Below are 115,343 nucleotides of genomic sequence, written 5' to 3'. Positions count from 1 at the left end.
GACAATTCCTTTACCTTCAACATAAACTAGAGTATTAGCAGTACCTAAATCGATACCTATTTTTTTTGAACTAATTCCAAACAATATTATATCTCCTTTAATAACGACTGAAAATCGGACATTTTAAGCTAAAGAAAATTATATCATATATAAATGTATTTTTTATACAATGAAAAAACTTAACTTAATTGAAACATTATAAATTTACTTTTATAAAATCATTCTTTGAAAAAATTAGATGATCAATAAATTTAATACCCATTATTGTACAGCATTCTTCAATTCTTTGCGTAAGTTTTTTATCATTTTCTGAAGGAATTAATCTTCCAGAATAATGATTATGAGCTATAAGAATTTGAGTTGCTGAAAGTGACAGAGCTTCTCGGATAATATCACGCGGGTGAACTGTGGCTGAATCCATAGTTCCAATAAACATTATCTTTTCAAAAATTATATTATTATCACTATCTAGAAACAACGCCAGTAGCTTTTCTTGTTTAGAAAAACCTATCTTATTGCTAGCGTGTTTTGCAATCTCAGATAATGAATTAAATTTTTGAGGCATTACGTCACTTTCAAGTTTTCTGGAACCCAGTTCAGTAGCTGCCATTATTTTACATCCCTGCGCTAAGCCGATACCCTGTTGATCCAATAAATTTTGTAATGAAAAATCTAAATTTGGATACTTAGTAACTATCGAATGAGCTATCTCTGCAACATTAATATGTTTATTGCCATTGCCCAATAAAACTACCAATAATTCTAAGTTGGACAACGATGTTACACCATTTGTCTGAATTTTCTCTCTTAATTTTATCATTCTTTAAATTACGAAAGTATTCAATAAATCCGACACCAAGTAAAAAGATCCTGTAACTAAAAATATTTGATCACTTGTTTGTTCATCAATAAAACTTGAATAAAAGTCCCTATAATCATCCACAAATTCAACGTTCGAATAAATGGATAAATCGTAATCTTCTTTTCCAGCAGATCGTAAATTTTTTAACTGAGTTACATATACTTTTTTACTATGTTTAGACAAATTTGATAGAATAACATCTCTCTTTTTATCTTTCATGCCAGAATACAATACTATTATATCTTTATTGGGCCATGTTTTTGTTAAAGAATTTGTTAAATTATCAATTGCCGCAAAATTATGTGCCCCATCAAAAATAACTAGTGGATCTCTCCTCACTACTTGCATTCTCCCAGGTATCGGATGACTTTCAATTTCAGGTATCTCATCAGTTAAGTCATGATCCTTGTTAAGAAGATAGAATGCTTCAATTGCTATTGCTGCATTGATCGCAGTAGTTTTTTCAATTCCTAAGATACTAACAGGATAGGTTTCTCCATTTTTAAAATCAAAATTGATTTTAATATCTTTCACTCGGAAATTTTCTATATTAAATTCCCTTTCGAATTGATACACAGAACTATCTTTTTGATCCGCTACTTTTTCAATAAGATGACTGACATCATCATCTAATAATCCCAATATAACAGGTGTATTCTGTTTTATTATTCCTGACTTTTCTCTTGCTATATCTAACAACGTAGGACCAATAATATTCTCATGATCCATTCCTACTGAAGTTATAATGGACAGAACTGGCTTCACAATATTTGTCTTATCTCTTTTTCCGCCGATACCTACCTCAACAACCGCAATATCTACTCTATCCTTAAAGTAAAGTAATCCCAGTGCAGTAACAAATTCAAATTCAGTTAATTCAATCCCCTTAGTTTGGACAACAATATAATTACTCAAATTGCACAAATCATCATTACTAATATATTCATGATTGATTTGAATGCGTTCATTAAATATTTTTATAAATGGAGAAATAAACATCCCTACACGTAAGTTGGATGCTTCCAATAAATTAGCCAGATAATTTGTCGTAGTGCCCTTCCCATTTGTTCCAGTGATGTGCACTATCTTATAACTATCTTGAGGATTCCCTAATTTTTGCATCGCTAGTTTAATAAAATCCAAACTATCAGATTCATGAAATTTGGGTAATGAATGAATATACTCTACTGCTTCATCTGATGTTTTAAACATATAATCTCTCCCAATAAAAAAGCCATCTATTTCATTATAGATGGCTTTTTTATTATTTACTATTTTTAAGTTGTTCGATACGTTGTTTTACTTTATCTTGCTTATCTTGATAATCTGCAAGTTTTGCTTTTTCTTCTGCAACAACACTTTCAGGAGCTTTCTTAACAAAACCTTCATTAGAAAGTTTCTTGTCAATTCTTGAAATTTCCTTGTCTAGCTTTGCAACTTCCTCTTCTTGACGAGTAATTTCTTCATCAATATTGATAAGCTCTGCTAATGGAACATAAATTTCTGTGCCACTAATAATCGCAGTCATAGCAAGATCAGGAGCTTCTAAATCAACAGAAACTTGTAAATCCTTAGGATGAACAAAACGATCTATATAATCTTTGTTGTCTAAGAAAATTTCTTTTATAGAATCATTTTCAGGTTTGATTAGAATATCAACTTCTTTTGACATTGGTGCATTTGCATCTACACGAATTTTTCTTACTGCTTTGATCAAATCAATTAGTATTTCCATTTGTTCAACTGATTCTGAATCTTCAAATTCAGCATGAGTAGTTGGATATTCTGATGTAGAGATTGATTCACCAGTATGAGGCATTGATAACCAAATTTTTTCGGTAACAAATGGCATAATTGGGTGCATTAATTTCAAAATTTGATCTAAAACATAAGTAAGTATCATGCGTTTATGGTCTTTTGAAGCACCATCTTCACCAGTAAGTGTCGCTTTACTCATTTCAATATACCAATCACAAAAGTCATTCCAGATGAAATTGTACATTGCTCGACCTGCTTCACCAAATTCAAACTTGTCAAATAGACGTGTAACATCAGAAACAGTTTGATTTAGTTTAGCAAGAATCCACTTATCAGAAAGATCAAATGAGTCATCAATTGTTATATTATCTACTGGTTGAGCAGATTCATCCAAATTCATGATAACAAAACGACTAGCATTCCAAATTTTATTTATAAAATTCCATGCTGCATCCATCTTGTCGTAACTGAATCTTGTGTCCTGACCAGGAGTAGAACCCATCATCAAGAACCATCTTAATGAATCAGCACCATACTTCTCAATAACTTCCATTGGATCAATACCATTACCCAATGATTTACTCATCTTGCGACCTTGTTCGTCACGAATTAGACCATGAATAACGACATTTTCAAATGGACGTTCTCCAGTAAATTTCAAACTTTGGAAAATCATTCTTGATACCCAGAAGAAAATAATATCGTAACCAGTTACAAGAGTATTTGTTGGAAAATACTTCTTATAATCTTCACTTTCAACATCAGGCCAACCCATAGTTGAAAATGGCCATAATGCACTAGAGAACCAAGTATCCAGAACATCTTCTTCTTGAGTCCAATTTTCAATATCTGCAGGTTCTGTTTCACCTACATAGATCTCACCTGTTTCTTTATGATACCAAGCAGGAATTTGATGTCCCCACCATAATTGTCTAGAAATAACCCAATCGTGAACATTTTCCATCCATTGAGTAAAGGTATTTTCAAAACGTTCTGGAACAAAATCTACTTTGTTATCTGTTTCTTGATTCTTCAAAGCCATTTCAGCTAATGGTTGCATTTTAACAAACCATTGTGTTGATAATCTTGGTTCAACTACTGCATCTGATCTTTCTGAATGTCCAATACTATGAGTATAATCTTCAACTCTAATCATAAATCCAGCGTCTTCAAGATCTTTTTGAATTGCCTTACGAGCATCAAAGCGATCCATGCCATTATACTTACCAGCACGTTCGTTCATTGTTCCATCAGCATTCATTGTGTTAATACGTTCAAGATTATGGCGATTACCCACTGCAAAATCGTTAGGATCGTGAGCAGGTGTTATTTTAACCATACCTGTACCAAAATCTTTATCTACATAATGATCTTCAATTATTGGAATTTTTCTATCTACTAAAGGAACAATGACTTCTTTACCAATAATATCTTTATATCTATCATCGTCTGGACTTACAGCAATAGCTACATCACCAAACATGGTTTCTGGTCTAGTTGTTGCAATTTCAATAAAGCCAGAACCATCAGCGTATGGATATTTAACATGGTAAAAAGCACCATTATCATCTTTATGAATAACTTCAATATCAGAAAGTGCTGTTTGAAGAACAGGATCCCAGTTGATTATATATTCACCACGATAAATTAACCCCTGTTTGTAAAGTTCAACAAAGACCTTACGAACAGCTTTGGATAATCCTTCATCTAGGGTAAATCTTTCTCGATCATAATCCAATGAAAGACCTAATTTGCCCCATTGAGATTTAATGATTGAACCAAATTCATCTTTCCAATTCCAAACCTCTTGAACAAATTTTTCACGGCCTAACTCATATCTAGTTACACCTTTTTCTTCTCTAAGTTTGGCTTCAACTTTAGCTTGGGTAGCTATACCCGCGTGATCCATTCCTGGAAGATACAAGGTATCATAACCTTGCATTCTCTTGAATCTAATCAATGTATCTTGAATTGTTGTATCCCAAGCATGACCTAAATGTAGTTTTCCAGTTACATTGGGAGGTGGGATTACTATTGAGTAAGGTTTTGCTTCAGCGTTTCCTGAAGGCTTAAATACCCCTTGTTCTAGCCATTTATCATAGCGACCTTCTTCTACTTCATTGGGACTATACTTAGTATCCATATCAATTTCTCTAACCATATTTTTCTCCTTAAAATAAAAAAACACCCATCCTATGGAATAGGACGAATGCTCGCGGTGCCACCTAAATTAAGAGTTTTAAAAAACTCTTCACTCTACAATTAACGGTGTCCCGATCTTTAAAAGATAGCTCATAGGTAACAATTAATATCGACATCTAGGTAATTCTCAGCTGACATACCATTCTCTTAAGATATCTAATATCAATACTCCTAATCATTGCTGATAACTTGATGATAAATTATTACATCAATATCGTCAATATATTTATTAAAGCAAACTACTAATTTCATCTTGTTTTGAATCCATAAATGTATCCCCAGGTTCAACAGTTGTTATCTTAATATTATCTAATGAACGTTGAATTAAGCCATCAATATCCAATGAACTTTCAAACTTAATAGTCTTTTCCATATTAGGTTTAGTCTTTGGACTTGGTGGAGCAAATACTGTACAGCAATCTTCAAAAGGCATAATTGATAAATTAAATGTATCAATATTTTCTGCAACTCGAATAATATCTGTTTTATCCATCGTAGCAACAGGTCTAAGTATTGGAGTTGTTGTCACTTCATTGATAGCTGCCATACTTTCAAGAGTCTGCGAGGCAACTTGTCCAACGGCCTCACCATTGAAAATCGCCAATCCTCCACGCTGTTCACGAATCATATCTGTTAATCTCAACATAAAACGACGTTGAATTGTCATCAAATATCCTTCAGGAACATTAGCTTTAATAGTTTCTTGAATCTCAGCAAATGGAACTTCGATAAATTTAATACTTCCACCAAAGGATGTTAATTTACTTGTTAATTCTTTTGCCTTATTCAATGCTTGCTCAGAAGTATATGGAGGGCTGAAGAAATGAACCATCTCTATTTCAACGCCACGTTTTAATGCAAAATATCCTGCAACAGGAGAATCAATTCCTCCTGACAACATCAACATCCCCTTACCTGCAGTACCAACAGGAAGACCACCAGCACCTTTAACAGTTAAATATGATAAATATATCCCATCGTGACGGACTTCAACGGATATCTTAATATCAGGCTTACGAAGGTCAACCTTAATTTCAGGAAATTCTACACAAATTGCATCTCCTAATTGAAGATTAATTTGATTAGTATCCAGTAGATAATCATGATCAGATCGTTTTGTACCAACTTTGAAAGTCATACCAGGTTCATATGCTTCGTGCATCATATCAATCGCTGTCTTTTTAACTTCTTCAAAATCTTTGGATACCCTGATACTCAAAGAGAATGTTTGAATACCAAAGATATTTTTTAATTTTTCCATAATGGGTTTTGCATCTAAACCATTCAATTGGATATGCAAACGGTCACGATGAGGTTGAATAGTTAATTCAGGATAATCTTTTAAAACTTTAGTGACATTACCATGTAGTCGCCCAATAAAACTATTGCGATTTTTTCCCTTTGTTGATAGTTCACCATAGCGAACCATAATTTCAGTATATTTCATTAATTTCTCCTAGTTTAGAATTTGAAAATGATTATAAATTTCGTCCAGATTTTGAATGAATTCATTCATCTCTGAAATTGTATTGTTTTCATCTAAGCTCACTCTAACTGCGCTGGTAGCAATTTTTTCAGGTACTTTCATTGCTTTAAGAGTACTTGACTCTAGACCCTTTTTAGAAGAACAAGCGCTAGTTGTTGAGACATAAATCTCTTTCTTTTCAAAAGTGTGGACAATTGTTTCTCCACGAACTCCGTCTACTGTAAAACAAATAATATGTGGTGCAAAAGTATCTTCTAATTTAGAAAAAACATGCACATTCTCAAGTGTTTCTAAGTGTTCTAGTAATTTAGTTTTCAATTCTAGAATATTATTGGTTTTCTTTTCTTCATCATCTTTTAAAAGACGAATAGCTTTGGCCATTGCAGCAATCGCAGGTGTATTTTCTGTACCACTACGGAAATTATGTTCTTGTCCACCACCAGCAAGTAATGGTTCAAGTTGCTTACCATCTTTCATATATATGAAACCAATTCCTCTAGGTGCATGAAATTTATGACCTGAGAATGTATAAAAGTCAACTCTGTCGTTCATAAACTTATCTTCAAGATTTTTCCCTATAGCCTGAACTGCATCAACGTGTAATGAAATACTTGGATAATCATTTAGCACATCTGCTATTTCATTGATAGGTTGAATAGCCCCTATTTCATTGTTTACAGCCATTATTGATACTAAGATAGTATCTTTGCGAATTGCCTTCTTTAAATCAGCTATCTTAATATGACCGGAATCGTCCACAGGTAAATAAGTAACCTCAAATCCTAATGATTCGAGCTGCTTCATAGTATTAGTAACTGAAGGATGCTCAATAGAACTAGTAATTATATGTTTACCAAATTCTCTTTTCTTGTAAGCAGTTCCCTTAATAATCCAATTATTACCTTCTGTACCCCCACTAGTGAAATAAACTTCACTAGGGTTAAAATTTAGCAGGTCAGCAATTTGTTTACGTGAACTCTCAACTAGTTCATAAGCGTTTAATCCCAGCTTATGTAAACTAGATGGATTCCCCCCAAAATTTCTTGTTGCTGTTTCATAGGTACTTAAAACTGAATCATCTATCTTTGTTGTTGCACTATTATCAAAATATATCATTATTTTCACCCAAAATAAAAAGGCCTAACGGCCAAATTTTTATTATTATAATGTACATCATTTTTTAAAATCATGCACTAATCGAATCTTTTATTCTTTCAACTGATCCTGGTTCAACATTTTCCAAGGCAGAAGAAATTACATTTACTGATTTTTCAAACTCAAACTCATTATCAAATAATTCTCTTGCAGTTGTAAGTCTCTCATTTAATGTAGCATCTTGATCAGCGTATCTTGTAGAATATTGCATCAATCTTTCTGATAACTCAATATCGAATTTTAATTTATTAGTCATTTCTACTAAATTCTCTAAATCTTCTTGAGTAACAATGGATTGTTTGCTTACATCTTCAACATTGACACGTTCTGAATTTAGCTCATCATTCATTTTTTTGATTTCATCATAAACCATATAGAAATAATCTAAATAATCGTCAGGAAGTCCATTAATTCTAAATTGTTCTAATGATCTCTTTTGTATATCTAAATTTTTTGAAAATCTTGATACACTTTGAATTGCAACTTCTTCGGTTGAAATCATCTCGTTAAGTTGATCATTTATAACTTTTTCGTCACGTTCGATTTTATCTAACTTATCAATTGTTTCTTTAAAGTTTTCAGATACTTCACTATAAACAACTTCTTTATCAGCTATCTTTTGAATATCATAGTCAAATTTTTCTCTGATACGATTTAATTCTTCATTGTGCTTCTTAACGGATAATAGGATATCTCCGTCGATAACATAGCTTTCTTTTAAATTCTGAACACGTTCTTCGAGTCTGTTATGTTGGAACTTAGCATGATTAAAGTAGTCAATGACTGGTTTTTGCTGTTTAAGAACAGTTCTCTTTGCGTCATTTTCACGTGACAATATCTCGTAAAGGTCCTCTATTTGCTGACGAATAACATCATTTTTTAATGTTGAATCATTAAATTGAAGTTCGGCTAAATCGACATTGGATTTAGCAATATTAGTTTCAACAGAATCAATTAACTGCTCAATATCCTCTTTGAATTTAAATTGTTGTTTTTCCAATTTGTCATACACAAAACGAATTTCTTCTAATTGTTCTGGAAAAACATCATCAAGTTCTTTATGTAGAGGTTCAATGATATCAAGTTGATTATTGATAAGTTTAATTTTTGTACTTGCTTCGTCAATATATTGACTTGCTTCGATATAGTCCCCTTGTCTTGTCAATTGTTCCTCAGTATCAAGAAGATTAGATATCTCTGCCAATTCTTCAGAAAGCTTATCTGATGCCGAGCCAAAGTTAAATGATTGTGTAAGAATCTCTTTACGAAGAACTTCGAATTCTTTTCTAAGAGCCTGACTCTGTGAAGCATTTGACTCATTACTCTTTGAGATATTCATCAATCTATCGTAGATTTGAGAAATTGTGATTTGAATTGAATTTAATTCTTCATTTATGTTTCTTAAACTACGATAAGTTTGAAATACTCGAAACTCCGTATTACTATTTGCAATACGATTCAATCTATTTTCTGCCTTTGGTAGTCGATCTTCTAATTGCATTTCAAAATCAGATTTTGATTGTCCAAAAATCTCCAGACTAGTACCAGTCATCTTCATTTCTTCAAGATCTTCTATTTTTTCAATCAACTTATCTTCTTTAATATTAGCGATTTTTTTTCTATATTCATCAATTGTTCTACTGTTTCTTTGTTGTAAAAACCACATATATAGAAAAACAGCGACAACTAACAAAATAATTACTATAATAGATATAAACACGTGCACACCCCTGTTATGGTCTTTATTGAATAAAAGTATATCAGACCAAAAAATGAAAATATCAATATACAAGCATTCATAATAAACTTTTAACTTTTATGATTAATAAATAACTTTGACAGAGTGCAATCAATAATGATAAACTACTCTTTATGTAAAGTATGCAGCAAAGAGCGACAAGAACGTCAACAGTCATCAACAGATAAGTAAACGAGTAACCCGGCTGCATGTGGTGAAAGTTCCAAAGATGCCTGCACGAATGTTGAACTCTTAGTTAAATATTTTACTCCAAAAAAATTATTGGAGGACAAATTAATGTCTAGATATACAGGACCTCGTTGGAAATTATCACGTCGTTTAGGTATTTCCCTATCAGGTACAGGTAAAGAAATTGCTCGTCGTAACTATGCTCCAGGTCAACATGGACCAAACAGTCGTCGTAAGATTTCTGAATATGGTACACAATTAACAGAAAAGCAAAAGCTACGTTTCATGTACGAAGTTAACGAACGTCAATTCCGTAACTTGTTTAAACGTGCCGGTAAGATGGAAGGAATTCATGGTTTCAACTTGATGCTTCTTCTTGAAACAAGACTTGACAATGTTGTTTACAGACTTGGATTAGCTAATACTCGTCCACAAGCACGTCAACTTGTAAACCACGGTCACATTCTTGTTGATGGCAAACGTGTTGATATCCCTTCTTACGAAGTTAAGATTGGACAAGAAATCACACTAAGACCAAAATCAAAAGATCTAGCAATTGTTAAAGCTAACCTTGAAAGTGTTGTTGGTCGTCCTGGTTTCGTAAACTTTGATGAAAACACACTTACTGGTTCTCTTGTAAGAATGCCAGAACGTGATGAACTAGAACCAAATGTTGATGAATCACTAGTTGTTGAATACTACAACCAAATTCTTTAATATCTACAAAAAAACATCCACTGTGTGGATGTTTTTTTTATTTATATTCTAAACTGTTATAATTAGTATTATGTCAAAATTCTAATTAGGAGGAATTATGCAGACACCACTAGCCTATCGAATGAGACCTACAAACATTGATGAAATAGTTGGTCAACAACACCTTGTGGGTGAACATAAAATCATTCGTCGTATGGTACAAGCAAAAATGCTATCATCGATGATTTTATATGGTCCTCCTGGAATTGGTAAAACCAGCATTGCAAGTGCTATTGCCGGAAGTACTAAGTACGCATTTCGTATGTTAAATGCTGCCACCGATACCAAGAAAGATTTACAAATTGTAGCAGAAGAAGCAAAAATGAGCGGCACGGTTGTTTTATTATTAGATGAAATTCATAGACTCGATAAGACCAAACAAGATTTTCTCCTACCATTATTAGAAAGCGGCTCAATTATATTAATTGGTGCTACAACTGAAAATCCATACATAAATATCAGTCCTGCTATTAGATCTCGTGTTCAAATATTCGAACTTAAACCTTTAAGCATAGATGATATGAAAATAGCTGTCCAAAGAGCATTAGATGATAAAGATAAGGGCTTAGGTAGTTATCCAGTAGACTTAGATGATAATGCTCTCAATTTACTTGTAAGCTCCACTAATGGCGATCTAAGAAGTATCCTTAATGGTTTAGAGTTATCTGTCCTTTCAACTGATGAGATCGACGGAAAGATACATATTGACCTTAAAATCATCGAAGAATCAGTTCAAAAGAAAGCTATTTCTGCTGATAAAGACGGCGACAGTCACTACGATGTCATTTCTGCATTTCAGAAATCTATACGTGGTAGTGACGTTAATGCTGCCCTACTCTATCTTGCTAGATTACTAGAGGCAGGTGAAATAACAATTGCTATAAGAAGATTGTTAATTTGTGCCTATGAAGATGTTGGCTTAGCTAATCCACAAGCTTGTTCAAGAGCTGTACAAGCTGCCCAAGTAGCTCAGATGGTAGGAATGCCGGAAGCAAGAATTCCATTAGCAAATGCAGTTATAGAATTGTGTCTATGTCCTAAATCAAATTCAGCTATGGAAGCAATTGATTCCGCACTTTCTGATGTTCGTTCTGGTAAAGCCTCATCAATTCCAGATGATTTGAAAGATGCACATTACTCAGGTGCAAAAGAGTTAGGACATGGTGTTGGTTACAAATATCCTCATAATTATCCTAATGCCTTTATAAACCAACAATATCTTCCAGATAATTTAGCAAATAAAACATATTATGAACCTAACGAAACTGGTAAATATGAACAAGCTTTAAAACTGAGAATTCAACAAATTGAACAATGGAAAAAGGAGCAAAACATTGATAGTTAATATCTTAATGATTATCTTTATAATATTTTTACTTGGTCTTTCCTATAACCTTTGGTACTACAGCGACAAAAAGTTTTTAATTTATGATCCAAAAAATATAGCATCACTGAAACCAACTATGAGAATAACTGCAGGACTCCTTTGCCTTGATTCGATTGCAGGGATTATAATATTATTTTTTGGGAATGTAAAATCTAACTTAATTATTTTAGTAGCAGGTGCTTTTATCGCAGGATTTTTCTCCATTTATCTATCGAATATACGTAGATAACTGTATTTATGTTTCCGAATACATTACAATATAATCAGATACAAAAAATTACTTGAGGTGATTATCATGCTACAACAATATAAAAACATTCTAGTACCTATCGATGGTTCATTTGAAGCTGAATTGGCTTTCAAAAAAGCTGTAGAAGTTGCTAAAAGAAACAATGCTACAGTTCATATTCTACATATCATTGATACTCGTGCTTTCCAAAACGTTTCTAGTTTCGACACTACAATGGTCGAAGAAATTACTGAAAAAGCAAAAGAAACTGTTAAGGGTTATGTAGAAACTGCCAAAAGTGCTGGTCTAGAAGACGTAGATTACAGCATTGAATATGGTGCACCTAAAACAATTATTTCCGCAGAATTTCCAGAAAAACACAATATTGATTTGATTATGATTGGTGCTACTGGATTGAATGCAATGGAAAGATTGCTTATTGGATCTGTTACAGAATACGTAACACGTACTGCTAAGTGTGATGTATTAGTTGTAAGAACAGATTTGGACAACAAAGAAATTAAAGCACCAAAATAAAAAAAGCCGACATTAAATGTCGGTTTTTTTTATTGAAATAAACTCAAATTCTTTTGCTTTAATTCTACTAATACACGCTCATGTAATTTAGGATTATCATTGATATCTGAGATAACGTAAGCTTGAACAAGAGCTTTATCTGGTGTTTCATCAACTAAGATCTTAGCTTGTGCCAAAATGTAGAACATGACATCCAACTTGAACAATGATTGTTCTTTCTTAGCAATGAAGATACCTGATTTAGCAAATTTCAATGCTTGATCATTATCACCTAGGTTAAGTGATAATTCTGACATATTAGCATATATTAAAATACTATCATGATAATTTTCATCATTTATTTTTTCAACACTGGAATTAATTAATGATTTTGTTTGATCATAGTAAACCTGAGCTTCATCATTTGATTTCTTATTAACATATGATTTTGCTGTATAGATATCAATTAGGATATCGTACATATCAATGTTAGTTAAATCAACATTCATAGCCCTATTAAAGTCAAAGATGGCTTTATCGTAATTGTGATTTACTTCATATTCAACTAAACCATTAAAGAAATGAATTAATTTAATTTCTTGCTTATTATTTACATTAACATTGCTTAATTTATTTAACTTTTCAGCAATGGCTTTATAATCAGCATGGTAAAATAATGTTTTAATTTCACTAATTATTGAGTAGATTTGACTATCATCATTGACGATTACAAGGTTCATTGTGATACCCAGTCTCTCACATAAACGAACCAATATTTCCATACTTGGAATCTTGTCTTTCTTTTCAATTAATGAAACAGTAGCTTGAGTACAAATCCCTTCGGCTAATTCAGATTGAGAAATTCCTCTTAATTTTCTGTAGTAGCGAATCTTGTCTCCTAAAATCTTCATTATGAATTATCCCCATTCATTATTAATTTCAGACTAAATTTAACCAGTTTTATGAAAAATTTGCAAGAAATATGCTAATTGAAAATAATCAATTTTTTTATATTCTTACTTCATACATCCAAGAACTGTCCTTGTTGACAACTACTTGAGGTTCATCAGCAAGTGCTTCATTTATTCTGATTACTTCTCCATCTACTGGAGATTCTAGCTCTATAACAGCTTTTTGGGCTTCAACTTCAACAGCAGTGTCACCTTTTTGAAGTTTTTGTCCAACGGAAGGTAGATCAACATATTTTACTTCACCCAGTGTATCTTGATTATCTTCTTTTAAACCTACTAAAAATCCATTGTCGGTTTTCTCAACCCACAAATCTTCATTTTCGTTCATAAAAGTCTATCATCTCCTTGTAAATGATCCATTTTCAAACATATAACTTCTATTGTGGAATCTCATGGACATTATCAAGCCGACACCAATCATATTACCCAGAAGGGCTGATCCACCTTGAGATATGAATGGTAATGGAATACCTGTCATAGGTAATAATCCAACACTCATACCAATATTTTCAAAAACGTGGAAAAGTATCATCATGATAACACCAGTAGATACATATGCGTAAAACTCATTCTTTGTATCAAATGTTACTTGTATCATTTGATAGATAAGTAAGAAGTACAAAAGAATAAGTACACATGCACCTATAAATCCAAAGTTCTCTCCGATTACTGAGAAAATCATATCTGATTCTCGTACCGGAACGTAAACATTAGAAACATTGAATCCCTTACCTAGTAGCTGTCCCGAACCGATGGCTTTCATATTTTGCCAAACTTGGTATCCGTCACCCGAAGTATCTTGAGAAGGATTCAACCAACTGTCAATACGAGAAAATTGGTATGTCTTGAAACCAAAATTAGCTAAAATACTTCGTCCCCAGTCGGTAGTAGTAAGGGCAATGCCCAAACCACCTATTACAGCAATAATAAGGACTAATGTTCCAATTATTTTCCAGTCAATACCTGAAACAAGAATACTACCACCAAGTATTGCTAAGAATACTAGAGTAGTACCTAAATCATTTTGAAGTGTCAATAATACGACAACTGGAAGTGTCCACAATAACAATTTACCTAGTAGTAATAAATCGTTACGAACATTATGATTTCTATATTCGGTATTATGCGTAGTTATAACTTTACTTATCATCAAAATATAAGCAGGTTTCATAATTTCCGACGGCTGGAAAGTGAACGATCCTACAGCAAACCAACTACGAGCACCAGTTTGAACTGCATATTCTCTACTATAGAAGATCAAAACGAGAAATAATAGCGCCAGTCCAGCGTAGTATACATAATCGGTAACCATCCATAATTGTTCTGCATCAAACTGCATTATCACTACAATAATAACAGCACCTATTACATACCACACCAGTTGAGAAACTACATTTCTCAGTGGATTAATAGAATCTTGTACAGAAGCAACATAAATTGATAGTAGACCAATTATTGCCAAGGTCATAATTGAAAATATTATTCCCCAATCAATTCTTGATTCTAAATCATTTTCTTTTTTATTACTTCTCATTTGCATTTTAACACCTATTAATGATTATGTAGATTATATTGCATTAATAATTCGTTGATAGCATCATCTAATTTAACTGTCTTAAATGGAGTATCTCCAGATTCGATAGTAGATAAATATCTATCCCCTTCTTTTACTATTGATCCAATATATTTTTTCTGATCCCAAAGTTCATATTTTTCAGGATCACTAGATATTTCTTTTAAGTCAATTTCAATTGATTTATCTTTTCTTGCCATTATTTTTCCTCATTATTTTGATTATGAAATTTATTTGCTATAATTTCGTCTTCATAGTTTTGGGGATTAGGATTTCTGAATATAGTGAAATTATCCGGAACCGGATCAACTCCACCTCGAATAAATGGATGACATCTTAAGATTCTGGCGATACCCATTATCGATCCTAATATAATACCATGTTTTTTTACTGCATCGATAAAATAGTTAGAACACGTTGGGTAATATCGACAACTTGGAGGTAAGATAGGCGATATAAATTTTTGATAAAATCTCACTGGATATAAATAAATATAGCTCAGCTTTTTCATCTTAGAAAATCAACCATATGTATCCATGTTCCTGGCCACAAAATAGCAAATGGATTAGATCCACCTAAAGCAGATCCTATCAACATTCCTAATAATAGAAATATGACCATTAACAAAATAACTCGCCATACTTTTCTAAATATCGAATTACGATATTCTTTTCCAAAGTCTCGTTTCATTTTTCACCCTTAAAATTGCTTATGTTTTCTTATATTTTCTAAAAGTATTCCTGTTCCTAGTGCCACAGAATCCAATGGATTCTCTGATCTTAACACAGGTACTCCTAATTCATCAGCAAAATATTTATCTAGATTTTTAACTAGTGAACCTCCACCAGTTAACATCACACCTTGATCGATGATATCTGCAGTAAGTTCTGCTGGTGTCTCTTCCATAACAGTTTTTGTAACTGATAAAAGTTGTTCAACAGATGGTTTCAAAGCTTCATAGATATCCACTTCTGTCAATTCTACTTCCTTAGGTAAACCGGAAGCAACATCGATACCACTTGCTGAGTACTTATTACTCTCTTGAGGATTCATTGCTGTCCCAAGACGAATTTTAATATTTTCTGAGGTCTTTTCACCTACAATTAAATCTTTTTTATTCTTGATATAATTTTGAACAGCAATACTCATCTTATATCCTGCATGACGAAGAGATCTACTTGCAACAACATCACCCATTGATAAAACAGCAACATCACTAGTTCCACCACCAATATCAATTACCATACTTCCGTGTGGTCTAAAGATATCTAACCCTGAGCCAACTGCAGCCACTTTAGGTTCGTATTGTAGATAAACTTGGCTAGCGCCAGCATTTTCTGCTGCTTCAATAATTGCCCTCTGTTCAACATTTGTCACATCTGTAGGTGTACAAATCATAATTATTGGTTTAGAAAATCTGCCTTTGGCTTTTACTTTGCCAATAAATTGTTGAAGCATTTTTTCTGTAACATCAAAATCAGCAATTACCCCATCTTTTAAGGGTCTTATTGCACGAATACTGTCTGGTGTTCTACCAGCCATTCTGTAAGCATCTTGCCCTACAGCGATTACTTCATTTGTTTTAGTATTAACCGCAACCATAGACGGTTCATTTAGAACAACTCCATCACCTAATACGTTAATTAAAACATTGGCTGTCCCTAAGTCTATACCTATTAATTTTTTCATGAAATCCTCCGTAAACCTAATAAAAATTATATCATATCTAGACATTACAAATAAAAAAAGAAGCGAATAAAATTCGCTTCTTTTAAGCTAGTAAATCTTTTTTATTTAAATCAGATGTGATAACTGTTTCAATCCCATTTTTATCAATGGATACTCGATGAATATCAGCACCTAAATTTTGAAGTTTTTCTACAAATTTATAGTAACCACGATCAAGATATTTTAGATTTGAAACTCTGGTTTCACCGTCAGCAACAATCCCAGCTAAAACAAGTGCAGCGGCAGATCTCAAATCTGTAGCTTCAACGTCTGCGCCTGAAAGTTGTGCAGGGCCAAACATAATAACAGAATTACCTTCGATACGGTAATCTCCACCCATTTTCCCGAATTCATTAAAATGCATGAATCTATTTTCAAAAACAGTTTCTTGCATAATACTTGTTCCATTACTTAGAATCTGAGCTAATGTCATTTGTGCTTGCATATCTGTTGGGAAGCCTGGATGCGGAATTGTTTTAACATCTGTAGGCTTCAAGTTGTCAGTTCCGATAACTCTTATACCTTCATCAGATTCAATAAATTCAACTCCCATTTCTTCCAACTTAGAAATCAATGGACGATTGTGATTTACAACTGCATCTTCAATCAAGATATCACCATTCGTAACGGCAGCGGCTACCATGAAAGTGCCTGCTTCAATTCTATCCTGCATAATACTGTGTTCACAGCCGTGAAGTGATTCTACACCCGTTATTTTGATAGTATTTGTTCCTGCACCAGTGACTCTAGCACCCATTTTACTTAGAACATTGGCCAAATCAACAATTTCAGGTTCACGAGCTGCATTTTCAATAATTGTTTCGCCTTCTGCTAAGGTAGCAGCCATCATGATATTTTGAGTAGCTCCAACACTAGGGAAATCTAAATAGATATTTGTGCCATGAAGACCTTCTGTCTTGGCATCAATATATCCACCATTTTGAGTAAATTCTGCTCCCATAGCTTCCAAACCCTTAAGATGCAAATCAATTGGTCTAGAACCAATAGCACAACCTCCAGGCATGGCAATATGAGCTTCTTTGTTTCTAGCAAGGAGAGCTCCCAAAACAACAATGGATGCACGCATTTTATCTACTAATTCTTCAGGTGCATCTGATAGAATCGTACCTTCTGAATTAATTTCTACTGTCTTATTTATCTGATCATAATCAACATCAGCGTCTAATCTTTTTAGCACTTCAATCATTGTTAAAACATCAGAAAGAGGAGGAACATTTGCAAGTTGTACAGTTCCTTTCTCAGCTAAAATGGTTGATGCCAAAATTGGCAATACTGCATTTTTAGCCCCTTCTATTTCAACATGCCCTGTCAAACGACTGGGACCATTAACAATAATTTTTTCCACGATAAAGCCTCCAGATATTACCTAAAGAGTAAAGAAAAACTCTGTGATAAAGTAAAAATACTTATAAAAAATGTACTTACGTTGTACCCAATTGCAATTGATAAAAATAAAACAAAAAATCTTAAAGGTCTAGGATCATTACTTGATCGGAAAATTTTATTCCAATCGATAGATTGTAATATGTTGTATGTAATAGTAATAAAGACTAAATGACTAATTAGCGTAACTAAAGATATCAAACTTAAACTCATAGTCTAACCTCACTTTCTACATAATAACATGACTTAATTTTAAATATGCAAATTAAGTAATTCTTTTACTTTTTTTAATTTAAAATAAAAAAAGCTTGGGAAATTTATTCCCAAGCTTTTTATTTATCTGAACTTACATTAATTCTATTGATAGCTTTACGTAGTGATATTTCAGCTCTTTTGGCATCTGCATCGTTCTCTGAATTATCTTTAGATTTCTGAATAATTTCTTCAGCATGTTTCTTTTGATATTCAGCACGTCTTAAATCAATGTCTCCAGCTCTTTCAGCACTATTTGCCACAATAGAAACTAGATCATTACTAAACTCCAAAAAGCCGCCATTTACAGCAATTACATCCACATGATTAGGATCGTCTAATCTCTTAACACGAACTTTATCTATTTTAAGTGGAGCAATAATTGGTTCATGATTTGCCATTATACCAATCTCACCATCAATGGAACTTGCAATAATAATTTTTCCATGATGATCGTAAACAACGCCATCAGGAGTGACAATATTGACCGTCATAACATTATCTTGATCAGCCATATTATTCCTCCTTATTTTTAGTTAGTAACAGCTTTACTTGAATCTTCTGATGCTTTCCAGCCCATACCTTCAGCTTTTTTAAGTACATCTTCAATTCCACCAACACCATTGAAGGCATCTTCTGGAACATCATCGTACTTACCATCTAGTATAGAACGGAAGTCTTTTACTGTTTGTTCGACAGGAACATATGAACCAGGCATACCAGTAAATTGTTCAGCAACACTAAAGTTTTGTGCTAAGAAGAATTGAATTCTTCTGGCACGTGCAACAACTGTCTTTTCTTCATCAGAAAGTTCATCCATACCAAGAATTGAAATAATATCTTGCAATTCACGGTATCTTTGAAGAACTTGTTGTACTTCAGTAGCTACATTATAGTGTTCTTCACCAACGATTGACGGATCAAGAGCAGATGAAGATGATGCCAATGGATCAACGGCAGGATATATACCTTGCTCTGTCAATTTACGTTCCAAGTTGGTTGTAGCGTCCAAATGGGCGAATGTTGTTGCTGGAGCTGGATCAGTATAATCATCAGCAGGAACATAAACAGCTTGAATTGAAGTGATTGAACCCTTCTTAGTTGAAGTAATTCTTTCTTGCAATTGTCCCATTTCTGTAGCCAATGTTGGTTGGTAACCAACGGCTGATGGCATACGACCTAGTAAGGCAGAAACCTCAGAACCAGCTTGAGTAAATCTAAAGATATTGTCAATGAACAATAGAACATCTTGTCCTTCAACATCACGGAAGTACTCAGCAATTGTTAACCCTGTTAGAGCAACACGCATACGAGCACCTGGTGATTCGTTCATTTGTCCATAAACCATGGCAGTCTTTTTAAGAACACCAGATTCCTTCATTTCATAATAAAGGTCATTACCTTCACGAGTTCTTTCACCAACACCAGTAAACACAGAAATTCCACCGTGTTCTTCGGCAATATTGTGAATTAACTCTTGGATTAGAACGGTTTTACCAACACCGGCACCACCGAACAATCCAACTTTTCCTCCTCGAACGTATGGTTCAAGAAGATCAATAACTTTAATTCCTGTTTCAAGAATTTCAGTTGATGTATTCAATTCATCATAAGCGGGTGCTTGACGATGAATTGGATCACGTCTAAAGTCTGCAGGAAATTCATCCCCACCATCAACTGTTTGTCCAAGAACATTGAAAACACGTCCCAATGTTTCTTTACCAACAGGGACAGTAATAGGACTACCTGTAGTTATAACTTCAGCACCTCTACGAATACCATCTGTTGAACTCATTGAAATAGTACGTAATATACCATCTCCAAGTTCTAGGGCAACTTCTAGAGTAATCTTTGATCCATCTGCTTTGTCTACAACAAGAGCATCGTTAAGTTTTGGTAAATCTCCATCTAGTGGAAATTCTACGTCAACAACTGGACCAATGACTTGATTAACAGTTCCTTTACTACTCATATTATTGGTTCCTCTCTTAACTATTCTAGTGCAGCAGCTCCACCAACAATTTCAGTGATTTCTGTTGTAATTTGAGCTTGACGAGCACGGTTGTAGTGTAATGATAAATCTGAAATTAAACTATCAGCATTATCAGTAGCACTCTTCATTGCTGTAACAGAAGCAGCATGTTCTGCAGTTTTTGCATCCATGATTGCTCCAAATATCAAACATTCAATATATTGAGGCACAATTGCTGACAAGACCACTTCAGGACTTGGTTCAGTAATATATGCACTTGCAATATTTTGTTCTTCTAAAGTTGCATCTTCGGCTTCATCTAAAGGTAACAATTTCTGTTTTGTAAATTTAGATACTAAAGAATTAACATGATGATTATGACATACATAAATCTCATCAAATTCACCCTTTTGATATAATTCCAAAACTGATTTAACAACTGGAGTAATTTCTTCAACAGTAGGAATATCAGGTAAGCCATTATATTGATAGCTCACATCAAATCCACGATTTTTAAAAAACTCAGTTCCTGTATTACCAAATGAAATAATAGTAAATTTAGATTTATCGTTATTATGATTTTGCTTAAATTGCTCCATCATTGCCTTCAAAATATTACTATTGTATCCACCAACTAATCCACGATCACTAGTGACAACAATATATGCTGTCTTCTTGATTGGACGTTTAGCCAAAAGATTTCCTAAAGCCATAGGATCACTTGATTGTGTTTCTGAAGCTTCACGAAATACATGTCCGACACTCAAGTGTCTTACAATTTCTTCAACCTTATTTGAATATAATTGATAAGCTTTTGACTTGCTTTCAATACGAGAGAGTTTGGCACCAGAAACCATTTGCATGGCTCTTGTAATTTGACCGGTCTTACGAGTAGAAGTTATTCTTCTTTTAATATCCATTAATGATTCAGCCAAAATTTAAACCTCCTGTATTTTTACTTATCATTTTGTTTTGAAGCAATGAAATTCTTAGTAAAGTCATCAATTCCAGATTTCATCTTATCTTCATCAGGAAGAACACCTTCATTTTTGATAGTGTCCAATAGATCTTGATGATTTGATTCAAAGAATTCTGATAATGAACTTTCATATTCTTGGATATCTTCAACTTCAACGTTATCTATGAATCCGCGAGTAAGAGCAAAAAGAATAAGAACTTGCTTTTCAACAGTAATTGGAGAGTGAACTGGTTGTTTTAGTACTTCAACTGTTCTACGTCCACGATCTAATTTTGATTTAGTTGCTGCATCCAAATCAGAACCAAATTGAGCAAATGATTCCAATTCACGATAAGAAGAAAGATCCAAACGAAGTGTACCAGCAACTTTCTTCATAGCTTTAATTTGAGCATCCCCACCAACACGAGAAACAGATGCACCGGCATTGATAGCTGGTCTTGTACCTGAATAGAACAAATCACTACTCAAGAAAATTTGTCCATCTGTAATGGAAATAACGTTAGTTGGAATATAAGCAGAAATGTCTCCGGCTTGAGTTTCGATAATTGGTAAAGCGGTCATTGAACCACCACCCAATTCATCACTCAATTTAGCAGCACGTTCTAGTAAACGTGAGTGCAAGTAGAAAACATCACCAGGATAAGCTTCACGACCAGGCGGTCTACGAAGAAGCAATGAGAGTTCACGATAAGAAGTAGCTTGTTTACTTAAATCATCATAAATAATCAAGACATGCTTACCGTTATACATGAAGTATTCACCCATTGCTGCACCAGTATATGGTGCAAAATAAAGCATAGGTGCTGGAGAACTTGGTCCAGCTTCAACAACGATTGTATAATCCATTGCTCCATTTTTTCTAAGGGTCTCAACTTGACTTCTAATTGTTGATTCCTTTTGACCAATAGCTACATAGATACAAATCATATCTTGATCTTTTTGATTCAAGATTGTATCAATGGCTACTGAAGTTTTACCAGTTTTTCTATCCCCAATGATCAACTCACGTTGTCCACGTCCAATAGGAACAAGGGCATCAATAGCTTTTAAACCTGTTTGAAGTGGTTCAAAAACTGATTTACGTTGCATAACACCAGGTGCTGGTGATTCCATTGGTCTAGTTTCTGTAGTTGCAATATCTCCAAGACCATCAACAGGTTGACCTAAAGTATTAACAACACGTCCAATGAGTGCTTCCCCAACAGGGACTTCCATAATTTGACCGGTTCTCTTAACAGTGTCGCCTTCACGAATATTATCGTAGTTACCTAGAATGATGATACCAACATCATCACTTTCCAGGTTTTGAGCAACACCATAAGTACCATCAGCAAATTGCAATAACTCACTGGCCATAGCATTACCCAAACCATTAGCACGGGCAATACCGTCACCGACGTAAGTAACTGTACCTACTTCGTCAACTGAAAGTTCATCTTTGTAGTTTTTCAACTGTTCTTTAATCAATGAACTAATTTCTTCAGTTTTGATGCTCATCCTTTTCACCTCAATTATTTTAATTTGAAGCAAGTAGATTTTTGATGTTATTAAATTTCTTAATTACACTACCATCAATAACGTTGTCACCTACACGTAAGATAACCCCGCCTAAGATTGATTCATCTACTACACTCTTTAGATTTACTTGTTTCACCGAAAAACGTTGCTTAACAACATTTATCAAGCTTTCTTCTTGTTCTTTTGATAAAGGCACACTTGTTGTAGCAGTTGCTTCAACAATACCATGGTCCAGATCATAACGATCAACGAATGAATCTACAATTTCTGTAATAGCATTCATCCTATCTCTATCAAGAACCATACTCAAAAAATTCTTTAGAAGATCACTATATTGTGATGATAAGGCATCTAATATGTTTTTCTTATCTTTCGTTGAAATAGAACGCGTGCTCAAGGCAACACTCAATTCTGGATTTTCATCAAAAACAGCTTTTAAACTATAAATTTCTTCAAGCGTTTCATCTAAATTCACATTATCTTGAGCAACCTCATACAATGCACGGCTATATCTTTTTCCAACTTGGAATTTACTTAGCTTCATTGTCTAAAGTCAACTCCTTAATATAAGAGTCAATTAATGCACTTTGATCATCTGCTTTAAGTTCTTTTCCGATAACTGTTGAAGCAATTTGAAGTGAAATACTTGCGATGTCATTCTGAGCATCTTTCATTGCATCTTCTTTAGCTTTTGCAGCATCTTCTTGTGCTTTTTGTCTTACCTTTTCAGCTTGATCATTGGCACTGTCAACAATACCCTTCTTCTGAGTTTCCCCATTTTCTTTAGCTTTGTTAACAATATCAACTGCTTCAGCTCTTGACTTTTGTAGAGCTTGTTCGCGTTCGTTAGCTAATTTTTCAGCTTTAGCTCTCTCTTGATCAGCGTAATCTAGGTCGCCTGTAATTTTTTTAGATCGATCGTCCATGATCTTAGTTACAGGTCCCCATGCAAATTTCTTAACCAATAAAGTTAAAATGATAAAGGAAATAAGAACAAATAACATATCACCTAAAGCTAATTTTCCGGCTCCAAGTACTAATAAGTTTGCCATTTACTATTCTCCTTCCTTTCATAAATAAAAACAGAAAAAGGCGATTATTATTTTTAATCATCGCCAGCAATTTGTTTGATATTATACGAAAAGAATAACAAATGAGATGGCAATAGCGATGATCGGAACAGCTTCGATAAGACCAACACCGACGAACATTGTTCCTCTTAAGTCACCTGATATTTCTGGTTGACGTGCCATACTTTCAATTGTTTTAGAGATAACTAGACCGTTACCAATTGATGCTCCAAAGGCTGCTAAACCTGCTGCTAATGCTGCGGCTATTTCTTTCATAGTTAAAAATCCTCCAAAAATTTGTTATTCTCGTTCTAATTTGCGTGATACATATACCATCGATAGTGTAGTGAAAACGTACGCTTGGATGGCTCCAATAAATACTGAGAAACCTTGCCAAATCATTTCTACTGGAATTGCAAAGGCAAATGATACAAGACCAAAACTTGTTGCTACCTTAGCAATCAACATCAATAAAACTTCTCCAGCAAAGATATTACCGTAAAGACGTAATGATAAAGTAAGGTAATTCGTAAATTCTTCAATCAGATTAAATGGTAATAATAGAGGCAATGGTCTCGTAAAATTACTCAAATATCCACCGAATCCAAATTTCTTAACTCCATAATAATGTGCTAATAGAATCGACATTAATGCCAATCCCATTGTCACAATTGGATTAGCCGTTGGAGATTTCAAGTATGCATATCCACCAACGTTAATTTGAAAAATTAATCCTAATTGATTTGACATAAATATAAATAGGAATAATACAAATCCATATAATCCAAAGTTATTAGAAGGTCTATCAGAGACATTAGATTTTACAATTCCATTTGTAAAATCTATCATCCATTCAAGAAGGTTCTGAGCTTTACCAGGTTTCAATTGTAGTTTTCTTGATAATGAAAATACAAGTATAAATACTAATATTGCTGCGATTATAGTTGAAAGACAATTAGCAACATTAAATCTCATACCTAAAAAATCAATAAATCTATACTTATCATCCAAGTTAGATCACCCTCCTTTCAGCGTATTATTTTGTACACGATACCACAAAATAATAACACTAAAGATAAAAAATTATAAGTTAAAAATTTAAATTTTTTCATTCAATTTGTGAAATTATTTTGTGCCGAAAAGACGATCTCCAGCATCTCCAAGACCTGGGAAAATATATCCGTCATCTGTTAGTTGATCATCCAGAGCTGCTGCATAAATATCTACGTCTGGATGAGCTTCTTGAACAGCCTTAACACCCTCTGGCGCTGCTACTAAGACTACAAGTCTCATGTTCTTAGCACCACGCTTTTTCAAGGCGTCAATCGCCATATTTGCTGAACCACCAGTAGCTAACATCGGATCAACAATGAATAGATCACGTTGATCGATATCACTTGGAAGCTTCACAAAGTACTCATGTGGTTGCAAAGTTTTTTCATCTCTATACATTCCGATGTGTCCTACTTTTGCTGCAGGGATAAGTTCAAGAACTCCGTCAACCATTCCCAAACCTGCTCTTAGAATAGGAATAACAGCTAGTTTTTTACCAGCAATAACGTTTTGCTTTGATTTACCCATAGGTGTTTCAATTTCAACTTCTTTAAGAGGAAGATCCCGAGTAATTTCATAAACCATCAATTCACCAATTTCATTGGCTACTTCTCTAAACACTTTTGTTCCAGCATGCTTACTTCTGATAAGTGTTAATTTATGTTGAATAAGTGGGTGGTTCAATACTTGAAATTTAGACATTTCAATTCTCCTTATTTTTTATAATGTTTTTGACCAGCAGATTTTTCCAATCTATTATTATATGCTTCATTTATATTATCATCTGAGAAACCCTGTGCCAAAATATATTTTACTTTTTTATTATCAAGATATCTCAAACCAGCATATAAATTTCTCGTTGCCGAATAAATATCGTTACCTAATGAAAAGGTTAGATCTGCATTCTTAATATTAGAAAGCAAATCATCAGTAGCCATTATTCCAACAGAATCATTTGAATATTCTGCCATAGCCATAGAAAAATCATCTTTATTATCTACTATAATAACTTCGGCATTGGGTGAATAGTGGGTGTACTTCATTCCTGGAGCTTTTGGTATTTCCTTCTGGCCTACTTTATGATGATCACTTGAAACGACAGGTAAATATTTACCCAAATCATCAACAGTTATCATTCCCGGTCTTAAAATAGTCGGCACATCTGTCGACATATCTAATACAGTAGACTCGACACCTATAACAGTAGGACCATCATCCAAAATTGCTGCAATCTTACCATTTAAATCATGATAAACATGCTCTGCCAGAGTAGGACTCGGTTTTCCAGAGGTATTAGCTGACGGACCAACAATTGGTCTGCCTAGTTTGTCAATCAAGCTCAATGTTAATTGATTATCAGGCATTCGAAATGCAGCTGTATCCAAACCACCAGTTACACTTGAGGATAACCTATCTCTTTTAATTGGAAATATAATTGTCAATGGACCTGGCCAAAAATTATCCATTAATTCTCTAACTTGATCAGAATAATTTTCATCTGCATACTCAAAAACCATATCTGGACTCGACACATGGACAATCAAAGGATTGTCACTAGGTCTACCCTTGGCAAGATAAACATTTTTGACAGCATCCTCATTTGTAGCATCTGCACCTAATCCATAAACAGTTTCAGTTGGAAAGGATACTAACTGACCGCTATCTAATAGTGACACTGCCTTATCAATTTCAGAACTTGTTAGTATTTCAGTCAATTTATCATCCCTTCTCTGCTCTAAGATATCTATCGTTGCCACCTATATCTTTGAAAAAAGTCACTTTCATATCAGGTTGAAATTCTTCAAAAATTTGTTTTATTGCTTCTTTCTGGTGATAACCATATTCAAGGTATAGTTTACCCTTTTCAGAAAGAAAATGATCAATTTCAGGTATTAATTTTTGATATATTTCTAATCCGTTATTTTCTCCAAATAATGCTAAATCTGGCTCGTACTTCTTAACACTTTCGTCCATTACATCCATCTCATCAGTTGAAATATATGGTGGGTTGGAAACTACAATATCAAAAGTGTTATCGATTGAAGAAAACAAATTACTTTCAACAAATTTTATATTTGGAACATTTAAGTTTTGAGCATTACATTTTGCAACTTCTAAAGCATCACTAGAAATATCACTTGCAATAATATTTGATTTTTCAAAATGTTGTGCCAGTGTAATGGCAATAACACCAGACCCGGTACCGATATCCAGTATATTTTTTGGATTAGAATTAACATTATCTTGAATTACTTGATCAACCAATTCTTCTGTTTCTTGCCTTGGTATCAGGACACTGCTGTTAACTTGAAAAACATTTCCCATAAAGTAGGCTTGTCCCAAAATATATTGAACAGGTTCGTCATTCAAGAGTCTTTGAATACCTTCATTAAATTTGCTTTGCAAATCATCTGTCATTAATTCCTGTCCATGAACTTGTAGCTGAAGTTTATTCCATCCAGTCAGCTCTTCCATCAAATATTGAGCATCATATGGAAGTTTTGAATTATTTTCTAGCATTAAAAAAGCCCTTTTCAGGGCATTAGAATAGTTTTGATTCTCCACTTTGGATTTGCTCCATCTTCTTAGTTTGGTCATCAACTATTAATGCTTCAATGACTTCATCTAATTCACCATTCATAATTCTATCTAATTTGTTAAGTGACAATCCGATACGGTGATCTGTAACACGGTTTTGAGGATAGTTATATGTTCTAATACGTTCAGAACGATCACCAGTACCAACTGCTGATTTACGTTGTTCATCGTATTCACTTTGATTTTGTGATTCATAAAAGTCATAAACACGAGATTTCAAAATTTTCATAGCTTTCTCACGATTTTGTTGTTGTGATCTTTGATCTTGCATAGCAACAACAATACCCGTAGGCAAGTGAGTCATTCTAACTGCGGATGACGTTTTATTAACATGCTGTCCACCAGCACCAGAAGCACGATAAACGTCGGTTCTAATATCTTTTGGATCTAGATCCAAATCAATTTCATCGTACTCTGGCATAATTGCAACAGTGGCTGTTGAAGTATGAACACGTCCTTGTGATTCAGTTGATGGAATACGTTGCACACGATGTGCACCATTTTCGTATTTCAACTTAGAAAATACGCTCTGACCTGTGATCATAATAGCAACATCTTTATAACCACCAACTTCAGTTGAAGTTTCATCAATAATTTCCAAATTCCAACCTTGTTTTTCCCCATACTTCGTATACATACTCAAGAGATCGGCAGCAAATAAACTGGCCTCATCTCCACCAGCAGCTCCACGAATTTCCATGATGATATTCTTATCATCATTAGGGTCTTTAGGAAGCATCAACATATTCAGATTTTGAGCAACTTCTTCTATCTCAGCTTTTGCTTCATTTAAATCTTCTTTAGCCATTGCTTCCATTTCTGGATCATTGCTTTCACGAAGAATTTCGTCACTTTCTTCAATTGTCTGCTCTAAATCTTTGTATTTCTTGTATGCAGAAACAATCTCACGCATATCTGATTCCTCTTTAGAAATCTCCATATAGCGTTTTGTATCATTTATAACATCTGGATCACTCATCAATTCTTGTAATTCACTGTATCGATCAAGAACTGTTTCTAATTGTTCAAAATTATTATCCAATTTAAAAATCCTTTCTTACTTGTTCAACATTGGAGGATGGTTATAATGATTACGACAAACTGGAACATACATCTCATTACCACCCATAACAATTTGGTCACCATCGTAAACAGGTTTACCATCATTTATACGCATATTCATAATAGCTTTTTTCTTACAGTACCAACAAATTGTTTTCATTTCTTCTAGTTTATCAGCATATAGTAGCAAATACTTGCTACCTTCGAACAATTCATTTTTGAAATCGTTCTTTAGTCCGAATGCCATCACTGGAATTCCTAACTCATCCACGACTCTAGTAGCTTGTAAAACTTGTTCTTTTGACATAAATTCACATTCATCAATCAAAACACATGAAGCATTCAAATCTGTTGATTTAACAATATCATAGACATTGGAATCATTCTTTAATGCAATAGCCTCTGACTCTAATCCAATACGACTCTGAATCTTGCCTTCACCAGATCTGGTATCTAGGATGCTTGTCATCAAAATTACTGATTTACCCTGCTCTTCATAGTTATGAGCAACTTTCAAAATTTCAATAGATTTTCCACTATTCATTGCACCATATTTAAAAAACAATTGCGCCATTATACTGCCTCCAATTTTGTGTTCGTTAAAAATTATAACTAAAAACTACTTAGATTAACACAACAAACATCATCTAAATTAATTTAATATTAGGAAAAATCTATAATATTATGTGATAATATATTTCTATTGAAAATAAATGAGGTCCCCTAATGACAATAAAATCGAGAATTGCCACAATAACTGGTAAATCTTCATACTTTATTTTAAATACATTTTTTAATGGTGGTTCTTCTTATCCGGGAAAAATCGCCTATAAAATAGACCCAAATATTCTAAGTTCAATTGGTAAAAAATACGATTTGGTTATTGTGACCGGTACTAACGGTAAAACTTTAACAACATCGCTTATTACCAAAATGCTATCTCAAAAATATGATGATATCTTAACTAACCCTACTGGTTCTAATATGATTCAAGGGGTAGTTACCAGTTTTGTGACACATCACAAAAAAAGTAAAAAACCATTAGCAATTTTGGAAGTAGACGAAGCAAATGTCGAATTAATTTGTAAACATATTAAGCCTAAATACTTTGTCCTTACAAATATATTCCGTGACCAAATGGATCGTTATGGTGAAATTTATACAACTTACCAAAAAATCCTCGATGGTATTAAGCTTGCTCCTGATGCAACAATTATTGCAAATGGTGATGCTGCAATATTCTCATCAAAAGATTTACCAAACAAAATTGTTTATTATGGATTTAGCGATCAAGGACATGAAAATGATGACTTCAAAGCCCCTACTAATACCGATGGTGTGCTTTGTCCTAAATGTAATCATATAATGCACTATCACTCAATTTCTTACGCAAATCTGGGTAGCTTCTTCTGTCCTAACTGTGGATTCAAACGTCCAGAATTAAAATATTTAGTTACAGATATACCTAAGCTTCTTCCTAATAAAACAACATTTGAAATCAATGGCAACACTTTTGAAATGAACATTGGTGGTCAATATAATGTCTACAATGCACTAGCAGCTTATGCATTAGCATCAGAAATGGGTGTTAGTGTCGAACAAATAGGCAAAGCTTTCAACTATGATGAAAAAGTTTTTGGTAGACAAGAAACAATTACTATTAAAGATAAAAGTTTGAATATTATTCTAGTTAAAAATCCTGTAGGACTTAATCAAGTTATTGAAACTATCCTCAGTGATACTTCTGAGTATTCACTAGCTTTCTTATTGAATGCTAACTACGCTGACGGAATTGATACCAGTTGGATCTGGGACGGTAACTTCGAAGAATTCGATTACGATAAAATTCCACTAGTACTAACTGGTGGAAAAAGATCCAAAGATGTTACTTACAGATTTAAAATAGCTGGCCTAGATATGGATAAGAATATTCAAACAGAGGATATTGAAGACTTTGTAGATGATATTCAAAATATTCCAACATCAAAAATATATGTTCTAGCAACATATACTGCAATGATGAACTTAAGAAAAATACTTACCGATAAAGGTCATATTAAAAAATAAGCAAATCTCATAAATGAGATTTGCTTTTTATTTTTCATTCATAAATGAATCTCTGATAATTTGTCGTCTAATTAAAAATTTTTGATTATTTTCTACAGGATGAACCCTGTTAGTCAAAACAACCATAGCTCTTTGTTTTTCATAGTTAAGTTCAATGAAATGTCCTGTATATCCAGTGTGGAACAAGATATTTCCATCTTCTGTTAAGATATTCCACCCGTAAGATCTGCCAGGATTTAATTCCGTTAAATTTTGATAATAATCTTTATTTTCAAGCATAATTTCAGCAAATTTCATAACATCATTTAATGTCGCAAACAGCCCTGCAGAGCCACAATGTACCCCCAACTGTCTAGCTTTAGGATCATTAGGTATGCCTTGCATATAGTCACCATTCAATTTGTAAGTTGGAACACATATTTGAGGATCAGGATTGAAGGTTGTTTGATATAATCCCCAATTATCTAATATTTCAGTTTGAACAATTTCTTGAAAATTACCGCCTATTATTCTTTCAATAATCAATCCTAAAAATATCATCCCTGTATCTGTATAAACTACTTTTTTATTAAAATCTGCTGTTACTGGTAGTTTTAAAAGAGCTTTAACTAACTCTTCCCCATTTAAACTATCACGATCAGTTATATAGCCCTTAATTCCTGATGTGTGCGTCAATAGATTAATCACCTGAACCCTATCGTCTTTGAATTCTGGTAGATATTTGTTAATAGGATCAGAATAAGACAGTTTACCTTCTTCAACTAGTTTTTTGATCATTGGCGCAGTTACCATGACTTTGGTCAGCGAGGCTAAATCATGAAAACTTTCCTGATCTATTGGACGATACGTTGGTAACCATGATTTGGCTCCAAGGTATTCTGTCTCCATTTTCCCATGGTCAATAAATCCCATGCTAACTCCGGGACAAACCTGCTCGTTAACTAATGATATTAATTGTGAACGTGTATTTTCAAACATTATTTTCTCCAATAAAAAAAGACATGTCTAAACATGTCTTTAATTTAACCTGAATAATCTTATAATGCAACGTTTCCAGCAAATTGTGAATTATATAAATCAGCATAGAAACCATTTTTTTCCATAAGTTCTTCATGATTACCTGTTTCAATGATAGAACCTTCATTCATAACAATAATCTTGTCAGCATCACGAATTGTAGACAATCTGTGAGCAACAACAAAACTTGTACGGTTCTTAAGTAGTCTATTCATAGCATGTTGAATATGTACTTCCGTTCTTGTATCAACAGATGATGTAGCTTCATCAAGAATCAGAATTTCAGGATTGGCAATAAATGCTCTGGCAATTGTTAATAATTGACGTTGTCCTTGAGAAATATTAGATGCTTCTTCATTCAAGACAGTATCATAACCATCTGGCAATTGGCGAACAAATCCGTCAACGTGAGCAGCTTTAGCTGCTTCGATAATTTCTTCCTTGGTAGCGTCTTCTCGACTGTACTTCAGATTATCATAAATCGAACCAGTAAATAGCCATGTATCTTGAAGAACCATAGCATAGTGAGAACGAACTTCCTCACGTGTCATATTTCTGATATCTTTACCATCAAGTTTGATTGAACCATCGCTTACATCGTAGAAGCGTTCTAGCAAGTTGATGATAGTAGTTTTACCAGCACCAGTAGGTCCAACAATGGCAATCATTTCACCAGGATTGACTTCAAGATTATAATCATCCATCAACAATGATTTACCATCATATCCAAATTGCATATGGTCAAGAATAACTTTCTTGTCAGTTTGGATGTCAGGAACATCGACTTTATCGTCGTTCATTTCTTCTTCATCCATAACTTCGAAAATTCTTTCCGCACTGGCAACCGTAGATTGAATAGTATTAGATAAGTTAGCTAGTTGTGTGATTGGTTGAGAAAATTGATTCATGTATTGCAAGAAGGCTTGAATATCACCAAGAGCCAACTTACCAGAAGCAACCTTGATACCACCATAGACAGCAACCCAAACGTAACCAAGGTTATTAATAAATGTCATAAGCGGCATAATAACACCGGATATCATTTGAGCACGCCAAGATGATTGATAAAGTTTTTCATTTTCTTCTTCGAAAACTTTGATAGATTTTTCTTCATGATTAAAACTCTTTACAACATCATGTCCAGCGTATTCTTCTTCAACTTGATCATTTAGAAGTCCAAGCGATTTTTGTTGTGCTTTGAAGTGTTTTTGAGAACGTGGAGCAATTACTCCAACAACTAGTAAACTCAATGGAATAGTTATTAACGCAATTAGGGTTAACTTCCAACTGATAGTAAGCATCATCCAGATAACACCGATAAATGTCACGGTACTAGTAACTATTTGAGTAACACTTTGTTGCAGTGTACCAGCAATATTATCCATATCATTGATAGCTCTGGACATAACATCACCATTAGTATGAGTATCATAATAATGAATTGGTAAACGTGACATTTTTTCCTTAAGATCTCTTCTCAAGTTGAAAACAGTTCTCTGAGAAATACGTGTCATTATAAATTGTTGCATGAAACTAAATAGTGCTGATAATACATAAAGTGTAAGAACAATTAAAATAATATGTCCGATTTTTTCAAAATTAATTGGATATTGCGAAATATTAATTCCTGCTTTTTGTTCGGCTACACCATTCATGTAACCTTTGTATATTTCTGTAGTTGCCTGACCAAGAACTTTAGGAGTTCTGATTTGGAATATTGCAGATGCAATGGCAAAAATAACAACTATCAAAACACCAATTGAGTATTTAGACATGTATTTAGCAAGTCTTCTGGTAGTTTTCCAGAAGTTCTTAGGTTTAACTACAACACCAGCAGTGGAACCAGGTCCATGTTGGGGATTAGGAGCTTGTTGCTTTTCTTCTTTTTCAGCCATTACTCTGCCTCCTTAATCTGAGACTCAATAATTTCTTGATAAGTCTTATTATTTTCTTTCAATTCTTGATGAGTTCCAAGACCCACCATCTTACCTTCTTCAAGAACAACAATTTGATCAGCGTCAGCGACTGTTGAAATTCTCTGACCAACAATAACAACGACACTCTTCTTAATCTTAGAATCATTCTTCAAAGCTGTACGAAGATTCAAATCTGTCTTGAAATCAAGTGCTGAAAAGGAATCATCAAACACATAGATTGAAGCATCTTTAACCAATGCTCTGGCAATCGCAAGACGTTGTCTTTGACCACCTGAGAAGTTATCACCATTTTGTTCAACTGGTGCATCGAGCTGATCATCTAGTTCTCTGACAAATTCTGCAGCTTGTGCAATCTCTAAAGCATTCCATATTTCCTCATCGGTTGCTTCAGGTTTACCATATCGCATGTTATCTCGAATATTACCCTTAAATAAAACAGCTTTTTGAGGTACCATAGAAACTTGGTTATTAACATCAACCTTATCCAATGCTTTAACATCTGTTCCGTTTACACGGACTGTTCCTGCCTCAACATCATAAAATCTTGGAATCATGTTTATCAGTGTTGTCTTACCAGATCCAGTACCACCAATAATTGCCAGAGTTTGACCTTCAGTAATTTTGAAGTTCAAATCAGTAAGTGCAAGATCTTGAGCACCTTCATAACGATAATTTACATCACTAAATTCTACTGATGGATCTGTACCCATAACTGCAGGTTTTGTAACATTATCAATATTACTTTTTGCTACAAAAATTTCATTGATACGTGCAGCCGAAGCTGAAGCTCTGGGAACAAAAACAAACACCATTGATAAAATCATGAAACTCATAAGAATTTGCATAGCATATGTCATAAAGGCAATCATATTACCAATTTCCATACTTTGACTTGCAATATAATGAGAACCCAACCAAACAATACCAATATTTGTACCACTCATTACCAATGTAACAAGAGGAAGCATCAGTGAAACAATAGTAAATACACTGATAGCATTATGTGTATAATCTTGATTAGCATCTTTAAAACGGTTTTGTTCAAATTTATCTTGTCTAAATGCACGAATAACACGTACACCTGTTAGACCTTCTCTAAAAATCATGTTCAAACGATCCGTCTTGGTTTGCATTGCCTTAAATTTAGGAACTGCAAAGAACATAATTAGTCCAACAATAATTATCATAACTGGTATTGATACCAAGAAAATCTTTGTCATTGCAGCATTTTGGCGATAAGCCATAACACTAGCACCTACTAAAAGAATAGGTGCCATGATCATCATTCTTAATACCATGATAAGAACATTTTGAATTTGATTAACATCATTAGTAGTTCTAGTTGTTAATGACGATGTATCAAAATTATCAAATTCGTCATTAGAGAAATATAGAACTTTCTTAAAAATATCTGAACGTAAATTCTTACCTAAACCTTGTGAAGATTTAGCTGCAAAATATACGTTAATAAATGATGCTATAATACTTAGAACAGAAACTAAAATCATCTTCATTCCGGCACTAATAATATAACCAGTCTGTCCTTTGGCAATACCGTTATTAACAATGTCAGAAGTAAGATTAGGAATATATAATGTAGCAATAACTTGAAAGACCATAAACAAACAAGCCATGACTACAAAAGTAATATTCAATCGACCTTTTGCAACTTTAATCATTTAAATTCTCCTTCGTAAATTAAGTATTATAATATTAATTTACTAAAATATCTAATTAATTTTAAAATCAGGATGGTGCTACATGAATAATAATACCAAATCTCAAAGTATAATGTCTGGAATACTTAAAATAATAGCCTTTATAGGCCTATTTATCATAGAACAATTGCCCATGGCTATTCTGACAATTCCACAAAAAAATCTAAAGCAAGTGAGTAATATTCTTCCTTACATAGTAATTGCACTAACTTTAGTAGCCTTTCTTATTATTTACTTTACCTATAAAAAAGCACAGAAATTTGATACTGTAGCCTTCAACAAAAGAACTTGGATTTATATATTAGGCGGAGTAGTAGCATTCTTGATTATTAATTACTTAACACTTCTTCTTGTACCTAGTACGGATAACTCTAACATAGAAGCGCTGTCTTCTATTGCTAAAAATTATTTACTATACTTCTTTATATTTGCAGTATTTCTAAGTCCTATTTTTGAAGAATTATTATTTAGAGGTATTTTCATGAATTGGTTCTTTTATCGGTATAAATATTTGAATATAATATTGAGTGGTTTAGTATTTGGTTATATCCATGCACCAGATGTATCAATCAAAACATTTGGATATTTGATATCTAAAGTTTTATTGGGCATCATCCTAGCTACAATCTATAGAAACACTAAGAATATAAAAGCTAACATAGCAGTTCATATGCTAAATAATTTATCGGCTTTCTTCATAAAAATATGAAAAATGACATATTTAAAGATCTATCCATACGAGTTATCACATTTGCTTTAATGACTATCTTACTGATTGCTACCTATCATGTTACAAACTGGATTATCTTTTGGTACCTAGGAATGGCAGGTTTGATTGGTACTTTTGGATTTTTAATTTGGTTGATTTTTTATTTATTTTTTTGGTTATTTAATAAAAACAAATAATTTAGATTGACAATACATACATATATCTTTAAAGTATATATTGTCTTTTTGCCCGTTGGTCAAATGGTTTAAGACGCTACCCTCTCAAGGTAGAGTTACGGGTTCGATTCCCGTACGGGTGATAATATTACTATTTTAAATTGCCTTAAAACGTTGATTTATCAAAGTTTCATATTTTTGATTGTTTATAGAATTTGTATAAAATTAGAATTCCACTATACAAAAAAGAGCCTCTACCAATTAAGGTAGAGGCTCTTTTTATCACTATAATGCTCTATCTCTATTTACAATTCCCGAATACATATTCAAAAATTGATTCTCAATACTTTTATCTTGGAATGGATCTAATAATGTGAAATCAGTATGATCCCATCCTTGTATAGGTTCATTGTATTGCCAGATTCCAGGTTGATCCACAGTATGACTATCTTTAACATGTGCTTGATTTAATGGATACTCACCTGAGATCACTGGAACCGCTCCATCATTAGCCCACCATTGAGAATTTCCAGCGTGACCAATATATTGTGCTGTTAATCTTAAAACAGGAGTTGTACTTAAAACTGGCGCCTGAAATCCTAGTGCATCAGCCTTAGTAGTCTGACCAGAGTATGTGTAATAATAAGTATCTGGTGATAAATCTGTTTGGCTATTTAATTCTTCTGCACCAGAAGTTGTTAAATCATACAGAGAAATATCTTTACTATTCCAAATTGAACTTTCCAATACCCTATTGTTGTAATGATTTATTGATTCATCTTCTTGCTGTTTTAATCCCCATTGATCTAACTTGAAATCATAAGTTAATTTATTAACATTTGTTCCAGCAAGACCGGCTACACCTGATAACAAGTTTCTTACAAGTTTTTTATTACCTATATCTGTAGCGATTGATGTTCCATTATGTGGAGTTGCCATAGTGGTTACAGATTTGATCCAACCACTTTTAGTACCAGTATATAAATTGCTTGGTTGTTCGCCCCTTGCCTCACTTAAAGCAACTTCATCAGCCGAACCATGTCTTAATAATGTTTCAAGTTCTCTAGCTGTTTGGCCTCCCATAGAATGTCCTACAAGATGAATAGGATGATTTTCATCCCATTCAGGATAGATACCAGGGAAAGTTCTACCATATCTTGCATGCCCAGTTTTTTCTGAATGTTCTATACCGTAATCAACGGTACCACCTTTAATATAATAATAAAGCTCTACAGATCTGTCATACACACTACCGAAGGGACTTACAACACCTTCATATGCAACAGGCTTTGTTGATTCAGGGTGTTGATCATTCAACTTTTGAATCAAATCCGTCCTACGACCACCCCAATAGTTTATAGGACCAACTTCTCCTTTTCCCCATCCTACAAGGCCATGAACAAATACTACTGGATCCTGATTATCTGCCTTGACTATGGTAGGACTAAATATTCCCATTAAAACTATACTAGATATAAATGCTATTATAATTTTTTTAAACATTTTTGAATCCCCCTTAATTTTGTTTATGTGAAAAATTTTAATACAATTTGTTTTAATTTAACTAAAAAAATATAAACGTATCGTTTTTGGATATAAACGTTACTTTTTTTAAAAAATGTCAAAATATATAATACTATTTTTAAAAATTAAAAAGCCCCTACTCGATTTGAGTAAGGGCTATTTAATATAAAAACGGAAGCGTTGTGAATTTAAAAACCTAACAGCAATTACAATTAATTCTACATTTCCGTTTTAAATTATATTTCCCAATTCATTTACTTCCGAATCCATTTGTGTAGAAACTATTGACAATTGACATAGAGAAGTAACAGAAAATATAAATTACCTTTATCATTTACAGCTTAATTACTTTAATTGAATTAATCTAGCTTGGTATGTATGTTCATTATGTTACATATATATTAGTGGATACTTGACACGTAGCACGACTGTTAGTTAACTCAATCCCTGCTGTTTTACAGTAAATATAATATTTAAATGTTAATTATTTAATTTATATTAAGCACATGATTTATTAAATATTAATACTTCATAATTAGGACATAATTAATATTTGATAACATCCTCAATTATTCACCAAAAATTAGACTTTCCCCTAAATTTACAAATTTTAACCGCATATTTAATTCTATTTTTCTATTTTTTCTTGATTAATGACGTTTGTTAAAATAATTGAAAACAAATTAAATAAAAAAAGCACTCCCTAATCAATAGGTGTGCCTTCATTTGTTTAATTCATTTGAACAATTGCTACAATACTTTTGAACAATATATTTTTCCTAATTATCAATAACTACTAACATTCGAGGAATTTTATAAGAACAATGGTTACATTTATCCATATTAGGGGCATCCTTCTAAATTAGAATTAAATCATTATTATATATTAAATTTATAAGAAGGTAAAAAAAGCAGGCACATAAGAAACCATGCTTATTGTTATATTTTATAACAAAACAAATATGTAACTTCCTGTGAATTTATTAAGAATAATGAAGTAAATTCCAAACGTATGTATATTTCTTCCTTTTTTGTTAAATGGTTTTTCTCTTTTTAAATTATTTTTATATAAGATTTTAAATTTTTATTATTTTCAAACTTTCAATTAAAAGCATTCCAAAAAAAACTAACCATTTTTCTTGTCTTGGATCAACCCTTAAATATTTATCTAAATCAGCTCTCCAAACTGATTCTTCAATGCTTAGTCCTTAATCATATAAAAAATACAGAATATCTGGATTCTAATTACTATTTACATATCCTCTTATGAAATTCCGATCATTCTACTTCTTTTTTAGTTCAAAATAATCATTTTCATTATTTTAACTCTATGATGAGATGCTTCTTATATAATCTCTCTACGATACTTGACACTTTTTATCATTTCTTGTTTTTCTTTCTGCTGTTGCATTTCTTTATAATGTATACCTTTACTATTCACTAATAATTTATCTTGCCTTTATAAAATTTTCTAAAAACTCTTAATTTCATAACTTCATTCATTATAGCCATAAAAGAAAGCGGCCATGCTAAACTCATCGCAAAAATGTCAGTTATGAATTCACCAAACATATTTGCATGAAAAATTAAATATACAATAATAAGAATAACCAAAAACAACATTGAATAAGGAATTATCAGCGTAATAATGGTTTTTCGATACATAGAACCGTCTCGCTTATAATGAGGTATATACTGTGAGTATTTTTCGTTAAGATCTTCCAAAGTATTTCTTACCAGATTTTCATCTATCTTTTGAGAACTTCTTCCAGCTCTTTCAAATATACCTTCTATAGAATACTGGGCTAAAAAGCCTGAAATAACGAGGGTAATTACTGTCCAAATTAGAATAGAATTATAAGCTTCCCTGTATATTAAAGGTTCCATTGCGCCAAAACCGTACTCAAAAAGTTGTCTCACAGAAGAAATCAATAACAGCGCTCCTGATATAGGTCCCAATATACAGATAAAATAAATATAAACTTTACTTATCGTTTTAGGCTTATTAAATCCTTCAAATTTATTTTCTCTGAAATTATAAATAACCCTAACATCTTCGTAGTCCCATATGAAAAATCTGTTTAATTTCCCCATTATCCAATAAAAATCCCATCTACATAGTTATATACATTTGTTATACTCATAATATAATAACAATTATAAAGGAGCAATCTATGTTTGAACGAACTGAACGTTTTGAAGCATTCACTGATGCTGTAGTCGCAATTATTTTGACAATTTTGGTATTGGAAATTCATCTTCCTGACAATGACCACTCTGTGCATGCATTAATGGAAATGGCTATCCCATTCTTCTCGTATATTATAACTTTTATATTCATAGCTACTATGTGGGTAAATCATCACTTACTATTTAATAGTATTGATAGAATTGACTATAGAATTATTTGGTCAAACATTGTTTTGCTATTTTTCACATCCCTACTACCTGCAACAACTGCGTGGATGGGATCAGATATTAATTCTGTTCTGTCGTCTTCACTTTATGTAATAAATGTAATATTGTTCAACTTATCTAGTATCAACTTGAAAAAATCTGTTATGAGAATTAATGATATTCCAAAAATGGAACAGTCTTTACAGAAAGAATGGATTTCATTAGCTATCAATTGCTTCACTTTGATAGTTACATTATTTATTCCTTTCTTCCCACTTATTGGACTTCTTTCTTCAATATTCTTTTGGTTTATACCTGAAAGATCTTCCAAAACAAACTAATACAAAAAGCCCCTACTCAAAATTTGAGCAAGGGCTTTTTCTAGTTAATAGGGTTGGTTATTATGCTATACAGTCTCTCGACTGTAAAGATATTATATTAGGTATCGAAAGTAAATTCTAAATATATGCCTGGTATACAACATCATAAATATTTATATATGCAATCTGAAATTTCCTGGTTCCTAGAAATCAAAGAAACACTGCGGAGCAATGATGAAATTGTTTCTTCGGATGTTATTGGTACAACTTTTGGTGGTATCTTCGACCCTACGCAAACAGAAGTTGTTACAACTGATGACTACCAATTAATTAAGACTGTCTCTTGGTATGACAATGAATATGGATTTGTATGCCAAATGGTACGAGTGTTAAATAAACTAGCCAAAATTTAAAATACTAAAAAAGTTCACTATCATAAATAGTGAACTTTTTATTATTCTAAAACCAAATTGTAGTTATAAATTCAATCACCCCAACAATTACTGCCATAGTAATTGCAAATCGTATATTCTTCTTAGAATGCATATTCTCGTTAATACGTTTTTTTATATTTTCCATAGTTAATGCCCCCCAAATAATTCCAAATTAAAGCTTAACCCAATAATAACATCTTTAAAGAAACAAAAACACTACTCAAAAGTAGTGTTTTTGTTTTAGAAATCTAAGAAGTGGAAACATTTCTTCTCGTTATCTTTTTCAATACTTTCTGATACCATACCTGGATCAGCAATTTGACTGATGTTAGCTAAATATGGCATACCCCAACTGCTTAGATTCTGACCATTAATTGGTTGAGCATAAACTAGATTTTCACCAGTTGTCTGATTGAACAATTCTCCAGCAAACCATGCACAATTATTAATAGGTGTATATGAACCATTAGTTGCATTGCCACTAAGGTTCATCATTTTACCAACACTGTAACTTTGGCTGTTTAACTTAGGAATATATGTTCCTTCCATTAAATTTCTAGTATCATCATAAGATTTAACATTTACAGCAAGTTCTTGATGAAATTTTCTTTCTGATGTATCGTAAGGACCATTTTTTATATAACCATTTCCGTGGTAAGCATAACTAGTATAATCACCAGATTTTGAACTATTAAATACGATAATCCAAACATGACCGATATTACCTGAGTTAAAGTATGTATTCAGTGAACCAATTGCTGCTTTAGATCTTGCAGCACTGTCATCTTCTGGATATTCATTGACGACATTATTAACATTAGTAATAATACTGTCCAAATCGGTTCTCTTTTCATATCTGTTTGTTCTAATTACAACTTGTGGATATTTCACAGCAGCAACACCAGTAGGCTCATATTTATCAGTAAGAATATCTGTTGAAGCCTGAACTACTGTGCTAGTTTTATAACCCCCAATTACTAAAATATTTAATAGTATTATTCCTAATAATATTAATTTCTTCTTCATAACTTTTCTCCCCATATACTATTATTTTGATACACATAGCATGTAATACTACTTCAAAAACACGCCAATTATAATCTCGATAATTTACAAATAAAAGTATATTGATTAATACGTTATAAAAAATTAATTTTTAATTTGAATTAGATTTTTTCTTTCTAATGCCTTTTTCGAGTTATCACCTGCTGGTTCGTACCCTTTTTGCAACAAATTTTTTACATAAAGTCCGTTGTACAAAAATGCGAATACTACTGCGGTTATAATTCCACCAACCCAAGCAACTCCTAATGTTAAAATATTCGCCACGAAATAAATTCCAAATATTATTCCTGCCCACTTCCAATCTTTTCTAAAAATTGCTGGGAAAAACGCAAAAAATAAAGTAGTCCACGAAAATCCTAAATTTACATCTATCATATCTCCAGTTTCATTATTTACTAATCTCACATCCATAATAAAAATTCTCCAATTTAAATTTACCTTTGACGTCAAAAAGGCTTAACCAATTGATTAAGCCTTACTTTAATGGATTCATTTCAATTTGTAAACACATTTATAAACCGGAAATTAATTTCTCATTTATAAAGTTATAAATCTTTAATGAAAATTAATTTAAATTTTAACACACTTGTCAAATATATTCGATACATATTTATAAACAATATTAATTTTTATTTGGTTATTCCTATAATTATATATATCGCCCATTATGCCATACAATTAAATTAACTAAGAAATAGGTGGAATATTTAAACATGAAAAAAATTACTATAATAGGATCTGGTGTTGGAGGATTATCTGCTGGTATCAGATTGCAAAAGTTAGGATACGACGTTGATATCTACGAAAAAGAAGCTACAGTCGGAGGCAAGATGAACCAAATAGTCGATTCCGGCTACAAATTTGATGTTGGTCCAACAATCGTAATGATGCCTGATATCTACAACGAAGTATTCGAATTTGCTGGAAAAAATTCTGAAGATTATATTCATATGAGACGCATCGAACCAATGATGGATTTAAAATTTAAAAACGATGGCGACTTAGAACTTACTTCTGACCTTGTCAAACTAACTAGGTTCATGGGCGACGAAAATGCTTCAGGTTATTATAAATTCTTGAGCGATATATATGATAAATACATTATTGCCAATGAGAATTTTTTAAACAAATCGTACAGAAAACCACACGATTTTTTTAATATGAAATCACTAGTAGCAGGTTTTAAATTACACACTCTCGGTGACGCATACACTGCTATTTCAAAATTTGTTGACGATGACAGAATTGCCAAATCAATTGCCTTCCAAACTCTTTACATTGGCATTTCTCCATATGAAGGTCCATCTCTTTACAATATAATTCCAATGATTCAATCACTTTATGGGGTATGGTACATAGATGGTGGTATGTACTCAATGGCTACAGCTATGGCTAAATTGTTTGAAGAACTAGGTGGAAAGATACATCTTAATAGCGACGTATCTAAAATTATGGTTGAGAACAAGAAGGCTACTGGAATAATTATTGATGATAAAGAATTTACTTCTGACTATGTTTTGGCCAATGCCGACTTCCCTTATGCTATGAAGAATTTAATCGATGAAACAAATAGAAAGAAGTATACAGATAAGAAAATTGATAGTATGAAATACTCTTATTCAGCATTCATGATATATCTAGGAACAGATAAAAAGTATTCAAACAGAAATCTTCATACTATAAGATTTGCAGATGATTTCAAAAAGAATGTTGATGATTTATTCGATAACAACATATTCCCTGAAGATCCTTCGTCTTACATATACATACCAAGTAGAATTGATGTATCGATGGCACCTGAAGATGGCGAATCAATCTATATCCTCACTCCAGTACCAGAACTTTCAAGTGGAAAAATATCTTGGAGTTCAGATGAAGTTGCCAAATATAGAGATAAGATTCTAACAATGATGGAAGATGAGGATATTCTTCCTGATATCAAGGATCACATTCGTGTTGAACATATTTATACACCAAAAGACTTTGAACAAAAATTCAATGCATACAACGGTGCTAAATTTGGATTAAGACCTACCCTATTACAAAGTAACTATTTCAGACCTCATAACAAATCTGATGAAATAGACAACCTATACTTTGCCGGTAGCAGTGTCCACCCAGGTGCAGGTGTTCCAATAGTACTTAACAGTGCAAAATTAACAGTTGAGGAAATATTAAGAGATGACAAATAATTCTGAAAATTTATTTTTGAAATACAAAGATGATTTTGAATATTGTAAGAATGTAATAAAAATAACTCCACGAGTTTTTACAACGCTTTTAAGTCCTTACCACTAGAAGATGCCTACAGTGTTTTTGCAGTATATACATTTTGTAGAAGAATTGATGATCTAGCTGATAAAAATGATGACATAACTACTCTCGAATACTTTGTTACTGACTTTGATGAATTTTTAAACGGAAATATCGCAGATTCACCAATGTGGCGGGCTCTGTATGTTGTATTTCAAAACTATGATATGAATATTCAAGCATTTAGAGATATGATACATGGTCAAATTTCCGATTTTCAAAAAATCGAGATAAAAACTCAAAATCGATTAGAGGATTACTGTTACTATGTTGCAGGAACTGTTGGTCTCATGCTATCACCTATTATCTTTGATGACCCCGATGCTTTTAATCCTTATGCTATTTATTTGGGTAAAGCTATGCAATTAACAAATATACTGAGAGATGTTGGTGAAGATGACAAGAATAACAGAGTATACCTCCCTTTAGAAGTAATGCATTCATATAACTACTCTTTAGATGATTTACATAACAAATTATTGAATGATAATTTTATTAACCTTTGGGAATATGAAGCTAAAATTGCAGAAAAATATTATAAAGAATTTGAAGACGGAGCAAAATATTTAAAACCAATTGCAAAAAAATCTACAATTCGATCAGTGATGTTCTATAAAGAGATTTTAAATGTAATAAGAAAAAACAACTATGATTGTTTCAATAAAAGAAACTATATAAGCAAATCACAAAAAGTTTATCTATTTTTAAGAACACTATAAATAATAAATATTGATAACACTAGTTGATGCTCCATAACTTTGATTTATTTGTTAAAATTATTTTTAGATTATAAATAGAAAGTTTGAGGATATTAAATAATGAACGATATAGTCGAAGTAATGTTGTACGTTAAAAATGTAGATGCTGAAGCAAAATTTTGGCAAAATATTGGCTTCTCACTGATAGAAGCTGGCAAAATAGGAAATTACTCATTTGCTAAAGTATCCCCTACTGATAACAGCAGTTTAACTTTATGCATTTATGATATTGAATTTATAAAAGAAAATTCCCCTGAAGTGGCTGACAATGTCCCATCTATAATGTTCCACTCAAATGATATTGATAGTTTAAGAAGTAAGATGATCAATCTTAATATCACTGTTGGTGATTTACAAAAAATGGGTGATACAAAGTATTTAACTTCAAAGATCCTAATGATTTATACTTTGCTGTTTCTGGCAAATAAAAAAGGACTCTCAAATGAGAGCCCTTTTTGTTTACTTAACACTATCAACAATAGTCCAAGTTAGTGATGCTTCATAATCACCTTTTGGTGTATTAAGATTATATAGATATAAGTTCAGTCCTGTTTTATCGCTCCAATATATAGAATTAATAGCTTCACAAAGTTTTGTACTAGATATCAACAAACTTCCCTTACTCAAACTATCAAAATTGCCATTTGAATAGTAGTATCTAAGATCAGCGTTCATTTTATTTCCAGTAGAATTAGTCAATGGTTTATATTCAGAAAGATAAATTTGCTTTGGCTTCTTCTCTCTTCTTTGATCGTCAACTTCTAAGGCAATTCTGTCACTATTACTCAACTGTGCAGATACTGGTTGATTAATGTTCTTATAATCAATATTTCCGTAATCAATATCACTGGAATTAGCAGTTATATTATTTGTAGTGTAATTAATATTCAAAATATTACTACGATATTCACCGTCTAATTCATCATCATTACTATCTACACCCTTAAATAAAACAAATGATTGATAGTTATCTAATTGAATATTTTCAACGTATCCCGATAATTCAAATGAATGAGTTTTTGTGGTTTTAAAACTTAAATCAGATATATTCAAGTACTTAGTTGATGTATCACTATCATTCGTTACGAAATAGTTTGAAGTAGATGATCCATCAATTTTTACATCAGATACATTAAGAACAGCAGGTATTTTAAATGTTAAAAGACCTGATGCAAGTTTCGAATTTACATTATCATCTTTAATATTACCTTTGACAACGACATTGTCATTCTTGGCTACCGAGTTTATTGTAGTACTGTCATTATTTGGATCTGTGTAAGTCTTATCTTCTATTGTACTATCCAATGTAATTCTTGGTTCTGTATCAAAATTAACATTCAACTTTGCTTGATTGGTTGTTATAGTTGATGACTGGTCACCTTGAGATATTTTGATGACCGCATAGTACTTTGCTCCATCATCCTTATATGTAGTTTTAGGGGTAGTGTACGCCATATTGTTTGACTTATCAACAACAATATCATCTCCATCCAAAACCTTATGCCACACGACAGAATCAGGTGTTGCAGAGAAATTTCCCTTTACAGCAAAAGTAGCTGTATTTCCTTCATCTACAGTTTGATCGTCTAGTCCTCCACCAATTTCAACATCAGTATGATCAGATACAGTTGAACCATCACTATTTGTCAGAGTTCCTGTTACAGTAACAATACCAGATTTACTATTATTATTTGCAGTTAATAAACCAGTTTTTTCATTTATAGTTGCAAGATCTGCATTATTAACAGACCATGTTACCTCTCCTGTTGCATTCGTGGGGAAAGGCGTCGCATGAGCATATGTTGATGTTTTATCTTTTTGATTATTATAAAGATAAGTTACATCCGTATTAACTTTTAATGACACAGCTTCAACTGGATTTGGAAGTGTAGTAATAGTTGCAACCTTTGAATACGCTTTAGGAGACAGAAGAGTTGGTATAACATACCATCTAGATTTTTGTTGATAATGTGTCTCTCCTACTTTTGTAGGTGTTACTAATAGACTTGTTTCAGTTCTTTTCATTTCAGTCCATGTCGATCCATTATTATCTGATGTGTACCAAGTTATATGTTGACTTGCAAACGGATTGAGAACAGCATCCACTATAGACATTGCGGAAGATGTTGTCAGTGTCTTAGTATTACCTACATATGTGTACTGACTTTGCGGTTGTAAATCATAACCAGTAGTTAACCAAATAAATAGAAACTTAATAGGGTCACCAGTAGGTTTCTCATAAGGAGTTACTGTTGTCTCTGCGGCAAGTACTTCATTTGAATTACTATGGGCAGGTAATATATTAAACAGTCCAAAAAATAATAAAGAAAATACTGCAACCAATATTTTTTTATGCAATTGAACCCCTCCAATCTATATAAACACATTATCACAACGAGTAATCAAATTATACTTTTTTGTTCGCAACATATTATACAGGTTTTAAAATAATTAGGCTACGATTAATTCATTATCTTGTGACAAGTTATTAACTTTATTGATTTGGTCTAAAAATCCTTGAATATTCTTTTGATAGTCACCAACTGCGTTATTGGCTGAGGCATGACCTCCTACACTACCCGTCAGTACCCATAGACTTTTCAGGCTGGCTTTACTTGCATCAAACATAGCAACTGTTTGTGTCTCTGGTATAAATCCATCATCCTCTGTTGTAATGAAATATGATGGGATAGTTGTTTTTGCAGCAGCAGCTATTCCCGATACATCATCTAAACTGAATCCTTGTAAGAATTGGTTAATTTTATCAACATTCTTAACTATTTTTTCATATGGCAGGAAAGGTAAACTACTAAAATTAATTGGTATAAGTAATTTTCCAGTCACTCCATTAAATGAATTAAGTGTTTTTCCATAGAGTGAATTACCCAATGAAGGTAGAGTTGAATACCCTGCATCAGCGATAACTGCTTTTACATTTTTTGCTAAATCAGTTTCAGATGCAGCTTCCAATGCTGTATTTGCCCCTAGTGATTGACCATAGAAAACAATTTCACCATCTTCACCATTCATTTCATTAACTTTACTTACTAAAGTTTTCCAATCATTTTTATCTTGATAACCAAATGATAGTAGATTTCCATCACTACTGAATTGACCTCTTTGACTTGGCATTAATACGTTATAACCCATGTCGTACCAAACCTTCGAAACAACACCTATCCAGTCTGGTCTTTCAGTCCAACCTTGGCCTATTATTACTGTTTTTTTAGATGCATTATTAGCAACATACGTTGCACGAATATTTTTGCTGCTATCGTTGTAAAATGGTACTTCCATAGTTTCTTTTACTGCTTGATTGTCCCACCAATCTTGAGCATTTGTGTAGAACTCTTGACTAGCTTCTGGATTATATTTTTTATCTAAAACATTCCATGTGTTTTCAACATCGTATCTATTTGGATTTATAAAAGTTCTGACATCAGAAAGAATTTGTGTCCCATGTTTACCAAACAAGAATGGGTAACTTATTGCAGCCACAGTCCCTGTTGTGACGTCAGTAATCCTATCATTGATAAAACCATTTATCTTACCAAGGATAGTCTTATGTGTTGTGCTTCCCTTTTGATTAATATCACTTATGGAAATAGTATCGTTTTCACTAGGACTAATATTATTTTCGTTGTCGATATTATTTACTTCTGAATTGTCATTACTTGTTATATCTGAGCTGGAATTCTCATTTAAGTTTTGGCTTTCAGAATCATTATCAGAATTCAAAATATTTTTTTCTGAACTAAGTAAATATAGCGAATTGTCATCAGATAAATCTTGCTGGCTTACTAAATCCGATGATTGATAATCAGATGTATCTGGATCTATATCTGCCGAAACGACCGTTGTTGTGACAGGCGCAATTAAAATTGACGCTAAAATCAAAGACGGTAAAAACTTTCTCTTTTTCATAATTTTCCCCTTAATTTATAATATAAAAATATATCATATTATCGATCGCTATTTTACATATTTTTAAAATTGTAAATAGATTTAAATAATAAAATAACTTTATTTAACATACCGACATCTAAAATTTTAAATAAATTATTTATTCACTTCTTTTTACAATATGTCCATCAGGATATACATAGTAGTCTGCACCATCATATGATCCTGCTTTTGGATTAGCCCTTACGTAAGACTTGTGTTGTCCTCTGACTAGATAAACTTTTTTATTCTTGTGATCTAATGTTGAACCGTCTTTCTTTTCAGCATAAGAAACCACTGACCAGTTAACGATAGGGTCTTTATCATTATTACCTTTTCCAATTGCTTTTTTAACAATTGAAATGGCTTGATCAGAATTCTCAACGCTGTCTTTGTTCTTAGAATTGTTGTAAACAAAAAGTTCAGCAATAATAATAACTATAACTGAAACAATAGTAGTCTTTTCAACTTAATCTCCTCTATAACATATTTGAAGCTTAATTATCACATATTTAACAATTTAAAAGCAACAATAAATCAGATTTTTATTTTAATATTCAATAATAATAATTAGATATTTCAACTATTGGTTGTTATCGTTTACATAATTAAAAACTAGGACTACAGTTAAGGAAAAAGATAAGGAGAATTATTATGACTGTAAAAAATGTTACTGTTGCTGGTAGTGGTGTCTTAGGTTCTCAAATTGCATTTCAATCTGCTTTTAAGGGTTTTAATGTAACTATCTACGATATAAATGACAAAACACTGGAAAAAGCTAAACAAACTATACAAAATTTATCTGACATTTATACTGAAGAAATTAGTGAACAACAGAAAACAATGGATAAAGTATTGCATGGCGGTGTTTATAATCCTAACTTTTTACCTGATATAAAAATTGCTACTTTTAATGAACTAAACGACGATTTAAAATCTATAAAGCATGCCAAAGATATCATCAGTTTTTCATCAGACTTAAAATCGGCAGTTAGTGATGCAGATCTACTGATAGAGGCAATACCCGAAAATGTTGAGATAAAAAATAACTTCTATGAAAAATTAGGAAAAGTTGCTCCATCAAAAACAATTTTTGCTACTAATTCTTCAACTCTATTACCTAGCATGTTTGCTGATATTACAGGTAGACCTGAAAAATTCATTGCTCTTCACTTTGCAAACCAAATATGGAAGAACAATACTGCTGAAATAATGGGTCACAGCAAAACTGATAAAGGAATTTATGAGGATGTAGTTCAATTTGCTAAAGACATTGGTATGATAACTATCGAACTCAAAAAAGAACAGCCTGGTTACATACTAAACTCTATGCTAGTTCCATTTTTAAGTGCAGGACAAGCACTATATGCTAAAGGTGTGGCCGATTTTGAAACTATAGATAAGACTTGGATGTTAGCAACTAAAGCTCCGATGGGTCCATTTGCAATATTGGATATTGTAGGATTGAAGACCGCTTATGACATTGTCTCTAATCACGCAAAAGATGATCCTTCATTCCAACCATTAGCTGACATGATAAAGAATGAATATATCGATAAGGGAAAAATGGGTATTGCAGCAGGAGAAGGATTTTACAAATATCCTAACCCTGCTTACACTGATCCTAATTTTCTTAGTTAAAAAAAGCTTCCTTCATAATGAAGGAAGCTTTTTTATGCTTGATAAGATTTATCAACAATTAGAACTGGCTTGATAACGGAACCTTTATTTGAAGCTTTATTTGCTTCATTAATTTCAGAGAAATCATAAATTTTTTCCAAAATATCAAATGGAAATTGACCTTTTTGCCAAAATTCTATTAATTGTGGTATCAACAATTGAGGAACTGCATCTCCCATCAATATACCATCAACGTGCTTTTGAGAAGCTACCAATTCATTCCAAGGTAAGAATTCTAATGACTTGTCAGTAACTGCTATTGGTGCAAAGTGTCCACCAGATTTCAAAACATCTAGACATTCTTTAATGATTTTACTAATTCCTGTTGTATCGATAGCAAAATCTACTCCATAACCGTCAGTTAGTTTCTTAACTTCTTCAACCCAATTTAAATCTTTACTATTGATAGTATCAGTAGCACCGATTTTCTTTGATGTTTCTAATCTTTGATCATGGATATCAACACTAATAATCTTAGAGCATCCTTTAATTTTAGCAGCCATTATAGCTCCGGCACCTACTGCACCGCTTCCTACAATAACAATTGTGCTACCTTGTTGAGGGTTCAAGCCATTAAAGACGGTACCTGAACCAGTAACTAGACCACAGCCAAGTGGTCCAACTTTTCTCAAATCAACTTTTTTATCTATCACGATTACATTGTTTTGTTGTACCAATGTCGTTGAAGCGAAAGAAGATTGATTGAAGAAATTATCTATTACAGAACCATCTTCGGCTGTAAATGTAGGTGCTCCATCTGGTCTCTTACCTCCAACATTTAGTTCACCCCAATTTAAACATGATGATGGATGTCCTTTTAGACATTGTTCACAAGTTCCATCAAAAGCATATGAAAGAATTACGTGATCTCCAGGTTTGATGTTTGTTACACCAGCACCTACTTTTTCAACAATTCCTGCACCTTCATGTCCAGCAATTCTTGGAAATTCTGTAACACCTGATTGTCCATTTCTTAATGCTTCATCAGTGTGACAAATACCTGTCGCAACAATATTAACTAAAACTTCATTGGCTTTAGGTTCATCATCAACATAAACTTCCTTAATATCAAAATCTCCGTTTAATTTTTCAATAACGGCTGCATTAATTTTTTTACTCATTTTTTCCACCCCAATTTGTTAATTTATTAACAATAGTTTACATACTTAGTTTAACATTCGATCATATTTTCAAAAGCGTTTTCATAAAAATAATGTAAATAATTTTCAAAATAAAAACTCCCACAAATTTGTGGGAGTTTCTTAATTTACTTGATCAGCGAGAATGTATTGATTTGTAGCGATTCTATAATAAACTTTGCCATCTTTTTGGCTTGTATGTTGTTGGTCTGTATACCAAGGAGTATTTTGTGGAGCAACCTCTCCTATAGCATTGCCATCATAGTCAAATACTGGTGCTGAAAAACCATCTTTTACAGTAACAACAGTATCCAGATGAGTATTTACCCAATTTTCATCTACAGTAGGTGTAACTCCTTCAACATCAGGGTTAACAACAGGATCTACTGAGAAGTCAGGGTCAATGATTGGATCTACAGGATCAATAGCAAATCCAGGGTCGATATCTACTGCCTTATCAGCTAAAACAACATAATTCACAGTTCCCAATGAAAGTAGTGTAGCAGCAGCAAATGCAGTAATAAATTTTGTATATTTCTTCATGTATATTCCTCCAATTTAACTAGGTATTTGATTGATTAACTCTCCATCTACTATTTGGGTTCGATGGTAATAATAACAATATAAATATAACTAAATCACCTAAGAAAGGTATGATTTCAATGAGAATCCACCAATTACTTCTATCGGTATCATGTAATCTTCTTGCTCTAATAGTGAAAGTCGCCAACCAAAAGACAAACAATACTATTGTAGCTGTTAGTGATTCAGAGTGTAAACTGATTTGATAAACACTAGGATATAAATATTTGTATTCTCCAGAAGCTCCGAAATAAATACCCATAATAAGATAATTTACTATTGCTGGAATCCAGTACTGTTTTCTTGTAGCTGAAGCATTAAAAACAAATAGTTTAGTCCAAAATTCTAAATATGATCTCAAATTAAACTCCTATCCTATTTGATAACTTAAGTTTAACAATGTTTGTATACGCTATCATTTCATAATATGAAAAGATTTCTATCAAATATAAGTTACATTAATTTTCTTTTTCCAAAATAATTGTACTAAATATTTTTTGAACATAAGGTTTTAAATCATAAGCATCCCTCTGATAATTACTTAATAGAATAGCAAAGCTTTTACTATCATCTGTTAAGTGGATAACTCCCTGATAGCCATAACCCCAACCATTCGCATAGTGGTCATTCTTTCTATTGTAGAAACCGCCTGAATAAGATGAAACTTGACTAGGACTATATAGTTTTTGTCTAGATTTAGGAGTCAAAAACTTGCCAGATGTAATATATTTTTCTGCTTTATATAAGTCTTCAACACTCATATAGACTTGTCCTGTTCCCAATTCATTGTGATACTCGTATTTTTGCACAACAAAAGGTGATTTATAATTTACAGTTTTATCTTCATGATCAGAGTTAGTATAACCACCAGCAACTCTGATTTTCTTGCCATTATCATATGCAAATTTAGTATGTTTTAATTTTAATTTTTTGATGTATTCCTTTGTAAATAATTCAGAGTAAGACTTGTGAGTAACTTTCATCAATATACCAGCTAACAAATTATAATTGATTGGTGTATAAGCCCATTTCTTGTATGTTTTACTATTAAACGTTGTATTATTGGCTAAATATAATGCTGTATCTTGCTCAGACATTATTTGTTTTGATTCATTATCTTCATCAAACCTTAATCCAGAAGTCATCTCTAACATTTGAAGAATAGTAATTTTGTTACTACCTTCTATCTGTGGATAAAAATCACTTAATTTTTGATTTAACTTCAATTTTTTCTTATCAACTTGTTGCATTACAAGACCAGCAGTCAGACTTTTTTGAATAGAATCGATTTGATAACTAGTCGTATTGGTATTTTTTTTATCTTTTTTATAGTTTGCATAACCAAAACTTTTTAGATAAACAGTTTTATCGTTCTTAACCACCATCATAGTTCCAGACCAACCGTTTTTCTGTTCAATACCACCTATATAAGAACCGTTTGAAGCATAAACATTACTCGAAAAGAAAGATAATAACAGAATTGCTATAATGTCTAATATGACAATACGTTTAATATATTTCATTTTCCACCCACCTCACTCATATTATAGAACACAATGCTAAGTATGCTAGAATATACTTAATAATATAAAAGGAGAAACATATGATTGCAATTATTATAATCGCTATACTGGTTATACTAGTAATAGCCTATGTAGCCGCATATAACGGACTAGTTAAGTACAGAAATAGAGCTCAAGAATTTAGTTCACAAATTGATGTTCAACTAAAACGAAGAACTGATCTTATCCCTAACCTTGTGGAAACAGTCAAGGGCTATGCTTCTCATGAAAAAGAAACATTAGCCAACATTGTAGAATTACGTAATAGTGTAAATAATGCATCTACCCTACAAGAAAAAGTAGACGCTGATACACAACTTACTGGTGCATTACGCCAAGTTTTTGCTTTATCAGAAAGTTATCCTGACCTAAAGGCTAATCAACAATTCGGTCAATTGATGGAAGAACTATCAAATACTGAAAACAAGATTGCTTACTCTCGTCAAGCATATAACAGCCAAGTTCAATCTTATGATACTGCTCTTGAAACATTCCCTCGCAACATTGTTGCAGGAATTCACCATTTTGAAAAAATGGATTACTTAAATATTCCGGATGCTGAAAAAGCTGCGCCAGAAGTTAAGTTTTAATTGAGGCAGCATCATGGTTTATGAGCAAATAGATCGTAATAAGAGAAAAACCTATTTAATCTTTACATTATTCATTATTTTATTGATGGGAATTTCTGCCTTTGTTGGTGATTTTTTCTTTAATAATTTATATGCTGGTTTGATTGTTGGATTTTTAATTACATTATTCTATATTCTGACAACCTACTATCAGTCGACTTCGATTGTTATGAGCATGAATAATGCTAAGAAAACTTCTGAACAGGAAAATCCACTACTCTGGCACATTGTTGAAGATATGAGCATGGTCGCTAACATTCCTATGCCTGAAGTTTATATAATCGATGACCCTAGTCCTAACGCATTTGCTACGGGTAGAGATCCTAAACATTCTGCAGTGGCAGTTACATCAGGACTATTAGAATTGATGAATCGTGAAGAACTAGAGGCTGTTATAGCTCACGAAGTATCACATGTACGTAATTATGATATTCGTGTCTCAACAATTGCTATTGCACTTTCGTCTGCAATTATCTTTTTAAGCTATATGATTTCAAATATGTTATTTTGGGCAAGACCTATGAGTGATGACCGCGAGAGCAATAACTCTAATGCAGAAATTATTCGTCTTGTCATCTGGATTGTTGGTATTGTATTCTCATTTTTAGGACCCATGATTGCGACTTTAATTCAATTTGCAATTTCTAGAAATAGAGAATATCTTGCTGATGCTTCTGGAGTAGAATTAACAAGAAATCCTCAAGGGTTGATTAGTGCCTTGGAAAAACTGAAAGATAATAGTAAGCCAATGAAAAAGGTTGATGAGTCTAGTGCCTCACTATATATAAGTACTCCACTGAAAAAGAAGCAACGTGCCAGCCTTTATGACACCCACCCTCCTTTGGATGAAAGAATTAAACGACTACAAGATATCTAAAAAGAACTAGGCTAAGTCCTAGTTCTTTTTTATTTTTAAGTAACAAATATGCTAGAATTGAAACAACTTAATGGGAGAATAAGGGGATAAATTATGTATATGATTGGGTTAATTGTTGTAGGGGTTGTGATTGTATTTTCAACATACGTTACAAAACCAAAAAAGAAAACTTATCGTAATTTAATGACAGCTGGTCTAGTTTTAGTAATTGCAGGTGGAAGTGGACTTTATGAGAGTTTTCAGATGCCTTCAAAAAGTAGTCCTAGTACAGCGAACAACATTGTCAAAAGCAATAGCTCCTATAGTGATTTAGCTAAGCTAAATTATGACAAGGAACAAATTATTACTATCAATGGAGATAAGCCGACTTTTTCTGACGAAGAGCTTAGTACTTCAAGAGGCGCATGGGAAGAATATTCAAACTTAGATAGACTTAATCGTGCAGGTGTTGCTAATGCGATGCTTAACAAAGGAATCATGCCCACTGCCAAAAGAGAACAGCTATATGTTGATCCTACAGGATGGCACAACAAAAAGATTAATGGACATGACTGGTTATACAACAGATCACATTTGATTGGTTATCAATTCACAGGACAGAATAACAACCCCAAGAATTTGATCACTGGTACAAAATCTCTGAATAACCCTGGAATGCTCAAATACGAAGAAGATATGGCATACTACATCAGGAGAAACCCTGAGAACTATGTCAGATATCGAGTAGAGCCAGTCTATCGAGGAAATGAATTAGTAGCTCGTGGTGTTCACATGATGGCGACATCACTAACAGCTCAAGGCAGAAAAGACGGACAGGTTTCCTTTAACATCTATATCTTTAATATAGAAAAAGGAGTTAAAATCAATTACACTGATGGTACTAGTAAAATAGTAAACAATAATTAAGGAGAGAACAGCTATGATATATAAAGAAAATGATAGTGAGATTTTTGATTTAATTGAATTAGAAGAGAAAAGACAAAATAGAAATATTGAATTGATTGCTTCTGAAAATATTGTCTCTGATAATGTTCGTAAGGCTCAGGGATCAGTACTAACAAACAAATACGCTGAAGGTTACCCTGGAAAGAGATACTACGGTGGTTGTAAATATATCGATAAAATCGAACAAGTAGCAATAGACCGTGCCAAAGAATTATTTGGCGCTGAATATGTGAATGTTCAGCCACACTCAGGATCACAAGCTAATGCTGCAGCATATCAAGCAGTTTTAAAACCAGGTGATAAAGTATTAGGTATGGATTTAAATGCTGGTGGTCACCTAACTCATGGATCAAAAGTTAACTTTTCAGGTAAAATGTACGAATTTTATTCATACGGTGTAAACAGCGATGGATTGATTGACTACGATGATGTTCAAAAAATAGCAAAAGAAGTTCAACCAAAAATGATTGTTGCTGGTGCATCTGCATACAGTCGTATTATTGACTTTGATAAATTCCGTGAAATTGCAGATTCTGTAGATGCATATCTAATGGTAGATATGGCTCATATTGCTGGACTAGTGGCTGCGGGTCTTCACCCATCACCTATTAACGTTGCCGATATCGTTACAACTACCACTCACAAAACATTACGTGGTCCACGTGGTGGTATGATTTTTGCAAGTGAAGAACTAGGCAAAAAAATCAATTCTGCAGTATTCCCTGGAACTCAAGGTGGTCCACTAGAACATGTCATTGCCGCTAAAGCTGTCGCATTCGGCGAAGACCTAGAACCTGAATTCAAAGAATACAGTGCTCAAATTATTAAGAATGCTAGTGCTATGGCTGAAGTATTCAACCAAACTGAAAATATACCAGTTCTTACAGGTGGAACTGACAATCACCTACTAAACATTGTTTTAACAGAAACCAATTTAAATGGAATGGAAGTTCAAGATTTACTAGATTCTATTCACATTACAACCAACAAAGAATCAATTCCTGGTGATCCATTGCCTCCTTCAAAAACATCAGGTTTGAGAATTGGTACACCTGCAATCACTTCTAGAGGTTTCAAAGAAGATGATTGTAAAGAAGTTGCACATATAATTATTGAAGCAATTAATAACCATGATAATGAAGAAAAACTAAAAGAACTAGATGCCAGAACTAAAGCTCTAACAGATAAATATCCAGTTAAATAAAAAAAGAGATGGATTTTTCCATCTCTTTTTTTATTTTTTATCTACTCTTTTATATAAGATCAATGCAATAACAAGGAACAATAGTGGTCCTATTATTGTCCAGAAAGCATCAACATAACGTCCTTCGATAATTGGTTGTATAAGTGTGAAGATAATCGCTAAAGCAATTATTGTAAATGTAACAATTGATGTTCCCCACATGAATTTTTTATTTTTATAAAAGACATATGGTTTTTTAATATCATCATTAATACTAAAGAAAGGAAAGGCACCAACTAGGAATAAGTAAGGAACAGTAGTTGCAACATTACCCATTAAAGTTAGAACACCATACAATGCTTTAGCATCTCGTCCACCAAAATTAATAGCCAAAATTAAAACACTAACAAATGCTGCTTGCATCCACATAGCATTAGCGGGCATACCATGTGCGTTAACTTTAGTAACTCTTTCAGGCCAAAATTCCTTAGGAGTTCCCAATACAAACGCTTTGATAGGTGAATATATCAAGACAAAGAATGATCCAGAATAAAGAATGAACATACTTAATCCTGTAAATCTTGCTAACCACATTCCTACACTATGAGCAACTTGAGTACTTAATCCAATAGATATTGAAAATTTATATCCAAGATTATTCATCATAATATAAGTTATATTACCAAGGTTAACATTTGATTTACCAAGAACCTCTGCCCAGTTTGTACTTACTCCCCATAGAAGAATTGATAGAGAGTATAGAATTGAAATAACAACTGTGGCAATTAAAACAGCTCTAGGAAAGTCTCTTCGTGGATTTTTCATACTATCTGTAACTCCACCAAGTGACTCCATACCACCATAAGCAAAAATAGCAAAAACAACAAACGAAAGCATTCCCAACAATCCACTCGATGCAGGGTTTGCAGGTTGAATAAATGTTTGGATACCGTGTATAGATTCTTCAAAATGGAATCCTGAAGCAAATAACATAACGATACTTAGTAGCAAGAATATTCCATTCAATGCCACCATCATGAATCCACCAATAGAAGTGATTTTAGAAATTTTATCGATACCTTGTGAAGCTGTAAATGTTACTAGTAAAATCCAAAGAACTGCAAGAATTCCAATAATTTGTGAACCGTGTAATCCCATGAAATGCCAACTTTGAGTTGTATCACTTCCTGTGAAGAATGTTGCTAAAGGAATCCAAATTTTTGAAGAAGTTGAAACTAGCCAAACTTCCCAAGAAGCAAGCCAGATAAATGTACCTACAAAGGCAATTTTTGATCCAACTGCTCCTTCAATCCAAGAATATATACCACCCCTAGACTGATTAAATGCTGATCCATACTCTGCCATCATAAATCCTAATGGTAGGAAGAAGAAGATTGCGGCAAAAACATACCAGATAATACTTGCTAATCCCATTTGTTCATAAGCAACAGGTGTATTAGCGAAACCGTAAATTGTTGTAAATATCATCATAATCAATCCAACTAGCGTGATTGATTTATTTTTTGATTGACCATCGTCCATCGTTCTATACCTCTAATTATTTTATAAATTTAAATCTGTTTTAAAATTAAGTGGTGAAAAATCAGTAGATTCTGTAACCAATTTGGCAATTAATTCCTTATAAGAATCTAAAGATAACTTTGCCATTTGATTACTTGAATCGGTTAAGAAATCTGATAATTTTCCTTCTGGAATTTCTAGTGATTTTTTATCATATTTCTTTAACATACTGCGAAGTGTTATGTTGATGTCTTTTTGTTTAGCTTGGAAATCTTTACCAAATTCTTTGTAATGCCCGTCCAATAGCACACCCGCTAACTTATAAGTCCAGTATGCTGATTTTCCATCATATGGTAACTCACCAATCTTATATTCTTCAGGTGTATCATTTATTCCCATGTAGAATGGAACAAATATACTCTGTGAAGCTACACCCATTGCTAACCAATGAATAGCACCAACTTCTATTGGTAGATTTGGCCTAATTTGAAGAACATGGGATTCTTGAGTCTTGGCTAAACTGATAGGTCGATATCGCTTGCTTTGAATACCTTCATTTAACGGATCAAATTCGGTCTTTTGAAAATGAGATGCCAGATATTCCTGAGCATCGTCTACACTCAAAAGACGATTAGGTTTCATAATAAACGGTAAGTCTTCACTTTCAGGATTAGAATCGACATCTGATAAAAACTTATGTCCCCACCATACTCGAGGGGTACTATAAATTTCATCTGAAAATTCCTGAGTGCCGAATATTTTTCGGAAATTAAATGTCTCCGGGTATGGATTGAGATTATTTTCAGAAACAAATTTTTGGATTTCAGAATGATACATAAAATTATCACTATCGTCAAAATCGATTTCTTGGATTGCAAGCTGATTAGCTACAACTGCATATGAATCATCTGGAATTCTCTGTGCTACCCAATAATGACCGGATCCACTCTCAAAATACCAAACTTCATCTTTGTCTGAAAATAAAACTCCATTAGTTTCAGAAGTTCCATGTTCTGATATTATTTCACCCAATCGTTCAACACCTTCTCGTGCTGATTTTATATAAGGTAAAACAACCGTTAACATAGATTCCTCGCCAATACCATCTTTAACTAACGGGTCAGCACCCAGAACTCGTTGATTAGAATAAGCACTTTCTGTAGCGCTCATAGCTATTCCCAACTCATTGATTCCATCTTCTTCGAAGAGTCCTGATTTGTCTGTCCACTCTGGAGTTGCTGAATATTTAAACCGAACTTTAGGCAGGTCCATCTGGAAACCATTATCTTTTGAAATGTATCTTTGATTTTCATCAAACTCTTTGTGTTCATGAATCACAAAATGCTTGGGCCACGAAGCCATTGCGTCTTCATTTCGACCAATAATAGTTGATCCATCAATAGTAGCCTTTTTACCAATTAATATACTTGTACAAGCCGATAAATTATTCTTATTATAATTTAATTCCATGCTACTCCCACCATAATCATATGTAAATAATATACCTACTTACTATACTACAAAATAATGAAGTTTATCTTTTTTTTGTAAATTGACATTAATATTGTTTAGTAATAACATATTAATGTTCTTGGGCATTCGCCAAACGGTAAGGCAACGGACTCTGAATCCGTAATTTATTGGTTCGAACCCAATATGCCCAATAAATAAAAAAGCCAACTCATATGAGTTGGTTTTTTTTAATAGATTTCTTCTGATGAATTCTGCTTATTTAAAGTATATTTATCTCCTTCAACATCAAAATATTTTGAAGATAGACTCTTTAATTTTTCAATTGCTTCTGCAGATCTTTCGGCTTGTTCATTGTTTATTGATTCAACTACCAATACAGCATTATGTGTATCTTCAGTTAGCATTGTTCGTTTAGCCTCTCGCCAGTTAAAACAACGGCATATAGCTCCAGCGTCATCATAGTAGATAACTTCTCCTTCTAGTGCAGGAGAACTTTCTTCAGCTCCTAAAGGATAAAAGTCTTCTCCACCTTTAGCAACTCCCAGATGTAGATCACCTTGAACTTTATCTAAATCTTCTCCACCACAAGGAACACCAAATGATAATGATACTGAATTGTAGATATCTACTAAAGGAGATATTGGTGAGAAAGACTTCTCTTGATTCACTCTTTTTAGCAGTGCTTCTATAGAAGATCTTGCACCTTTTTTAGTTTTGAACTTTCTAAATGCTTCTCTCCACTGATCTACAACTTCATTCTCTTTAAAATCTTCTTCTGTTATAAATTTTTTTGCTTCTGTTGAACCATCATCTAATAATTTTTGAAAATAAGGATCATCTTTTTCATCTACCTTATTATCGATATTATTTAGTGTCAAAACTGATAGTTGAATCTCTGGAAACAAATCTATAACTTCTTGATCTATAACTATATTCTTCATAAAATAACTCCTTAAAAAGTATTCAACTAGATTATAGGTTTATAATTTTTTTATTTCAATATTAATAATATTATGGAGTATCTTCTAAAGTCCATGAAATAGTACCAATAAAATTACCTGGCAATGCACCTGGATAAGTTCTGACAAATATACCATCTGAATTATTCCACAATGAATTTACTATATCTATATCTTCACCTAGGTTGGGCAAATTATTATCTGCAACAATAACCGGATTGTTTACTATAGAGCTTTCCAAACTATTGTTTTTATAAATCACATCACCTATCATTTTTCTTCCAGTTGTTTGATCTACAAATGAACCAGAATCTGCTGATACTTTCCAAAAACCACTAGGTTCTCTGGTATCAATAACATTTAGAGACCAATCGTTATTTCTTCCTACTAGTTGGTCTTTTGCATCTAAAGTAGTGTTACTAAATGAGCTTTTGTCTGAAACAGTTCCAAATTTCAAATCACCTAATCGTTTCTTATCTAAAACGTAGTGAATTTCGTTTGATTTACTATTTCCAGTATAAGTCGCATAAACTGAAACATCATTTTTACCGTAATTAAGATCTGAATTATTAAGTTTTAAGTTATATGTTTCTTTGTCACTTTGAACTGAATACTTACATTCTTCATAATCTGAACCATTGATACTTACATATATTTTTAAATGATCTTGGTTAAAATAATCTGTCGCATCATTGTTAGTAAATTTAACATGAGGAGCTATTATCGCATCAGCGTTATAACTTATTATTTTTGATCCTTCCGTACTAGAGGTGGTTTGCTCACTAGGATCAACAGTCATAGCCATTTCTTTTTGAGTTCTTATATAAAAACTAGGTGTATTGACATCCCCAATATTATTATTACCAATAAATCTGGCTAATTCACTTTTTACATACTTATCTTGATTATCAGCCGAAACCGTTACCCATTTAAAAACATTAACTGCCTGATTAATACTATTTGACAATTCATTTTTAAACGAATGTTTAACCAAATTGTTGCCATCCATATCCTTATCCATCGCAATTGTTTCCGAATCACCATTAGAATAATTGATATATCCTAGTTCATTTGCAGGGTAAGTATCGTAATCTAAGAAGTTAACACTTTTATTATTAGCTAACTGTGTAACCTCATTAATGTTTTGCCAAGATTGCTTACCACTATCATAATTCAGAGTATATGAATATGTGAGCTTATCACCAACAGATACTTCATCATCGTTCTTTAAATATTTATTTTGAGTTTCATCATAAATAGTTGCGTTTACTCTTGAGTTAACTAAATCTGGTACTTAATCAAAGATAACTACATTATTTGCATAATATCCACCTGTAGATCCAGTAAACCCATATCTAATATGACCTGTTGACGTTGCTGCAGTTCCTAATTTTTTTACGTCTAAATCAATAGTCTTTGTTTGATATGCATATCCTGGCTGAGCTTGATACAATGGCGTTCCGTCTAGTTTTTTATCATTTATTGTATACGTCATTTTTTGAGTATCTTTGTTCCAAGACAAAGTAACATGATGCCAATTGGCATCTGAATTGATAACCCCATTGATTAGGCCATATTGATTCAAACCATACCAATATTTATCTCCCAAAATTGAAGATTCACTACTGTATCTGACATATGAGCTGGATTCTCCAGGGTATGTTGATGCCATGTGACCATTTTTTATAATTTTGTTATCACCATTACTCTTATTACCCAAATCAAAAGAAGATGCAATTCCGGCATTATCTCGTCCATCATCTTGATTTAAGAATGTATCAAATTCCAATGCCCAAGAATTTTGTATCCCAGTAGATGCTATTTGACTAGAACTGGAATAATTAGCTTGATCATTTCCATAGACATTTAGAGCTTGACCTTTGTAACCGTTCGCTTTTAATCCCCTACTATCATTTTGCAAAACTAATGCCATCCCATCACCTGCATTGGATCCACGATTACCAAAATACATCCACATTGACGCTACTTGATTCTTGGATAAATCAAAATAATTGGAATCAGTCGACCAAATCGAACCAAGCTTTTGAGTATCGGCGGGGGTTATAAGAATAGCATCTGTTCCTTTAATTGAAGGATTAGTTACAGACATAACCTTTGCAGAGTTACCAGACTGTGTGCCCGGAGTAAAAATACCTGAAATCTTAACCCCTAATGGTGCATTCAAAAGTGCTTTATCTAAATCTGCGTCTGCCTTAATGTTTTGAGCAAAAAATAAAAATATTGTAAAAATAATAATAAACTGCGCTAAACATTTTTTATTCATTGTTTAAATATTACCTCCGAATAATACAGAAATACCGGTAAGTATATCTCTACATTCTATTTGTAAGAAATTTAATTATTCTTACAAGAATAATTACGTAATTTTTTTGTATTTTATTTCCAATTTTTGCTTTTTTTGGAAAATTTATTATTTACTATAATTATTTAGTTTGAAAAGGCTTTATAAAAGGGATAACATATTATAGTTAATGATAATTTGATTAAATAGAGGATTTTTAAATGAACATCTTAAAAAGAATTTTTTCTGATCATGTTCTTTGGGTGGCTGCTATAGCAGTTATCATAACTTCAATTTTAATTAGCCCACCACAGTTAATGGATATAAATTGGAAAACAATTTTTTCTTTATTGTCTATGATGATAATAATTCAAATTTACGAATATCTAGATTTTCTAGAATATTTTGCTTCTAGATTAACTCATAAAGCCAAAACAACCAGACAGCTGCTGTGGACCTTGTCCAGATTAGCTTTTTTTGGAGCAATGTTTCTAACAAATGATGTTGCAATTCTTACATTAGTTCCTCTTTTTTATCAAATTTCTAAACACTTAGATGTAGATCCTATTTTCCCAATTATAGTTATTACAATGTCAGCGAACTTGGGAAGTATCTTCACTCCTTTCGGTAACACACACAATCTATTTTTACTTACTCACTTCAATATAGATATTCTAAATTTCTTTAAAATGTCTACTCCTATAACATTAATAACTTTTACTTTAATGTTTCTTCTAACCAGATTTTTCCCAAAAAAAGAAGTTAAGTTCAATCAACTTCCAAAATTTGATCTCAATATTCCTAGTATTACACTCTCTGGTTTTGTAACAGTAATAATATTTTTAGGGGTATTCTCAGTTATCCCTATGTGGATATCACTAGCTTCTGCATTAATTTTAGTCTTTATAATCAATCCCAGAATATTAGGATCAGTCGATTATTCAGTGATTTTGATATTCATGTGTTTCTTCCTGACAATAGGAAGTATCAATAGAGAACCGCAAATTGTAAACTATCTATCTAGTATCATAGATACAAAAAACGGTGCCTATTTTTCTTCAATAATTATTAGTCAATTTATAAGTAACGTCCCTACAACAATCCTTGTTTCAAAATTCTCACATTACCTTTACGCTATCTTCCTAGGTACTAACTTTGGTGGTATGGGAACTGTTGTCGGATCTCTTGCAAATCTTCTAGCGTTTAAACAATACCGATTCCTATTCAAAGAATCTCCTTGGAAATACTTAGGTATATTCTCAGCTGTTAACTTTGTCATGTTACTCATTATTGGATCTATCGGTTTCTTATTGATAAATATTTAAAAAAGACCACCTTAAAGGTGGTCTTTTTTATTGGTATGATTCTCCTCCACGATGTCCTCCAACCAGATCTGATCGATTGATTGCTGTGGCTCCATGAGACAATGAGCTGGCTTTAACAATAGAAGTAAATCCATACTTATTACGAATCTCATCTACCAGATAATCAATATCTCGACTATTTACTTGCTTTACAGGATCGACAAAGAGATTCATTTGCATATCAGTATCATCATCTAGATCACTGAAACCAACTGCCATATGTAAGACAGGTTCATTTTGCCAACTATCTCTAAACATTTTTATTAATTCATTTTTTAATACAGAATTAGAATTAGTAGCAGTAATTTTTTTAGACTTACTAAATCCTGTCCGTTTTTTGCTGAATTTGTCATATGAACCACCGATGAATAAAAATATATGTGATGTTTTTTGATGATGAAATCTTATTCTAGCAGCAACTTGCTCTGCCATCTCTTTTATCACTACTTCTATATCATCTTTTTTACTATAAACATGTGGCAATACCTGCGAATTACTGTAAGATTTTACTTTTGGAATATATTTTTCAGAAACTATTGATCGGTCAACTCCCCACGAATGGGCGAAAAGTTGAGCTCCAATAGTCCCAAACTCTTTGATAAGTCTATTCGGATCAGAATATGCAATATCACTAATACTATATAGGCCAAGTTTGTTTAATCTACGTGCGGTGCGATTATTTATGCCCCAGAAATCAGTTAATTTTCTGATTTTCCAAACTTTACTAGGTACATTTGAGTACGTCCAACGTGCCATAAATGACTTATTATTTTTAGCTTCATTATCCAATGCTAGCTTGGCTAGTAATGGATTGTCGCCTATCCCAACACAAACATAAAGTCCTAAAGTATCTCTTATTTCAATCTGAATTTTTCTAGCGACTTCTTCTGGCGTATCTCCAAATAGTTTCCAAGATTTAGTCATATCAACTAGAGATTCATCTATCGAATAAACATTAATATCTTCCTCAGCAGCATATTTTCTAAATATATTATTGATTTCAATACTTCGCTTTATGTATAGATTCATATTCGGTGATGCTTCAATAATATCGCTAACTTTTGGCAAATCCTGCTTTCGAGTAACATTCTTAATTCCATACTTTTTCTTTGCCATAGGAGAGCTAGCCATCACCAAACTATTCTTAGCACCTGGTCTCTTGGACATTATAACTAATATTGCCTCAAGTGGATTCAATCCCCTCCTAACACACTCTACACTAGCGAAGAATGACTTATTATCTATCATGAATATTAGATGTTTTGGTTCTGATTTGTAGTCATACATGATTATCCACCTCAATTAATCTGACATTTCTTATCATACTTATTTGAATTTCAGTTGAATCTAAAAAAACAGAATTTTCAAAATAACCCTTTATTTTTCCTTGAAATTCTTCAACCAAATGTAAATCGTTATTAATAAAATTGGTTTGAAGCGACACTATTTTATTATTTACATAACTCTCACTCAATATTTGGGTTATATCTTCTAAACTCATCTGCTCCAACTCTATTACAGACTTATTCCTAACTTTAGACTCTTTTTTGAGAGAGGCGGTGTGATCACTCAAGTGATATCCCTGCCACTTCTTCATTCCTCTATCTTGATACTGGGAAAAAAATTTATTCAATTCTTCATCTGATAACATTTTTATATCCTCAATAATATTATACGAACATATGTTCTTATTTTCAACAAAAAAATAGACGCTTATGCGTCTGAATTTTTTCTCCAAAATCTGGTAGTATCTCTTTTGTCTGAAATATTGAAGTCTATTAATGTCTGGAGCAATTTACTATCAAAATTTTCTGAGTATGGAATCTGATATGTCATCTTGCCATACTTATAACCTGAATTCCTTATTTCTTTAGTAAATTTTTGAATAGTATAAACTTCTGAAGTCACTGAAATATGATCTATTGTAGATTTGTAACTTACAATAAATGTTCCATGATCTGTAAAAGTTGGCTGATTCCATGCCATTCTCATATCTAGCTTGGGATAATTAGTCATAGTCCAATCAATAATTGATTTGAACTTTTTCCGATTCTCAGCATTGCTTATGTTATCTATATATTCTAAAATTTCAGCATTCATTTTCTAATCCTCAAAATAATTTATCACTATCGGCGTTGAATCTAGCACCTACAAAAATTATTTGTAACGTAACTAACACTAGCAATAATGCTGGCATATAGATCAGAATTAAAACCACTATAACAATCTCTACTATAGATAACTTCCAATTAGTTAAAACTATATATATTGCCATACTTCTGATATCGTTAGCAATTTCAGGATGACCACTTTTCTCATTCTCGCTTATTATCACATATGTCAAAAGAGCATATGCTATAGACCAGATAGTATAAACTATTGTATAAAAAATTTCAGGACCACGGGCATTTATATCCTTACCAATCCATGCAGTCGCAACTGGTACAAATGATGTAGAAAACATCCAAAAATTATTTACCCAAAAAATTCTTCTACTGACAACTTTAGTCTTTGAAAACATATAGTGGTGGTTATACCATGCCACTCCAATGAACAACCAACCAACAGCATACGAAAGTATATATGGTACTTCCTCTAATATAGCGCTTAGATGTGTTGATTCAGGTATCTTAATTTCCAAGACCATTATGGTCAAAATAATTGCTAATACAGCATCTGTAAATGCCTCAACTCTTGATTTATTCATCAAAATCCCCCCATACTTATTGATAATTTATTATAACAAAAAAAACAAACTAAATTATAATTTAGTTTGTTTTATTGTGGAACGTCTTCTAACACCCAAGTTATAGTACCAGTGTACTTACCTGATGCTGCATTCTTATCAACACGCATCAAGATACCTGTATCTGCATCCCAATCTCCAGAAACTGAAGTTAGATCATCATAATCTGATGTGGTCTTATTGTATATCAGAATAGCTTCATCACCCAAGATTTGGTCATATACAAAGAATCTATATATAGGATTACCTTGAAGATACCTACCATCTTCAGTTACAAATTTAGAAGAATAGGCTGTAAGCTGCCACTTGGATCCGATATCTCTACCATCGAATACATCTATTTTCCAATCACTAGAATTTCTACCTAATAGCTTGTTTTTTCCATTCAACTTTGTAGAATTGAAATCACTATACTTACTTCACCAAATTTTAAAGTACCAGGTGTTCTTGTAACCTTGATATTATATGTGATTTCGTTAGAAACACCAGTAGTCTTGTCTCTTACGAATACATCTAATTTGTTATCTCCAAGTTTTAAATCTTTAGATTTAATAACATATTTAAAGGTACCTGTTGGAGCTGCATCAGTTATATCATTCTTAACAATTTCACCATCATTTAATGATGTGTAAAGATTAAAATCTGAATTTTTAAATCCATTTATTAGAGAATTGGTATAACTGAATTTTCCTCTAACTTGTGCATCTTCACCAAAGTTGATAGTTTGATTTTCATCATCAATCGGATCAGCTATAAGTTGAATATTCTTAGAAGTCACAACATCAATTGTAGGGCTTCCTATAGTCTCAACGTTATCTGATGAATAAAATCTTGCTAATCCTGATTTTATCTTAAAATCTTGTTTACTAGCGGTATCTACTACAATACCACTTAGATTAACTTGAATTTTGTCTCCAGATTTTTTCATTGGCTTATCCAACTTAAAGTCCATTTGATTCTTTGAATCAATATTATTTAAGTCAATATTTTGAACGCTACCATCTGGATATGAAACTTGAAATTTATCTAACGCTACATTGTTAGGTAGAGGGATAGAAGCACTTATGTCTTTCCAAGGTCTACCACCCTCCTTGTAGTTCAAGTTATAACTATACGGAATTCTATTACCTACCCCTATATAGCCATTGTCTCCAATGTCATCACCATAGGTATCGTTATGAACTGTTATGTTGGATTCGGTATAGATATCGCTTGGTACAGTTTCCATAACGACAAAATTATTTTGGGTACTAGCATTTGATGTTCCAGTAAATCCCCATATAAGTTTATCGTTATCAGAATTAAACTTACTCTTATCAACTTTTATAGTCTTAGTAAAATTATCATTATCATATTCAGCATCAGATCCGTCCATATTTTTATCATTGAACGAATACTTCAAAGTCTGATCTTTCTTATCCCATACAATCGTCAAGTGATGCCACTTACCATCTGTTAATCTCAAATCACCTTCAAAATCGTTATGGTTCATTGAATACCAATATTTTTTATTGAAGAAAGCCAATGGATCACGATCATAAAATTGATTGTAAGTATTTATATCTCCGGGATAATTCCAGGCGATATATTGATCCCCATTGGCAATACCAGTATCAAATGATGTAGAAGTACCGGCATGTTTTAGATCGTTATTGTTATCAACGTACGTATCAAATTCTATGGCTAAAGAATTTGAAATAGCTGAATTAGCAATAACGGCTGTACTGCCTTGATCAGGTACTCGATCAACCGCCCATACATTCATAGACTCGCCTTTACCAGCATAAGCACCTGTACCAGAGGAATCATTTTGTAGGACAAATGCCATACCATCTCCGGGATTCTTACTGTCACCAAAATTTAACCACATGGATAATTTTTGATCCTTATTCAAGTCAAAAGCATAATTAGGATTTGACCAAATAGCACACTGCTTACTCTTTTGATTGGTTACAACCGCTATACCAGTCCCAAGGCTATCGGGATTTGTAGCTTGATCCATAAAGGACCCGTTACCTCTAAAATTACCGACTGTCATAACGTCATACAAATTAATACCCCTAGGAGCATTTTTCAATGCATCGTTATATTCTGCATTAACTGAAGATGCATTGACATTGAAAGACAGAAAAACAGTAAATATAAAACTTATAAATACAAATATAGCTGTGAGCATTTTATAATTTTGTTTCAAGAATCTAAACTCCTTTATCAAAAAATGCCCTAAATCAAGATATAACAAACCTCATTTATTATACAAACTCTAAGATCCTACCCTATAGAGTAGAATAATTATATCATCTTTGCGTTATAGTTTTGCGTAATTTGATCAACGAAGTTTTAATATAAAATAATAAAAAAAACAGCAAACATTGTTTGCTGTTTTTTATTATTTATTATGAGGGAACGTCTGCCAATGTCCATGTAATAGTACCATAATATGAACCTGGTTTAGTTTTAGATGTTGTTTCTAGTTTAACACCAGTTTGTTCATTCCAAACATCTTTAATGATATCTGTAAGAAGGAATTCTTCTGATGTTGTTGAAGAAGCTACCAGAGCTGATTGACCTTGTATAGATGATGAGTTAGTTCCATCATTGAATATAGGTGCTCCGATTAGTTCTTCTTGATTTTCATTCATGAAATCAGTAGATTCTGCATAAAGATTCCAAGTTGTTGTTCCTAATCTTCCGTCAGCAAATGATAGTTTCCAATCAGAATCTCTCTTGTGTTCGTCTGTGTGTCCATCAAGATTACCACCTACGAATGAAGCTTGATCACTAACATCACCAAACTTCAATGAATCCTTAGGTTTCTTAGTTACTACATAGTTAACTTCATTACTGTGAGAATCACCAGTATAGTTTGCCTTAACTTTGACATTGTTTTCACCAACATTTATCATGCTATTACTGATTTGTACTTGATATATATCATCAGCACCAGTACCATTGGGATCTACAACTATCTTGTATTGGCTAGGATCTAGAAGAGTACCATTCAAGGTAACATCCATAGTTACATTATCTGGATTGAAGTTGTTGGTAGCATCATCTTTAGGAAAACTAACATGAGGACTCAAGACAGCATTTTCATCTTCGTAGAATACTGTTGTTGCACCTGGTCAGTAACGTCAGGTGTAACTCTTTCATTAGGATCTACTTCAAGAGCCATGTCCTTCTTAGTTCTGACGTAGAAGTCAGGTGGTGTAAGGTATAGCAAATGGTTATTACCTTGGAAGATAGCAGGTGTAGCATCTGCAAAGACGTCCTCGTTACCATCTGTCTTATCCCCTACTTTACCTGTGAATGTTAATAAAGCACCATTCTTAGATGAACCAGAAAGATTAGAATTTAGAGTATACTTAACTGTATTTGTATTAGGAGTTAAATTACCACCATTCTGCATATTCAAAGTTACTGTATCTAAAATATTAGAATCTAGACGATACGTAACAGTACCTGCTGTAGGATTATCTGTAGTAGATTGGAAATTAAACAGGTTATTTCCATCTTGTTGCATTTCAGATGCCAAGGTTGCTGTAGTTCTGATGTTTTGCCATGATTGCAATCCACCTAAGTAACTTAAGTCATATGTATATGTCAATTCATCAGCAGGTGATACCTCATCACCTGCTTTAAGAACTTTACCATTTTTTGATTTATCTACCACTTTAACAGCACCATCAGCATCGACAACATTAGGCACTTTGTCGAATACCACGGCATTTGTTTCATAAGCACTACTTGCGGTAGCACCTGTGAAACCATATCTTACCTTACCTGTTGCAGCTGAAGTTTCACCTTCATTAGCAAATATTTTACTCTTGTCAAATGGTACCGTAACAGACTTATAGAAATAAGAATTATTTGGATCTGAATAATCTGGATGAGTCAAATCTTCACCATCTAGTTTTTTATCATTGATAGAGTATGTCATAGTTTGGTTAGTACTATCATAGTGAACCGTAGTATGTCTCCACTGACCATCAGAAGCTATAACTTTATCAGTACTATCAGTATTTTCAGGTTTTAGAAAGCCGCCAAGTTCATTATGGTTTATTGATGCGTAATTATGTGAGAAGATACCTGCGGTTGTATAGCTAAAAATATTATAGGCACTTGCATCTCCTGGATATGTAGCTGCCATATGTCCTGATGGGAATGCTGCAGTGCCATCATTTTGAATAATATCCCAACTAGTACCTGATCCCTTAGTAGAATCAGATTGGGTATCATACTCAATCGCAAATGAATTTTGAACAGCACCAGTAGCAATAGATGATGCCTTACCAGTATCTGAACCGTAGACTCCCAGTGCACCACCGGAATAACCAGATGCAGAAGTTGGCTTAGGATCATTTTGAACAACAAATGCCATACCAGATCCTGCTTTACTACCTCTATTACCAAAGTACACCCACATGGAAACAGTTTGGTCTTTATTCAAATCAAATCTATTGATATTAGTTGACCACATAGTTCCAAGTGAAGCTGCACTACCTAATCCTAGCCAAGCTCCTGAGTCACCTTGGTTAATAATTAGTACATCAGTACCAGTTGAATCTGGATTTGTAGAAGACTTAACGGATGCATCATTCACATTAGATATATTCAACAGACCACCCTTTATAGTACCAGGTTCAAACAGTTTAATACCTGTAGATCCGTCAGACAATGATACACCTAAAGGAGCTGATTTTAGTGCATTTGCTACTAAGTCGTCAGCTTTTACCTTAGTAGAACTAGCCGTAATTCCAGCAACCCCTAAAAACAATGCTGAACTTAAAACTGCATATTTAAGATATTTTTTCTGGCTTTTTTAAAACATCGTTATACCTCATAATTTGTGAATCATTATTTGCGAGTGTGTTTCTTATTTCGTTGGTTGAAGTATAGGTATATTAGGAGACCTGCGATAATTAATAAGAATACAATAAGTATAATCAAGAACCAGTTAACGCCCTTCTTAACATCTACAGCAGAGTTATTAAGCTTGTTAGCATCTGCATTTGATATTACGAAGTCTTTCTTGAATGACCACTTGTACTGACCATCACTAGACTGAGCATTAACATAGATAGTATAATTACCAGCCTTGACAGCTTTACCATTGGTACTGATAGGAAAATCAAAATTAGAGTTAGGTGCCATAGACATGTTAGACTTCTTGGCTTTCAGCACTGTAGCATTCTTGCCTTTTTCTGTAATTCTGGCATTAACTTCTAATTTGTGAACAACAGTTGGTTTTATATTTTGCAAGTTGGCAGTAATATAATTTGAATAATTGAACTGTTGTGCTCCTACTTTATTCATCTTCAAATCAGGTGCTACTTCGTTTTGATTTTGTCTGATTTGCAAACCAATAACATAAGCAAATTTGTTAACAATTGTTGCGCCTTGTTTAGAATTTGATTTCTTAGCAGTATTATTTTGGTTTTCTTGTTCCACTCTAATACCACCCAAAATTACACCATCAAAATCTTCATTTGGAGTGTTTAATTGTAACTTAACTTGTTTTGTAGAGTTAGCTTCTACTGTTACTGTTTGTGGTTTTGGTACCATTTTTTCAATATCAAACTTTGTAGATGAATCTAACTTAGTCCCATGACTAGCATAATCAATAACACCATTACGGTTAGTCAATGCTCTATTCACAGAAACTTTATATTTCTTTGCTGATGAGCTTTGATTTTGAATATAAATAGTCAATTCTTGACTAGAACCCTTATCAACTAAAAGATCGAAGTAAGTTACATCTGGATTGATCTGATTATCTGCCTTCTCTGCAGATACGTTGTAAGAAACTTCTTCAGCTTTAGCTGTTTGGATTCCAAATATTGTCCCTAAACCTAAAAATAAAGCAAGTATCCCTAATACTAAAGACTTTCGTTTCATAAATATTCTCCTCAACCGAAAAAACATGAAATATAGAAACCTATATCGCCTTCTACTAGATTATAGCACTAGATATTTTAGCGTTTTTTCAGTTTTATTATAATTTTTTTTGTTATTTTGAATTGATTTTAACTTTTCTATATAAAATAAAAAACCAATTCTATCATAGAATTGATTTCTTAAGTTACTTTATAAATGATAGATTATGCAGGAGCGTCAGTCAATGTCCATGTAAGTGTTGACTTGTAGCTTCCTGGTTGTGATCCTGAAGGAATAACCAATCTTGCTTGACCATCACCAAGCTTATTTACCCATTCACCAAGACCTTGTCCAGCTGCAGCTGAGAAAACAGAGTTTTCTTTGTCATTGATTGCAACAGCTTTGGCAGTGGGAACGCCATCTGTACTGTCAGATGTAGGTGTACCAGCTTCTAGAGACAATGCTGCACCTTTAAGTGTCAAAGTATTAGTACCATCAGTGAAGGCTGTAGCACTAACTGTAACATTCCATCCAGTCATAACACCGGCATTAGTAACTGTTAGTTGTTGGTCCTCTTTTGGAGCTGCTTTCAAGTCTGAAGCAACACCGGCATTGATTGTACCAAATGTGAAGCTAGGAACCTTAGTAAGGTCAAGATTACCCTCGTCTAGAGTAACATCAGCTTCAGATGTTTTGGGGCTACCTGTTACAGCTGCTGATGCAACTGTAGGTGCCATTGTTGTTAAAGCAAGTGCAGTGGCTGCACCAAAAATAAGTGTTTTTTTCATAGTGTATTCTCCCTTAATTAAGCTGTAACACCATTAACAAGTGTCCATGTTAATGTTGATGTGTATGATCCAGCAGTATTACCAGCTGGATATGTCAAAGTAGCATGATCATTTGTAAATGTATCAGTATATTCACCAATACCATTGCTTGCAGTAGCAGAAAGGATAGTATGTGATGTCTTATCAGACATATTTGCAACGTCAGCTGCTGAAGGTGCCTGTGTAACGCCATTTTCTGATGTTGCTGCAACTGTACCAGCCAATAGATTAAATACTCCACCCTTAATCTCAGTAGTTTTGTCTAAATCATTAATAAATGGTGTACCGTTTACTGTAAGAGTCCAACCTTCGATGTTACCTGGATTAGATACCTTGATTGGGTTAGATATTTCGCTAGCTTTTACGCTTCCTGCAATACCAGCAGTACCTTCAGTGAATTTAAAATCTGGTACTGAAACAAGTGCAAGATCTCCACTTTGAAGACTTGCAGTAGCTGTTGTAGATCCTTCTGTATCAGCCAATACAGCAGTAGGTGCAACTATGCTTCCTAGCACTGCTACGCTAAGAATTGATGTAGTTAGTAGTGTTTTTCTCATATATAAATTCTCCCTTAATTGAATTATATACATATGATACTATGATGCATCTGTTAATGTCCAGTTTAAGGTAGACTTATATTCGCCGGAAACGTTTCCAGATGAAATTTTTAATGTTATATCATCTAAATTATATTTTGTAGTGAATGTACCTAGTCCTTCACCACTACCTGCTGATAGTACTTCAATAGCTCCCATGCCCATAAGATCAGTAACTTCATGTGAAGTTGGCATTGTGACATCTCCACCACTATCTTCAGTAACTACACCTGCTGGAAAATGGAATACTGGTCCCTTAAGTAATACTGCTTTACTACTATCTACAAATGCTGAAGCATCTAGAGTAACACTCCAGCCAGCTTCATTACCTGGATTACTAACTTCAAGGTCACCCGCTGTTTTTGCGGTTAGCGTATTTGCCAGACCAGCAGTTCCACTATTAAATACAATTGTGGGTACAGAATTCAAAGAAAGGTTTCCTGCACTTAAATCAATGGTAGCTTTTGTATCATAAACATCCGTGATGTTATTTGGATCAATATCTGCAGCTTGAATATTGGCTGTAACTGTAGATACGGCGCCTGCTAGTAGACCTAAGCCTAGAACAGAAGCCTTTAGAATTTTTCTACTCATAATAATTCCTCTCAATTCAAAAATACTGGTATAAATTTGAATGATTTCCCTAAAAACATTTGCGATAAAAACACTAAATGCCTATGTAATAGTTATAACAAAATATTTATGGTGAATTTAATCAACTATAGAAATTTTTTTTACCATAAACGATTAATTATTATGTTGATATTTACCAACTACCATGATCCCATAGTTTACCGTCTATCTCATATTCGTATTGTTGCTTTCTCTCTTCGATATCATCGAATAAATTTTCAAGACTAACTACAAAAGACTTAGATAGATAGCTACTCTGAGAATCTTCAGATAATTGTAATTGTTCCTTGACCCACTCAAAATTATTCATTAGAGTCTCCTCCATTCTTTATATCCTCAACGGTTAACTTCAGAGTGTCTAGTTCTATACCCAGATCTTCTAAGAGATTTTTTACTGGTTCAGAGTTGTCAAACTCATCAACTTGTTCATCAAATTGATTAATAAACCATTCTATTTTGTTTTCTAACGTATCTGGATATTTTTGAGTAATGTATCTTTGATAATCTACAAGTAAGCTCATATGTTCGCGCTCACTCATATTATAAAATTGAAATACTTTGAGAGTAGGAAGAATCTGCATGCCTGCTCTTCTTGCAAGTGCATAATAAGGTGTCATTATATGGTCAATGCTATAACCATCTCCACCACCAACAGCAAAATTCTTTTCAGGCATACCTGTTGAGACAACAATCCCAAACTCTTTGCCTATCAGTTTAGATTCAGACCCATAGACGAAACCTCTAGTAAAAACCTCATCTATCCACTTTTTCAAACTATATGGTGCACTGTACCAATAGAGTGGAAACTGAAATATGATTCTGTCATATTTCTCAAGATTACTTTGTTGGTTAGCTTGGCTATTAAAGCTGTAGTTGTCTAAATGCAGTGTATCTACATTTTGATGTTTTGCACCTTGCAGTAAAAACTGCTGTGTATTGGAATTTTCTATATCAGGATGGGAAATAACAATTAATGTTTTCAAAATATTAGACCCCTTTCATGGTTAAAGGATAACAAATATTCACATATAATAAAAATACGTAAATATCCGAATATAATTCGTGATATTATGGTAGAAACAAATGGCGGAGAAAAATCATGGAAAAGTATTATATAGTAGATAGTTCTATTTTATCTGATTCTGTAAGTAGAGTTGCTGAAGCTCAAAAGCTTCTAAAATCTGGAGCAGCAAAAAACATTAGTGAAGCTGTGAAAGCTGTAGATATTAGCCGTGGTACTTTTTATAAATACAAGGATTTGGTTTTTCTAAACGAAAACACGCACAAGAATGATCGTCATGCCCTGATTTCTTTTATGATTGAGCATAAGAGTGGCTTATTAGCAGAGGTACTCCAGATCATATCTGAATCTGATGCCAATATTTTGACTATTAATCAGAATATTCCAATTAATAACATGGCTAATGTCAGTGTTTCGATGGATATTAAAAACTTAAACATCCCTATGGATACCTTAATTTTAAGAATAAAAGAATTAAAACAAGTTTCCAACTTTCAATTAATTGGAATGGAATAAAAAAAAGCATGCCTATAAGGCATGCTTTTTTAAATAATTATCCTATAACTTGAACAGATGCTGTTGTAACACCATATCCAGGAATTTGTGAACTTGGCATAGCAACATCTAGTTGATAAGGATTGCTGTAAGCAAATGATCCTGTATCATTAACTATTCTGTATAGTACTGTACCATTTGAAAGTGTGATCTTTAATTGTGTTCCTCTTGGGAATACTGAAAGATTTGCAGCTACACCGTTGTAGCCCATGCTTGATCCTAAAACAGCAGGATCGTAGAAACTAATCTTGAATGATCCAGCTGAAGTAGCTGTTGATGTAGTTGTAGCTTGTGGTGTGTATGATTCATTAGATACTGTTGCTGTAGAGTTTGTTGTTGATGTTGTAGATTGTGTTTGAGCTGATTGTGATGAAGTATTTTGTAGATAAACTACTTCCCCAGGGAAAATCAAGTCGAACCCACCAACTTCTCTTCCGTTTGTTTGTTCTAGTTGAGCAATAGTCATATTGTTGTTAGCGGCAATACTCTTATATGTATCTCCTGCTTCTACAGTAACTGTTCCGTTACCGTTAGCAACTGCAGCCTGTGCATTATTTGCTGTAGATGCTGCAAAAATTCCGAAGGCAGCAACTATAGTAGTAGTTAGTAGTGTTTTTTTCATTTAATATAAACATCCTTTATGTAAGTAAATTTGATAGCACTCATTTGCTATGGGGATTATACTAACAGCTAGATATTACACGAACAATGTTAATTAATTACAAAAAAGCGCGATTTGTCATGTTGGTAATGGTTATGAAATATAAAATCGTCTAGACCATTGAAAACACTATGTTTTATCTTTTCTGATTTTTCAGAGAAAAACTAATGTTTTTTATAAAATTTACTTATTAACTTAAATTATCGATTATTTTAGCGTATCTTTGTCGTTAAATGACATAATTTTTACATTTTTAAGGAGGAGGTAACAAAGTTGAATGATTTAACGGTCGGAAAGCCAATGAAAGTGATCTTTCTTTATACCATTCCTTTGCTACTTGGAAACTTTTTTCAGCAATTTTATAGCTTCATTGATACTTTGATTGTCGGAAAAACAATCAGTGTCAATGCTCTTGCCAGTGTTGGAGCCTGTGGGGGAATATTTTTTCTAATAATCGGATTTGCACAAGGTATGACAAGTGGATTATCCATAATGTCGGCTCAAAGATATGGCTCTGGTGATGAAAAAGGAGTTAAGAAGAGTTTTGCTTCTGGCTTACTTATCTCGATAGGAACTTCTATTATTATCACAATTTTGGCAATGTCTTTTGCCTATCCCCTACTAAAGTTATTAAATACACCTGATGTCTTAATTCATGATTCGTTCATTTTTATGGAGGTAATCTTTGGTGGTACTTTTACTTTTGTTGGGTTTGATTTCTTAGCCAACACAATGAGAGCATTGGGCAACACAAGAGTTCCTTTGTTCTATTTAATAGTAAGTACTATTCTCAACGTAGTTTTGGAACTACTATTTATACTAGTATTTCATATGGGAGTTTCTGGTGCTGGTTTTGCTACAGTCGCTGCTCAAGGAATCACCATGGTAATTTTGTTCTTCTATATAAGAAGAAACATACCAGCTTTAATTTTGGAATGGTCTGATTTCAAAATTGACTGGAAAGAAATAAAAGAACTTTTACGTATAAGTATGCCCATGGGATTTCAAGCATCAATAATTGCCATTGGTTCAATAATTCTACAATTTTCTCTCAACACTTTGGGACCTGATGCAGTGGCTGCATATACTGTCGCTGGTAGAGTTGAACAAATAGCAACCTTACCTGCCATGAGTTTTGGAATTACTTTGGTTAACTTTGCAGCTCAAAATTTAGGAGCTAAGAAATACTCTCGTATTTTGAGAGGGGTAAGAGATGGTCTGACTATTTCAATCATCTCAAGTATTATCATCGGATTCTTATTAATCATATTTGGTCAAAATATTTCTCACCTATTTATGAATGGTCCAGAAAATAATGTTCTAAAATTAATTCAAATATACTACTATTTCAATGGTTCATCTTACTTTATACTTTCGATTTTATTTATTGTAAGATATACATTACAAGGTTTGGGTAATCAGAAAGCTCCTACTATTGCAGGAATTGCCGAACTATTTATGAGAGTCTTTGCCGGTTTAGTTTTGGTTAGAATCTTCGGATTTTATGGAGCAGCCATGGCTAACCCACTAGCTTGGATCGGATCAGTCTTAGTTCTGGTAAGTACTTGGAACTTTGAACTAAAACGTTTAAGAGAAAAAGAGCTTGATATAAATAATTAGAACAAAAGAAAGGGATTGCCAAATGGCAATCCCTTGTTTGTTTTAATATTTTTCATGTGAGGCACTCCTATTTTTTTCGATTTATTAATAATAATCTTTGTATTAGATTATGTAGATTATATTAACAAGTATGTTTGAAAAAAATATTAGTTATTTGAGCCTAATTATCTATAAAACTGTGAATAAATTGTGTCATAAGATTAAGATAATATATTTACCACATACATAAGTATCGCAAATACCACAAGTAGTAAGTACATCACTAGATTAACTTCTTTACGGCGACCTGCGGCAATCATTGTGAATGGATAGAATATGAATCCAAAGGCGATACCATATGAAATATTATAAGTTAATGGCATAGCAACAATCGTTAAGAATGCTGGTAATGCAATTTCAAATTTGTCCCAAGAGATATATTTCAATGATTGAGACATCAATATACCGATAATAATTAGTACCGGAGCTGTGACATTAGAAGTAACCATAGTTAGAATTGGTGAGAAGAACATAGCAACTGCAAAGAAGAATCCTGTACTAATTGCAGTTAACCCTGTTCTACCACCAACAGCTACACCTGCAGATGATTCAACATATGCAACTGTAGGTGTTGTACCCATAACAGCACCACCTACCATTGAAATAGAATCAGCTAGCATAGCACGTCCAATTCTTGGCATCTTGTTATCCTTGATGAAACCTGCTTGTTCAGCAATACCAATAAGTGTACCAGCAGTATCAAAGAACGATACTAGTAAGAAAATAATAACAACTGCCCACATCTTTGGCTCAACAATCATCTTATCTAGATGGAAGATACTTTCAGCAAATGTAGGTTTTAGACTTGGTATTCCTGATACAAAATGTGTTGGCATTGGAATTAATTTAGTAACTAATCCTGTAACTGTAGTTACAATCATACCGATAAATATTGAACCCGGAACTTTTCTAATCATCAAAACAGCAGTAACTAAAAGACCTAAGATAGTCAACCATGTGGTAGGAACAGACAATGATCCCATTTCAACCAGTGTAGCTTTATTTGCAACAACAAGTCCCCCACCTTTTAAACCTACAAAGGTAATGAACATACCAATACCAGCAGAGACTGCTAACTTCAAATCATGCGGAATAGCATCAATGACAATCTCTCGAAGCTTGAATACTGATATCAATAAGAATAATAAACTGGCAACGAATACACCAGACATAGCAACTTGCCAAGGAATTCCTAAGGCGATAACAACTGAGTATGAGAAAAATGCATTATCTCCCAAACCAGGTGCAACAGCAATTGGATAGTTAGCAAGGATACCCATAAGTACAGATCCTAGTATTGCGGATAATGCAGTTGCAGTAAATACTGCCCCACTGTTCATCCCTGAATCTCCCAGTACTTGAGGATTAACAAACAAAATATAAGCCATTGAAGCAAACGTTGTTAATCCAGCTAGAATTTCTCTTCTTACTGTAGTTCCATTTTCATTCAAATGGAATAATCTCTCTATTAAACTACTCTGAACTTGTGTGTCCACAATTTCCCCCTTAATTCGTAAATATTTTTAACAATATCTATTATTACATATTTTAACGATTTATTTCAAGTTAAAAGCCAACATTAATATTTAAATGTGGCGATAATGTTCGTGTTTTAGTATAGCAAATAAAAAAGACTAGGCATATATGCCTAGTCTTTTATTATTTATTTATTTTCTTTGATAACGATAGTTCCTTCATCTAACTCAGCAATCAAATTCTTAACGTCCAAGTTGTCTAGATAAAACTCTGCTACTTTATCTCTAATTTGCTGTTCAATGACACGACGTAATGGTCTTGCGCCCATTGCTTCATCGTAACCTTCATCAATCAACCATTCTTTAGCTTCATCAGTAACAGTTAAAGTAATATCTTTTTTAGCTAGATTTTCATTAACATTGTCAATCATCAAATCAACAATTTGTTTCAAATCATCTTTTGTAAGATGTGTAAATTCAACAATACCATTGAATCTGTTCAAGAATTCTGGACTGAAGAATGGTGATAATTTGTCGAATAATTCTACATCTTCTGTATCTTTGTTTCCAAATCCAGCATTAGATGTAGCAATGATAATTGTGTTTTTGAAATCTACCACATTACCTTGACCATCTGTTAAACGACCATCATCCATAACTTGCAATAGCAATGTTAATACTTGAGGGTTAGCTTTTTCAATTTCATCAAGTAGCACAATTGAGTATGGATTACGTCTTACTTGTTCTGTCAATGTATTACCATTGTCCTCGTATCCAACATAACCAGCACTTGTACCAATCAATTTTGATACTGCTGTAAGATCAGAATATTCACTCATGTCTAAACGAATAACAGCATTCTTATTTCCAAACATGTCAGAAGCCAATTGTTTTACTAGCTCTGTTTTACCAACACCAGTAGGTCCAACAAATAAGAAACTTCCGATTGGACGATTGCCTTCATCAAATCCGGCACGGTTACGGCGAATAGCTCTAACAACCATATCCACTGCTTCATCTTGTCCGATTACTTTACTCTTAATACGTTTGTTCATATCTTTTAATCTCTCAATATCGCTATCTCCCATTTGAGATACAGGAATACCTGTCAATCTTTGTACTGATTCAGCAATATCGTTTACAGTTGCTTTAGCTGGTTCTGCAGATTCTGAACTAGAATTTAATTTCTTGTTTAGTTCATCAATTTCTTTTTTCAAGTTTGCAGCAGCTTCATAATCTTCTCTTTGTGCAGCTAAATCCTTTTGATTTTGAGCTTCTTGAAGAGATTTTTCTAAGCTAACTTTATCAGTTACAGGATTTTTGGCTGCTAAATGAGCAGCTGTCATATCGATTAGATCGATTGCCTTGTCTGGTAATGTTCTTTGAGGAATATATTGTACTGAATAATCAACGGCTGCTTTTAGAACATCATCTGACAATTTAACATTGTGATGATCTTCGTATGATTTACGCAAACCTTTTAGAATTGCTAATGTAGCATCTTTATCAGGTTCTTCAATTGTCACGTCATTAAATCTACGTGCCAAAGCAGCATCTTTCATAATTGTATTTCTATATTCGTCTTGAGTAGTAGCACCAATAACTGAAATTTCACCTCTACTCAATGCAGGTTTAATAATATCAGCTAAGCCTTTGCCACCTTCTGAACCTGTTGATCCTGTACCAATAATTTGATGAATTTCATCAAAGAATAGTACAACATTACCAGCTTTTTGAACTTCAGAAATAAGTTTTTGAATATTTTCTTCGAATGCACCACGATATTGAGTACCGGCTTCTAGTGAAGATATATCAACTGAGATTATTTCCTTATCCTTGATTGCTGCGGGAACATCACCCTTCACAATGGCTTGTGCTAATCCTTCAACGACAGCTGTCTTACCAACACCTGCGTCACCCACTAAAATAGGATTATTCTTTGTTCTTCTGCTCAAAATTTCTGCAGTTTCTTGAATTTCTTTGTCACGACCAATAACAGGATCCAACAAGCCCTCACGAGCTTCATTGGTTAAGTTACGTCCTAATTGATCTAAATAATCTGATTTTTTATCTTGTTGTTTAATATTTGAAGCTGTTCTTTGTTCTTGATATTGAGCTAACTCTTCAGGAGTTAATTCCTTACCATTAACATAATATTTTGTTTGAGAACCATTTTCGCTATTTGGCATTTGTCCTAATAGTCTGTTAAAAATTTGGTCCATGTCATTATTTGAAAATCTATCGTCGTCCCAAAATGAATTTGCCATAAATAAAATCCTCCTAGTCGAGGTATTTAGTCTCTAGCTCTTTGAGCACTCTCCACATTTCGACATCTTGTGCTTTAGCTAAAGCTTCTATATCTCTTAAATTAATTGAAGTTGCGGAAGTCTGTGTTTTATTAAAGGATTTATGCAAGGTGGTATAACCATATCCACTTTTCTTTGCTATCACATAAATCGATAAATCTTTGTCATTTATATATGACTTAATGTCAATCCTCATAACTCTATCCTCCACAAAATATAGTATACCACATTTGCGATATAACACAAGTGTGAAATGCCACAAATGTGAAATAATTTTGACTTTTTAAATAAAAGCTTCTATTATGGGGATACTAAAGAAGAAAGGTGGAAATTTTATGGAAAATATAATGCTAATTATTTCCAAATTAGAGAAAACCACCGACCAAATTGATCAAATCGATCTAGAATTACATAAGACAATTATGAAAACTGATTTTGATATCACTCCGTTGAGAAATGAGTTGAAATCAATTGTTAAGTTTAGAACACTATTGCTCAATGATTTACTATTACGTATCAATGAAAATAAAGATTTCAATACACGTGAAAGTGCAAACGCTGCGGAAATCATTTTGAATTTAAAAAAATTAGGATCAATCAATCTAAATATATCTTTGCCAACTGATAAAGATTCATTATTCCTAATTAACCAAATAAAAAAAATTAGCAATCATTCATATAGATCACTAATTTACCAGTTACTTTCTATAATATATAGCATCAGACCTGATGTATTTCCAATAAATCGTAATTACAAAGATTCCCCTATGGAGTCTTCTCAGTTAAGACACAGTCTGATTCAATTAGATGAAGACAATATCTATCTTCAAAATTTTATTCCATTATCAGATTATGTTCGTATTGTTTTTTATAAATCTACTGGAGTTTTCCCAGATTATATTAATATTATTGATGTAAGAAATGAGATTGAAGGCGCTAAAGAATCTGGACTATCTGCTTTAGCCTACAACTTCATTGTCTACAATCAAAGATATTCATTCGTTGTATTCAAAGGTACTGGGGCTAATATTGATTACTCAGAAAAACCATTTACAACCAAATACGATAAGATTATTTGGGAAAACTATTTAGATTGGCGATACAATGTAAATTCAATTTTAGCTGGTAATGATCACAGTCTTGAACAAATAAAACAGTCTTTAGAGTTTATTGAATTTTTAAGTGATAAGCTTGATCCGTCAACCAAAATATATGGACTAGGACATTCACTTGGCGGTAATCTTGTTCAATCTATTCAGTTGATAACTCATAAATTCGATACTGTTTATAATTTGAATTCTGCTCCTATTCAGCTGAAGCAAATCAGGCTTATTAAACCTGACTTGTTCACTAATGAAATCTGGGATCGTGTCCTTAATGCTACTCAAATCGGTGGTAATTCCGAAACGGTTCAAAAATTTAAAGACATTACCGGATTAGATTTTTCGGAAGTAAGAAATGACTATATAGACCATGATTTAACACAGATGTTTTATCGATTACCAAATACAATTTGGATTGGTCAAAAAATTGATAGTAAGCTTCCGTTTGAGCATCCTTTTAAAGTAGATTTGTACAACTTCCTTACCAGAGAAGAAATTCAATGGCTCATGAAGTTTGAAACCGAAATGTTCAAACAATTAGAAGAATCTAGTAACTCAGTAGATGTAGTTCGATATTTCGCCGCTTACATCTTTTCAGAGTTGAGATTACTATATAATAATCTCAATAATCCTTATGTATATTCAGCTTATACTGATTTCATAAATTACTTGTACACTTCTCAACTAATTACAGTAACTCCTGATGAAGTAACTAGAGACCTATCTGAAAGTATGCGGAAGAATGTAATTTCCCAAACACTAGAAAGAACAAGTTACCTTAAATTTTTACGAAGTATAAATCCTAAGACTATGGAACTTATTCTATATTTGCATCTATCAGAAGGAGCAAGATTCTTTGTATCAAACAACAAAAAAAGCTAACCTAGCGGTTAGCTTTTTTATATTACAATCTCTTATTTAATTCTTTTCCAATTTCTTCAAATCCTGGTTTACCAAGAAGACCAAACATGTTCTTCTTGTATGCTTCAACACCAGGTTGGTTGAATGGATTGATACCATTTAGGTAACCTGAAATACCAACGGCGATTTCAAAGAAGTAAATCAAGTATCCTAAAGTAAATGTATCTTGTTCAGGGATGTGAACACTCATTACAGGAACTCCACCGTCTGTATGTGCCAAAACAACACCTTCATAAGCACGTTTGTTTACGAAGTCCATTGTCTTACCTTCAAGATATCCTAATCCATCAAGATCTTCTGCTTCAGAAGGAATTTCAATATCAAATCTTGGTTTGTCAATCATAACTACTGTTTCCATCAAGTTACGACGACCTTCTTGGATATATTGACCTAATGAGTGAAGATCTGTTGAAAAGTTTGCTGATGATGGGTAGATACCTTTTTGGTCTTTACCTTCTGATTCACCCATCAATTGTTTCCACCATTCACCAAAGTATTGTAGATTTGGTTCGTAGTTTTCTAACAATTCTGTTGTGTATCCTTTGCGGTACAAGATATTACGTAAAGCAGCATACTTGTATGCTTCATTTTTTGTAAGGTCAGCGTCTGCGTAGTCTGTGCGAGCAGCTGCAGCACCTTCCATAAGTTTGTCAATATCAATTCCAGCAACAGCAATGGGTAATAATCCTACAGCTGAAAGAACTGAGAAACGTCCACCGATATCATCAGGAACAACAAATTCTTGATATCCTTCTGCATCTGATTCTGATTTAAGTGCACCTTTAGCACGATCAGTTGTAGCATAGATACGATCTTTGGCACCATCTTTACCGTATTTTTCAACAAGTTTTGCTTTTAGAATTCTGAAAGCAATTGATGGTTCTGTAGTTGTACCAGATTTAGAAATTACATTAATACTGAAATCACGGTCTCCGATAAGATCTAGAAGATCAGCTAAGTAGTTAGGTGAAATAGAGTTACCTGCAAAATATACTTCAGGAACTTTTCTTTCATTCTTCAAGTTGTAGAATGATGAGCTCAAGAAATCAATAGCTGCACGTGCTCCTAGGTATGATCCACCAATTCCAATTCCAATAAATACTTCTGAATCATTTTGAATTTTCTTGGCTGCTTCTTTAATACGAGCAAATTCGTCTTTGTCATAGTTTACAGGCAAGTCGATAAAGCCACGGAAATCACTACCAGCACCAGTACCTTTACGTAATTGTTCATCAGCTGCGTTAACCATTGCTTGCATTTCAGCGAGTTCATTTGGATGAACAAATTTGTCTAACTTAGAATCATCAAATTTAATGTGTGTCATTTTTCGTTTCTCCTCCATACCCTAGAAAATAAATTAATTATCAATAATTAATAATTCATGGTTTATTATACTTTTTTAGTTATCGAATGAACAGCCCTATACAAAATATATCCAACAATTGCTCCAATTGTATTAGTGATTACATCATCAATATCTGAAACACCTGTTGCTAAGAAAAATTGCAATGTTTCAATTGATAATGATATCAGAGCACCATAGATAACAATATGATAAAACTTCATATTCTTACTCCATAGATAAGGTAGGAATATTCCGATTGGAATAAACCACAATATATTGCCAAATAAATTGTAATAGAAATCAACTTTAGATATTCCATGAGACAATTTAAACGTCTCGATTAAGGGTTCGGTATTAATATATGACAACGATCTGTGCCATTCAAAATGGAACTGCCAAGGAAAATACCCATCCCTAAATACCGTTAGAAAATAAAGGAGTAATATGTAGAACAAGAAGAAGGTTAACCAAAATTCTCTTGCTAGTTTTACATGAAGATTTTTTCTGCGAATCCAGATCACTCGTAAAACTATGAAAATCAATGTATAAAAAATTGCCTTATCAAAAGCATGAAAACTCAGAGATATCAGCGGGAAGTGATTAATCTTATTTGCATACAATTTGACCACTTCATTGTATATTGGCCCTAGAAATATCATTTTTCTCCCCTTCTTCCAAAAATATCAAAATCCGTATATAATCTATAATAGATTAATTTTAACTGATATTAGCACTTACAACATAAAAAAAGGGAATTTTTATGAAAAAAATACATACATTTTTCAATACAAGGTTAGGTTTTACAGCATTGCTAGTCTTGTTTATGTGGTTTAAAACAGTTTTTGTGTACTATACCGATTTTTCTTTAGGTATAGAAAATCCACTGCAACACATTATTCTTATACTCAATCCTATAGCTACAACCATTATACTGTTGAGTTTGCCCTTATTTATAAACAGAGCAGTGATTTCTTACATTATTAGTGGTCTGGTTTATATAGTAGAAACTGGTTTTTTATACGCTAACGTTCTGTATTATCGTCAATTTAATGACTTTATCTCCTACAGCACTATAGCGGGATCTACCAAGGTTGCTAAGGGTTTGAGCGGTAGTGTTAATACACTGTTGCATCCTACAGATATTATCATATTCTTAGATTTCATAATAATTCTTGGATTGTTTGCTTTCAAAATAATTAAAATTAACCCTGCACCACTACGCAAACTTACAGCTTCAGCTGTTTTGGTATTTGGGATATTTTTTCTATTCTTCAATCTAACGCTTGCTGAATCGAATCGTCCGCAACTTTTGGGTAGAGGTTTCGACAGGAATTATGTTGTTAAGTATTTAGGTCTTAATTCTTTCCTTGCATATGACTCAGTTAAAACCATTCAAAACAATCAGACCAGATCAGAGGCTGTCGGTACTGATATGGATGAAGTTTTAGATTATGTTAGTGATAGATATGCTGCACCTAACAGTGAGTACTTTGGTGTAGCAAAACAAAAAAACATCATCATTATTCATCTAGAGAGTTTTCAACAACAATTAATTGGTGCCAAAGTTAACGGTCATGAAGTAACACCATTTTTGAATAGTATATATAATGACAAGAACACTCTATCATTTGATAATTTTTATAACCAAGTTGGTGAAGGTAGAACTGCCGATGCAGAAAACCTTCTAGAAACAAGTACATTTGGACAAAATGGAGGCTCATCTTTATTTGTTCGTTTAGGTGGAGATAATACTTTCCAAGCCGCACCAGCAATCCTTGCTCAAGAGCAGGGATATACTAGTGCAGTTTTCCATGGTAATACTCCAGGATTTTGGGGACGTGATAAAGTCTACCCAAACCTCGGCTACAATTACTTCTTCTCACAAAACTATTATGATGCTAGTGAAAAAAACTCACTTACTCAATATGGCTTAAAAGACAAATTGCTTTTCGCTGAAAGTGCAAAATACCTAGAACAAATGCAACAACCTTTCTATACTAAATTTATAACTGTTTCCAATCATACTGACTATCAGTTAGACAGTGCTAACACTGACCAGGATGTTATTCCTAATACATCAAGTAGTACTGTAAACAGATATTTTGGAACTGCCAATTATTTAGATAGTTCTGTAAAAGAATTTTTTGATTATTTAAAAGCCAGTGGTATTTATGATAATTCAATAATCATGCTATATGGTGATCATTATGGCTTAAATTCTGCAGATAACTCTGTTTTTGCAAAACAGTTAGGCTACGTAAATTCTGATAAAGATGGTGCTGATTTTATCAATAGTCAGGGTCAGAAAGTTCCTCTTATGTTCCACATGCCTGATCTAAAAGGTGGAATTAAGCATACATATGGTGGTGAAGTCGATGTTCTTCCTACCCTATTACATCTAGCAGGTATTAATACAAAGGGATACGTGCAATTAGGAACTGATCTGTTATCAAAAGATCATAACCAGATAGTTGCCTTTAGAAAAGGTAGCTTCGTTACTCCTAAATATACCGTTATTAAAAAAGGTGACTCGCATGAAGTATTCAAGAATGATACCGGCGAAGAAATAGACCTTAGTTTGAATCCCGATTTGAAAGAAAAAATTTCCAAATGGCAAAAACAGGTAGATGCACTTCTAGATGTATCAGACAACATAACAAATAAAAACTTATTACGTTTCTATACACCTAACGGATTCACCCCTGTTGATCCGTCATTGAATGTCTACAATGATCAAATCCAAAGACTTATTTCCACACGTGATAACCTTGGAGATAAATCAACAAGTGTCTACTCTAAAAATGGTAACAAATCCACAACTGATCTATATAAAACAGATGCACCTGAACTTAATGGCGATCGAACTGATATTGATAGTTGGGATAATATTCTTAACAAATAAAAAAGCAACTCTCATTGAGAGTTGCTTTTTGTATGCTTAATTTTTCAGTTCATGACCTTCATCATAGAAAGTAATTGTAATGGTTGTTCCTTTTCCTAGTTCACTAGCGACTTTAATCTCACCGCCATGATTTTGAACTAATTGATGAACAATTGATAATCCCAAACCAGATTCACCATATTTACGATTCTTACGTGATACATCTGCTTTATAGTATCTATCCCAGATATTCTTAACCTGATCTTCGGACATCCCTATCCCGTTATCGCTAACCTTAAAGATGGTAGCATGTTTTTCTTCATCCCTAAATCCAGTAGTATTAATGAAACCGCTGGTAGTGAATTGAATAGAGTTTTGAAGAACATTAAACATAACTTGAACAAATCGATCATAGTCTGCATAGGTCATTAACTCTTCTTCAGGAAGATCTAAATTAATCTTGTCATTGGCATCTTCTGCCTTCTTTTGCAGCTGTGAAACAATGTCTCTGAGTGGAACTCTGGCATCAAATTCTTGTTTTGACAAGGAAATTTGATTAGTTCTAATTTTTTCATAATCTAGATTTTCATTGACTAATCTTATTAGACGATTGGTTTCATTTCTCATTAATTCTATACTTTGTGCTTTGGACTCTTCAGGTATAGCATCATAGGCCAATCCTTCAAGTAATCCATTTATAGTAGTTAATGGTGTTCTCATTTCGTGAGAAGCATCAGCCATGAATTCTTTACGTCTTAACTCTTGGCGATTAATTTCCTCATCTGATTCACGTAGTGAGGTAACCATCTTATTGAAATCATTTGCCAAATCATCCAATTCATCTCTATTTTTACTATCAATATGAACAGAAAAATCGTTATTAGCAACTTTTCTTGTTGCGTAACTAAGTTTATTGATTCTATTTACTTGATATCTTGAAAGAATGAAACTCAAAATAATAGAAGCTAATAATGAAATAAGTAGTGCAAGATATAGGCGGTTTTTAATTTCAACAATATTTGATTGAATCTGACTAACATTTGATCCTACCCAAATAACCGCTACTAACTTACCATCCTCAAACCAAGGAACTAGGACACACACGTAACTCAAATTGTTGCCATTTTCTAATTTAGGACGACCATCTGACGTTGCTGCATTTTGAATATAACGGATAGTTTGTCCTTTTTTCATCTTTTCCCAGTACTTACTTTTCAGATGATTAGTAAAGCCACTTGATGGCATAGATGGGTATACTTGGTTATTGTTCTCATCAAAAACACCAAACTGAACCGAGTGTTGTGCCAAAACTTGTCTCAAAAAATCCATGTTTTCATCAGTAATATTTTGAATATTACCATCATCTGGATTCTTACTTAATGCCACTTTTTCCATGTTGTACGCATAGCTCTCTAATGTTTCATACGTAGAGTTATATTCCCAATTAGTTGTATAACTTGTAACGGTGTACAAAATAATACCCAATGTGGTTAATATAACTATCATGAAACTCAACATGTTTTGATACATTAACTTCATTTTATTTATTGTTTACTCCTGAATCATCGAATTTGTATCCAACACCCCAAACAGTTTCAATTACCTGAGGTCCTACTTTTTCAATCTTTTGTCGCAACTTTTTGATATGAGCATCAACAGTTCTTTCTTCACCAAAGTAGTCGTAATCCCATACTTGCTCTAATAATTGTTCTCTAGTAAAGACTTGCTTAGGCTTACTTGCTAAGGTCTTTAGCAAATCGAACTCCTTAGGAGTCAAATCTACAATCGCTGCATCTCCTAGATAAGCTTCACGAGTACTTGAATTCAACTTGAAAAATCCAGTATCAATATCATACCCTTCACTATTAGAACTTTCAGAATTAGATGCTGGAGCTGCTTCTGAAATATTTTCACTTCTACGGTGAATAGCCTTAATTCTTGCTATCAAAGTTATCGGACTAAATGGCTTAGTTACATAATCATCTGCACCAAATTCAAGTCCAAGAACTTGATCACTTTCACTGTCACGAGCAGTAAGCATGATAATAGGAACAGTCTTTGAAACCTTACGGATATCTTTAGCAACTTCCATTCCATCTTTACCAGGCAAATTCAAATCCAATGTAATCATATCCCAACTTTCAGGATCTTGATTAAATACTTCGACGGCATCATTTCCATCATATGAAAATGTAGCATCCCAATCTTCCTTTTGGAAAAACATTCCCATCATTTCTGATACTGATTTATTATCTTCAATCATTAATATTTTCATATATAAAACTCCAATTTCTATATTTCTTCTAAAATAACTCTATAATAATCACGAAAAACTTGCTACTATATTACGTGTAATAGACTTAATTATATAAGGCTGGTGACTAATATGCAAAATAACTATAAAGGTTCTGTATTCTTCGACCTCGATGGGACACTTTTTAACAATCAAACTAAGATTGATAAAGATGTAGCCGATGCCGTTCATCAACTTCGTGCTAATAACTATTTACCTGTTATTAGTACTGGTAGATCATTTGACGAAGCACAAGATGCTGCAAAGCCAACGGGTATTGATACCTTGGTTACTCTAAATGGTGCCTATGTTAAACATCAAGATGATGTTATTTATAAGAGTGTTATGGACACCGATGTAGTTTCTCACGTTATTGATAAGGTTGATGAATTAGACGATTTTGTTGGATTGCATTCAGCAACAGATACTAGACTTATAAAATCATCTGATACCGCTACTTCATTTTATAACATGGTAAACATAAAAATGCCTAAAATTGACAGTGATTTTCATTTAAATAATGAAATTCCTATGATGATAATCATTTCAGAAGATGATATAGATCGTTATTCCGAATTTTTTGATGCACTAAATTTCTACAAAACAGGAAAATATTCAATTGACGTAGTTAATAAGAATGTTACTAAAATGACTGGTATTCAACACATATTAAAAACCCTTGATCTTGAAGATAAACCAACTTATGCTTTCGGTGATGGTGCTAACGATATTCCAATGTTGTCATCAGTTGGCCATGGTATTGCTATGGGAAATGGATCTGATCAAGCTAAGGAAGCTGCTGAATATACTACCTCAGAAAATATTAATGGCGGTATTGCCAACGGATTGAAACATTATGGACTAATTTAAAAAGACTTTTGAGAATAATCTCAAAAGTCTTTTTTTATTTAACTAAAACAACTTTTCCAATCATATGTCCATCCTCGACCATTTTAGTTGCTTGTTTAATTTTTTCGACGTCGATTCCATTAATAACTTCAGTAGTTATAGGCAAAATCTCTCCAGAGTCCAATTGTTCAGCTAACTTAAATAGATATTTACCCTGAGTTTGCATTAGGTCATCTAATTGGAAATAGCTTTTTGTAAACATCCACTCATATTCTATATTTACAGACTTATTTTTCAACAAATCTAAATCCAAATTTTTTAGTGATGTTATTGTTGCAAATGTTCCAAATGGTCTAATTAATTCTATAATTTCCTCAAAATGCGGAGTATTGTCACTTAATCCGATAATATAATCAACATATTCAAACCCTAATTCATGAACTTGTTCAACTAAGTCTTGATAGTGATCTACTCCATGATCAGCGCCTAGTTTTTCAACCCAAGCCTTTTTATCTTCACCATGGGCAGTTGATATGACTGTCATACCTTCTTTACTAGCCAATTGAGTAGTAATAGAACCGACACCACCAGCACCATTGATTATAAGAACTGTCTTACCTTTCAATTCTCTCAATTTTTCATATAACAACTCACTTGCTGTCATATAAACTAATGGTAGTCCGATGCTATCAGATATCTCTGTCTTTTTAGGTGCAAGAGCGACAATTCTAGAATCAATCAATTGGTACTCTTGATTACTACCTGAACGGGAAATATCACCAGCGTAAAAGACTTTGTCTCCAACTTTGAAATTAGTTACTTGTTCCCCAACTTCAGTTACAGTACCATAGCCGTCATATCCCAATATATTATGGTTATCATTGTCTTCAATATTTTTTCTAACTGCTATGTCTACTGGATTAATTGAAATAGCTTCAACTTCTACTAATAGATCAAATCTCTCTGCCTTTGGCTTGTCTAAATCAAACTCTGTTAAGCTGTTAGAATTACTATCTTTATAAGAATAAACTTTCATTATTTAACCCCTTTATATTTAATAGATATAATTAAATACTTTATAAAATAAAAAAGCCAACATAAGCTGTCGGCTTTCGGTTATTTATTTTTAATACACGATTTCAACTGTTGCTGAAGTGATTCCATATGATGGAACCAAGCTATCAGGCATGGCAACATCAATCTGATATGGATTTGAACTTGCAAAGGTTCCAGTATCATTAACTGTGCGATACCAGACATCTCCTTGAGAAGTAGTTATTTTTAATCTTGTACCTCTAGGTAGAACTCCAAAATTGGCTGCAACACCGTCGTAGCCCATATCAGATCCTAATACAGCCGGATCATAAAAACTTACTTTGAAGTTACCTACTGTTTTTGTTGTCGGTACATATGAAACTTCCTGAACCTGAGCAGCTACTTGTGCTTCAGCTTGTTGCTCAGCAATTCTTTCATCTTCTTTGCGTTGTTCTTCCTTGATGCTCTCTATTTTTTCGGAAGAAACATTTTTCCCGCTCCCATCAACACCTGGAATAAAATTACGATCTTCGCCTACAGATACAACTTTATTTAAAGTAACATTTGAAGTTTTATCCTTTTGACCGAAGACACCAAGTAAGTTGTGGTCGTATTTTACGGTAAGTGCGGAGCTTGGATCCTCCATAGGATCCACTGTAGCTTCTGCATTCAAATGTGTTGCAGTAACCATTGTTAGTAGTACTCCACTAACTACCATTATATTTTTTCTAAATCGTTTAATAAATATACCCCCTATTTTTTAACCGATAAGGCACACTATACAAGAATAATGTTACAGAATGATTACAGTTAAATGAAATAAATCCCATAAATCCATATATGTGTAATATTTCTGTAATACTAGGTACTTTTTTAGGAAAAAAACAATTTTGCGAGAAAGAATTTTTTTTAATTCTAAAATCTTATGCTAGATTAATCTCATAACAAAATTGGAGGTCATTTAAATGACAAAGAAAATAAGTATTATAGTTGGTAGTTTGAGAGAGAACTCATTTTCAGGACAAGTTGCTAACAACGTTAAAAACATGATTCCTGCTGGATATGATGTAGAATTTCTAGATTTTTCAAATCTTCCTATTTATAATCAAGATTCAGATGAACAAGATGTTCCTGAATTTACTGAATTTAGAAATAAAGTTAAGAATTCAGATGGTATTATTTTTGTAACACCTGAATATAACCGTTCAATTCCTGGTGGACTAAAAAATGCTATTGATGTAGCTTCACGTCCATGGGGTCAAAGTGTTTGGAATAACAAACCTGCTGCTATCATCAGCAACTCACCTGGTGCAATTGGTGGATTCGGTGCAAGTAACCACTTGAGACAAGTACTTGCATTCCTTAATATGCCTACTCTAACAAACCCAGAAGCATACCTTGGAAACATAGCAGATCTCCTTCAAGAAGATGGTACTTTAGTTGAAGGAACAGCTAAATATCTACAAAGTATTGTAGATGCTTATATTGATCTACTTAATAAATATTAAAATAAAAAGGTTAAGCCAAATGGCTTAACCTTTTTATTATCATTTCATTGTAATTCATATTCTTTGATTTCATTCCAAAATTGATCAATATTATCCTGTCGAAAGTTTTTGTTTTTAAAAAATCCCAGTCTACTTTGTGGTGAATCAATAATATCAATTATTTTTATCTTATTTGAAGTCATGCTTTCAGCAATTTTTCTGGGAACAATAGACAATCCCATACCTTCTGCAACCATTTCCGAAATTAAATCAAATCTATTACCCTTATAAAAGATATCAGGTGTAATCCCACTCTTTTCAAATAAATTAATTACAGGTTTATATAAATTTGTTTGCTCATTAAGCAAAATAAAGCTTTCATTTGCCAATTCACTAATATCTATATATTTTTCTTGGTTATTAATATCCCTACTTGAAGGTGATACTAAGACAAAATCATCTTCATCTATCAAGACTGAATCAAACTCGGTGATTTCTTCAAATACTCTTGTAAAAACGATTTGTGTTTCTTCATTTTTGAGTTTATCAAAAATAACACTTCCCTCAGTTTCAGTAAGTTTAAAATTTATTTGATGATTTTTTGCCATGAACTTAGATAAAATAGAAAACTCTTATAACTAGGCATTGTTGTTATAGTATCTAATTGAATTTGACTACCATTTTTGTTGTTCATGCCATTAATTGTCTCAATCAGCTGATTATTTTGCGAAACAATATCTTGAGCGTAAATTAGTATTTCTTTTGCAGACTCGGTCATAACTATATTGCGATGTAACCGTTCAAATAATTGAATACCTAATTCTTCTTCTAATGATTTGATAATCTTAGATATATTACCTTGTGTAGTAAATAATCTATACGCTGTTTCTGAATAGCTAAAAGTTTCTGATAAATCTAAAAAAACTTCTAACTTTCTTATATTCATTGCAGTTGCTCCTAAGTATTCCATTTTAGAATACTTTGATTATATCATTTTACAAATGCTCATTTTCGCTTCTATTTAAAATAAAAAAGACAAAATAAAAAGCTGAGCACATTTGCTCAGCTTTTTAATAATCTGGTTTTTCCATTAATAACCATAGAATAAGATATATAGGAATACCAGCAAAGAATGGAAGACTTCCTAGTACTAAATATACAATTCTTCCAAGTGCTGGACTCCAATCAAATTTTTCGCAGATACCACCAACTACTCCAGCGATTAATCTATTATTGGCAGATCTTTTAATAGGAATATGCATAACTTTCACCCCTTAGTTATTATTTATTCAATAATAACATCTTCAGGATAGATAAATCATTAAATATGCATTCCATTAATGTTCTAATTTTTTAACGAAGAAATCTCCAATTCCTTGAATTACAAAAACTAATACTAAAATTAGTAACATAGAGACAATCGTTACATCATTTTCAAATCGTTGGTAACCGACAGATATAGCCATGTTACCAAGTCCTCCTCCACCAACGGCACCTGCCATAGCAGTTAAACCAATCAAACTAATAATTGTAAGGGTACCTGATCTAATTAATTCTGGTAGTCCTTCACGTAGATATACTCTAAATATTATTTGTAAAGGTGACAAGCCAATTGACTCAGCTGCTTCAATAACTCCGGGGTCAACTTCAACTAAAGCCAATTGAACCTGACGAGCAAAGAATGGTGCTGTACCAATAATTAAAGGAACCAGTGCACCTTTAGGTCCAATTGTTTGTCCAACTAGTAATCGTGTGAATGGTCCTATAACAGCTAATAGAATTATGAATGGAATTGATCTAAACAAATTAACTACTTTATCTAAGATATTGTAAAAAACTTTATTTGGTTTAATGCCATTTTTATCAGTTACAACTAACGAAATTCCTAGAATAATTCCGATAATCCCAGCAAAAAGTGCACTATAAAATGTCATATAGAGTGTTTCCCAAATTGCTTGAACAAATCCGCCTTCGCCATACCAATTGGTGACAACATTAGGTATATATGTATTTAAAATATTACTCATTAGACATTCACCTCATCCTTTAAATTGATCTCTTTTACATTAACTTTGGATTCGTTCAAGTAATTAAGAGCCTGGTCTAGGCTAGATTCATCTCCAGTCAACGAAAGCAGCATAATTCCCACAGTGGTATTTTGCAATTGTTCGATATTACTAAACAAAATATTAGCTTCTACTCCGAATCGCTTGTACAAGCTTACTACCAACGGTTCATTTGTTGACTCACCTAAGTAATTTAGTTGTACCACACGACCAGATATTTGATTGGCCAATCCTGCTTCGTGAATTTCCTCTAGAACATTGCTAATTCGTGTAGATGTATTAACAAAATCTTTTGTAAGTTGTTGTTTGGGTTGACCAAAGATTGAAAGCAAACTTCCTTCTTCTATCACTGATCCTTTTTCCATTACAGCCACTCTGTTACAAATTTGTTTAACTGCATCCATCTCATGAGTGATGATGACTACTGTGATCCCCAATTCTTTGTTAAGCCTACTCAAAAGATCAAGTATCTCTGTAGTAGTTTTGGGATCTAGAGCACTAGTTGCCTCATCTGATATCAATACCTCTGGATCATTTGTTAAGGCCCTTGCAATAGCTACACGCTGTTTTTGACCACCGGAAAGTTGTGACGGATATTTTTTGGCATGCTCATCTAATCCTACTAAATTTATAAGACTAGATACTTTGGCTTTTCGTTCTGATTTGGATAATTTTGTATCTCTCAATGGAAACAAAATATTATCAAATACACTCAAAGAATTCATCAAATTGAAGTGTTGAAATATCATTCCGATATTTCTACGAGCAGTACGTAACTCTTTAGGTTTTAATTCTGTTAAATTTTGACCATTAACTATGACTTCACCTTTAGTAGGCTTTTGTAATAAGTTAATAACCCTCACTAATGTACTTTTACCAGCTCCTGAATATCCAATTACGCCAAAAATGTCTCCTTTTTCTGCATTAATAGATACATCTTTTACAGCAGTAACATCTTTTTCACCATCATGAAAAGTCACATCAATATTTTTTAATTGAACGATATTATTTTCTTCAGACATTTATATCCCCTTTACCTCAGTTAAAAAATTTTCGAAAAATTCTATAAACTCTAAATAATCATTTATTCGTATATTCTCGTTTGGAGCATGATTGTTGGCCTGAAAATAACTTACTCCACAGGACACTATTGGCGCCTTGGTATATTGATTTACAAGATGCATAGGTCCAGTTCCCGGACTAGATGGCAATACTTCAACCTTATCCTTACCGCCATAATAATTAACTGCAGTTTCAATAAGTTTATTTGTAATTTTGCTATCTAAATCCCATCGATAGGATTTTTCACCCATAAGGTATGTTGCCTTAACATCTTCAAAACCATTCTCCGATAAATATGCGTTGATTTTATTAAAAATATCCTTTGGGTCTTGATCAGGTACCAATCTACATTCTAATTTTGCAATAGCTTTTTTGGGTGTGACTGTTTTTACACCTTCACCTTCCCAACCGGTAGAAATACCTTCTATATTAATTGTTGAAGAGAAAGCCAAATTATAATTAATACTTGAATTTTTTAGTAAATCAGTTTTCAAATCCCACTTTGATTTAAAATCAGGTGCAATTGTATTATCAACTAATTCCTTTTCTCTATCAGATGGGTCAAGAACGTCATCGTAAAATCCTGGAATTAAAATTTCTCCATTCGAGCTTCGTAACAAACTAAGAGCTTCAGTTAATCTCCAAGATGCACTGTCAACCACTGCCGCAAAAGAAGAATGAAGATCAGTTGATGCCGAAATTACCTCTAATTCGAAGCAAACAATACCTTTATTACCACCATTAAAACTAAATTGTTCATTTTCATTTTTTATTCCAGATTCCCAAATAACCAAATCTGCTGAGAACAAACTTGAATACTTTTTAAGATATTCCTCTAAATTCTCACTGGCGATTTCTTCTCCACCTTCGATAACAAACTTGATGTTACAAGGCCAATCACCATTCTCTTGTTTGTATAATTTTAATGCTGTGATTCGGCTAATCAGATCAGCTTTACAATCTGAAACACCTCTCGCAATAAATTTATCTTTCGTTATTTTGAGTTCAAATGGATCAGAGTCCCACAACTCAACTGGTTCTTCTGGTTGAACATCATAATGATCATATATAAGTATTGTTTTGTTTGTGGGCTCTTCAGGAATTAGCTCTGCGTATACTAACGGTTTAGAGTAATCATCCAAAGTTTGAACCTCAGCACCTAAGTTATCAAATAATTTTTTTAAAAAATTTGCTGTCTCATTAATTGATTGATTTTTAGCTGAAACAGAAGGAAATGAGATATATTCTTTTAAATTTTCGATTGATTCTTCAATAAGTGGATCCGTCAGTTTGAGCACACGCTTGTACCTCTTAATTATTTGATTTTATCTTCCCAAGCTAAAATTACGTTTTTTCCATAAACTTTTTTAATTTCTTTACCAACTTCTTTTGTTTGGAAAGCTTTAACAATCTTCTTGTAAGTCTTGTTATCTTTGTCTTTCTTATTTGCAGCTATAAAGTTTACATAAGGTTGAGATTTTGCAGTTACCTTTTCTGTGTATAGCGCCTTGTCAGTATATAATTTTGCATCACTAGCAACATTACCATTAACAACAGAAATTCCTACATCATTTAAAGATCTTGCTGTCTGATTTGCATCTAATGGAGTAAATTTCAAATTCAATTTATTTTCAGTAACATCTTTTGTAGATGGAATTTTTACATCTTTAACTTTGATCAAGCCTGCTGATTGTAGAAGTTGTAATGCTCTACCTTGATTAGATACATCATTTGGTAGTGCTACTTCTGATCCCTTAGTGATCTTATCAATACTCTTAAACTTGTTTGAGTAAATAGCCATTGGTTGGAAAATAGTATCACCTATGCGCACAATGTCTGTCTTATGTGCTTTGTTCCATGCATCTAAGAAGTATTGATGTTGATATGCGTTAATGTCAACTTGTCCTTGTGAAAGTGCAGTATTTGGTTGATTGTAATCATTGAATTGAACAATCTGTAAATCTATACCTTCTTTTTTGACCTTATCTTTAACAACTTTCCAGATATCAGCATCTGAACTACTAATACCAACTTTTACTACTTTGTCACCATTTCCCCCATTGCCACATGCTGTTAGACTAACAACCAATAAGGCAGATAATACTACTAGAATAAATTTTGATAGTTTTTTCATTTTCAACTCTCCCACATAATTTTTCAATTTATGATAATTTAAAACAAAAAAAGTCGCTCCCAAGACAGATACAATAAGTATCTATTCTTAGAAGCGACTTCTCGCGGTACCATTCTAATTCAGGATAAATCTTAGACTTACCCCCTCAACAACGCACAAATATGCGTGTGTACTATAATGGGTACCAACCATTACATCCTTATCCGAAGACTCAGCGTACCAATCACAGGTCATTTTCACTTGGATACTCTTCCCTATTCTCAGCTATCTAGGTTTTCTGTATAAAAGTATCTCAGGCTACTTCCCCTGATCAATTTGTTTTAAAATATCTTTTAATTGTTGAATCGATAGTACATTTTTTTCTTTAATCTGTCAACTGTAATATTAGAAAAATAAGATATTCTCTAATATTACATAAAAATATCCTATTCTATCAATATATATTAATTAATATTAATTTTGAAATTAGTAAATAACTCCTCATTTTGATAAAATAAAAACATGACTAATAATAAAAAGAACTTTATTTTAAAAGCTGTTTTAGTAGTTATTGCACTAGAGATTATCGTAATAAGTATAAATATGTTTTTTGAACCTAGCAGAATAGCCGCCGGCGGCGCAACAGGAATAGCTATTCTTTTATTTGAAGCATTCTCTTTTCCCACAGCGCTAACTGTCTTTTTGATCAACATTGTTATGCTAATTTTCTCATATATATTTTTAGACAAGGAAACTACTATCAAACTATCTTTTGGTAGTTTTGTATTACCTGTATTGATTTTTATTACACCTGTATACAATGTTATTCCTAACAGAATATTATCTATTATCATTGGTAGTATAATTTTTGGTATTGGTTTAGCTATTTTATATATGCTTGATATGTCTAGCGGTGGTACGACTGTTCCGCCTATGATTTTTCATAAAACTTTGGGCATTGAAAAATATATTGGACTCTTTATTATCGATGCTCTGGTATGTATTGGAAATATTTTTGTCAGTGGATTTAGTGCCTTTATCTTAGCACTTGCTTCAGTTGCAATATCAAGTTTAACAATCAAAATTTATACTGTTATCGAAAATAAATTTGCTAATGACTAAAATGAATAAATCCAAAGTATTTATATTGATATATTAAGCATTAAGGTATAATATAAGTATTCCGTACTGTAACCGGTATTTTTATATCGGGGATGTTCTGGATTCGACATGTGTAATAGCGTGTGAGCTGCACTTCGGTTATTTGTTCCGTAAAAACATTCAGTTTAAATTATAACTGCAAAAAATAATAATTCTTTCGCATTAGCTGCCTAAAAACAGTCTAAGCGAGATCCAACTGACTTTGCTTAGGGGTTAGAACTGGGTCTTAAATGAACTAAGCTACGTTTGATTATGCATTCTGAATAATCAAAAAGAGATTGTCAGGATAGCCACTATGGCTAGCCTGGTTGTATGGCGTTCATAGTGGCGAAATTTGAAATAATACAACTATGAGTGTAGAGGCTTACATGGCGTTATGCTTGGACAGGGGTTCGATTCCCCTCATCTCCATATAAAAAAGAAGTAAAACCTTTATTATCAAAGGATTTACTTCTTTTTTATTTTTTATGGCTACATATTTGGCTACATTTACTACTATTTTTACTAAGAATCCCTTTTAGTTAATAACGTTTTAAGCATCTCGTTTTATTTGTTTCTAACCAAATAACTATCGGGTAGAGACAATTATTTTTTCGATAACTTTTTCAAATAACTTCAAAAAACATTTGGATTATACACTATTGAGCATGTACACTCAAATTGAGTGATTAATTTTTTACTCGATTGCCCTATTATAATAGTTCACTAATATTGAAAAAATTTAAATAACATTGCAATGTTTAATTCGGTTAACTATTGTATCAAATTAAATATTGTGAGGGTTTTAAAATTAGGAGAAAAAATGTCTAAACTTTCAGATTCAAAAATTAAAGCTAATAAAAAGTGGGACGAAAAAAATAAGAATAGAAAGAACTATCTTAATGCTCGCTCTAGTGCAAGAGGATTTATAAAGAACAAGTCCACTTCTGATGACCTTGAAGAATTAAAAGAATTAATATCTATACGTGAAAAAGAACTAAAAAAAGACCCTACCAATTAAGATAGGGATTTTTATTGTTAAGTTTTAATTATTTGTTGAATAAAATCTATTGTTTATCCATTTTACTGGTAATATAGCCTGCTAGTAAGGACACTATAGCTACATATAAAACTTTATAAACAAAATTAATGTTGGGAATGACAAATGTTTCAATTACACCCGATAACAACACTATAAAAACTACTGTTAATGTAATTTTAGTTTTCATGATCTCTCCAAATTATTGCTGACCCATGCCAGTTCTTGTTCCATATTTGTTAAAACTAATCCATGCACCTTTATTTGCGGGTATCGTGTTTACAGTTCCAACTTATAGATGCTGAAATCACAGCAATCATAAGAGCTTGATAGAACCCGCCCTTATATGTTTAATTCCGTGATTTTTACCACATCTATAGGTTAACACTTAATTATATTTCACAAAAAAACAAATATAATCGTGTTGATTTTCAATATAATCGTAAATATTTAATAAAATCACCAAATTTATAACTATAAATAATATAAAATATTACTTAAATTTAAGAATAAAACTAAAATGGAAAAAAATTACAAATAAAAAAGCCCCTACCAATTAAGGTGGGGTTTAATTTTCTCCAAACAATATTTCTATCTCGGATAATGTTAATACAAACCACAAGTTCTCATTTCCATGTTAAAAAATTTAATCAATAATCAAAGAATAGGCATACTTACTTTCAAAGACATCCCCTGTTTTAAATTCAATTGGTTTACTATACAGCGGACCATCATAAACAAAAGTATGGTACTCACCGTTTTCACCTGTGACGTCGATATTTTTATCTTTTAAGTAACCAACGAATTCAACATCGACTGGTTTGCCAAGGTAGCTCTGCGGAATATCTGCCTTTTTGCTGATAGCTTTAACGATTGCTTTATATCCGCTATCTAAAAACTGGTTCATTATTTCATCGTGCTCAATTCCCCATAGTGGCAAACGAGCTTGAAGACCTGCTTTTTTAGCAGTCTCAACGTTCCAATTTTTGTTCTCTGGATTGTCCATATCTCCAAATCCACAGAATTCAGCTCCTTGGTCAGCAAATTCTTGCAGATGTTTTACCATTTGATTTTGATAGTCACTGGCACCTGCCTCAACTATTTTTAACGGAACTCCCAAACTGTCTGCTGTCTCCTGTAAAACACTAACGGGTAAGCCATGAAACCATGAACGTTGAATGTTAGCATCAACACTAGTAAGAATACCAATCAATTCATTTCCTTCATTTACTAGCTTATCAAGAGCTAACAAGCTGTCTTTTCCTGCACTGAAACTAAAACAAAATTTTCCCATGCTCATTTCACCTATGTCCTTCTGACATTGTACTTATATACTACTTCATCTAATAAATAAGATACCACTTTCATTCAATGAAAATAATAATTTCTCCCCTATGATACTAATATTTTAAAAAACACAGTAATCTATTGCCCATAATAAAAAAGAGTTCAACCTATATACATCCTTGGGTTGAACTTTTTTTTAAAATCATTAACTTTGTTTGTTATATGCCCATACAGTTAATGGTGCAAATACTAGGACTATTCCTATTCCGAACAATAAAACGGCCCATGCTGTGTTTGAAAATGATCCATTAGCTAAAATTTGACGGACAGCGGTAATCACGTAAGTCATTGGATTCAAGTTTGCAATAACTTGTAATAATTTAGGTAAAGTGTTAATTGGTATAAAAGCATTTGATAAGAATGACAAGAGTAACATTGTCATCAAGGAAATACTTTCGACCATTGTTGCGCTTTTAGCAAGAAGTCCAACGAGTGCATATATCCACGAGATAGCCCAACCTATAAATACAGACAATAAAACAATTACCACAATCCAGCCAAAATTAACATTTGGGCGCCATCCCATAAAGAATCCCGTTGTAAGTGATGCAATAGTTGCAATAAGTAGTCTCAAAATATCTGCCAGTAGCTGTCCAGCCAGTGGCGCAATATGATCAATTGGCAATGTCTTGAATCTATCAAAAATACCTGTTTCCATATCTTCTTTGATTTGTGTGCCCGATCCTGATGCTGCTGAAAGAATTGTTTGGGCTAGTAGACCTGGAACTATTGTTGGTAAATATGCATGAACGCCACCAGCTATTGCTCCGCCAAACAAATAACCAAACAATATCATGAACATAATTGGCTGTATTAAAACATCCATAAAGTTATCAGGATTATGAAGTGTCTTTAATAAATTTCGATATGCCATTGTATTTATATTTTGGACCACATTAAATCTTGTTCTTTTAATTTCCATCGTAAATATTCTCCTTAACTAGTTTTTTCCTACTGTCAGTGCCATAAATACATCATCTAGAGAAGGCTCTTTAATAGTTAAATTAGAGATACTAATATTGGCATTCTTTAGATCTGATAAACCATCAATAGCTTGTTTTGTTTCTTTAAATTTTGTGATAATTGTACTATCCATTAATGTTAGCTCCAAATTCAAATTTTTTTTAAGAATCTCGACAGAACGACCAATGTCACTCTTATCCATAATTTTTAAAGACATCGTAGATTCACCATTTTCATGCTTCAATTTATCAGGTGTACCTATTTTTATTAATTTTCCATGATCAATCACAGCTACACGATCTGCCAAATTATCTGCTTCTTCAAGGTATTGTGTAGTCAAAAAAATAGTCGATCCATCTTTGACCAATCCTCTGATGGTTTCCCACATTTGTAACCGAGTTCGTGGATCCAAGCCGGTTGTTGGTTCGTCCAAAAATATTATTTCTGGTCTCGTAATTAGACTGATTGCCAAATCAAGTCGACGACGCATTCCTCCAGAAAAGTCTTTTATAGATTTGTCAGCACTAGCTTCAATTGAAAATTCTTTTAATAATTCCTCTGTCCTCACACGTCCCATATCTTTGGACAGACCATTTAGTCTAGAAAATATCATTAAATTTTCCCTTGCGGAGATATCTTCATCCACAGAGGCGTATTGCCCAGTCACCCCAAAAGTTGATCTAGCTTGTTTGCTTTCCTTTTTAATATCATAATCAAAAATAGCTATATTACCTTCTGAAGGTTTTAATAATGTGGTTAACATTCTAAGAATGGTAGTTTTGCCTGCTCCGTTAGGTCCTAAGAGACCAAATACCTCACCTTTTTTAACTCTAAATGAAACATCATCAACTACTTTTTGCTTGTCGAATATCTTAGTTAAATGATCAACCTTAATAGCAATTTCATCTTGCATTTTAATAGCCTCTTTTTTGCGAAATATTAATCAGGTTCACCTGATTAAATAAATTATAAGGTATACCTGACTAATTAGCAAGAATTTAATTAGGGGCACCTGAATTTAATTCCACTTTCGAGTATAATAATTGTTGGAGGATTAAATCGATGGCAAATATAATTAATCAGAGCAAAACAGCAGGTAAATTAGTTGAATTTAGTATGTTACAAAACATTGCAGAAGATGATTCTCAAAATAAAAATGACTATAAAATGTTATTTCAAGGACAAGGAAAGGTATTATTAGCCCTTTCTGATAATGATAATTTATCGCAAAAAGATTTAGTAGAAAGACTTAATATGACACCTCAATCAGTAGCAGAATTTGTACAAAAATTGGAAAAAAGAGGATTAGTTTTAAAAAAGAAATCATCAACTGATAAGCGTGTTACAATCGTAAGCTTGACCGAGAATGGACGTTTAGAAACTGAAAAAGGGAATCAAGTAATTCCTAATTACCTCAAAGCACTAAATGATGAAGAATTAATTCAACTCAATAATATTTTGGATAAAATTAATGATCAAATGTATCATGATATAAAAGATGCAGATCCAACATTACACAATAAATATCACCAAATTATGTTGAATCATGTACTAAATAAGATTCATACCGAGGGCAATGATTCATAATTTTGGATCTAAAAAAGGAGTTCAACCTATCAAAGTTAGGTTGAACTCCTTTTTATTTTTCTCTTCTAAATGCTTCTATCATAGTCCAAGTTAGACTATCAATTGTGTCTTCAGTAGGTATATTTTTTCGGCTAAACCACTGAGCTTTAGAAAGTTCATCGGTTTCTAGTTGAATAGCAATATCCTCATCTACCTCAGCAAAATATCCCGTTAACAATGAGTGACTAAACGGCCAAGGCTGACTTCCAAAATATCGGATGTTATGCACAGATAAGCCAACCTCCTCCATCACTTCCCGTCTGACAGTATCTTCAAATGTTTCACCTATTTCACTATATCCGGAAATTAAGGCATATCTATCATAGCCAGATAAAAATTTAGTAAGTAAAATTTTATCTCCGTTAGTAACACCGACAATAATCGCTGGTGAAATATTTGGATATATCTTTTGATTACAATTTGAACAGTATAAAGCACGTTCTACATCATCAGGTGCAGTTTTAGAACCACATCTTCCACAGAACTTGTTGTTTTCATACCATTCAGCCAATTGTGTAGCTGTCGCTCCTGCAAAGCTCATCCATTTGGGTTCTAATTTTCTTAAACTTATAAATTTATTATATTGATAGTTATCGTCTTCAGTAATTGGTTCTAACGTTAGGTAAAAAGCTATTTCATCCACAGATAATAAATAGATAAGATTACTCTTTTTTAAATTCCATCTATTTTGTGCCTCAATAACTGTCGGGAATTTTTTATGACTATTCAAAATAACTTGATGATTAGAATAAATGATTACCAAATCATTATCTTTTGGTTGCCTTGATTCTTCATATTGATTGTTCAATGTCTTCGGTGCAATATCTTGTAACAAAAATAACACTTCCTTTTTAATAGTTCATATATTGGGCTATTATAATACAAAAAAACACTCAAACAGTTTAGTTGAGTGTTTTTATATTTTTATGCTACCAATCCATAAACAAGTGCTGCGACTGCGCCACCTGCTAATGGTCCAAATACTGGAACCCAACTGTATGACCAGTCTGAAGCTCCTTTATTTGCTATTGGCAAAATTTGATGTGCAATTCTTGGGCCCAAATCTCTGGCTGGGTTAATTGCATAACCAGTAGTTCCTCCAAGTGAGAAACCAATTGCTGTAATTAAAACACCTACGGCAACTGGATTCATACCACCGGCAAATTGTGTTTTTGAAAATGCTAATAATGCAAATACTAATACAAAAGTTCCGACAAATTCACTAATAAAGTTAGCTGCATAATTTCTAATTGCAGGTCCTGTTGCAAAAATTCCTAAAATTGTAGCTTCATCTTTTGTTTCTTGCCAGTGTGGGTAGTAGTGAATCCAAACTAGAATTCCTCCTAATAATCCACCCAATACTTGTGCAATAATATATGGCACTACATAACTCCAACTAAATGAACCTGCAATAGCCATACCTAGTGTTACAGCAGGGTTTAAATGTGCTGCACTCATAAAATTAGAACAATATACAGCTATTGTAACTGCAAGTCCCCATCCTAAAGCTATCGCAATCCATCCTGCACCTTCAGCTTTAGATTTTTTCAAACTTACGGCAGCAACAACACCATCACCTAAAAGGATTAACATTGCTGTACCTAAAAATTCTCCAATTAATTGGACCATCAAACTATTATCCATAATTAATTCCCCTTAATTATTTTGATTTATGCTTAAAAGTTCTTGTGGCTTCAACAGCATCTTGCCATCCTGAGTATAAATCTTCGGCACGTTTCTTGTCCATACTTGGTTCGAACAAATCACCTATAGCATAGTTCTGTTTTAAGTCATCTATATCTTTCCAGAAACCTACACCTATACCAGCTAAGAAGGCAGCACCTAAAGCAGTTGTTTCTAGATCTTTAGGCATTTGAACTGGTGTTTGTAAGATATCTGATTGGAATTGCATCAAGAATTTGTTTCTAGCAGCTCCCCCGTCAACTTTCAACGTTGGAATATCAATTCCTGTATCTTTTTCCATTGTTTCAATAACATCCCTTGATTGATAAGCAAGAGCTTGTAGAGTGGCTTTGATAAAGTCATTTCTAGTTGTTCCACGAGTTATTCCAAAGACTGCACCACGAGCTTCAGAGTCCCAATATGGAGCTCCTAGTCCAGTAAATGCAGGAACAACGTATACTTCATCATCATCTGTAGACTCTGTTGCTGCTTTTTCTGAATCAGGTGCGCTTTCAACAAGTTTCATTGAATCACGTAACCATTGAATAGCTGATCCAGCAACAAAAATAGATCCTTCAAGAGCGTAGTTTACTTTTCCATTAATTCCATAACCGATTGTAGTTAAAAGGTTATTGTCTGAAATTTTAGGAGTTTCACCAGTGTTCATAACAATAAAGGCACCAGTTCCGTAAGTATTTTTAACCATTCCTGGGTCAAATGCCATTTGTCCAAACAATGCACCTTGTTGGTCCCCAATCATTCCAGAAATTGGAACTTCTGATCCAAAGAAATGATAATCCTTAGTTTTACCAAAGTTAGCATCATTAGGCACTGCTTCTGGAAGCATTGTTTCTGGGATATTTAAGATATCTAAAATCTCTTTATCCCATTTCAATTCGTGTATATTGAATAGCATTGTTCTACTTGCATTTGAGTAATCTGTTTTATGTGAAGTTCCACCACTTAATTTCCATAAAATCCATGTATCGATTGTTCCAAATAGAAGCTCCCCTTTTTCAGCTTTTTCTTGAGCTCCTTCAACGTTATCCAAAATCCAACGAATTTTAGTTGCTGAAAAATATGAATCAATAATCAATCCTGTTTTTTCATGAATTAAATCTCCATGACCGTCTTCTTTCAATTTATCTGCAATTTCTGAAGTTTGTCTACTTTGCCAAACAATAGCATTGTAGATTGGCAAACCTGTATTTTTGTCCCAAACTACAGTTGTTTCACGTTGATTGGTTATACCAATACCAGCAATTTGACTTGGTTGAACACCAGATCCTATGAAAGCATTAGCAATTGTTGACAAAACCGCATTCCAAATTTCATTTGCGTCATGTTCTACCCAACCAGCTTTTGGGAAATATTGTTTAAATTCACGTTGTGAATCCGTTACTTGATTTCCATCGTGATCAAAGATTATGGCACGGGTACTTGTTGTACCTTCATCAATCGCCATTATGTATTTTTCGTCCATGATTTTACTCCTTAAACTTTTGTTAACGCTTTCAATTTATCATACTTACTGAAATAATCCAAATAAATTCGTTCTTTTTTTTCACAAATTTTGTGAAAGGAAAATATTTGTGACATTATTTTTAATTTATTGATAATAATGGCATTTCTGAGTTCACTATCAGATATCAAAATTAATAAATTCACAAATTTTGTGTTGCTATTATTTCCTTACTCAAAATAAAAAAAGATACTATTCAGTATCTTTTTTTGAAATTATTATTCTACTAAAAATAAATAAAACTAAGCCTGCAAGTGAAATTATGCTACTTAAAACCTGTAATTTAGTCATGTGATATTTAACAGTTAAGTACCCTTTTCCAGACAATTTGACGTTAACCATTCCGTTCTTTTTATTTAAATAAGGAACCGATGCTGAACCTTTTTCACCAACGATTGCTTGGTAACCCTTGTAATAAAATTTGGGAATAGTAACAACAGTATTTTTCTTATTTGCATTGAAATAAAATTCTGTTGTTTCATTGTTTATTTTCAAATCATTTATTTTAATTTCAGATTTATTATAAGAAATTTTACGTACCCGTTCTTTTTTCATCAAATGTTTATATTTGACAGCTTCAGGTAAATATTCTGTACCTGCACCGATTTTATATGAATCTAATTTTTCAAATTCAGAATATGGGTGTTCCCGATAGTTAGAAACAATAATTGTTCCTTGAGCTAAACCTATTGATAATAGTGACACTACGGTCATAAAAATTGGCAAGAATCTCTTTCTTGAAAATAGGTTCATCTCATCTTTAGCTATCAAATAAACTACAATTAAACTAATTAAAGAGAACATTCTCCAAGGAAATTGCAATACAGATACTGGTGTATTTTTCAATAATTTCCAAGGAAAAAGTGAAGATGAGGCAATTAACATCACAGTGGCGAGTATCGTTAAATCCAAATCCTTATGATTCCTTATGTTAAATACTAGATAAACCAACAATCCTACTATAACAACAAATCCTAGATTAACCGTACTTGCATGGAATATTTGATTGGTAAATGAATTAAATAAAATATTTTGAAGTGGTATTGCCCTATCAGAAATTATTATCAACGGATTAGTCGAAACTTGAAATTTTTGTGATTTCATTTGTTCCAATACCGGAACTATGTAAGCAATCATTAAAACTAAAGTAAACATTGCTGCTTTCAAAAGTTGGATTAATGTATCTTTTTTCAAAAAACTTCTTAAATGTATGATTGCATATATAAAAGCAAAACCTACTATCATTATTAGTGATAGAACATGTGAGTATCCTACCCCTGCAATTGCAAAAGAAATGATAAACCAATTTTTGGTGTCACCATCTTTGTATCTAATCAATTCTGCTAAGATCAGTGGGAAAAATGCTATACCTAACAATTCTCCAATATCATGTCTACTCAATAAATCCTGAAGTCTATAAGCACTTAAAAGATATAAAACAGTGAAAATAATATTGTTTTTTTCTGGTAATTTTAATCTTTTACCTGCAAAATATGTAATCCAAAATGTCAGTAAATTTACAAAAAATAGTAAAAATAGGTATGAAACTGTAGCATTTGAGGTAATTAAATACACAAATGCTGCTGGATACAGGAATATATTTGGATAAAATAGACTTGCTGCATAGCCATAACCGCCAGCAAAGAAATTATCAACTCGTGGTGACATTATTCCGTGCTTCCAAGCATCTACTATTGCGTACATTCTATCTAGGTGAAAATGATAATCCCCTGTAGCAAACACATGTCCTGGTATCCATTCAAATGAAAGAACTATCAGAAAACTTATTAGTATAGAAAATACTATCAAGCTACTGATATTATCTAACTTCAGAAATTTCTTTATATTTTTTTTAATCATATTACACCCATTTAATTAGAATATTAACTATACTACTAATAGTATCAAACTTTAATTTTGACTAAAACCAATTATTTATTATTAAATAATATAAATAAACAAATTTTATTATTAAAATTTAGAGGAGGAAATATTATGTTCCTAGCTGTGAAAGAAATTCTTCATGAAAAATTGAGATATTCGTTGATTATTTCTATGTTTGTTCTTATAGGTTACCTAATATTTATCCTAACTGGACTAGCACAAGGCCTTGCTAGCCAAAATACAGAGGTATTAGATACTTGGGGTGCAAAAAGTATCCTACTAAATAAAGATTCAAATACGAATATTAGTCAGTCCATGATTACAAACGACCAATACAAAAGTATCAATATGAATAGTAAAGACGCTTCTGTTGCCCAAATGGGGGTGGTAGTTAAATCAAAAGACCGTAGCCAAGTATCAGGTTCATTCATGGGCATAAAAACTGATGAATTTATCTATAAAGATTTAAAAATTACTGAGGGTAAGAAATCTATTAAAAACAAAGATGTTGTTGTGGATAGTTCTTACAAAAATGATGGCTACAAAATTGGTGACAAAATTAAATTTAATTCAAGTAAGACTGAATTTAAAATTGTTGGATTTACAGAAAATGCCAAATTGAATATTGCACCGATAATATATGGTTCAACGGATAATTGGTCTACATTAAGAGGCATGGGTAATACAGTTGTTGCCAGTGCAGTTATTTCTAAGAATGACAAGGTAAAATTCAGTTCAGATCAATTAAAATCATATCCAATCGGTCAATTTATAAATAAACTACCTGGATATTCTGCACAAGTTGCAACATTTACTTTTATGATTGCCTTTTTAATGGTCATTTCACTAATTGTAATTACGGTATTCCTATATATTTTAACAATTCAAAAACTTCCTAATTACGCCGTTCTTAGAGCTCAAGGAGTACCTGCATCTATTCTAGTTAAAACAACCATTTATCAATCACTTATCTTAGTGATAGTAGGTTTATTAGTTGCAGTTATTTTGACAGCCATAACCGGATTGTTAATACCTGCAAGTGTTCCTATATTCTTTGATGTTAAGATGCTTTCTCTAGTTTCACTAGGTATTGTTTTAACTAGTTTACTAGGTTCCCTTATCCCAGTTAGAACTATTCTAAAAATTGACCCTGTATCTATTCTTTAAGGAGGCATTGACATGACAGCTATTAAACTAACAAATATAAACAAATATTTTGGTTCTGGCACAAGTAAAGTTCACGTTCTAACTGACATAAACTTTTCAGCAGAAAGAGGAGAATTAATTGTTGTAATAGGTCCTTCTGGATCAGGAAAAAGCACCTTTTTAACTATAGCAGGTGGATTGTTAACTCCTAGCTCTGGTGAAGTAGAAATAGAAGGTAAATCTGTTGGAAAGCTCAGTGATTCGCAAAGAGATGCCTTAAGACTTAACAACATTGGATTTATTTTACAAAAGTATAACCTGGTGCCATACCTAACTGTAAGTGAACAATTTGAGCTAGTGGATAAAATTAAAAAAGATAATAATTTTTCTAAAGATAATTTGCTAGATTTACTCAAAAAATTGGGAATTGAAAAATATGTTAATAAATACCCCAACGAATTATCCGGTGGTCAAAATCAACGTGTTGCAATTGCACGTGCACTATATGCAAATCCAGATATCGTACTAGCTGATGAGCCCACTGCTTCGCTGGATTCTGAAAAAGTTATCGAAGTTGGTAGCCTTCTTAAAGATCTTGCTGTTGAGCAAAATAAGGCGATAATCATCGTTACACATGATCAAAGACTTATGGAATTTGCTGATAAAACATATGAAATAATGGATGGAAAAATTTCACTAAAATAAATATATAACTTCTTCATTCCATTAGTATTTGCTAAAATGAAACCATATTGGAGGAAATATTATGAAAAATTTGAAGAAGTTAGCTATTTTATCATCCTTAATTGTTGCCACAGCAACGATTGCAATTACACCAAGTGTTACATTAGCTGCAAAGGACAAAGATTCAGTCAGCTCACTTGTCAAGAATGCTTCTGGAAAGAATCCACTTATATTCTCGCATCGCGGAACACCTGATAATCAACCAGAACATAGTTATGCAGGATATAATGAGGCTATCAAAAATGGTAGTAAATTTATCGAGCAAGATGTTTGGCTAAGTAAGGATAATATCCTATATGTGTCACATGACAACAATTTGAAACGTACTACGGGGAAAAATATTAATATCAGTGAATCAACATCTGATGAACTAAAAAACGTTAAATTACGTAATGGTGAATCAATCCATAAACTTTCTGATGTCTTCAAAAAATATAAAAAAACAACCCACTATATTATTGAATCAAAAAAAGGTGATGGAGAACTCGATAATACAGAAGATCAACTAGCCAAAACACTGAATAAATATAAAATGAATAGTAATGTTATTATTCAAGACTCCGATCTAGACGCCTTAAAACAACTTCATAAAAAAGACGAGCAAAAGAACGTCCCTACTCTTTGGTTAATGGAAGCATCAAGCGAATCTGATTATCTAATTCAATTGGAACATGCACCTAAGTTTCTAACATTTATCTCTCTTGACCAAGAACAATACACTGATAAAATTGCGAAAAAAGCTCATGATCGAGGCTTTAAAACAAACATTTACACCGTTGCTACTTATAACGATAATTACAATGCTATAAAACAAAATAAAGTTGATAGTTTGTTTACTAATAACACAAAAGAAACAATGAAATTTGTTAAATAAAAAAAGATCTGACAATTGTCAGATCTTTTTTTATTTCTTTTTATTTTCATATGAAAGAACAATTTGATGAATCAAATCTTGATCTTCTAAATTTGTAATTTCTCTTACAACATCTTCAGTATTTTTACTTTGAAGCATTCCTTGTAACTTTACACTTTCTTCATCTGCAGATTCATCGAATGTCATTACCATCCCAACAGTATCAAGAAGATTTTCATAACTTAAGTTTCGATTTTTTAGCTCTCTAATTGGACGAATAAATCTTTCATCATGACCCAGCTTACGAATAGGTGTACGTCCGACTCTTAAAATATCATCTGATATATATTTATTTTCAAAACGACTAATAATCTTCTCTTGATATTCTTTAAGGGATTTAGAATCGAAATCCCACTTATCAATTAAAAGACTACCAGTTTCTCGTAAGACATTTTTTAGTTGTTCGAGTACTTTTACATCACCTATTGCTTCACCAATAGTCTTATATCCTAAATATTCACCTGTATAAGCCACAGTCGCATGACCTGTATTAACTGAAAATAGTTTTCTTTCAATAAATGGTTCCAAATCTTCTACATATTCAACACCATCTAGCTTGAAAGAATTATTTTTCATTTGTGATTTATCAATAACCCACTCTTTGAATGGTTCTACTGAAACAGCTAATGGATCATCATGTTTTTGAAGAGGAACAATTCTATCTACAGCAGCATTGGGAAAACCAATAAATTTATTAGCAAACTGTTTATTTTCATCTGATAGATATTTATATACTTCATCTTTTAGAAATTGACTTCCACCTATCATATTCTC

Annotated in this window: 114 protein-coding genes, 2 tRNA genes, 1 other RNA gene and 2 pseudogenes (2 of these 119 only partly in view); 32 read left to right on the top strand and 87 right to left on the bottom strand. The window is 32.9% G+C overall.

The annotated features are described in order from the left end of the window. From CS873_RS04230 to CS873_RS04200, 7 genes are all read right to left on the bottom strand, one after another. Positions 1-84, bottom strand: the 5' end (the start) of a protein-coding gene (locus CS873_RS04230; RefSeq protein ID WP_099974628.1) for a rod shape-determining protein. Its footprint begins 918 nt before the window's first position; the window shows 84 of its 1,002 coding nt (coding positions 1-84); it begins with the start codon at positions 82-84; its stop codon lies beyond the left edge, outside the window. A gap of 112 nt (positions 85-196) precedes the next feature. Continuing rightward, the gene (radC, locus tag CS873_RS04225; RefSeq protein WP_099974627.1) at positions 197-820 is read right to left on the bottom strand and encodes a RadC family protein; all 624 of its coding nucleotides are present in this window, start codon (positions 818-820) and stop codon (positions 197-199) included. Positions 821-823: 3 nt separating this feature from the next. Continuing rightward, positions 824-2,074 (bottom strand): bifunctional folylpolyglutamate synthase/dihydrofolate synthase, encoded by a 1,251-nt coding sequence (locus CS873_RS04220; RefSeq protein ID WP_099974626.1) that lies wholly within the window; start codon positions 2,072-2,074, stop codon positions 824-826. A gap of 52 nt (positions 2,075-2,126) precedes the next feature. Then, positions 2,127-4,781, bottom strand: a complete 2,655-nt coding sequence (locus CS873_RS04215) for a valine--tRNA ligase (RefSeq protein ID WP_099974625.1) — start codon at positions 4,779-4,781, stop codon at positions 2,127-2,129. A gap of 270 nt (positions 4,782-5,051) precedes the next feature. After that, positions 5,052-6,269: a tRNA uracil 4-sulfurtransferase ThiI gene (thiI, locus tag CS873_RS04210; RefSeq protein WP_099974624.1), complete on the bottom strand. Its 1,218-nt coding sequence runs from the start codon at positions 6,267-6,269 to the stop codon at positions 5,052-5,054. Positions 6,270-6,278: 9 nt separating this feature from the next. After that, on the bottom strand, positions 6,279-7,424 hold the full coding sequence (locus tag CS873_RS04205) for a cysteine desulfurase family protein (RefSeq protein WP_099974623.1): 1,146 nt from the start codon (positions 7,422-7,424) through the stop codon (positions 6,279-6,281). Between the two features lie 70 nt (positions 7,425-7,494). Continuing rightward, entirely contained in the window at positions 7,495-9,183 is a 1,689-nt protein-coding gene (locus CS873_RS04200) for a septation ring formation regulator EzrA (protein WP_099974622.1), read from the bottom strand. Positions 9,184-9,498: 315 nt separating this feature from the next. Here CS873_RS04200 and rpsD point away from each other — a divergent pair, with 315 nt between their 5' ends. The 4 genes from rpsD (at position 9,499) to CS873_RS04180 (ending at position 12,299) form a co-directional block, all read left to right on the top strand. Then, positions 9,499-10,107 carry a 30S ribosomal protein S4 gene (rpsD, locus tag CS873_RS04195; RefSeq protein WP_099974621.1) on the top strand — a complete coding sequence of 203 codons (609 nt, stop codon included), beginning with the start codon at positions 9,499-9,501 and terminating at the stop codon, positions 10,105-10,107. 97 nt (positions 10,108-10,204) lie between these two features. Continuing rightward, complete coding sequence (locus tag CS873_RS04190) at positions 10,205-11,491, top strand: replication-associated recombination protein A (protein WP_099974620.1); 1,287 nt, start codon at positions 10,205-10,207, stop codon at positions 11,489-11,491. Beyond that, positions 11,481-11,762 (top strand): hypothetical protein, encoded by a 282-nt coding sequence (locus tag CS873_RS04185; RefSeq protein ID WP_099974619.1) that lies wholly within the window; start codon positions 11,481-11,483, stop codon positions 11,760-11,762. Before CS873_RS04190 ends, CS873_RS04185 begins: the two co-directional genes overlap by 11 nt. 66 nt (positions 11,763-11,828) lie before the next feature. Beyond that, positions 11,829-12,299 carry a universal stress protein gene (locus CS873_RS04180; protein ID WP_099974618.1) on the top strand — a complete coding sequence of 157 codons (471 nt, stop codon included), beginning with the start codon at positions 11,829-11,831 and terminating at the stop codon, positions 12,297-12,299. Between the two features lie 29 nt (positions 12,300-12,328). Here CS873_RS04180 and CS873_RS04175 read toward each other — a convergent pair whose 3' ends face one another. The 22 genes from CS873_RS04175 to CS873_RS04070 form a co-directional block, all read right to left on the bottom strand. Then, positions 12,329-13,189: a helix-turn-helix domain-containing protein gene (locus CS873_RS04175; protein WP_099974617.1), complete on the bottom strand. Its 861-nt coding sequence runs from the start codon at positions 13,187-13,189 to the stop codon at positions 12,329-12,331. A gap of 97 nt (positions 13,190-13,286) precedes the next feature. Then, positions 13,287-13,577: a glycine cleavage system protein H gene (locus CS873_RS04170; protein ID WP_099974616.1), complete on the bottom strand. Its 291-nt coding sequence runs from the start codon at positions 13,575-13,577 to the stop codon at positions 13,287-13,289. Between the two features lie 9 nt (positions 13,578-13,586). Next, a complete protein-coding gene (locus CS873_RS04165) occupies positions 13,587-14,789 on the bottom strand; it encodes an FtsW/RodA/SpoVE family cell cycle protein (RefSeq protein ID WP_099974615.1) in 1,203 nt (400 codons plus the stop codon). Positions 14,790-14,800: 11 nt separating this feature from the next. After that, positions 14,801-15,022, bottom strand: a complete 222-nt coding sequence (locus CS873_RS04160; RefSeq protein WP_099974614.1) for a DUF2969 family protein — start codon at positions 15,020-15,022, stop codon at positions 14,801-14,803. Then, positions 15,022-15,333, bottom strand: a complete 312-nt coding sequence (gene yidD, locus CS873_RS04155) for a membrane protein insertion efficiency factor YidD (protein ID WP_425435947.1) — start codon at positions 15,331-15,333, stop codon at positions 15,022-15,024. The genes CS873_RS04160 and yidD overlap by 1 nt, the downstream gene beginning before the upstream one ends. Beyond that, positions 15,330-15,512, bottom strand: coding sequence for a DNA-directed RNA polymerase subunit beta (locus CS873_RS04150; RefSeq protein WP_099974613.1), 183 nt, complete (start codon positions 15,510-15,512; stop codon positions 15,330-15,332). The genes yidD and CS873_RS04150 overlap by 4 nt, the downstream gene beginning before the upstream one ends. Positions 15,513-15,521: 9 nt before the next feature. After that, on the bottom strand, positions 15,522-16,511 hold the full coding sequence (gene mreB, locus CS873_RS04145; protein WP_099974612.1) for a rod shape-determining protein: 990 nt from the start codon (positions 16,509-16,511) through the stop codon (positions 15,522-15,524). An 82-nt stretch (positions 16,512-16,593) separates the two neighbouring features. Beyond that, positions 16,594-17,916: a UDP-N-acetylglucosamine 1-carboxyvinyltransferase gene (gene murA, locus CS873_RS04140; protein WP_099974611.1), complete on the bottom strand. Its 1,323-nt coding sequence runs from the start codon at positions 17,914-17,916 to the stop codon at positions 16,594-16,596. A 17-nt stretch (positions 17,917-17,933) separates the two neighbouring features. Continuing rightward, positions 17,934-18,167 (bottom strand): DUF1146 family protein, encoded by a 234-nt coding sequence (locus CS873_RS04135; RefSeq protein WP_099974610.1) that lies wholly within the window; start codon positions 18,165-18,167, stop codon positions 17,934-17,936. Positions 18,168-18,286: 119 nt separating this feature from the next. Beyond that, positions 18,287-18,721, bottom strand: a complete 435-nt coding sequence (locus CS873_RS04130; protein ID WP_099974609.1) for a F0F1 ATP synthase subunit epsilon — start codon at positions 18,719-18,721, stop codon at positions 18,287-18,289. A gap of 17 nt (positions 18,722-18,738) precedes the next feature. Next, entirely contained in the window at positions 18,739-20,178 is a 1,440-nt protein-coding gene (gene atpD / locus CS873_RS04125; RefSeq protein WP_099974608.1) for a F0F1 ATP synthase subunit beta, read from the bottom strand. Positions 20,179-20,198: 20 nt separating this feature from the next. Further along, positions 20,199-21,113 carry a F0F1 ATP synthase subunit gamma gene (locus CS873_RS04120; protein ID WP_099974607.1) on the bottom strand — a complete coding sequence of 305 codons (915 nt, stop codon included), beginning with the start codon at positions 21,111-21,113 and terminating at the stop codon, positions 20,199-20,201. 20 nt (positions 21,114-21,133) lie between these two features. Continuing rightward, the gene (gene atpA / locus CS873_RS04115) at positions 21,134-22,654 is read right to left on the bottom strand and encodes a F0F1 ATP synthase subunit alpha (protein WP_099974606.1); all 1,521 of its coding nucleotides are present in this window, start codon (positions 22,652-22,654) and stop codon (positions 21,134-21,136) included. Positions 22,655-22,673: 19 nt separating this feature from the next. Further along, positions 22,674-23,219 carry an ATP synthase F1 subunit delta gene (gene atpH / locus CS873_RS04110; protein WP_099974605.1) on the bottom strand — a complete coding sequence of 182 codons (546 nt, stop codon included), beginning with the start codon at positions 23,217-23,219 and terminating at the stop codon, positions 22,674-22,676. Beyond that, positions 23,206-23,727: a F0F1 ATP synthase subunit B gene (gene atpF, locus CS873_RS04105; protein WP_099974604.1), complete on the bottom strand. Its 522-nt coding sequence runs from the start codon at positions 23,725-23,727 to the stop codon at positions 23,206-23,208. The genes atpH and atpF overlap by 14 nt, the downstream gene beginning before the upstream one ends. An 81-nt stretch (positions 23,728-23,808) precedes the next feature. After that, positions 23,809-24,021 (bottom strand): F0F1 ATP synthase subunit C, encoded by a 213-nt coding sequence (gene atpE, locus CS873_RS04100; RefSeq protein ID WP_099974603.1) that lies wholly within the window; start codon positions 24,019-24,021, stop codon positions 23,809-23,811. Between the two features lie 24 nt (positions 24,022-24,045). Then, complete coding sequence (atpB, locus tag CS873_RS04095) at positions 24,046-24,756, bottom strand: F0F1 ATP synthase subunit A (protein WP_099974602.1); 711 nt, start codon at positions 24,754-24,756, stop codon at positions 24,046-24,048. A gap of 114 nt (positions 24,757-24,870) precedes the next feature. Beyond that, positions 24,871-25,500, bottom strand: a complete 630-nt coding sequence (upp, locus tag CS873_RS04090; protein WP_099974601.1) for a uracil phosphoribosyltransferase — start codon at positions 25,498-25,500, stop codon at positions 24,871-24,873. Between the two features lie 11 nt (positions 25,501-25,511). Continuing rightward, positions 25,512-26,513 (bottom strand): L-threonylcarbamoyladenylate synthase, encoded by a 1,002-nt coding sequence (locus CS873_RS04085; protein ID WP_099974600.1) that lies wholly within the window; start codon positions 26,511-26,513, stop codon positions 25,512-25,514. Between the two features lie 4 nt (positions 26,514-26,517). Next, on the bottom strand, positions 26,518-27,396 hold the full coding sequence (gene prmC, locus CS873_RS04080; protein ID WP_342743850.1) for a peptide chain release factor N(5)-glutamine methyltransferase: 879 nt from the start codon (positions 27,394-27,396) through the stop codon (positions 26,518-26,520). Next, complete coding sequence (prfA, locus tag CS873_RS04075) at positions 27,341-28,438, bottom strand: peptide chain release factor 1 (RefSeq protein WP_099974598.1); 1,098 nt, start codon at positions 28,436-28,438, stop codon at positions 27,341-27,343. Before prfA ends, prmC begins: the two co-directional genes overlap by 56 nt. 15 nt (positions 28,439-28,453) lie before the next feature. Beyond that, on the bottom strand, positions 28,454-29,032 hold the full coding sequence (locus CS873_RS04070; RefSeq protein ID WP_099974597.1) for a thymidine kinase: 579 nt from the start codon (positions 29,030-29,032) through the stop codon (positions 28,454-28,456). Positions 29,033-29,184: 152 nt separating this feature from the next. Between CS873_RS04070 and CS873_RS04065 the strand changes: the two genes are divergently transcribed. Beyond that, positions 29,185-30,525 (top strand): Mur ligase family protein, encoded by a 1,341-nt coding sequence (locus CS873_RS04065; RefSeq protein WP_099974596.1) that lies wholly within the window; start codon positions 29,185-29,187, stop codon positions 30,523-30,525. Positions 30,526-30,552: 27 nt separating this feature from the next. On the opposite strand, the gene CS873_RS04060 is transcribed toward CS873_RS04065, so the two are convergent. From CS873_RS04060 to CS873_RS04050, 3 genes are read right to left on the bottom strand one after another with little or no spacing between them, the layout of a single operon-like run. Continuing rightward, on the bottom strand, positions 30,553-31,503 hold the full coding sequence (locus CS873_RS04060) for a serine hydrolase domain-containing protein (protein ID WP_099974595.1): 951 nt from the start codon (positions 31,501-31,503) through the stop codon (positions 30,553-30,555). 59 nt (positions 31,504-31,562) lie between these two features. Continuing rightward, positions 31,563-33,437 carry an ABC transporter ATP-binding protein gene (locus tag CS873_RS04055; RefSeq protein ID WP_099974594.1) on the bottom strand — a complete coding sequence of 625 codons (1,875 nt, stop codon included), beginning with the start codon at positions 33,435-33,437 and terminating at the stop codon, positions 31,563-31,565. Continuing rightward, entirely contained in the window at positions 33,437-35,158 is a 1,722-nt protein-coding gene (locus CS873_RS04050) for an ABC transporter ATP-binding protein (RefSeq protein ID WP_099974593.1), read from the bottom strand. Before CS873_RS04050 ends, CS873_RS04055 begins: the two co-directional genes overlap by 1 nt. Positions 35,159-35,240: 82 nt before the next feature. Here CS873_RS04050 and CS873_RS04045 point away from each other — a divergent pair, with 82 nt between their 5' ends. Both CS873_RS04045 and CS873_RS04040 read left to right on the top strand, forming a co-directional pair. Further along, positions 35,241-35,906 carry a CPBP family intramembrane glutamic endopeptidase gene (locus CS873_RS04045; protein WP_099974592.1) on the top strand — a complete coding sequence of 222 codons (666 nt, stop codon included), beginning with the start codon at positions 35,241-35,243 and terminating at the stop codon, positions 35,904-35,906. Between the two features lie 246 nt (positions 35,907-36,152). Further along, positions 36,153-36,225, top strand: a tRNA-Glu gene (locus CS873_RS04040). A 142-nt stretch (positions 36,226-36,367) separates the two neighbouring features. Here CS873_RS04040 and CS873_RS04035 read toward each other — a convergent pair. Both CS873_RS04035 and CS873_RS04030 read right to left on the bottom strand, forming a co-directional pair. Continuing rightward, a complete protein-coding gene (locus tag CS873_RS04035; protein WP_099974591.1) occupies positions 36,368-37,585 on the bottom strand; it encodes an esterase/lipase family protein in 1,218 nt (405 codons plus the stop codon). 1,461 nt (positions 37,586-39,046) lie between these two features. Beyond that, positions 39,047-39,700 (bottom strand): hypothetical protein, encoded by a 654-nt coding sequence (locus CS873_RS04030; protein WP_099974590.1) that lies wholly within the window; start codon positions 39,698-39,700, stop codon positions 39,047-39,049. Positions 39,701-39,780: 80 nt separating this feature from the next. Between CS873_RS04030 and CS873_RS04025 the strand changes: the two genes are divergently transcribed. Both CS873_RS04025 and CS873_RS04020 read left to right on the top strand, forming a co-directional pair. Beyond that, positions 39,781-40,344, top strand: coding sequence for a TMEM175 family protein (locus CS873_RS04025; RefSeq protein WP_099974589.1), 564 nt, complete (start codon positions 39,781-39,783; stop codon positions 40,342-40,344). 215 nt (positions 40,345-40,559) lie between these two features. Beyond that, positions 40,560-40,736: pseudogene (locus CS873_RS04020) on the top strand (type I glyceraldehyde-3-phosphate dehydrogenase); the annotation flags it as partial. A gap of 261 nt (positions 40,737-40,997) precedes the next feature. Here the strand turns inward: CS873_RS04020 and CS873_RS04015 are convergent. Both CS873_RS04015 and CS873_RS04010 read right to left on the bottom strand, forming a co-directional pair. Continuing rightward, positions 40,998-41,783: a hypothetical protein gene (locus tag CS873_RS04015; protein ID WP_099974588.1), complete on the bottom strand. Its 786-nt coding sequence runs from the start codon at positions 41,781-41,783 to the stop codon at positions 40,998-41,000. A gap of 123 nt (positions 41,784-41,906) precedes the next feature. Beyond that, a complete protein-coding gene (locus CS873_RS04010) occupies positions 41,907-42,233 on the bottom strand; it encodes a hypothetical protein (RefSeq protein ID WP_099974587.1) in 327 nt (108 codons plus the stop codon). Positions 42,234-42,535: 302 nt separating this feature from the next. Here CS873_RS04010 and CS873_RS04005 point away from each other — a divergent pair, with 302 nt between their 5' ends. The 3 genes and pseudogenes from CS873_RS04005 to CS873_RS03995 all read left to right on the top strand — a co-directional run bounded on the left by CS873_RS04005 (position 42,536) and on the right by CS873_RS03995 (position 45,385). Continuing rightward, on the top strand, positions 42,536-44,014 hold the full coding sequence (locus tag CS873_RS04005; RefSeq protein ID WP_099974586.1) for a phytoene desaturase family protein: 1,479 nt from the start codon (positions 42,536-42,538) through the stop codon (positions 44,012-44,014). A 72-nt stretch (positions 44,015-44,086) separates the two neighbouring features. Then, positions 44,087-44,854, top strand: a pseudogene (locus CS873_RS04000) (phytoene/squalene synthase family protein); the annotation flags it as partial. A 99-nt stretch (positions 44,855-44,953) separates the two neighbouring features. After that, a complete protein-coding gene (locus tag CS873_RS03995) occupies positions 44,954-45,385 on the top strand; it encodes a VOC family protein (protein WP_245823040.1) in 432 nt (143 codons plus the stop codon). On the opposite strand, the gene CS873_RS03990 is transcribed toward CS873_RS03995, so the two are convergent. The 3 genes from CS873_RS03990 to CS873_RS08120 all read right to left on the bottom strand — a co-directional run bounded on the left by CS873_RS03990 (position 45,353) and on the right by CS873_RS08120 (position 49,133). Further along, complete coding sequence (locus CS873_RS03990) at positions 45,353-47,251, bottom strand: hypothetical protein (protein WP_099974584.1); 1,899 nt, start codon at positions 47,249-47,251, stop codon at positions 45,353-45,355. The two genes, CS873_RS03995 and CS873_RS03990, sit on opposite strands and share 33 nt — an antisense overlap. Before the next feature lie 93 nt (positions 47,252-47,344). After that, positions 47,345-48,817 (bottom strand): alpha/beta hydrolase, encoded by a 1,473-nt coding sequence (locus tag CS873_RS03985; RefSeq protein ID WP_099974583.1) that lies wholly within the window; start codon positions 48,815-48,817, stop codon positions 47,345-47,347. 139 nt (positions 48,818-48,956) lie between these two features. Further along, positions 48,957-49,133: a hypothetical protein gene (locus CS873_RS08120; protein ID WP_169922449.1), complete on the bottom strand. Its 177-nt coding sequence runs from the start codon at positions 49,131-49,133 to the stop codon at positions 48,957-48,959. A 356-nt stretch (positions 49,134-49,489) separates the two neighbouring features. On the opposite strand from CS873_RS08120, the gene CS873_RS03980 reads away from it, so the two are divergent. Then, positions 49,490-50,476, top strand: a complete 987-nt coding sequence (locus CS873_RS03980) for a 3-hydroxyacyl-CoA dehydrogenase (RefSeq protein ID WP_099974582.1) — start codon at positions 49,490-49,492, stop codon at positions 50,474-50,476. Between the two features lie 32 nt (positions 50,477-50,508). On the opposite strand, the gene CS873_RS03975 is transcribed toward CS873_RS03980, so the two are convergent. From CS873_RS03975 to CS873_RS03960, 4 genes are all read right to left on the bottom strand, one after another. Then, positions 50,509-51,636 carry an NAD(P)-dependent alcohol dehydrogenase gene (locus CS873_RS03975; protein ID WP_099974581.1) on the bottom strand — a complete coding sequence of 376 codons (1,128 nt, stop codon included), beginning with the start codon at positions 51,634-51,636 and terminating at the stop codon, positions 50,509-50,511. A 141-nt stretch (positions 51,637-51,777) separates the two neighbouring features. Beyond that, complete coding sequence (locus tag CS873_RS03970; RefSeq protein WP_099974580.1) at positions 51,778-52,197, bottom strand: SLAP domain-containing protein; 420 nt, start codon at positions 52,195-52,197, stop codon at positions 51,778-51,780. A gap of 19 nt (positions 52,198-52,216) precedes the next feature. Further along, a complete protein-coding gene (locus CS873_RS03965) occupies positions 52,217-52,597 on the bottom strand; it encodes a DUF805 domain-containing protein (RefSeq protein ID WP_099974579.1) in 381 nt (126 codons plus the stop codon). A 97-nt stretch (positions 52,598-52,694) separates the two neighbouring features. Next, entirely contained in the window at positions 52,695-53,759 is a 1,065-nt protein-coding gene (locus CS873_RS03960; protein ID WP_099974578.1) for a serine hydrolase domain-containing protein, read from the bottom strand. A gap of 80 nt (positions 53,760-53,839) precedes the next feature. Here CS873_RS03960 and CS873_RS03955 point away from each other — a divergent pair, with 80 nt between their 5' ends. From CS873_RS03955 to glyA, 4 genes are all read left to right on the top strand, one after another. Continuing rightward, on the top strand, positions 53,840-54,388 hold the full coding sequence (locus CS873_RS03955; RefSeq protein WP_099974577.1) for a LemA family protein: 549 nt from the start codon (positions 53,840-53,842) through the stop codon (positions 54,386-54,388). 13 nt (positions 54,389-54,401) lie between these two features. Then, entirely contained in the window at positions 54,402-55,304 is a 903-nt protein-coding gene (gene htpX, locus CS873_RS03950; RefSeq protein ID WP_099974576.1) for a zinc metalloprotease HtpX, read from the top strand. A gap of 93 nt (positions 55,305-55,397) precedes the next feature. Beyond that, complete coding sequence (locus CS873_RS03945) at positions 55,398-56,210, top strand: DNA/RNA non-specific endonuclease (protein WP_099974575.1); 813 nt, start codon at positions 55,398-55,400, stop codon at positions 56,208-56,210. A 13-nt stretch (positions 56,211-56,223) separates the two neighbouring features. After that, positions 56,224-57,453, top strand: coding sequence for a serine hydroxymethyltransferase (glyA, locus tag CS873_RS03940; protein WP_099974574.1), 1,230 nt, complete (start codon positions 56,224-56,226; stop codon positions 57,451-57,453). A 30-nt stretch (positions 57,454-57,483) separates the two neighbouring features. Here glyA and yjeM read toward each other — a convergent pair whose 3' ends face one another. Together yjeM and CS873_RS03930 are read right to left on the bottom strand one after the other, a co-directional pair. Beyond that, positions 57,484-58,974: a glutamate/gamma-aminobutyrate family transporter YjeM gene (gene yjeM / locus CS873_RS03935; RefSeq protein WP_099974573.1), complete on the bottom strand. Its 1,491-nt coding sequence runs from the start codon at positions 58,972-58,974 to the stop codon at positions 57,484-57,486. 21 nt (positions 58,975-58,995) lie between these two features. Further along, positions 58,996-60,423, bottom strand: coding sequence for a C69 family dipeptidase (locus CS873_RS03930; protein ID WP_099974572.1), 1,428 nt, complete (start codon positions 60,421-60,423; stop codon positions 58,996-58,998). 122 nt (positions 60,424-60,545) lie between these two features. Here CS873_RS03930 and CS873_RS03925 point away from each other — a divergent pair. Continuing rightward, positions 60,546-60,617 (top strand) — tRNA-Gln (locus CS873_RS03925). 36 nt (positions 60,618-60,653) lie between these two features. Here the strand turns inward: CS873_RS03925 and CS873_RS03920 are convergent. The 3 genes from CS873_RS03920 to CS873_RS03910 all read right to left on the bottom strand — a co-directional run bounded on the left by CS873_RS03920 (position 60,654) and on the right by CS873_RS03910 (position 63,669). Beyond that, a complete protein-coding gene (locus CS873_RS03920) occupies positions 60,654-61,367 on the bottom strand; it encodes a B3/B4 domain-containing protein (RefSeq protein WP_099974571.1) in 714 nt (237 codons plus the stop codon). A gap of 70 nt (positions 61,368-61,437) precedes the next feature. Continuing rightward, a complete protein-coding gene (locus tag CS873_RS03915; RefSeq protein WP_099974570.1) occupies positions 61,438-62,406 on the bottom strand; it encodes a hypothetical protein in 969 nt (322 codons plus the stop codon). A gap of 273 nt (positions 62,407-62,679) precedes the next feature. Next, positions 62,680-63,669, bottom strand: a complete 990-nt coding sequence (locus CS873_RS03910) for an L-type lectin family protein (protein WP_099974569.1) — start codon at positions 63,667-63,669, stop codon at positions 62,680-62,682. Positions 63,670-63,908: 239 nt separating this feature from the next. Here CS873_RS03910 and CS873_RS03905 point away from each other — a divergent pair, with 239 nt between their 5' ends. Then, positions 63,909-65,012, top strand: a complete 1,104-nt coding sequence (locus tag CS873_RS03905) for an SLC13 family permease (RefSeq protein ID WP_099974568.1) — start codon at positions 63,909-63,911, stop codon at positions 65,010-65,012. 27 nt (positions 65,013-65,039) lie between these two features. Here the strand turns inward: CS873_RS03905 and CS873_RS03900 are convergent, their stop codons facing one another. The 14 genes from CS873_RS03900 to CS873_RS03840 form a co-directional block, all read right to left on the bottom strand. Continuing rightward, positions 65,040-66,338, bottom strand: coding sequence for a Y-family DNA polymerase (locus tag CS873_RS03900; RefSeq protein WP_099974567.1), 1,299 nt, complete (start codon positions 66,336-66,338; stop codon positions 65,040-65,042). After that, on the bottom strand, positions 66,331-66,702 hold the full coding sequence (locus CS873_RS03895; protein WP_099974566.1) for a hypothetical protein: 372 nt from the start codon (positions 66,700-66,702) through the stop codon (positions 66,331-66,333). Before CS873_RS03895 ends, CS873_RS03900 begins: the two co-directional genes overlap by 8 nt. A 62-nt stretch (positions 66,703-66,764) precedes the next feature. Beyond that, positions 66,765-67,151, bottom strand: coding sequence for an iron chaperone (locus tag CS873_RS03890; RefSeq protein ID WP_099974565.1), 387 nt, complete (start codon positions 67,149-67,151; stop codon positions 66,765-66,767). A 10-nt stretch (positions 67,152-67,161) separates the two neighbouring features. Next, positions 67,162-67,758 (bottom strand): TMEM175 family protein, encoded by a 597-nt coding sequence (locus tag CS873_RS03885; protein WP_099974564.1) that lies wholly within the window; start codon positions 67,756-67,758, stop codon positions 67,162-67,164. 71 nt (positions 67,759-67,829) lie between these two features. Next, positions 67,830-68,186, bottom strand: coding sequence for a hypothetical protein (locus tag CS873_RS03880; RefSeq protein ID WP_099974563.1), 357 nt, complete (start codon positions 68,184-68,186; stop codon positions 67,830-67,832). Next, entirely contained in the window at positions 68,183-69,991 is a 1,809-nt protein-coding gene (locus CS873_RS03875; RefSeq protein WP_099974562.1) for an L-type lectin family protein, read from the bottom strand. Before CS873_RS03875 ends, CS873_RS03880 begins: the two co-directional genes overlap by 4 nt. Before the next feature lie 202 nt (positions 69,992-70,193). Then, positions 70,194-70,880: a WxL domain-containing protein gene (locus CS873_RS03870; RefSeq protein WP_099974561.1), complete on the bottom strand. Its 687-nt coding sequence runs from the start codon at positions 70,878-70,880 to the stop codon at positions 70,194-70,196. Then, positions 70,877-72,574 (bottom strand): lectin-like domain-containing protein, encoded by a 1,698-nt coding sequence (locus tag CS873_RS03865; RefSeq protein WP_099974560.1) that lies wholly within the window; start codon positions 72,572-72,574, stop codon positions 70,877-70,879. The genes CS873_RS03870 and CS873_RS03865 overlap by 4 nt, the downstream gene beginning before the upstream one ends. An 80-nt stretch (positions 72,575-72,654) precedes the next feature. Continuing rightward, the gene (locus tag CS873_RS03860) at positions 72,655-73,695 is read right to left on the bottom strand and encodes a WxLIP family cell surface protein (RefSeq protein WP_169922448.1); all 1,041 of its coding nucleotides are present in this window, start codon (positions 73,693-73,695) and stop codon (positions 72,655-72,657) included. A gap of 203 nt (positions 73,696-73,898) precedes the next feature. Further along, entirely contained in the window at positions 73,899-74,462 is a 564-nt protein-coding gene (locus CS873_RS03855; protein WP_099974558.1) for a WxL domain-containing protein, read from the bottom strand. Positions 74,463-74,479: 17 nt separating this feature from the next. Further along, positions 74,480-75,058 (bottom strand): WxL domain-containing protein, encoded by a 579-nt coding sequence (locus tag CS873_RS03850; RefSeq protein ID WP_169922447.1) that lies wholly within the window; start codon positions 75,056-75,058, stop codon positions 74,480-74,482. A 39-nt stretch (positions 75,059-75,097) separates the two neighbouring features. Next, positions 75,098-75,691: a WxL domain-containing protein gene (locus CS873_RS03845; protein WP_099974556.1), complete on the bottom strand. Its 594-nt coding sequence runs from the start codon at positions 75,689-75,691 to the stop codon at positions 75,098-75,100. 172 nt (positions 75,692-75,863) lie between these two features. Then, positions 75,864-76,040 (bottom strand): hypothetical protein, encoded by a 177-nt coding sequence (locus tag CS873_RS08115; protein ID WP_169922446.1) that lies wholly within the window; start codon positions 76,038-76,040, stop codon positions 75,864-75,866. Beyond that, complete coding sequence (locus CS873_RS03840) at positions 76,033-76,713, bottom strand: NAD(P)H-dependent oxidoreductase (RefSeq protein WP_099974555.1); 681 nt, start codon at positions 76,711-76,713, stop codon at positions 76,033-76,035. The genes CS873_RS08115 and CS873_RS03840 overlap by 8 nt, the downstream gene beginning before the upstream one ends. Positions 76,714-76,829: 116 nt before the next feature. Between CS873_RS03840 and CS873_RS03835 the strand changes: the two genes are divergently transcribed. Further along, positions 76,830-77,267 (top strand): ACT domain-containing protein, encoded by a 438-nt coding sequence (locus CS873_RS03835; protein WP_099974554.1) that lies wholly within the window; start codon positions 76,830-76,832, stop codon positions 77,265-77,267. Between the two features lie 37 nt (positions 77,268-77,304). On the opposite strand, the gene CS873_RS03830 is transcribed toward CS873_RS03835, so the two are convergent. After that, positions 77,305-77,928 (bottom strand): LysM peptidoglycan-binding domain-containing protein, encoded by a 624-nt coding sequence (locus CS873_RS03830; RefSeq protein ID WP_099974553.1) that lies wholly within the window; start codon positions 77,926-77,928, stop codon positions 77,305-77,307. A 312-nt stretch (positions 77,929-78,240) separates the two neighbouring features. Here CS873_RS03830 and CS873_RS03825 point away from each other — a divergent pair, with 312 nt between their 5' ends. Next, positions 78,241-79,587: an MATE family efflux transporter gene (locus tag CS873_RS03825; RefSeq protein WP_099974552.1), complete on the top strand. Its 1,347-nt coding sequence runs from the start codon at positions 78,241-78,243 to the stop codon at positions 79,585-79,587. Positions 79,588-79,787: 200 nt separating this feature from the next. Here the strand turns inward: CS873_RS03825 and CS873_RS03820 are convergent, their stop codons facing one another. From CS873_RS03820 to CS873_RS03810, 3 genes are all read right to left on the bottom strand, one after another. Beyond that, positions 79,788-81,122 carry an NCS2 family permease gene (locus tag CS873_RS03820; RefSeq protein ID WP_099974551.1) on the bottom strand — a complete coding sequence of 445 codons (1,335 nt, stop codon included), beginning with the start codon at positions 81,120-81,122 and terminating at the stop codon, positions 79,788-79,790. Positions 81,123-81,289: 167 nt separating this feature from the next. Next, positions 81,290-83,368, bottom strand: coding sequence for an AAA family ATPase (locus CS873_RS03815; RefSeq protein ID WP_099974550.1), 2,079 nt, complete (start codon positions 83,366-83,368; stop codon positions 81,290-81,292). 13 nt (positions 83,369-83,381) lie between these two features. Further along, positions 83,382-83,603 carry a transcriptional regulator gene (locus CS873_RS03810; protein WP_099974549.1) on the bottom strand — a complete coding sequence of 74 codons (222 nt, stop codon included), beginning with the start codon at positions 83,601-83,603 and terminating at the stop codon, positions 83,382-83,384. A 139-nt stretch (positions 83,604-83,742) separates the two neighbouring features. On the opposite strand from CS873_RS03810, the gene CS873_RS03805 reads away from it, so the two are divergent. Next, a complete protein-coding gene (locus tag CS873_RS03805; protein ID WP_099974548.1) occupies positions 83,743-85,392 on the top strand; it encodes a DUF6792 domain-containing protein in 1,650 nt (549 codons plus the stop codon). Between the two features lie 22 nt (positions 85,393-85,414). Here the strand turns inward: CS873_RS03805 and CS873_RS03800 are convergent, their stop codons facing one another. Further along, positions 85,415-86,755 (bottom strand): glucose-6-phosphate isomerase, encoded by a 1,341-nt coding sequence (locus CS873_RS03800; protein WP_099974547.1) that lies wholly within the window; start codon positions 86,753-86,755, stop codon positions 85,415-85,417. A 65-nt stretch (positions 86,756-86,820) separates the two neighbouring features. Next, positions 86,821-87,435: a VanZ family protein gene (locus tag CS873_RS03795; RefSeq protein ID WP_099974546.1), complete on the bottom strand. Its 615-nt coding sequence runs from the start codon at positions 87,433-87,435 to the stop codon at positions 86,821-86,823. 101 nt (positions 87,436-87,536) lie between these two features. Between CS873_RS03795 and CS873_RS03790 the strand changes: the two genes are divergently transcribed. Further along, a complete protein-coding gene (locus CS873_RS03790) occupies positions 87,537-89,678 on the top strand; it encodes an LTA synthase family protein (RefSeq protein ID WP_099974545.1) in 2,142 nt (713 codons plus the stop codon). 36 nt (positions 89,679-89,714) lie between these two features. Here the strand turns inward: CS873_RS03790 and CS873_RS03785 are convergent, their stop codons facing one another. Beyond that, positions 89,715-91,196, bottom strand: coding sequence for an ATP-binding protein (locus tag CS873_RS03785; protein WP_099974544.1), 1,482 nt, complete (start codon positions 91,194-91,196; stop codon positions 89,715-89,717). Position 91,197: 1 nt separating this feature from the next. After that, positions 91,198-91,932, bottom strand: coding sequence for a winged helix-turn-helix domain-containing protein (locus CS873_RS03780; RefSeq protein WP_099974543.1), 735 nt, complete (start codon positions 91,930-91,932; stop codon positions 91,198-91,200). Positions 91,933-92,043: 111 nt separating this feature from the next. Here CS873_RS03780 and CS873_RS03775 point away from each other — a divergent pair, with 111 nt between their 5' ends. Further along, positions 92,044-92,820, top strand: coding sequence for a Cof-type HAD-IIB family hydrolase (locus CS873_RS03775; RefSeq protein WP_099974542.1), 777 nt, complete (start codon positions 92,044-92,046; stop codon positions 92,818-92,820). A gap of 34 nt (positions 92,821-92,854) precedes the next feature. Here the strand turns inward: CS873_RS03775 and CS873_RS03770 are convergent, their stop codons facing one another. Further along, positions 92,855-93,835, bottom strand: a complete 981-nt coding sequence (locus CS873_RS03770) for a zinc-binding alcohol dehydrogenase family protein (protein ID WP_099974541.1) — start codon at positions 93,833-93,835, stop codon at positions 92,855-92,857. 90 nt (positions 93,836-93,925) lie between these two features. Further along, positions 93,926-94,552 (bottom strand): hypothetical protein, encoded by a 627-nt coding sequence (locus CS873_RS03765; protein WP_245823081.1) that lies wholly within the window; start codon positions 94,550-94,552, stop codon positions 93,926-93,928. 247 nt (positions 94,553-94,799) lie between these two features. Between CS873_RS03765 and CS873_RS03760 the strand changes: the two genes are divergently transcribed. Then, positions 94,800-95,342 (top strand): NADPH-dependent FMN reductase, encoded by a 543-nt coding sequence (locus CS873_RS03760; protein WP_099974540.1) that lies wholly within the window; start codon positions 94,800-94,802, stop codon positions 95,340-95,342. Positions 95,343-95,386: 44 nt separating this feature from the next. Here CS873_RS03760 and CS873_RS03755 read toward each other — a convergent pair whose 3' ends face one another. From CS873_RS03755 to CS873_RS03725, 7 genes are all read right to left on the bottom strand, one after another. Beyond that, positions 95,387-95,929 carry a LysR family transcriptional regulator substrate-binding protein gene (locus CS873_RS03755; RefSeq protein WP_099974539.1) on the bottom strand — a complete coding sequence of 181 codons (543 nt, stop codon included), beginning with the start codon at positions 95,927-95,929 and terminating at the stop codon, positions 95,387-95,389. After that, positions 95,908-96,267, bottom strand: coding sequence for a LysR family transcriptional regulator (locus tag CS873_RS03750; RefSeq protein ID WP_169922445.1), 360 nt, complete (start codon positions 96,265-96,267; stop codon positions 95,908-95,910). Before CS873_RS03750 ends, CS873_RS03755 begins: the two co-directional genes overlap by 22 nt. Positions 96,268-96,391: 124 nt before the next feature. Beyond that, positions 96,392-96,583, bottom strand: coding sequence for a PspC domain-containing protein (locus CS873_RS03745; RefSeq protein ID WP_099974537.1), 192 nt, complete (start codon positions 96,581-96,583; stop codon positions 96,392-96,394). Positions 96,584-96,658: 75 nt separating this feature from the next. Beyond that, positions 96,659-97,348, bottom strand: a complete 690-nt coding sequence (locus tag CS873_RS03740) for a methionine ABC transporter permease (RefSeq protein ID WP_099974536.1) — start codon at positions 97,346-97,348, stop codon at positions 96,659-96,661. Then, on the bottom strand, positions 97,348-98,409 hold the full coding sequence (locus tag CS873_RS03735; RefSeq protein WP_099974535.1) for a methionine ABC transporter ATP-binding protein: 1,062 nt from the start codon (positions 98,407-98,409) through the stop codon (positions 97,348-97,350). The genes CS873_RS03740 and CS873_RS03735 overlap by 1 nt, the downstream gene beginning before the upstream one ends. After that, on the bottom strand, positions 98,410-99,747 hold the full coding sequence (locus CS873_RS03730) for a M20/M25/M40 family metallo-hydrolase (RefSeq protein WP_099974534.1): 1,338 nt from the start codon (positions 99,745-99,747) through the stop codon (positions 98,410-98,412). It abuts the gene before it with no gap. 17 nt (positions 99,748-99,764) lie between these two features. Next, positions 99,765-100,583, bottom strand: coding sequence for a MetQ/NlpA family ABC transporter substrate-binding protein (locus tag CS873_RS03725; RefSeq protein ID WP_099974533.1), 819 nt, complete (start codon positions 100,581-100,583; stop codon positions 99,765-99,767). 501 nt (positions 100,584-101,084) lie between these two features. On the opposite strand from CS873_RS03725, the gene CS873_RS03720 reads away from it, so the two are divergent. From CS873_RS03720 to CS873_RS03710, 3 genes are all read left to right on the top strand, one after another. Next, on the top strand, positions 101,085-101,684 hold the full coding sequence (locus CS873_RS03720; RefSeq protein WP_099974532.1) for a YitT family protein: 600 nt from the start codon (positions 101,085-101,087) through the stop codon (positions 101,682-101,684). A gap of 88 nt (positions 101,685-101,772) precedes the next feature. After that, positions 101,773-102,137: a transfer-messenger RNA gene (ssrA, locus tag CS873_RS03715) on the top strand. A gap of 388 nt (positions 102,138-102,525) precedes the next feature. Then, positions 102,526-102,723 carry a hypothetical protein gene (locus CS873_RS03710; protein WP_099974531.1) on the top strand — a complete coding sequence of 66 codons (198 nt, stop codon included), beginning with the start codon at positions 102,526-102,528 and terminating at the stop codon, positions 102,721-102,723. Positions 102,724-103,387: 664 nt separating this feature from the next. On the opposite strand, the gene CS873_RS03705 is transcribed toward CS873_RS03710, so the two are convergent. From CS873_RS03705 to CS873_RS03695, 3 genes are all read right to left on the bottom strand, one after another. Further along, a complete protein-coding gene (locus tag CS873_RS03705) occupies positions 103,388-104,035 on the bottom strand; it encodes a Dph6-related ATP pyrophosphatase (RefSeq protein WP_169922444.1) in 648 nt (215 codons plus the stop codon). A 198-nt stretch (positions 104,036-104,233) separates the two neighbouring features. Further along, positions 104,234-105,010, bottom strand: coding sequence for an ABC transporter permease (locus CS873_RS03700; RefSeq protein ID WP_099974529.1), 777 nt, complete (start codon positions 105,008-105,010; stop codon positions 104,234-104,236). An 18-nt stretch (positions 105,011-105,028) separates the two neighbouring features. After that, positions 105,029-105,964 (bottom strand): efflux ABC transporter ATPase subunit, DrrA-related, encoded by a 936-nt coding sequence (locus CS873_RS03695; protein ID WP_099974528.1) that lies wholly within the window; start codon positions 105,962-105,964, stop codon positions 105,029-105,031. 149 nt (positions 105,965-106,113) lie between these two features. Here CS873_RS03695 and CS873_RS03690 point away from each other — a divergent pair, with 149 nt between their 5' ends. After that, positions 106,114-106,638 (top strand): MarR family winged helix-turn-helix transcriptional regulator, encoded by a 525-nt coding sequence (locus tag CS873_RS03690; protein ID WP_099974527.1) that lies wholly within the window; start codon positions 106,114-106,116, stop codon positions 106,636-106,638. Positions 106,639-106,690: 52 nt separating this feature from the next. On the opposite strand, the gene nudC is transcribed toward CS873_RS03690, so the two are convergent. The 4 genes from nudC to CS873_RS03670 form a co-directional block, all read right to left on the bottom strand. Next, the gene (nudC, locus tag CS873_RS03685) at positions 106,691-107,512 is read right to left on the bottom strand and encodes an NAD(+) diphosphatase (protein ID WP_099974526.1); all 822 of its coding nucleotides are present in this window, start codon (positions 107,510-107,512) and stop codon (positions 106,691-106,693) included. A gap of 89 nt (positions 107,513-107,601) precedes the next feature. Then, the gene (locus CS873_RS03680; RefSeq protein WP_099974525.1) at positions 107,602-108,321 is read right to left on the bottom strand and encodes an MIP/aquaporin family protein; all 720 of its coding nucleotides are present in this window, start codon (positions 108,319-108,321) and stop codon (positions 107,602-107,604) included. Positions 108,322-108,337: 16 nt separating this feature from the next. After that, on the bottom strand, positions 108,338-109,843 hold the full coding sequence (gene glpK, locus CS873_RS03675) for a glycerol kinase GlpK (RefSeq protein WP_099974524.1): 1,506 nt from the start codon (positions 109,841-109,843) through the stop codon (positions 108,338-108,340). 231 nt (positions 109,844-110,074) lie between these two features. Next, a complete protein-coding gene (locus tag CS873_RS03670; RefSeq protein ID WP_138108134.1) occupies positions 110,075-111,742 on the bottom strand; it encodes a putative glycosyltransferase family protein in 1,668 nt (555 codons plus the stop codon). A gap of 135 nt (positions 111,743-111,877) precedes the next feature. Between CS873_RS03670 and CS873_RS03665 the strand changes: the two genes are divergently transcribed. The 3 genes from CS873_RS03665 (at position 111,878) to CS873_RS03655 (ending at position 114,530) form a co-directional block, all read left to right on the top strand. Beyond that, complete coding sequence (locus CS873_RS03665; protein WP_099974522.1) at positions 111,878-112,933, top strand: ABC transporter permease; 1,056 nt, start codon at positions 111,878-111,880, stop codon at positions 112,931-112,933. 12 nt (positions 112,934-112,945) lie between these two features. Continuing rightward, on the top strand, positions 112,946-113,617 hold the full coding sequence (locus CS873_RS03660; protein ID WP_099974521.1) for an ABC transporter ATP-binding protein: 672 nt from the start codon (positions 112,946-112,948) through the stop codon (positions 113,615-113,617). A 61-nt stretch (positions 113,618-113,678) separates the two neighbouring features. After that, positions 113,679-114,530, top strand: coding sequence for a glycerophosphodiester phosphodiesterase (locus tag CS873_RS03655; protein WP_099974520.1), 852 nt, complete (start codon positions 113,679-113,681; stop codon positions 114,528-114,530). A gap of 30 nt (positions 114,531-114,560) precedes the next feature. Here the strand turns inward: CS873_RS03655 and CS873_RS03650 are convergent, their stop codons facing one another. Continuing rightward, on the bottom strand, positions 114,561-115,343 hold the 3' portion of the coding sequence (locus CS873_RS03650; protein ID WP_099974519.1) for a mannitol-1-phosphate 5-dehydrogenase. It continues 366 nt past the right edge of the window; the window shows 783 of its 1,149 coding nt (coding positions 367-1,149); the start codon falls outside the window, past its right edge; its stop codon occupies positions 114,561-114,563.

This window comes from Companilactobacillus metriopterae, assembly GCF_002762335.1.
GTDB classification, from domain to species: Bacteria; Bacillota; Bacilli; order Lactobacillales; family Lactobacillaceae; genus Companilactobacillus; species Companilactobacillus metriopterae.
This window is presented reverse-complemented; position numbering and strand designations above follow the sequence as displayed.

Coding starts and splice junctions, on each gene's coding strand:
- CS873_RS03890 (WP_099974565.1), bottom strand. CDS start 67,151: ATGAATGCTGAAATTTTAGAATATATAGATAACATAAGCAATGCTGAG.
- CS873_RS03960 (WP_099974578.1), bottom strand. CDS start 53,759: ATGAAATATATTAAACGTATTGTCATATTAGACATTATAGCAATTCTG.
- CS873_RS03975 (WP_099974581.1), bottom strand. CDS start 51,636: ATGAGTAAAAAAATTAATGCAGCCGTTATTGAAAAATTAAACGGAGAT.
- CS873_RS03780 (WP_099974543.1), bottom strand. CDS start 91,932: ATGAAAATATTAATGATTGAAGATAATAAATCAGTATCAGAAATGATG.
- CS873_RS03725 (WP_099974533.1), bottom strand. CDS start 100,583: ATGAAAAAACTATCAAAATTTATTCTAGTAGTATTATCTGCCTTATTG.
- CS873_RS03955 (WP_099974577.1), top strand. CDS start 53,840: ATGATTGCAATTATTATAATCGCTATACTGGTTATACTAGTAATAGCC.
- CS873_RS03720 (WP_099974532.1), top strand. CDS start 101,085: ATGACTAATAATAAAAAGAACTTTATTTTAAAAGCTGTTTTAGTAGTT.
- CS873_RS03670 (WP_138108134.1), bottom strand. CDS start 111,742: ATGATTAAAAAAAATATAAAGAAATTTCTGAAGTTAGATAATATCAGT.
- CS873_RS03695 (WP_099974528.1), bottom strand. CDS start 105,964: ATGCAAGATGAAATTGCTATTAAGGTTGATCATTTAACTAAGATATTC.
- CS873_RS04065 (WP_099974596.1), top strand. CDS start 29,185: ATGACAATAAAATCGAGAATTGCCACAATAACTGGTAAATCTTCATAC.
- CS873_RS03905 (WP_099974568.1), top strand. CDS start 63,909: ATGAACATCTTAAAAAGAATTTTTTCTGATCATGTTCTTTGGGTGGCT.
- glyA (WP_099974574.1), top strand. CDS start 56,224: ATGATATATAAAGAAAATGATAGTGAGATTTTTGATTTAATTGAATTA.
- CS873_RS03760 (WP_099974540.1), top strand. CDS start 94,800: ATGACAAAGAAAATAAGTATTATAGTTGGTAGTTTGAGAGAGAACTCA.
- CS873_RS03930 (WP_099974572.1), bottom strand. CDS start 60,423: ATGGAATTAAATTATAATAAGAATAATTTATCGGCTTGTACAAGTATA.
- CS873_RS03775 (WP_099974542.1), top strand. CDS start 92,044: ATGCAAAATAACTATAAAGGTTCTGTATTCTTCGACCTCGATGGGACA.
- CS873_RS03845 (WP_099974556.1), bottom strand. CDS start 75,691: ATGAGTAGAAAAATTCTAAAGGCTTCTGTTCTAGGCTTAGGTCTACTA.
- thiI (WP_099974624.1), bottom strand. CDS start 6,269: ATGAAATATACTGAAATTATGGTTCGCTATGGTGAACTATCAACAAAG.
- CS873_RS04005 (WP_099974586.1), top strand. CDS start 42,536: ATGAAAAAAATTACTATAATAGGATCTGGTGTTGGAGGATTATCTGCT.
- CS873_RS04035 (WP_099974591.1), bottom strand. CDS start 37,585: ATGTTTAAAAAAATTATAATAGCATTTATATCTAGTATAGTTTTAATG.
- CS873_RS03710 (WP_099974531.1), top strand. CDS start 102,526: ATGTCTAAACTTTCAGATTCAAAAATTAAAGCTAATAAAAAGTGGGAC.
- CS873_RS03920 (WP_099974571.1), bottom strand. CDS start 61,367: ATGAAGAATATAGTTATAGATCAAGAAGTTATAGATTTGTTTCCAGAG.
- CS873_RS04165 (WP_099974615.1), bottom strand. CDS start 14,789: ATGCAAATGAGAAGTAATAAAAAAGAAAATGATTTAGAATCAAGAATT.
- CS873_RS03945 (WP_099974575.1), top strand. CDS start 55,398: ATGTATATGATTGGGTTAATTGTTGTAGGGGTTGTGATTGTATTTTCA.
- CS873_RS08115 (WP_169922446.1), bottom strand. CDS start 76,040: ATGAATAATTTTGAGTGGGTCAAGGAACAATTACAATTATCTGAAGAT.
- CS873_RS04190 (WP_099974620.1), top strand. CDS start 10,205: ATGCAGACACCACTAGCCTATCGAATGAGACCTACAAACATTGATGAA.
- mreB (WP_099974612.1), bottom strand. CDS start 16,511: ATGAAAAAATTAATAGGTATAGACTTAGGGACAGCCAATGTTTTAATT.
- atpH (WP_099974605.1), bottom strand. CDS start 23,219: ATGAAGCTAAGTAAATTCCAAGTTGGAAAAAGATATAGCCGTGCATTG.
- CS873_RS04135 (WP_099974610.1), bottom strand. CDS start 18,167: ATGAGTTTAAGTTTGATATCTTTAGTTACGCTAATTAGTCATTTAGTC.
- CS873_RS03815 (WP_099974550.1), bottom strand. CDS start 83,368: ATGGCAAATTCATTTTGGGACGACGATAGATTTTCAAATAATGACATG.
- CS873_RS04130 (WP_099974609.1), bottom strand. CDS start 18,721: ATGGCTGATCAAGATAATGTTATGACGGTCAATATTGTCACTCCTGAT.
- CS873_RS03900 (WP_099974567.1), bottom strand. CDS start 66,338: ATGTATGACTACAAATCAGAACCAAAACATCTAATATTCATGATAGAT.
- CS873_RS04175 (WP_099974617.1), bottom strand. CDS start 13,189: ATGAAGATTTTAGGAGACAAGATTCGCTACTACAGAAAATTAAGAGGA.
- CS873_RS03755 (WP_099974539.1), bottom strand. CDS start 95,929: ATGGCAAAAAATCATCAAATAAATTTTAAACTTACTGAAACTGAGGGA.
- rpsD (WP_099974621.1), top strand. CDS start 9,499: ATGTCTAGATATACAGGACCTCGTTGGAAATTATCACGTCGTTTAGGT.
- CS873_RS03915 (WP_099974570.1), bottom strand. CDS start 62,406: ATGGATAAGGATATGGATGGCAACAATTTGGTTAAACATTCGTTTAAA.
- CS873_RS03795 (WP_099974546.1), bottom strand. CDS start 87,435: ATGATATTTCTAGGGCCAATATACAATGAAGTGGTCAAATTGTATGCA.
- CS873_RS04025 (WP_099974589.1), top strand. CDS start 39,781: ATGTTTGAACGAACTGAACGTTTTGAAGCATTCACTGATGCTGTAGTC.
- CS873_RS04160 (WP_099974614.1), bottom strand. CDS start 15,022: ATGGCAAGAAAAGATAAATCAATTGAAATTGACTTAAAAGAAATATCT.
- atpF (WP_099974604.1), bottom strand. CDS start 23,727: ATGGCAAACTTATTAGTACTTGGAGCCGGAAAATTAGCTTTAGGTGAT.
- CS873_RS04010 (WP_099974587.1), bottom strand. CDS start 42,233: ATGGATGTGAGATTAGTAAATAATGAAACTGGAGATATGATAGATGTA.
- CS873_RS03765 (WP_245823081.1), bottom strand. CDS start 94,552: ATGGTAGTTAGTGGAGTACTACTAACAATGGTTACTGCAACACATTTG.
- CS873_RS03735 (WP_099974535.1), bottom strand. CDS start 98,409: ATGTCTGAAGAAAATAATATCGTTCAATTAAAAAATATTGATGTGACT.
- CS873_RS03770 (WP_099974541.1), bottom strand. CDS start 93,835: ATGAAAGTTTATTCTTATAAAGATAGTAATTCTAACAGCTTAACAGAG.
- CS873_RS03860 (WP_169922448.1), bottom strand. CDS start 73,695: ATGAAACGAAAGTCTTTAGTATTAGGGATACTTGCTTTATTTTTAGGT.
- CS873_RS03800 (WP_099974547.1), bottom strand. CDS start 86,755: ATGACACACATTAAATTTGATGATTCTAAGTTAGACAAATTTGTTCAT.
- CS873_RS03790 (WP_099974545.1), top strand. CDS start 87,537: ATGAAAAAAATACATACATTTTTCAATACAAGGTTAGGTTTTACAGCA.
- upp (WP_099974601.1), bottom strand. CDS start 25,500: ATGTCTAAATTTCAAGTATTGAACCACCCACTTATTCAACATAAATTA.
- CS873_RS04060 (WP_099974595.1), bottom strand. CDS start 31,503: ATGTTTGAAAATACACGTTCACAATTAATATCATTAGTTAACGAGCAG.
- yjeM (WP_099974573.1), bottom strand. CDS start 58,974: ATGGACGATGGTCAATCAAAAAATAAATCAATCACGCTAGTTGGATTG.
- CS873_RS03830 (WP_099974553.1), bottom strand. CDS start 77,928: ATGAAAAAAACACTACTAACTACTACTATAGTTGCTGCCTTCGGAATT.
- CS873_RS04015 (WP_099974588.1), bottom strand. CDS start 41,783: ATGAAGAAGAAATTAATATTATTAGGAATAATACTATTAAATATTTTA.
- CS873_RS03690 (WP_099974527.1), top strand. CDS start 106,114: ATGGCAAATATAATTAATCAGAGCAAAACAGCAGGTAAATTAGTTGAA.
- CS873_RS04215 (WP_099974625.1), bottom strand. CDS start 4,781: ATGGTTAGAGAAATTGATATGGATACTAAGTATAGTCCCAATGAAGTA.
- CS873_RS03740 (WP_099974536.1), bottom strand. CDS start 97,348: ATGAGTAATATTTTAAATACATATATACCTAATGTTGTCACCAATTGG.
- CS873_RS03885 (WP_099974564.1), bottom strand. CDS start 67,758: ATGAATAAATCAAGAGTTGAGGCATTTACAGATGCTGTATTAGCAATT.
- atpA (WP_099974606.1), bottom strand. CDS start 22,654: ATGAGCATCAAAACTGAAGAAATTAGTTCATTGATTAAAGAACAGTTG.
- CS873_RS04045 (WP_099974592.1), top strand. CDS start 35,241: ATGAATAATAATACCAAATCTCAAAGTATAATGTCTGGAATACTTAAA.
- CS873_RS04070 (WP_099974597.1), bottom strand. CDS start 29,032: ATGGCGCAATTGTTTTTTAAATATGGTGCAATGAATAGTGGAAAATCT.
- atpE (WP_099974603.1), bottom strand. CDS start 24,021: ATGAAAGAAATAGCCGCAGCATTAGCAGCAGGTTTAGCAGCCTTTGGA.
- CS873_RS04220 (WP_099974626.1), bottom strand. CDS start 2,074: ATGTTTAAAACATCAGATGAAGCAGTAGAGTATATTCATTCATTACCC.
- CS873_RS03850 (WP_169922447.1), bottom strand. CDS start 75,058: ATGAGAAAAACACTACTAACTACATCAATTCTTAGCGTAGCAGTGCTA.
- CS873_RS03995 (WP_245823040.1), top strand. CDS start 44,954: ATGAACGATATAGTCGAAGTAATGTTGTACGTTAAAAATGTAGATGCT.
- CS873_RS03855 (WP_099974558.1), bottom strand. CDS start 74,462: ATGAAAAAAACACTTATTTTTGGTGCAGCCACTGCACTTGCTTTAACA.
- CS873_RS04030 (WP_099974590.1), bottom strand. CDS start 39,700: ATGGGGAAATTAAACAGATTTTTCATATGGGACTACGAAGATGTTAGG.
- CS873_RS04150 (WP_099974613.1), bottom strand. CDS start 15,512: ATGAAACGAGACTTTGGAAAAGAATATCGTAATTCGATATTTAGAAAA.
- CS873_RS03805 (WP_099974548.1), top strand. CDS start 83,743: ATGGAAAATATAATGCTAATTATTTCCAAATTAGAGAAAACCACCGAC.
- CS873_RS03700 (WP_099974529.1), bottom strand. CDS start 105,010: ATGGAAATTAAAAGAACAAGATTTAATGTGGTCCAAAATATAAATACA.
- prmC (WP_342743850.1), bottom strand. CDS start 27,396: ATGACCAAACTAAGAAGATGGAGCAAATCCAAAGTGGAGAATCAAAAC.
- htpX (WP_099974576.1), top strand. CDS start 54,402: ATGGTTTATGAGCAAATAGATCGTAATAAGAGAAAAACCTATTTAATC.
- CS873_RS03835 (WP_099974554.1), top strand. CDS start 76,830: ATGGAAAAGTATTATATAGTAGATAGTTCTATTTTATCTGATTCTGTA.
- atpD (WP_099974608.1), bottom strand. CDS start 20,178: ATGAGTAGTAAAGGAACTGTTAATCAAGTCATTGGTCCAGTTGTTGAC.
- CS873_RS04055 (WP_099974594.1), bottom strand. CDS start 33,437: ATGGCTGAAAAAGAAGAAAAGCAACAAGCTCCTAATCCCCAACATGGA.
- CS873_RS04180 (WP_099974618.1), top strand. CDS start 11,829: ATGCTACAACAATATAAAAACATTCTAGTACCTATCGATGGTTCATTT.
- CS873_RS04170 (WP_099974616.1), bottom strand. CDS start 13,577: ATGAACGAAAATGAAGATTTGTGGGTTGAGAAAACCGACAATGGATTT.
- CS873_RS03910 (WP_099974569.1), bottom strand. CDS start 63,669: ATGAATAAAAAATGTTTAGCGCAGTTTATTATTATTTTTACAATATTT.
- glpK (WP_099974524.1), bottom strand. CDS start 109,843: ATGGACGAAAAATACATAATGGCGATTGATGAAGGTACAACAAGTACC.
- yidD (WP_425435947.1), bottom strand. CDS start 15,333: ATGAAAAAGCTGAGCTATATTTATTTATATCCAGTGAGATTTTATCAA.
- CS873_RS03655 (WP_099974520.1), top strand. CDS start 113,679: ATGAAAAATTTGAAGAAGTTAGCTATTTTATCATCCTTAATTGTTGCC.
- CS873_RS03810 (WP_099974549.1), bottom strand. CDS start 83,603: ATGAGGATTGACATTAAGTCATATATAAATGACAAAGATTTATCGATT.
- CS873_RS04050 (WP_099974593.1), bottom strand. CDS start 35,158: ATGATTAAAGTTGCAAAAGGTCGATTGAATATTACTTTTGTAGTCATG.
- CS873_RS03705 (WP_169922444.1), bottom strand. CDS start 104,035: ATGGGAAAATTTTGTTTTAGTTTCAGTGCAGGAAAAGACAGCTTGTTA.
- CS873_RS03750 (WP_169922445.1), bottom strand. CDS start 96,267: ATGAATATAAGAAAGTTAGAAGTTTTTTTAGATTTATCAGAAACTTTT.
- CS873_RS04205 (WP_099974623.1), bottom strand. CDS start 7,424: ATGATATATTTTGATAATAGTGCAACAACAAAGATAGATGATTCAGTT.
- CS873_RS03985 (WP_099974583.1), bottom strand. CDS start 48,817: ATGAAAAAGAGAAAGTTTTTACCGTCTTTGATTTTAGCGTCAATTTTA.
- CS873_RS03665 (WP_099974522.1), top strand. CDS start 111,878: ATGTTCCTAGCTGTGAAAGAAATTCTTCATGAAAAATTGAGATATTCG.
- CS873_RS03980 (WP_099974582.1), top strand. CDS start 49,490: ATGACTGTAAAAAATGTTACTGTTGCTGGTAGTGGTGTCTTAGGTTCT.
- CS873_RS03680 (WP_099974525.1), bottom strand. CDS start 108,321: ATGGATAATAGTTTGATGGTCCAATTAATTGGAGAATTTTTAGGTACA.
- CS873_RS03895 (WP_099974566.1), bottom strand. CDS start 66,702: ATGTTATCAGATGAAGAATTGAATAAATTTTTTTCCCAGTATCAAGAT.
- CS873_RS03745 (WP_099974537.1), bottom strand. CDS start 96,583: ATGCATATTCCTATTAAAAGATCTGCCAATAATAGATTAATCGCTGGA.
- radC (WP_099974627.1), bottom strand. CDS start 820: ATGATAAAATTAAGAGAGAAAATTCAGACAAATGGTGTAACATCGTTG.
- CS873_RS03970 (WP_099974580.1), bottom strand. CDS start 52,197: ATGAAGAAATATACAAAATTTATTACTGCATTTGCTGCTGCTACACTA.
- CS873_RS03660 (WP_099974521.1), top strand. CDS start 112,946: ATGACAGCTATTAAACTAACAAATATAAACAAATATTTTGGTTCTGGC.
- CS873_RS03785 (WP_099974544.1), bottom strand. CDS start 91,196: ATGAAGTTAATGTATCAAAACATGTTGAGTTTCATGATAGTTATATTA.